A 115343-nucleotide genomic window follows, 5' to 3' on the forward strand; every position below is an offset into this window, starting at 1 on the left:
TATCCAGCGGCTTCTGCAATGCCGGTAACAGCGCGTTGAGATCGCCCTGCAGCGCAACGTGCGCCTGACGCAGCTTGTTCATCTCCGCCGGGTCGATATCCATATGGATGACTTTAGCGTTCGGCGCAAAGGTATTCAGCTTGCCGGTGACGCGGTCGTCAAAACGGGCACCTACGGCGATGAGCAGATCGCACTCCTGCACCGCCAGGTTTGCCGCTTTGGTGCCGTGCATCCCCAGCATGCCCAGATAGTACGGGTAGTCTGCATCTACCGCACCCAACCCTTTCAGCGTGCAGGTGGCAGGTATTTGCGTTACCGCGATAAATTCACGCAGGGCGGGAACGGCCTGCGCCATCCCGACGCCACCGCCGACGTACAGCATCGGCTGTTTCGCCTGCGCCATCATCTGACGGGCCTCTTCAACTTCCGCATGCGGAAACGCGTCGTCGCTTTCAACGGTGGAGAAGTGGGGTTCCAGATCGCCAGGTGCCACCTGGATATCTTTCGGGATATCGACCAGAACCGGACCAGGACGGCCTGAGCTGGCCACTTCGAAAGCTTCTGCTATTACGCGCGGCAGCTCTTCCAGAGACTGAACGAGGAAACTGTGTTTGGTGCAGGCCAGCGATAAACCCAGTACATCGACTTCCTGAAAAGCGTCGGTACCGATGAACGGAGACGCCACCTGCCCGGTGATGGCGACAACGGGAACGGAATCCAGCAGCGCGTCAGCCAGGCCGGTGATGAGGTTAGTTGCGCCCGGGCCTGACGTCGCCATACACACGCCGGTTTTGCCGGTCGAGCGGGCGTAGCCAATGGCCGCCATCACTGCGCCCTGCTCGTGTCGGCACAAGAGATGTTCCACGCCGCCGTCATACAGTGCATCGTAAATCGGCATAATTGCGCCACCTGGATAACCGAATACTGTCTCGACTCCCTGCGCGCGCAACGCATGTACTACCCACTGTGCCCCATTCATAGTTAGTTCCCCGTCATAAATCGGGAGAAACAGAATTTTGTGCTAGTCGTCATTCTCTGCTCCTCATTTACGTTTTTTAGTCATAAAAAAACCCCCGGACCTTTCGGTGCGGGGGTCTTAGTTCGTTAAGGCTTGATTTCTAAGCCTTTCCTCGTCCAAGTGCAGCCCCGCACGGTGGGATAATAATCACCACCACGCTAATCACGACCAGGCTAATCACTCGTAGAAGGGCTGTCATTTTCAGTTCTTTTTGCATCTTGTTCGAAGGAATACCTAAAGAGTTATCACAGTTTTTAAATCAAACACAAGATTTATTTATGACGGATTTGATTAGGCAGCGAATCATATTTCTTAAAAGCTTTGTTTTATATAAAGAAATTAGAAAATGAATATTTTTCATTTTTTTACTGCAGTTCTTAACGTCAAAACGGGGCTTTTTACATTCTGCGAGGAAGCTTCCACGGTTATGCAATTGTTTCAGCGTGCGCTTAAAATCTCTGAACAGGCGGCGTAAATCAGCAAAATGACGCTAAACAGACAAAAAAGGCGCTGGCATAGTCACCCCAGGAGGTAGTGCAAATGTCACTGTCAGTTGTTTATACGCGTGCGGCTCTCGGGGTAAAGGCACCGCTTGTTTCCGTTGAGGTTCATTTGAGTAATGGGCTACCCGGGCTCACGCTTGTCGGCTTACCTGAAACGACGGTTAAAGAGGCCAGGGATCGCGTTCGCAGCGCAATAATAAATAGCGGTTATACCTTCCCTGCGAAGAAGATCACCATCAACCTTGCTCCCGCCGATCTGCCTAAAGAGGGGGGACGATACGATTTACCTATCGCAATTGCCCTTCTCGCGGCTTCTGAGCAGCTTAATACGACAAGGCTAGGCTTGTATGAGTTCGTGGGTGAACTCGCGCTCACAGGCGCGTTAAGAGGCGTTCCCGGTGCGATATCAGGAGCGCTGGAGGCCATACGTGCCGGGCGGCAAATCATTGTCGCAAATGAAAACGCATCAGAAGTGAGTCTTATCGCCGAGAAAGGATGCCTCATCGCGGGACATTTACAGGAAGTTTGTGCCTGGCTGGAAGGACGACATGAACTGTCCGAGCCGGAGGAGTGTGACGATGTTATAACCGACGTCCCGGAGGATCTCAGCGAGATTATGGGGCAGGAGCAAGGGAAACGGGCGCTGGAGATTACGGCCGCAGGTGGGCACAATCTTCTGTTGATTGGTCCACCAGGTACGGGGAAAACGATGCTGGCGAGCAGGTTGAGTGGATTGCTTCCACCGCTCAATAATCATGAAGCGCTGGAAAGCGCAGCCATATATAGCCTCATCAGTTCTGCATCGCTGCAAAAACAGTGGCGCCGTCGCCCTTTTCGTTCCCCGCATCATAGCGCTTCACTGACGGCAATGGTCGGCGGCGGGTCTATCCCCGGGCCGGGAGAGATCTCTCTGGCCCATAATGGAATTCTATTTCTCGATGAGCTGCCCGAGTTTGAGCGCCGCGTGCTGGATGCACTGAGAGAACCTATTGAATCTGGCGAAATACATATCTCGCGCACGCGGGCCAAAATAAGCTATCCCGCGCAGTTTCAGCTGGTCGCGGCGATGAATCCCAGCCCGACGGGCCACTACCAGGGCAACCATAACCGCTGTACGCCGGAGCAAACGTTGCGCTATCTGGGTAAGTTATCCGGCCCGTTCCTTGACCGTTTCGATTTATCCCTCGAAATCCCCCTTCCTCCGCCGGGTCTGCTCAGGCAGACGGGTATCACGGGTGAAAGCTCAGCTGATGTACGCGAGCGGGTGATTGCGGCCCAGACGCGACAGTATGCTCGTCAGAACAGGCTAAATGCCCGGCTGGATAATGCCGGGATCCGGCAGTTTTGTTCCCTTAACAGTGAGGATGCGGGATGGCTGGAGGAAACGTTGACCCGCTTTGGGCTGTCTATACGTGCGTGGCAGCGTTTGCTAAAAGTGGCCAGAACCATTGCTGACGTGGAGGGGTGCACTGACATTGAGAGAAAGCATTTGCAGGAGGCGCTGAGCTACCGCGCTATCGATCGTTTGCTGCTGCATCTGCAGAAGTTGCTGGCATAAAAAAAGGGGCCGTAGCCCCTTCTCTTCATTTTAATCATCAGACTCGGTGTAGTCTTCTGCACCTTCCATCTGCGGCTTGCCACCAGACAGCGTATGGAAGCGCTTTGGACGCTTAATGCGTGCCATATACTTGATCCACACACGTTCCGCTTCAGACTGAGGCTCACGCTCACCACGGCAAACGGAAACAAACTGTTTTTCGTCTTCGGTCGCAGGTTCACGCTTACCCAGATCCAGCTCGTTAAAGGCATAACCATGGCGCTCAAGCAGTTGAGCTTCTTTGATGGTGAAATCGCCGTGACGAGAGAACCCGCGCGGATAATGTTTATTGTCGAAAAAACGATTAGTCGTCGTAAAGCTTTCCGCCATCCTACACGCTCCTAATTCTTTGGCCGAGCTATTTATGGCGCGGAGTATTAGTTACGCTTGACAGAGTGTAAAACAAAACATTTAAATCATAACGACAAATAATTTTGCGGAGAAAGATGTGGATACGGAATTGCTTAAAACTTTCCTTGAAGTGAGCAGAACACGCCACTTTGGGCGAGCAGCTGAAGCCCTTTACCTGACGCAGTCAGCAGTCAGTTTTCGTATTCGACAGCTGGAAAATCAACTGGGTGTGAATCTTTTTACTCGCCATCGTAACAATATTCGCTTAACGCCTGCCGGTGAGAAACTGCTGCCGTACGCAGAAACGCTCATGAATACCTGGCAGGCAGCACGTAAAGAGGTGGCGCATACTTCGAGGCATAATGAGTTCTCGATTGGGGCCAGCGCTTCTCTGTGGGAATGTATGCTAAGTCAGTGGCTTACCCGGCTGTATCATTCACACGGCCACCTGCAATTTGAAGCGAGAATTGCGCAACGGCAGTCGCTGGTTAAGCAGCTTCATGAGCGTCAGCTTGATCTTCTGATCACAACTGAAGCCCCCAAGATGGACGAATTTAGCAGCCAGATTGTAGGCCAGTTTGGTCTGGCGCTTTATGCCTCTGAACCTTCGATGATGAAGGCAGATCTGACCTATTTGCGCCTGGAATGGGGGCCAGATTTTCAGCAGCATGAGACTGGATTGATTGCACCTGATGATGTTCCACAGTTAACGACCAGCTCTGCGGAGATCGCCTGTCAGCAACTGCCCTTGCTGAGAGGATGTACCTGGTTACCTGTTCGCTGGGCAGACACTAAAGCGGGGCTGCATACGGTGATGGATTCCACCACGCTTACCAGACCGCTGTATGCGATTTGGCTGCAAAACAGTGATAAGCAAGCACAGATAAAAGATCTATTAAAAATCAATGTAATGGACTGATACATCAGCCAGCAGGAATGCTGGCTGAATATTAAGAAGAGGCATTTTTGCAGGATTTCAGGCAAAAAAAATCCTTTGCCGAAGCAAAGGATTATATATGGCAGGGGCGGAGAGACTCGAACTCGCGACACCCGGTTTTGGAGACCGGTGCTCTACCAACTGAGCTACGCCCCTAAAGTTTTTTGCCATTAAGCCTGCCCAAAAGGCAGGCTTAATGTCTTAATAAGTGGCGGAACGGACGGGACTCGAACCCGCGACCCCCTGCGTGACAGGCAGGTATTCTAACCGACTGAACTACCGCTCCACCGAAGACTGCTTGTAACCACCGGATTAATGCACCGGCTTACTACTTAATTTGATGCCTGGCAGTTCCCTACTCTCACATGGGGAGACCCCACACTACCATCGGCGCTACGGCGTTTCACTTCTGAGTTCGGCATGGGGTCAGGTGGGACCACCGCGCTAAAGCCGCCAGGCAAATTCTGTTAAATCTGTATCAGGCTGAAATTTGATTGTTCTGTCTCTTCGCCAAAACATCTTCGGCGTTGTAAGGTTAAGCCTCACGGTTCATTAGTATCGGTTAGCTCAACGCATCGCTGCGCTTACACACCCGACCTATCAACGTCATAGTCTTTAACGTTCCTTCAGGAGACTTAAAGTCTCAGGGAGAACTCATCTCGGGGCAAGTTTCGTGCTTAGATGCTTTCAGCACTTATCTTTTCCGCATTTAGCTACCGGGCAGTGCCATTGGCATGACAACCCGAACACCAGTGATGCGTCCACTCCGGTCCTCTCGTACTAGGAGCAGCCCCCCTCAATTCTCCAGCGCCCACGGCAGATAGGGACCGAACTGTCTCACGACGTTCTAAACCCAGCTCGCGTACCACTTTAAATGGCGAACAGCCATACCCTTGGGACCTACTTCAGCCCCAGGATGTGATGAGCCGACATCGAGGTGCCAAACACCGCCGTCGATATGAACTCTTGGGCGGTATCAGCCTGTTATCCCCGGAGTACCTTTTATCCGTTGAGCGATGGCCCTTCCATTCAGAACCACCGGATCACTATGACCTGCTTTCGCACCTGCTCGAGCCGTCACTCTCGCAGTCAAGCTAGCTTATGCCATTGCACTAACCTCCTGATGTCCGACCAGGATTAGCTAACCTTCGTGCTCCTCCGTTACTCTTTGGGAGGAGACCGCCCCAGTCAAACTACCCACCAGACACTGTCCGCAACCCGGATCACGGGTCTACGTTAGAACACCAGCCATTAAAGGGTGGTATTTCAAGGACGGCTCCACGCAGACTGGCGTCCACGCTTCAAAGCCTCCCACCTATCCTACACATCAAGGACCAGTGTTCAGTGTCAAGCTATAGTAAAGGTTCACGGGGTCTTTCCGTCTTGCCGCGGGTACACTGCATCTTCACAGCGAGTTCAATTTCACTGAGTCTCGGGTGGAGACAGCCTGGCCATCATTACGCCATTCGTGCAGGTCGGAACTTACCCGACAAGGAATTTCGCTACCTTAGGACCGTTATAGTTACGGCCGCCGTTTACCGGGGCTTCGATCAAGAGCTTCGCGTTACCGCTAACCCCATCAATTAACCTTCCGGCACCGGGCAGGCGTCACACCGTATACGTCCACTTTCGTGTTTGCACAGTGCTGTGTTTTTAATAAACAGTTGCAGCCAGCTGGTATCTTCGACTGATTTCAGCTCCACCCGCAGGGGCTTCACCTACATATCAGCGTGCCTTCTCCCGAAGTTACGGCACCATTTTGCCTAGTTCCTTCACCCGAGTTCTCTCAAGCGCCTTGGTATTCTCTACCTGACCACCTGTGTCGGTTTGGGGTACGATTTCGTGTTACCTGATGCTTAGAGGCTTTTCCTGGAAGCAGGGCATTTGTTACTTCAGCACCGTAGTGCCTCGTCATCACACCTCAGCGTTAATAAGGTACCGGATTTACCTGGAACCTCCGCCTACATGCTTAAACCGGGACAACCGTCGCCCGGCTAACATAGCCTTCTCCGTCCCCCCTTCGCAGTAACACCAAGTACAGGAATATTAACCTGTTTCCCATCGACTACGCCTTTCGGCCTCGCCTTAGGGGTCGACTCACCCTGCCCCGATTAACGTTGGACAGGAACCCTTGGTCTTCCGGCGAGCGGGCTTTTCACCCGCTTTATCGTTACTTATGTCAGCATTCGCACTTCTGATACCTCCAGCATGCCTCACAGCACACCTTCAACGGCTTACAGAACGCTCCCCTACCCAACAACGCATAAGCGTCGCTGCCGCAGCTTCGGTGCATGGTTTAGCCCCGTTACATCTTCCGCGCAGGCCGACTCGACCAGTGAGCTATTACGCTTTCTTTAAATGATGGCTGCTTCTAAGCCAACATCCTGGCTGTCTGTGCCTTCCCACATCGTTTCCCACTTAACCATGACTTTGGGACCTTAGCTGGCGGTCTGGGTTGTTTCCCTCTTCACGACGGACGTTAGCACCCGCCGTGTGTCTCCCGTGATAACATTCTTCGGTATTCGTAGTTTGCATCGGGTTGGTAAGCCGGGATGGCCCCCTAGCCGAAACAGTGCTCTACCCCCGAAGATGAGTTCACGAGGCGCTACCTAAATAGCTTTCGGGGAGAACCAGCTATCTCCCGGTTTGATTGGCCTTTCACCCCCAGCCACAAGTCATCCGCTAATTTTTCAACATTAGTCGGTTCGGTCCTCCAGTTAGTGTTACCCAACCTTCAACCTGCCCATGGCTAGATCACCGGGTTTCGGGTCTATACCCTGCAACTTAACGCCCAGTTAAGACTCGGTTTCCCTTCGGCTCCCCTATACGGTTAACCTTGCTACAGAATATAAGTCGCTGACCCATTATACAAAAGGTACGCAGTCACACCACGAAGGTGCTCCCACTGCTTGTACGTACACGGTTTCAGGTTCTTTTTCACTCCCCTCGCCGGGGTTCTTTTCGCCTTTCCCTCACGGTACTGGTTCACTATCGGTCAGTCAGGAGTATTTAGCCTTGGAGGATGGTCCCCCCATATTCAGACAGGATACCACGTGTCCCGCCCTACTCTTCGAGTTCACAGCCTGTGTGCTTTCGTGTACGGGACTGTCACCCTGTACCGTGCGACTTTCCAGACGCTTCCACTAACACACAAGCTGATTCAGACTCTGGGCTGCTCCCCGTTCGCTCGCCGCTACTGGGGGAATCTCGGTTGATTTCTTTTCCTCGGGGTACTTAGATGTTTCAGTTCCCCCGGTTCGCCTCGTTAACCTATGTATTCAGTTAACGATAGTGTGACGAATCACACTGGGTTTCCCCATTCGGACATCGCCGGGTCAAAGGTTCATATCACCTCGCCGGCGCTTTTCGCAGATTAGCACGTCCTTCATCGCCTCTGACTGCCAGGGCATCCACCGTGTACGCTTAGTCGCTTAACCTCACAACCCGAAGATGTTTCACTTCTGATTGCGAAAATTTGAGAGACTCGAACACACCATTAAGATGTGTCGTTTCAATTTTCAGCTTGATCCAGATTTTTAAAGAGCAAAACTTCGCAGTGCACCTTTTCAGGTTCACTCTGAAGTTTTCTTGTGTTTGCAGTAAAAGATGGTGGAGCTATGCGGGATCGAACCGCAGACCTCCTGCGTGCAAAGCAGGCGCTCTCCCAGCTGAGCTATAGCCCCATCGTTTTGCAATCTCTGTACCGCTCATCCTTTAAAAGGAGTTTGGTAGGCCTGAGTGGACTTGAACCACCGACCTCACCCTTATCAGGGGTGCGCTCTAACCACCTGAGCTACAAGCCTGCAGAGATTTTTACTGCTGTTTTTCATCAGACAATCTGTGTGAGCACTGCAAAGGCAGGTTCTTTAAGGTAAGGAGGTGATCCAACCGCAGGTTCCCCTACGGTTACCTTGTTACGACTTCACCCCAGTCATGAATCACAAAGTGGTAAGCGCCCTCCCGAAGGTTAAGCTACCTACTTCTTTTGCAACCCACTCCCATGGTGTGACGGGCGGTGTGTACAAGGCCCGGGAACGTATTCACCGTAGCATTCTGATCTACGATTACTAGCGATTCCGACTTCATGGAGTCGAGTTGCAGACTCCAATCCGGACTACGACGCACTTTATGAGGTCCGCTTGCTCTCGCGAGGTCGCTTCTCTTTGTATGCGCCATTGTAGCACGTGTGTAGCCCTACTCGTAAGGGCCATGATGACTTGACGTCATCCCCACCTTCCTCCAGTTTATCACTGGCAGTCTCCTTTGAGTTCCCGGCCTAACCGCTGGCAACAAAGGATAAGGGTTGCGCTCGTTGCGGGACTTAACCCAACATTTCACAACACGAGCTGACGACAGCCATGCAGCACCTGTCTCAGAGTTCCCGAAGGCACCAAAGCATCTCTGCTAAGTTCTCTGGATGTCAAGAGTAGGTAAGGTTCTTCGCGTTGCATCGAATTAAACCACATGCTCCACCGCTTGTGCGGGCCCCCGTCAATTCATTTGAGTTTTAACCTTGCGGCCGTACTCCCCAGGCGGTCGACTTAACGCGTTAGCTCCGGAAGCCACGCCTCAAGGGCACAACCTCCAAGTCGACATCGTTTACGGCGTGGACTACCAGGGTATCTAATCCTGTTTGCTCCCCACGCTTTCGCACCTGAGCGTCAGTCTTTGTCCAGGGGGCCGCCTTCGCCACCGGTATTCCTCCAGATCTCTACGCATTTCACCGCTACACCTGGAATTCTACCCCCCTCTACAAGACTCTAGCCTGCCAGTTTCGAATGCAGTTCCCAGGTTGAGCCCGGGGATTTCACATCCGACTTGACAGACCGCCTGCGTGCGCTTTACGCCCAGTAATTCCGATTAACGCTTGCACCCTCCGTATTACCGCGGCTGCTGGCACGGAGTTAGCCGGTGCTTCTTCTGCGGGTAACGTCAATCGACAAGGTTATTAACCTTATCGCCTTCCTCCCCGCTGAAAGTACTTTACAACCCGAAGGCCTTCTTCATACACGCGGCATGGCTGCATCAGGCTTGCGCCCATTGTGCAATATTCCCCACTGCTGCCTCCCGTAGGAGTCTGGACCGTGTCTCAGTTCCAGTGTGGCTGGTCATCCTCTCAGACCAGCTAGGGATCGTCGCCTAGGTGAGCCGTTACCCCACCTACTAGCTAATCCCATCTGGGCACATCTGATGGCAAGAGGCCCGAAGGTCCCCCTCTTTGGTCTTGCGACGTTATGCGGTATTAGCTACCGTTTCCAGTAGTTATCCCCCTCCATCAGGCAGTTTCCCAGACATTACTCACCCGTCCGCCGCTCGCCGGCAAAGTAGCAAGCTACTTTCCGCTGCCGCTCGACTTGCATGTGTTAGGCCTGCCGCCAGCGTTCAATCTGAGCCATGATCAAACTCTTCAATTTAAGTTTGATGCTCGTGAATTAAACTTCGTAATGAATTACGTATGTTCACTCAGAGACTTGGTATTCATTTTTCGTCCGAGGACGTTAAGAATCCATGTCACTTTGAGTGCCCACACAGATTGTCTGATAAATTGTTAAAGAGCAGTGCAACGCGGCTTTCGCTCACCGTTGCGAGGTCCCGTATATTACGTTTTCCTCGTTCAGAGTCAAGTGATTATTTTCGCTTTTCTCTGCTGGCGTTCATCTCTGAACCCCGCTAACCCGGCGGCCTGTAAGCCGTTGTTCCGTGTCAGTGGAGGCGCATTATAGGGAGTTCTCAGACGTTGACAACCCCTCTTTTAAAAAAAACTTTCAACCGTCTCTTTTTTGCTCAAAACCGTGCTATAGCGCCAGTTTTTCAAGCGTTTCAAAGCCATAACGGCGTAAAACGGGTAAAAGTTGCTCAGTCTCTTTCGTGATAGCCATACAAAACGCGATATTCGCATCGGTAGATTTCGCATCCGGCGCTTCGTGTTCCAGCAGCCAGGCAGTACGACGAGCGATAGCCGCACCCGAATCCACCAGGCGCGTCCCCTCCGGTAACACCTCCAATAACTCTTCCTGTAATAGCGGGAAGTGGGTACAGCCCAGCACAACGGTATCCGGAGGTTCGGGCATCCGCAGCCACGGACGAAGAATACGACGCAGCTCGTCGAGTGATACCGCCTTTCCATGCAGCTTCGCTTCGGCCATCTCCACCAGCTCGGCCGAGCCCAGCATCGCAATCTGACATTCGTTAGCAAAACGGTCGATCAGCTCGCGGGTATAAGGACGCTTTACCGTGCCTCGCGTTGCCAGCAAACCCACTATGCCGTTCGCCGTCAGACGCGCGGCAGGCTTTATTGCAGGGACGACGCCCACAACCGGGAACTGGAATTTTTCACGCAGGGCGGGAAGAGAAACGGTGCTCGCCGTATTACAGGCGATGACGGCCAGCGCAAGGGGATAGCGTTTTTGTACCGCAGTGACGATTTCAACCACACGCTCAACAATAAAATTTTCGCTCTTTTCCCCATACGGGAAAGCGACGTTATCGAAGGCGTAGATGTAATGGAGATCCGGCAGGAGATGCCGAATCTCATCATAGACCGAAAGCCCACCGACGCCGGAATCAAACACCAGCACGGTGGGACGCGGATTAGAAGGTGTAGCTGCCAGACAAGGTGTATTCCCGTCCTGCAGTTTGGTAGCCATAAACTGTCTCGTAATCTTTATCGAACAGGTTGGCTATTTTACCACGAACTGTGAGATGTGAGGTGACAGGATACGAAACTGCGACATCCCAAAGGCTGACACCGCCCATTTTCACGCGTTCTGACGAATAGGTGTCAGGATCAATCGCGACATCATAGCGGGTGCCCAGATAACGGTAGGCAAGGTTCCAGTCGAGATCCCATACCTGCCAGTCAAGCTGGTACTTAACCTGCTGCTTAGAACGGCGGGCCAGTACTTCGTTGGTTTTGGCATTACGCGGGTCGACGTAATCATATGAAATCTGATGTCCGACCGGGCCAGTATCGAACTGTGCCGTCGCTTCCACACCTTTAATACGTGCTTCGTCAACATTGTAGTAACGATACGTATGCGGATCGCTGTTAATAAGATTATCAATGTCATTGCGATAGCCGGTGATACGCCAGTTGACCGGTCCCGTCAGACCTTCAAAGCCCCCTTCCCACTGCTTACTCTCTTCCGGTTTGAGGTCCGGGTTACCATAAGAGGCGCTGTGGATCTGGCTCATGGTTGGTGCTTTAAATGCGGTACCGTAGGAGGCAATCACGCGATAGCCATCCACAAACTCCCACGCCGCGCTGGTTTGCCATGTGCCATGGTTACCAAAGTTGGAGTTGTCGTCATTACGCGCCGCCGCTTCCAGCGTCACGCTGCTGAACTGCTGCATTGCCGAAACAAACACGCCGGTATTGCGTTGCTCGTAACCTTTATCCAGGTAGCCCGTTCCGGCCTGCGTCTTCTGCTTTTGCCAGTCCAGACCTGCGCCAATGTTGCCGTGACCGACTTCCACGGTGTTGAGCCATTGGGTGGTGTACTGCTTCACGTCATCCATGGTGGCGGAATCAGCGTAACGCCCTTTCTTCGGATCATAGTTCTGATCTTTACTGCGACCGTAACCCGCGACCAGCTGTGACTGGAAAATCCCCTGGTTGTAACGCAGACCGGTATCCCAGTTCTGGCTATAGAGCTGGCGAGTATCAGGTCGTCCATCCACCATAAAGTTGTCGTCGTAGTGATCGTAACCGTCGTACGCGGTGCGGTTGTCATAACCAAAGCCACGGAAGAAGCCGCTCACGCTGTCGGTAATCTGCTGTTCCACAGAGCCGTACAGCGATTTACTCATAAAGCCATCGCGGTCCGGCTGGCGCGGAGCATCTTTGGCATCAATATCAAAACCACGGGTATAGGTGTAGTTACCCGCCATGGTGATTTTGGTTTTATCCAGCACCTGCTGGAAAGCGCCGTCATAGGTCTGATAACCCTTAGAGCCGACGCCCGCTGAGATTTCCGCACCCGGCTTGTCACGTCCGGTGATGATGTTGATCACGCCGCCAATCGCATCGGAGCCATACAGGGCCGAACGCGGACCACCGATGTACTCAATACGCTGAATCAGCGAGGTCGGGATTTGGCTCAGATCGGGAACGTTGCTGATCCCGGCGTTATTCAAAGGAATACCGTCAATCAGCACCAGCACATGGCGAGATTCCGTTCCGCGAATAAAAGTCGAAGAGTTCGAGCCCATTCCACCGCTTTGCGCGATATCCACGCCAGGCAGACGTGACATGATTTCCACCACGCTCTTTGCCTGCCAGCGCTCAATGTCTTCACGCGTCACGACGGACGTCGGTGCCAGAACAGTTTTTGCCGGTTGTTCAAAACGATTTGCCGTCACCACCAACGAGTCTGCGCTATCCTGCGCCCAGCCCGAAAATGCCGTGACGGACAACGCCGTCAACAGCGATACTTTTTTAATCATTGTTAAAGCATCCACAATATAAGAAGGATGCCGCAGGCCTCATCGATAGCACGCGATGATGAAACCAAATGCGACGTGATCCCGGCAGGTCTTCGGGCTAGGTGGCTATATAAGGATGAAGACTTCCCATTTTCACAGTGTCTACAACGCTCATCCCGCCAGTCTTTACCGCTGCGCGTCAGCTCCAGATTTACACTGGATTCCCTTTTCACTCTCAGGAGACCGGAAACAGAATGCTACAATTAGACACGTATGGATGTCCAGACAGCTATTGCCCATTAAATCTGGACATCCCCTGAACAATGCCTACAATCGCCGCGTAATTCTTTATCACTCAGGACGCATCATGACCCCAGAACACCTCCCGACAGAACAGTACGACGCGCAGCTGGCAGAAAAAGTTGTCCGCCTGCAAAGTATGATGACGCCTTTCAACGCGCCCGTTCCCGAGGTGTTCCGCTCTCCAGTCAGCCACTACCGCATGCGCGCCGAATTCCGCATCTGGCACGACGGTGACGACCTGTACCACATCATTTTCGATCAGCAGACGAAGTCCCGTATCCGCGTGGACAGCTTCCCGGCAGCGAGTGAGCTTATCAACCAGCTGATGACGCTGATAATGGACGGCGTGCGCAACAATCCGATGCTGCGTAACAAGCTGTTCCAGATTGACTACCTGACCACGCAAAGCAATCAGGCGATTGTCTCCCTGCTGTACCACAAAGCCCTGAACGACGAGTGGCGCGAGCAGGCAGAAGCGCTGCGCGATGCGCTACGGGCGCAGAACATCAACGTTCACCTGATTGGCCGGGCGACAAAAACCAAAATCATGCTGGATCAGGACTACGTCGACGAGCGCCTGCCTGTGGCGGGTAAAGAGATGGTCTATCGTCAGGTGGAAAACAGCTTCACCCAGCCGAATGCCGCGATGAACGTGCAGATGCTGGAGTGGGCGCTGAAGGTGACGGAAGGGTCAACGGGCGATCTGCTTGAGCTCTACTGCGGTAACGGCAATTTCTCGCTGGCGCTGGCGCGTAATTTCGACCGCGTCCTCGCAACGGAAATCGCCAAGCCGTCGGTAGCCGCCGCGCAGTACAATATTGCCGCTAACCATATCGACAACGTGCAGATCATTCGTATGGCCGCGGAAGAATTCACGCAGGCGATGAACGGCGTACGCCAGTTTAACCGCCTGGAAGGGATCGATCTGAAGAGCTACCAGTGTGAGACGATTTTTGTAGACCCGCCGCGCAGTGGCCTGGACAGCGAAACCAAGAAGATGGTGCAGGCGTACCCGCGTATTTTGTACATCTCCTGTAATCCGGAGACCCTGTGCAAGAACCTGGAAACGTTAGGCCAGACGCACAAGGTTGAACGTCTGGCACTGTTCGATCAGTTCCCGTATACGCACCATATGGAGTGCGGCGTACTTCTGACGGCTAAGTAAATATCCGGCATTTTGGCAGGTGGCGCTTCGCTTACCTGCCCTACAAAATTCTCTACTCCGGTAACTGGCTCTTGCGGCTACGCATGCGCGAGCCAATCCAGAACACCAGCGCCACAGACAGTACCGCAGGGAAGAAGTTAGAGCCGATATCCGGATACTCCGCGCGAACCACGGTGCTATACAGCAATACGCCCAGAATAAAGCAGGCAGCGGCCAGCCCCGGTAACCCCACCGGCATGGTGCGGTTCAGGTAACGTTGATGCAGGCAGTAAACCGTCAGCACCAGCGCTATAAGCGGGAAAATCGAAAATGGAACGATTGAGCTAAAAATAGCGGCAAACGTACCATTAATGGATAAGCCAGCGATCAATGCCAGCAACAGCGTCCCTTTATCCTGACCTGACTGTTTCATTACTCACCTTCACTCTTCGGTTTGATGTGCCAGTTTCTCTTGTTCACGGCGATACCAGTAGTACGCGCCTTTGGAGATCATCCTGAGCTGCAATACCAGTCGCTCTTCGAGCTGCTTGCGTTGTTCAATGCTGACGTCCAGCGCTTCGGCACCCGCGCTGAAAACAATCGTCACCATCGCCTCAGCCTGTGCTTCAGTAAAGGCACGCGGCATATGGTTTTCGAGTTCAAGATAGTCGGCAAGTTCCGCGATGAAATGCTGAATTTCACGCGCGACGGCGGCACGAAACGCCGCCGATGTGCCCGAACGCTCGCGCAGAAGCAGACGAAACGCGTTGGGGTTATTGCCGATAAATTCCATAAAGGTCGATACGGAGGTGCGGATCACGCTGCCCCCTTTGGCGATACGCTGACGCGCCTGGCGCATCAGCTGGCGCAGCATCAGACCGCTCTCGTCGACCATAGTCAGGCCCAGTTCATCCACATCACGGAAATGACGATAGAAGGACGTTGGCGCAATCCCGGCCTCGCGTGCGACTTCGCGCAGGCTCAAACTGGCAAAACTCCGCTCAGCACTCAGTTGACTGAATGCGGCTTCCACCAGCGAACGCCGGGTTTTCTCTTTTTGTTGTGCTCTTACGCCCATCACGATAGTTGAATCCTTCCAAAGGCCTGATGGCACTATACCAGAGAATAAAATTAATCTGTTTGTCTGGCTTTGTGAATGATTGTTTACGTGCGGTTTGTGCTCCACTGCCGGAAAAAAGCACAACGATAATTGGGTTACTCCGGCAATGATGTTATGATTCTGTTGCTTTTATGTATAAGAACAGGTAAGCCTTACCATGCCACATTCCTACGATTACGACGCAATAGTTATTGGTTCCGGCCCCGGCGGCGAAGGTGCTGCTATGGGTCTGGTGAAACAGGGAGCCAGAGTAGCGGTCATCGAGCGCTACCATAATGTCGGCGGCGGTTGCACCCACTGGGGCACCATCCCTTCGAAAGCCCTCCGCCACGCCGTTAGCCGCATTATCGAATTTAACCAGAACCCTCTTTACAGCGACCACTCCCGACTTCTTCGTTCATCCTTTGCTGACATCCTGAATCACGCGGACACCGTTATTAACCAGCAGACACGCATGCGTCAGGGATTTTATGAGCGTAACCACTGTGAAATTTTGCAGGGCAACGCGCATTTTGTGGATGAACACACCCTGGCACTCGAATGCCACGACGGTTCGGTTGAAACCATCACGGCTGAAAAATTTGTGATTGCCTGCGGTTCACGCCCGTACCATCCCGCCGACGTCGATTTCTCGCACCCGCGCGTCTACGACAGCGATTCGATTCTGAGCCTGCACCATGAACCCCGCCACGTCATTATCTATGGCGCAGGGGTCATTGGTTGCGAATATGCGTCGATCTTCCGCGGGATGGACGTCAAAGTTGACCTGATCAACACCCGCGACCGCCTGCTGGCTTTCCTCGATCAGGAGATGTCTGACTCCCTCTCCTACCACTTCTGGAACAGCGGCGTGGTGATTCGCCACAACGAAGAGTACGAGAAAATTGAAGGCTGTGACGACGGGGTGATCATGCACCTGAAGTCCGGCAAGAAGCTGAAAGCAGACTGCCTGCTGTACGCCAACGGCCGTACCGGCAACACCGATTCCCTGCAGCTGGAAAATATCGGGCTTGAGACCGACAGCCGTGGTCAGCTCAAGGTCAACAGCATGTATCAGACCGCCCTGCCGCACGTCTACGCGGTCGGCGACGTGATTGGCTACCCGAGCCTGGCCTCTGCTGCCTACGATCAGGGCCGAATTGCCGCTCAGGCGCTGGTGAAGGGTGAAGCAACGGCGCACCTGATTGAAGATATTCCGACGGGCATCTATACCATCCCGGAAATCAGTTCAGTCGGGAAAACCGAGCAGCAGCTAACGTCAATGAAGGTGCCTTACGAGGTGGGTCGTGCGCAGTTTAAACATCTGGCGCGGGCGCAAATCGTGGGGATGAGCGTGGGAACGCTGAAAATTCTGTTCCATCGCGAGACGAAAGAGATCCTCGGGATTCACTGCTTCGGTGAACGCGCCGCGGAAATCATTCATATCGGCCAGGCAATCATGGAGCAGAAAGGTGGTGGTAACACCATTGAGTACTTCGTCAACACCACCTTTAACTACCCGACCATGGCGGAAGCCTATCGGGTAGCCGCGCTGAACGGCTTAAACCGCCTGTTTTAACGCGCTGTCAAAATGGCCATCCATTGCACCGCGGATGGCCTCTGCCAGCTGCTCATAGCGGCTGCGCAGCGGTGAACCCGGACGATAAACCAGGCCAATCGTACGACGCGGTTCCGGCTTAATGCACGGCAGATAGACCACGCCATCACGTTTACGCTCGTGCGGCACCGCCAGCGCAGGCAGAAGCGTAATACCGCTTCCCGCCGCCACCATATTACGCAGCGTTTCCAGACTGGTTGCCCGGAAATGGGTATCTTCATCGGCACCCGCTTCGAAGCAGAAGCCCATAGCCTGGTCGCGCAGGCAGTGGCCATCTTCCAGCATCAGCAGCTTTTCACCGGCCAGATCGGCCATCGGCACGCGATCGCGGTTCGCCCACGGGTGATCTTCGTAGATCGCCAGCATCATTGGCTCATCGAACAGCGGCACTTCAATAAAAGCTTCACTCTCTTTTACCAGTGCCAGAATAGCGCAGTCGAGCTTGCCGCTGTCCAGCTGCGCCAGCAGCTGATGGGTTTGCGCTTCGTGCAGGTACATTTCGAGTTTCGGGAACGTCTGGTGCAGCATCGGAATGATGTGCGGCAACAGGTACGGGCCAACGGTTGGGATCAGGCCAATATGCAGCGGGCCGGACATGGCCTCCCCCTGCTGGCTTGCCATTTCCTTGAGCACTTTGACCTCGCGCAGCACGGTGCGCGCCTGATCCACCAGCAGAAGACCTGCCTGTGTGAACAGAACCTTACGGCTGGTGCGCTCCAGCAGCATCACGCCCAGCTCGTCTTCCAGCTTGCGGATCTGGCCGCTCAGCGTGGGCTGGCTGACGTGGCAGGAATCTGCCGCGCGGCGAAAGTGACGATGCTCGGCTAACGCTACCAGGTATTCAAGATCACGAATATTCATTATTCATCCTCCGTCGCCACGATAGTTCATGGCGATAGATAGCATAGCAACGAACGATTATCCCTATCAAGCATTCTGTTGAATAATACACCACATAGACGAGGCGGCACGTGTTTGACCCTTGACGTCCCCGCTCCGTCAGCGAGTTTCTCTCAAAACTCGAACAACTAAAGCCAACGTGAACTTTTGCGGACCCCGTGGTCCGCCTTTTTTTTGCGTAAAAAAGACCGGATATAAAAACAAAATGGCAACCGAAGCGATCGTTTTTAATGTTTACTCCCTTTCCCCCATACATTTTCATAAGCATCTCTTATCTGACGCAATGCGAATTAAATTTCGTAAATTGCCCACATTTATTCGTTTGCTGAACCGTTTTCGCAGCAATTGACGACGGGGGTTTTACGTGGCTTTATAAAGGGAGATGACAAAATAATGTCCAGAAAATTTTTGCCTGGGCATAAACAAAAATGATGGGGTGACTGGGTTTTTATGAACGAACAATATTCCGCGTTGCGTAGTAATGTCAGTATGCTCGGCAAAGTGCTTGGAGATACCATCAAAGATGCGTTAGGGGAGAACATCCTCGACCGCGTTGAAACCATCCGCAAGCTGTCTAAATCTTCCCGTGCCGGTAACGAGGCCAGTCGTCAGGAGCTGCTCACCACCTTGCAGAACCTCTCTAACGATGAGCTGCTGCCCGTTGCGCGCGCATTCAGCCAGTTCCTGAACCTGGCCAATACCGCTGAGCAATACCACAGCATTTCGCCGAATGGCGAAGCGGCAAGCAACCCGGAAGTCATTGCCCGCACCCTGCGTAAACTGAAAGACCAGCCAGACCTCAACGAGGCCACCATCAAAAAAGCGGTGGAGTCGCTTTCGCTGGAGCTGGTACTGACCGCACACCCAACCGAAATTACCCGTCGCACCCTGATCCACAAAATGGTGGAAGTGAACAACTGTCTGAAGCAGTTGGATAACAAAGACATTGCCGACTACGAACGCAACCAGCTGATGCGCCGTCTGCGCCAGCTTATTGCCCAGTCCTGGCACACCGATGAAATTCGTAAGCATCGCCCAAGCCCGGTGGACGAAGCTAAATGGGGCTTTGCGGTGGTGGAAAACAGCCTGTGGGAAGGGGTGCCGAACTACCTGCGCGAGCTGAACGAACAGCTGGAAGAGAACCTTGGCTACCGCCTGCCGGTCGATTTCGTTCCGGTCCGCTTCACCTCATGGATGGGCGGCGACCGCGACGGCAACCCGAACGTGACCGCGGAAATTACCCGTCACGTCCTGCTGCTGAGCCGCTGGAAAGCGACCGACCTGTTCCTGAAAGACATTCAGGTGCTGATCTCCGAGCTGTCGATGGTTGAAGCGACGCCGGAACTACGCGCGCTGGCAGGTGAAGAGGGTGCCAGCGAACCGTACCGTTTCCTGATGAAAAAACTGCGCGGTCAGCTGATGGCCACTCAGGCGTGGCTGGAAGCGCGTCTGAAAGGTCAGCGCCTGCCAAAACCAGAAGGCCTGCTCAGCCAGAACGAACAGCTCTGGGAGCCGCTGTACGCCTGTTATAAATCACTCCAGGCCTGCGGGATGGGCATCATCGCTAACGGCGAACTGCTCGACACCCTGCGCCGCGTGAAGTGTTTCGGCGTGCCGCTGGTGCGTATCGATGTGCGTCAGGAAAGTACCCGCCATACCGAAGCGCTGGGCGAGCTGACCCGCTACCTCGGCATCGGCGACTATGAAAGCTGGTCCGAAGCCGACAAACAGGCCTTCCTGATCCGCGAGCTGAACTCGAAGCGCCCTCTGCTGCCGCGCAACTGGGAGCCAAGCAACGAAACCCGCGAGGTGCTCAACACCTGTAAAGCGATCGTGGACGCGCCGAAAGGATCGGTCGCCGCCTATGTGATCTCCATGGCGAAAACCCCATCCGACGTGCTGGGCGTTCATCTTCTGCTGAAAGAAGCAGGAATCGACTACGCCCTGCCGGTCGCCCCGCTGTTTGAGACCCTCGACGACCTGAATAACGCCAACGATGTCATGACCCAGCTGCTGAATATCGACTGGTACCGCGGCTTTATCCAGGGCAAACAGATGGTGATGATCGGCTATTCCGATTCCGCGAAAGATGCAGGCGTGATGGCGGCATCCTGGGCGCAGTATCAGGCGCAGGATGCCCTGATCAAAACCTGCGAGAAAGCCGGTATCGAGCTGACCCTGTTCCACGGACGCGGTGGCTCGATTGGCCGTGGCGGCGCACCTGCACATGCAGCCCTTCTGTCACAGCCGCCGGGAAGCCTGAAAGGCGGCCTGCGCGTCACCGAGCAGGGCGAGATGATCCGCTTCAAATACGGTCTGCCGGAAGTGACCATCAGCAGCCTGTCGCTTTATACCAGCGCTATCCTGGAAGCAAACCTGCTGCCGCCGCCGGAGCCGAAAGCATCCTGGTGCCATATCATGGACGAGCTGTCTGACATCTCCTGCGATCTGTACCGCGGCTACGTGCGTGAAAACAAAGATTTCGTTCCTTACTTCCGCTCGGCCACGCCTGAGCAGGAGCTGGGTAAACTGCCGCTGGGCTCACGTCCTGCGAAGCGTCGCCCGACCGGTGGCGTAGAGTCTCTGCGCGCGATCCCGTGGATCTTCGCCTGGACGCAAAACCGTTTGATGCTGCCCGCCTGGCTGGGTGCCGGTGCCGCGCTGCAAAAAGTGGTGGAAGACGGTAAACAGAGCGAGCTGGAGACCATGTGTCGCGACTGGCCATTCTTCTCTACCCGTCTGGGCATGCTGGAGATGGTCTTCTCGAAAGCTGACCTGTGGCTGGCGGAATACTACGATCAGCGTCTGGTGAAACCTGAGCTGTGGGCGCTGGGCAAAGAGCTGCGCGAACTGCTGGAAGGCGACATCAAAGTGGTGCTGGACATCGCCAACGACTCACACCTGATGGCGGACCTGCCGTGGATTGCCGAGTCTATTCAACTGCGTAACATCTACACCGACCCGCTGAACGTCCTGCAGGCAGAGCTGCTGCACCGTTCGCGTATGGCGGAAGAAGAAGGGAAAGAGCCGGATCCACGTGTTGAACAGGCGCTGATGGTGACGATTGCGGGCGTTGCGGCGGGTATGCGTAACACCGGCTAATGCTTTACGCCCGGCGGCGCTGCGCTTGCACGGGCCTACGATAAGTAGGCCGGGTAAGCGTTAGCGCCACCCGGCAAAATTCGGTAGTCTCCTTATGCATTCCGATATCACCCAAATTTTGACTGACCTGGTGAACCGCACGTTACCGCTGGGTCAGATTCATTTCTCAGCGCTGGCTGAACAGCACCCCCGGACCTCTCCCTGCCTCGGCATTACCCTTGATACCCCCTGCGAGGCTATGTTTTCTTTTTTTGGACAAATCACGCCTCCCGCGCCTCACGCCCTGAGCATACATTTCGGTAAGCAGCTGCTGACTATCGAGTTACAGCATGACAATACGCTTTTACAGCAGCTCCAGATTGCCCGACGCGGCCCGCGAACGGGGGCTTTTCTTCTTCAAACGCTTACCGAATTACAGATGCAGCCTGAGGAGCAGGACACAGCAAGGCTGGTGGTTTTAAGCTTGCTCAGCCACTGCCGGGATCTGCTTGGCAGCGAAATTCATACCGACAGCCGTAGCCGGGCACTATTCGAAGCCGTTCGGAGCTATATCGAAGAAAATTATGCCTCTTTGTTAACTCGCGAATCCGTGGCACAGGCGTTCTACATCACACCAAACTACCTTTCCCATCTATTCCAGAAAGTCGGCAGCGTCGGATTCAATGAGTATTTAACAAAAATGCGCCTGGAACATGCGCGCCAGCTGCTGAAAGGCTACGATCTCAAAATTAAAGATATCGCCCCACGCTGCGGATTTACGGACAGCAACTACTTTTGCCGTCTCTTTCGCAAGCACACCGAACGTTCCCCTTCCGAATATCGACGTCAGTACCACAGTCAGCTGATCGCCAAAAAATAGCACTGTGATCGCTCTCGCACTTCGTTAAGGACATTACATTTGTCCAGTATTTAGCAAAATTGGCCTGTATCCGCTCTGCCTGCCCACGCCTTATCCTTTATTCAACCTTTCTGACTTAAGGAAAAATAATGGAACTGTACCTGGATACCGCCAACGTGGCGGAAGTTGAACGCCTGGCGCGCATTTTTCCCATAGCGGGCGTCACCACCAATCCGAGCATCATTGCCGCCAGCCGTGAATCCATTTGGGACGTGCTGCCGCGCCTGCAAAAAGCCATCGGGCCAGAAGGCACGCTGTTTGCTCAAACCATGAGCCGCGACGCAGAAGGCATGGTGGAGGAAGCCAAACGTTTAAGTAACGCCATCCCGGAAATTGTGGTGAAAATCCCGGTGACGGCTCAGGGGCTCATCGCGATTAAAGCATTGAAAAAAGAGGGGATAACCACGCTGGGAACCGCCGTTTACAGCGCGGCGCAGGGCTTGCTTGCCGCACTGGCAGGCGCGAAGTATGTCGCGCCGTACGTAAACCGCGTTGACGCTCAGGGCGGTGATGGCATTCGCATGGTCCAGGAGCTGCAATCCCTACTGGAACTGCACGCGCCGGAAAGCAAAGTGCTGGCCGCCAGCTTCAAAACGCCGCGTCAGGCGCTGGACTGCCTGTTGGCGGGATGCGAGGCAATCACGCTTCCCTTAGACGTAGCGCAACAAATGCTCGGCACACCGGCGGTAGAGTCAGCCGTAGAGAAGTTCGAGCAAGACTGGAAAAACGCGTTTGGTAACCTCAATCTCTAAGGGAGAACTGTTATGGACCGTATCATTCAATCGCCGGGAAAATATATCCAGGGCGCTGATGTGCTTACCCGTCTCGGCGACTATCTGAAACCCCTGGCCAATCGCTGGCTGGTTGTCGGCGATAAATTTGTGCTGGGTTTTGCCGAAGAGACCCTGCGTCAGAGTTTTAAAAATGCGGAACTCTATGCCGAAATAGCGCCATTTGGCGGCGAGTGTTCACAAAATGAAATCGATCGGCTGAAAAAACTGGCCGACGGCGCCGACTGCCTGGCAGTCCTGGGCATCGGCGGCGGTAAAACGCTGGATACCGCCAAAGCGCTGGCTCACTTTATGGACGTGCCCGTCGCCATTGCACCGACTATTGCCTCCACCGATGCGCCGTGCAGCGCCCTTTCCGTTATCTACACCGACAGCGGCGAGTTCGATCGCTACCTGATGCTGCCGCACAACCCGAACATGGTCATTGTGGATACCAAAGTGGTAGCAGGTGCGCCGGCACGTCTGCTGGCCGCCGGGATTGGCGATGCGCTGGCGACCTGGTTTGAAGCACGCGCCTGCTCGCGCAGCGGTGCGACCACCATGGCGGGCGGCAAATGCACGCAGGCTGCACTCGCGCTGGCCGAGCTGTGCTACAACACGCTGATTGAAGAGGGTGAAAAGGCCATGCTTGCAGCGGAACAGCATGTAGTAACACCGGCGCTGGAACGCATTATCGAAGCCAACACCTATCTTAGCGGCGTAGGATTTGAAAGCGGCGGACTGGCGGCGGCACACGCTATTCATAACGGTATGACGGCGGTACCGGACGCGCACCACTTCTATCACGGCGAAAAAGTGGCGTTTGGTACGCTGACGCAGCTGGTGCTGGAAAACGCGCCGGTAGAAGAAATAGAGACCGTCGCGGCGCTTTGCCACAGCGTGGGGCTGCCGATTACGCTGGCACAGCTAAATATTAAACAAGATATTCCGGCCAAAATGCGGCTGATTGCAGAGGCGTCCTGTGCGGAAGGAGAAACCATCCACAATATGCCTGGCGGCGTGTCGCCGGATCAGGTTTACGCGGCGCTGCTGGTGGCTGACCAGTATGGGCAGCGGTTCCTGCAGGAGTGGGAGTAACTGGCATGAATAAAAATCCCCGCATCGGCGGGGATTTTTTTGCCCGTAGGCCGGGTAAGGCGTAGCCGCCACCCGGCACAAGGGTTACTTCACGTCAAACCGGTCCAGATCCATTACCCTCGCCCATGCTGCAACGAAGTCGCGGACAAACTTCTCGTGTGCATCATCACTGGCATAAACCTCGGCCAGCGCGCGCAGCACGGCGTTTGAACCGAAGACCAGATCGGCGCGGGTGGCGGTATATTTCACTTCACCGCTGGCGCGATCGCTTCCGGCAAACAGCTCATTTGATTCGTCGGTCGCCTTCCACTGGGTATTCATGTCCAGCAGGTTCACGAAGAAATCATTGCTCAGCACGCCTTCGCGGTTGGTGAACACGCCGTTCTTACTGCCATCAAAGTTGGTACCCAGCACGCGCAGACCGCCGATCAGCACCGTCAGCTCCGGTGCGGTCAGCGTCAGCTGTTGGGCTTTATCAATCAGCAGGGATTCCGTCGTGGACACATCCACCTGCGCACGGTAGTTGCGGAAGCCATCAGCAACCGGTTCGAGCAGGTTAAACATCTCGATATCCGTCTGATCCTGACGCGCATCCACGCGTCCCGGCGTAAACGGAACGTTGACGTAAACGCCCGCCGCTTTTGCGGCCTGCTCAACGCCTACCACGCCCGCCAGCACGATAATGTCGGCCAGAGAGGCTTTGTTGGTGGTGCGCTGGATAGCCTCCAGAGCCGGCAGCGCACGAACCGCTGCGGCGTTCACGTCCCAGTCACGCTGAGGAGCAAGCGCCAGACGCGCACCGTTGGCGCCGCCACGCTTATCGCCACCGCGGAAGGTCGATGCCGACGCCCAGGCCACAGAAACCAGCTCGCTCACGGAGAGGCCAGAGGCCGCAATTTCCGCCTTCAGACTTTCAATGTCCTCTTTGGTCGGATTGAATACCGCCTCCGGCAGCGGGTCCTGCCAGATCAGATCTTCTTTCGGCACTTCCGGGCCGAGGTAACGCGATTTTGGTCCCATATCGCGGTGGGTCAGTTTGAACCACGCGCGCGCGAAGGCTTCGTTAAAGGCCTGCGGGTCGTTCAGGAAACGGCGGGAAATCTTTTCGAATTCCGGGTCAAAACGCAGCGTCAGGTCGGTAACCAGCATCGTTGGCTTACGTTTTTTGGACGGGTCGAACGGGTCAGGCATGATTTCCGGCGCATCCACGGCTTCAAACTGAATCGCTCCCGCCGGGCTGCGGGTCTGCACCCATTCGAATTTAAACAGGTTCTCGAAGAAGTAGTTGCTCCACTGGGTCGGAGTTTGTGACCAGATGACTTCCAGACCGGAGGTAATAGCATCAGCGCCCACGCCCGTGCCGAGCGTGCTCGCCCAGCCGAGGCCCTGCGCTTCAATCGGTGAGGCTTCCGGGTCAGTTCCCACGTGGGTGGCTTCACCCGCGCCGTGGGTTTTGCCGAGGGTATGGCCGCCTGCAATCAGCGCCACGGTCTCTTCGTCGTTCATACCCATGTTGCCAAAGGTGGCGCGAATCGCTGCCGCCGCTGACAGCGGTTCGCCGCTGGCGTTTGGCCCTTCCGGATTGACGTAGATCAGGCCCATTTCGGTGGCAGCCAGCGGACGCTTCGCCAGCGCTTCCGGGTCACGGTGGGTCAGCCAGGCTTTCTCATCACCCCAGTTCACGTCCAGATCCGGTTCCCAGACGTCTTCACGTCCGGCACCAAAACCAAAGGTGCGGAAACCCGAGTTTTCCAGCGCCACGTTACCCGCGAGGATAAACAGGTCAGCCCAGGAAATTTTTTGACCGTATTTTTTCTTGATGGGCCACAGCAGACGGCGCGCCTTATCCAGGCTTACGTTATCCGGCCAGGAGTTCAGCGGCGCAAAGCGCTGTTGACCGCGTCCAGCCCCACCGCGTCCGTCAACGGAGCGATAGGTACCCGCGCCGTGCCAGGCCATACGGATAAACAGGCCCGCATAGCTGCCCCAGTCGGCAGGCCACCACGGTTGAGAGTCGGTTAAGAGTGCTTTGAGGTCGCCTTTAAGGGCGGAGTAATCAAGTTTGCTGAATTCTTTGCGGTAGTCGAAGTCTTCACCCAGCGGGTTCGAACGATTGGAATGTTGGTTAAGAAGATCGATGCGGAGTTGTTTTGGCCACCAGTCGCGGCTGCCTGTACCTGCGCCCGCGCTGTGATCGACGCCGCCCTGGTGGAACGGGCATTTGCCGACTGATGCCGCTTTATTGGTCTCGTCTGACGTGCTCATCGCTATGCTCCCTTTTACAGTGTTACCGTTACGATATACACCACTAGCAATAAGTTATAGTTGAATTAATCCACAGATTCGATAGCTGATACCTTTTAACTTTTTGCCCTATTAAAAAGCCCTCAATTTAAGAGGGCTTTTGGTGTTTTACGCGGGGCGAACGCCCAGAGTGTGGCAGATGGCGTAGCTCATTTCCGCACGGTTTAGCGTGTAGAAGTGGAAATCTTTCACTCCTTCACGGCTTAAAATTTTCACCATGTCCATCGCGATATTAGCCCCCACCAGCTTGCGGGTTTCCGGGTCATCGTCCAGCCCTTCGTACATTTTGGACATCCACAGCGGAATGCGGACATTGGTCATATCAGCGAATTTCTTCGCCTGCTTGAAGTTAGAGACCGGCAGAATACCTGGGATAATTTCAACGTCGATGCCCGCGGAGACGCAGCGGTCACGGAAGCGCAGATAGCTTTCGACATCGAAGAAGAACTGGGTAATGGCGCGATTCGCGCCGGCGTCCACTTTACGCTTGAGGTTAAGCAGATCGGCCTGGGCGCTTTTCGCTTCCGGATGCACCTCAGGATAAGCGGCAACGGAGATATCAAAATCAGCCACGTCTTTCAGCAGCGCGACCAGATCGGCGGCATACATGTCCGGCTTACCGCTGCCCGGCGGCAGATCACCGCGCAGTGCGACAATATGACGGATGCCGTTATTCCAGTAATCCTGGGCGATAGCCCGTAACTCGTCGCGGGTCGCGTCGATACAGGTGAGGTGCGGCGCCGCTTCCAGACCGGTACGATCTTTGATGCCTTTGATAATGCTGTGCGTACGATCGCGCTCGCCGGAGTTAGCGCCGTAAGTCACGGAAACGAACTTCGGCTTCAGGCTGCTGAGACGATCGATAGAGCTCCACAGGGTTTGCTCCATTTCACTGGTGCGCGGCGGGAAAAATTCAAAAGAGACGTTAATCTGACCGTTTACTTCGGCCAGGCTCTGATTCAGTGCTTCCCGCTGGTTGGCGTGAAAAAAGCTCATACCTTACCTCTATCAATCACATGTCGTTGTCTGTTGTCTTGTGAACTTCTATACGTTTAGACGTCCAGATGTAAAAATGACGGAAAAGCAGAGGGACGTCAACATAAATAATCAACAATAACGGTGAGGTTTGCTCAGACAAGATGAAGAAAGTTCATGATGGGGAGTGAGACATCCCCTGCCCAGGACCTTACTGCCCTTTGGGTAAAGGGGAAAAGACCGCACCAGGCAGTCTTCTCCCTATGGGGTGTACGGTGCGGTTTTAATGCCAGCAGAAGTGATGCACAACCTGAGTAATCAGTTCGCGGGTTGGCTTGATAAAGCGGGTTTCCAGATATTCATCCGGCTGGTGCGCCTGGTTGATGGAGCCGGGGCCAAGGACCAGCGTAGGGCAAAGCGTCTGAATAAACGGCGCTTCGGTGCAGTAGTTCACCACGTCGGTTTTCTCACCGAGCAGCTTTTCCACCACCTCAACCAGCTGATGGTCCGGCGGGCATTCGTAACCCGGGATCGGCGGATGCAGTTCGGAGACCGTCAGGCGGCCCGGCCAGCGCTCGCTCACCGGGGCCAGCGCCTCATTCAGCAGGCCGTCGAGATCGCTGAGGGTCATACCCGGCAGCGGGCGGATGTCCATATGCAGTTCGCAGCAGGCGCATATACGGTTCGAGGCATCGCCGCCGTGCAGGCTGCCGAGGTTCAGGGTCGGATACGGCACGGTGAACGCGTCATAGTGATAGCGCTCTTTCAGATCGTCGCGCAGGGCCATGATGCGCCCGATGGCGTCATGCATCAGCTCAATGGCGTTCACGCCGCGCGCCGGGTCGCTGGAGTGGCCGGACTGGCCGAGCACGCGCACGGCCGTAGAGATATGGCCTTTGTGCGCGCGAATCGGTTGCAACGACGTCGGCTCGCCGATGATCGCGCAATCCGGGCGAATCGACGTGTTTTCAGAGAAGTAGCGCGCGCCAGCCATGCTGGTTTCTTCATCAGCGGTCGCCAGAATGTAGAGCGGTTTTTTCAGCTTCGTCACGTCCACGTCACGCAGCGCGTCGAGGATAAAGGCGAAGAAGCCTTTCATGTCGGCGGTGCCCAAACCGTAGAGCTTGTTGTCATGCTCGGTCAGGGTGAACGGATCGCGCGTCCAGCGGCCATCGTCAAACGGCACGGTGTCGGTATGACCGGCCAGCAGCAGGCCGCCCGCAGCGGTTCCGGTGCTGGCGAGCAGGTTAAATTTGTGGCGGGTTCCGGGAACGGGCTGAACCTCAACGTTAAACCCAAGATCGCTAAACCAACCCGCCAGCAGATTGATTAAAGACTCATTGCTCTGATCCAGCGCTTCTTCCGTTGCGCTGATGGACGGTGTGGCAATCAGGGCGCGGTAGATCTCGATAAATGGCGGTAAGTTCATTTTCATTGTTGACACACCTTAGGTCGTGATAGTATCAATATTCATGCAATAAATGTGAATAAAAATACATTAACGTTGAGCATAAAGGAACCCGATGTTGAATACGCTGATTGTAGGCGCTAGCGGTTATGCGGGCGCAGAGCTTGTAAGCTACGTGAATCGCCATCCACATATGACCATAACCGCTTTGACCGTGTCAGCGCAAAGCAATGATGCAGGAAAGTTAATTTCCGATTTGCATCCGCAGCTTAAGGGCCAGGTCGATCTGCCGCTGCAGCCCATGTCTGACATCAGCGAGTTTACCGACGGCGTCGACGTGGTGTTTTTAGCCACCGCGCACGAGGTCAGCCACGACCTGGCGCCGCAGTTCCTGGCGTCTGGCTGCGTGGTCCTCGACCTCTCCGGCGCGTTCCGCGTTAACGACGGCGCGTTCTACGAAAAATATTACGGTTTCACCCATCAGCATCCGGATCTGCTGGAAAAAGCGGTGTACGGCCTGGCGGAGTGGAGCGCAGACAAACTGAAAGAAGCTGACCTGATTGCCGTTCCGGGCTGCTACCCGACTGCAGCGCAGCTTTCCCTGAAGCCGCTGATCGACGCAGGCCTGCTGGATCTGAGCCAGTGGCCAGTGATCAACGCCACCAGCGGCGTGAGCGGTGCAGGCCGCAAGGCGGCGATCTCCAACAGCTTCTGCGAAGTGAGCCTTCAGCCGTATGGCGTGTTTAATCACCGTCATCACCCTGAAATCACGACGCATCTGGGCGCGGACGTCATTTTCACCCCGCACCTGGGCAGCTTCCCGCGTGGGATCCTCGAAACCATCACCTGCCGCCTGAAACCGGGCGTGACCAAAGAGCAGGTGAACGAGGCCTTCACGCAGGCGTATGCGGACAAACCGCTGGTGCGCCTGTACGACAAAGGCGTGCCGGCGCTGAAAAACGTGGTCGGTCTGCCGTTCTGCGATATCGGCTTTGCCGTTCAAGGTGAGCATCTCATCGTGGTGGCCGCAGAAGATAACTTACTGAAAGGCGCTGCCGCACAGGCAATGCAGTGTGCAAATATTCGTTTCGGTTTCCCGGAAACGCAGGCTCTTATTTAAGGTGTGATGATGAACCCATTAATTATCAAACTCGGTGGTGTACTGCTGGATAGCGAAGAAGCGCTGGAGCGTCTGTTTACCGCGCTGGTGAACTATCGCGAGTCACATCAACGTCCGCTGGTGATTGTGCACGGCGGCGGCTGCGTGGTGGATGAGCTGATGAAAGGGCTCAACCTGCCGGTGAAAAAGAAAAACGGCCTGCGCGTGACGCCTGCTGACCAGATTGACATCATTACCGGCGCGCTGGCGGGTACGGCGAACAAAACGCTGCTGGCGTGGGCGAAGAAACACCACATCGCGTCCGTTGGCCTCTATCTGGGCGATGGCGACAGCGTAAAAGTGACCCAGCTCGACGAAGAGCTCGGCCACGTTGGACTGGCGCAGCCTGGTTCGCCTAAGCTGATTAATACGCTGCTGGAAGGGGGTTTCCTGCCGGTGGTGAGCTCAATCGGCGTGACCGAAGAGGGCGAGCTGATGAACGTCAACGCTGACCAGGCAGCAACCGCGCTCGCGGCAACGCTGGGCGCGGATCTGATCCTTCTCTCCGACGTGAGCGGCATTCTGGACGGAAAAGGCCAGCGCATTGCGGAAATGACGGCTGAGAAAGCCGAGCAGCTGATTGCCCAGGGCATTATTACCGACGGCATGATCGTCAAAGTGAACGCCGCGCTGGATGCCGCACGCACGCTGGGCCGCCCGGTGGATATCGCCTCATGGCGTCACGCGGAACAACTGCCTGCGCTGTTTAACGGCACGCCGATTGGCACGCGTATTCTGGCGTAATCAATTTAACGTTTTGTAGGCCCGGTAAGCGCAGCGCCACCGGGCAATGAAATTCAAAGATATTAAGGAAGCATGTTATGGCACTTTGGGGTGGGCGTTTTACACAGGCAGCGGATCAGCGGTTCAAACAGTTCAACGACTCTTTGCGCTTCGACTACCGCCTGGCCGAACAGGATATTGTCGGCTCTGTGGCCTGGTCCAAAGCGCTGGTGACGGTTGGCGTACTGACCGCAGACGAACAATTACAGCTGGAAGAAGCGCTGAACAATCTGCTGGAAGAGGTGCGTCTTAACCCGCAGCAGATCCTCGAAAGCGATGCTGAAGATATTCACAGCTGGGTGGAAGGCAAACTTATCGACAAAGTCGGCCAACTGGGCAAAAAGCTGCACACCGGACGCAGCCGTAACGACCAGGTCGCCACCGATCTGAAGCTGTGGTGTAAAGATACCGTTGGCGAACTGCTGGCGGCTAATCGTCAGCTGCAGAGCGCACTGGTGGAGACCGCGCAGAACAACCAGGACGCGGTGATGCCGGGTTATACCCACCTGCAGCGCGCCCAGCCGGTGACCTTTGCGCATTGGTGTCTGGCCTACGTCGAGATGCTGGCGCGTGATGAAAGCCGTCTGCAGGACACCCTTAAACGTCTGGACGTCAGCCCGCTGGGCAGCGGCGCGCTGGCCGGAACCGCTTACGAAATCGACCGTGAACAGCTGGCAGGCTGGCTGGGCTTTGCCTCCGCCACCCGTAACAGCCTGGACAGCGTGTCTGACCGCGACCACGTGCTGGAGCTGCTCTCCAATGCCTCGATCGGGATGGTGCATCTGTCGCGCTTTGCCGAAGACCTGATCTTCTTTAACTCTGGCGAAGCGGGCTTCGTCGAGCTGTCCGACCGCGTGACCTCAGGCTCATCCCTGATGCCGCAGAAGAAAAACCCGGACGCGCTGGAGCTAATTCGGGGTAAATGTGGCCGCGTGCAGGGCGCGCTGACCGGCATGATGATGACCCTGAAAGGGCTGCCGCTGGCGTATAACAAAGACATGCAGGAAGACAAAGAAGGACTGTTCGACGCGCTCGACACCTGGCTGGACTGTCTGCATATGGGCGCGCTGGTGCTGGACGGCATTCAGGTGAAACGTCCGCGCTGCCAGGAAGCGGCGCAGCAGGGCTATGCGAACTCTACCGAGCTGGCGGATTATCTGGTGGCGAAAGGTGTACCTTTCCGTGAAGCGCACCATATCGTGGGTGAAGCGGTAGTGGAAGCTATTCGTCAGGGTAAACCGCTGGAAGATCTGGCGCTGGCCGACCTGCAGAAGTTCAGCGCGGTTATCGGGGATGATGTGTATCCGATTCTTGCGCTGCAGTCTTGCCTGGATAAGCGTGCCGCGAAAGGCGGCGTGTCGCCTAAGCAGGTGGCGCAGGCGATAGCGGATGCGAAAAACCGTTTGGTTTAATCTGTCCTGACTGGAGCCCTCTCCCACTGTGCGGGGAGAGGGCCAGGGTGACGGGTTACAGCAGCTTAGCCAGACGGTTGATGTCGGACTGAATGGCTCCAGCGGTAACATCGCGGCCCGCGCCAGGACCGCGGATCACCAGCGGGTTATCGCGGTACCAGCGGCTTTCGATGGCGAAGACGTTATCGCACGGCAGCAGCGCCGCCAGTGGATGCTCAGGACGCACCGCCTCGACACCGACTCGCGCCTTTCCGTTGGCCTCAAAACGCGCCACATAGCGCAGTACCAGCCCCATCTCGTTCGCCGCTTCCAGACGCTGTACCATCTGCTCGTTAAGCTCTTCACCATTTTCAAAGAAATGGTCCACAGAACCTTCTTCACAGCCGGCTGGCACCAGTGATTCGACGCGTACGGAATCCGGTTCGATGTCGTAACCAGCTTCACGCGCCAGGATTACCAGCTTACGCATCACGTCTTTACCGGAAAGGTCAACGCGCGGATCGGGTTCCGTTAAGCCCTGCTGCCACGCCTGATCCACCAGGTCGGTGAACGGTACGGTGCCGTCAAACTGCAGGAACAGCCAGGAGAGCGTGCCGGAGAAGATACCGCTCAGCGCCAGAATGCTGTCGCCGCTTTCAATCAGGTCACGCACGGTGTGGTTAACCGGCAGGCCCGCGCCCACGGTGGCGTTATACAGCCAGTGACGGCCAGTTTTTTCAAACGCGTCGTGGATCTGACGGTATTTATCGGTGCTGCTCGCCCCCGCCAGCTTGTTGGCGCTGATGACGTGGAAACCGTGGCTGGCGAAATCAAGGTACTGATCGGCAAGCTGTTCGCTGGCGGTAACGTCCAGCACCACCAGATCGTCATACGGGTGCGCGCGCATCCACAGGAACAGCGACTCTTCATCCTGCTCAACCGCTTCATCGTTAAAGAAGGCAAGCGCGCGGCTGGCGTCCAGCCCTTCGTAGTTCAGCAGGCTGCGGCGACTGTCTACCACGCCCGCAAGAATAAATTCAAACCCGGTACGCGCCGAGAGCGTCACCTGTTCGCGGGCAAACAGCTCAAGCCAGCGGGAACCGATATTACCTTTCCCGAACAGCACCAGGCCGATGCGTTTTTCTGCGCGGAACAGGGAGGTATGCAGACCCTGAATCAGGCTTTCGGTTGGCCCTTTGCGCAGAACGGCAACCAGGCTGATGCCCTCTTCCGACTGCCAGGTGAACTCCACCGGCTGCCCTTTCAGCTGCTGCCAGAAGCGGTGGCAGTGCAGCGGGTTACGGGTGACGCCCGCGCCCACCATCGCCACCAGCGCCAGCCCCTGACGCAGGCGAAGTTCGCCCGGCAGGCCTGCTTCATCCAGAATTTTCAGCGCGCTGTCCGCCACTTCTGCGGTATAGCAGAACTGCAGCAGCTGGCGGTCATTGTGAACACCCACGGCCAGCGGACGCACCTGAGCACGTTTCAGGATCGTGTCGATCTCTTTATGCGCCAGCTTGAAGTCCTGCCCCGCAGGCACCTGGAACTCAATCAGGCAGATGTCGTCATGGCTGGTGACAATACGAGCCCCGGTACCGGACGCCAGCACGCGCTCAATGCGCGTGGAGCCTTGATCCGGGGTGTAACTGCAGCGCAGCTGGAGGTCGATATCGCTGCCGGAAACCGGCTGCAGCGTGCGCGCGTGCAGTACCGGCGCAGCCAGACGCGCCAGTTCACTGGCTTCATCCAGGCGCAGCAGCGGCAGCAGGCAGGCATCCTTAACTTTACGCGGGTCCGCGCTGTAAACACCGGCCACGTCGCTCCAGATGGTGACGCGGGACACGCCCGCCAGGGCACCAATCTGCGTTGCCGAGTAGTCCGATCCGTTACGGCCCAGCAGCACGGTTTCGCCCGCGTTGCTGCGGCTGATAAAGCCGGTGACGACAATACGTTTGCCCGGGTGCTGCACCAGCAGCTGTTGCAGCAGCGGGTAGGACAACCCTTCATCCACCTGCGGCTGCGCGGCGCGTTCGGCGCGCAGGAAATCACGCGCGTCGAGCCAAGCCGCTTCCACGCCCAGGTGTTGCAGCACGGCGGCCATCAGGCGTGCGGACCACACTTCACCGTGGCCCACCACTTCGGCATACACCGCATCGGTAATACCGCTGTCCAGCAGGGCAGCCAGACGCTCAAGGTCATGGGTGAAGGCACCGATCAGCCCGTCCGCCACGTCCGCAGGCAGCAGGCCGGCAATCAGCTCGCTCTGGTAACGACGTAAGGACTGTTGCACCTGATGCGCAGAAAGGCGATCGGTCTGGCTCAGTTTCAGCCAGCTAATCAACTGGTTGGTGGTGCTGCCCGCTGCCGAGACAACCATCATGTCACCCGGCTGTGAATATTCCGTCATGATCCCTGCAACGCGCAGGTAACATTTCACATCAGCAAGACTACTACCACCAAACTTGTGCAGCTGACGACCCTTCGCCCCTGCCTGCGCTATCACACTCATGATTACCCCTTGGCTGCGATCCGGAAGCCATTTTCCAGATCGGCAATTAAATCTTCAGAATCTTCAATGCCGGTTGAGATACGCAGCAGCGTCTCAGAAATCCCGGCGGCGGCACGTGCTTCCGGTGCCATACCTGCGTGCGTCATGGTTGCGGCGTGGGAGATCAAGCTTTCAACCCCACCTAAGGATTCCGCCAGCGTAAACAATGACAGCCCGCTCAGGAAGCGACGCAGCGTTTGCTCGTCACCATCCAGTTCAAAACTTAACATCGCGCCAAACCCTTTCTGCTGGCGCGCGGCAATCTCGTGCCCCTGATTTTCCGGCAGCGACGGGTGATAAAGCTTTTTCACCAGCGGTTGGGTTTTCAGGAAATCGACAATCGCCTGGGCATTGCGCTGCGCCACGTCCATGCGCGGCGAAAGCGTGCGGATGCCGCGCAACAGCAGATAGCTGTCGAAGGCGCCCGCGGTGACGCCAATGTTATTGGCCCACCATGCCAGTTCGGTGACAACATCCGGATCTTTGGCAATTACCACGCCTGCCACTACGTCAGAATGGCCGTTCAGATATTTAGTGCATGAATGCAATACCAGATCGGCACCCAGTGCGAGTGGGTTCTGAAGGGCCGGACTGAGGAACGTATTATCCACTACACTTATCGCTCCCGCATCCCTTGCGAGCTGACAAATTTTCGCAATATCGACAACGCGCAACAATGGATTGCTTGGACTTTCCACCAGAACCAGCTTTGGTTTCTCTGCCAGAGCCTGTTTCAGCGCCTGTTCGTCGTTTTGATCGACAAACAGCACGCGATAGCAGCCGCGTTTTGCCAGGCTATCAAACAGGCGATAGCTGCCGCCGTAGCAATCGTGTGGGGCAACCAGCAGATCGCCCGGTTTCAGGAACACGGTGGTCACCAGGTGAATGGCGGACATCCCGGTATTGGTTAATACTGCCCCTGCGCCCCCTTCCAGTTCCGCAAGCGCGCGCTGGGTCACGTCACGCGTAGGGTTGCCACGACGCGAGTAGTCATGCGCGCGGGGTTCATTAAATCCGGTGAAGTTGTAGGTACTGGAAAGATGAATCGGCGGGACAACGCAGCCGTACTGCTCGTCATCATTTAATCCGCTACGCACTGCAATAGTGGCCTGTTTACGCGTCATGGTGAGGGCTTCCTGGCGAATGAGGTGAAAAGTCAGGCACCAGAGTAAACATTGAAAGTATGGACGTCAATACATCTGGACATCTAAACTTCTTTGCGTATAGATTGAGCAATGCGCAAATAGCCGTTAAAATTATATGCTTTAGTGCACGCTGCAGCGGCAATATCCGTGCCACGGTATCGTCTCTACGGTAAACTAGACAAGATTGCGGTTCAAAACGGGTGGTTACTGGTTTTGCACCTTTAGATAAATGACTGAGAGGATTAAAGGTATCTCATGGCTGAATGGAGCGGCGAATATATCAGCCCATACGCTGAGCACGGTAAGAAGAGTGAGCAAGTAAAGAAAATTACGGTTTCCATTCCTCTGAAGGTGTTGAAGATCCTCACCGATGAACGTACGCGTCGTCAGGTGAACAACCTGCGCCACGCGACCAACAGCGAACTGCTGTGCGAAGCGTTTCTGCATGCGTTTACCGGTCAACCGTTGCCGAACGATGAAGATCTGCGCAAAGAGCGTAGTGATGAAATCCCGGAAGAGGCGAAGGTGATCATGCGTGAACTGGGTATTGACCCGGAGACGTGGGAATACTGAGAAGCGGATACAAAAAAGGCACCGCAAGGTGCCTTTTTTCTCGGGAAACTTATTTAGCGCCCGGGATGCTGAAACGCTTGTTGAAGCGGTCAACACGGCCACCGGTTGCAACGTCACGCTGCTTACCAGTGTAGAACGGGTGGCATTTGCCGCACACGTCCAGGTTCAGATCGTGACCCACGGTAGAGCGGATCTGGATAGAGTTACCGCAAGAACAGTTTGCAGTAATCATTTCGTATTTCGGGTGAATATCTTTTTTCATGGGAGAACCTCAGTTAAGGCCGCGTCGCTCTTCCAGCCCTAACGCCAGACACCACGCGATGTTGATTGTAAGTTCTTTGGCGTAAAGTACACCAAAGGCGGCGAATCATACAGAATTTGACCAACGTATGCAAACTGATCCGCACGCCGCTTTTACTAATGTGTATACTAACGCGCCACTTTTCAAGTCAGGAAGATTCGATGCCCGTCGCTCACGTTGCCCTGCCCGTTCCGCTTCCCCGCACCTTTGACTATCTGCTGCCCGACAGCATGAGCGCCAAAGCGGGCTGCCGCGTGACCGTGCCGTTTGGCAAACAGCAGCGCGTGGGGATCGTCGTCTCCGTCAGCGATAAAAGCGAGCTACCGCTTAATGAGCTGAAATCAGTCGTTGAGGTGCTGGACAGCGAGCCGGTTTACTCCACCAGCATATGGCGACTGCTGCTGTGGGCAGCGGATTATTATCATCACCCGATCGGCGACGTCCTGTTCCACGCTCTGCCAATTATGCTGCGTCAGGGCAAGAGCGCCAGCCATGCGCCAATGTGGTACTGGTTTGCCACGGAGGAAGGCCAGGCCGTCGACATCAACAATCTGAAGCGCTCGCAGAAGCAGCAGCAGGCGCTGGCGGCGCTGCGTCAGGGGAAAATCTGGCGGCATCAGGTCGACGAGCTTGAGGTCAGCGAAACGGCGCTACAGGCATTAAGAAAGAAAGGGCTAAGCGAACTGGCCAGCGAAGCGCCTGCTCTGAACGACTGGCGGGAGAGTTTCTCCGTTTCAGGGGATCGCCTGCGTCTGAATACCGAACAGGCCACCGCGGTAGGCGCGATTCATAGCGCCTCCGATCGTTTCTCTGCCTGGCTGCTGGCGGGGGTCACCGGTTCCGGCAAGACCGAAGTCTACCTGAGCGTGCTGGAAAACGTGCTCGCTCAGGGGAAACAGGCGCTGGTGATGGTGCCGGAAATTGGCCTGACGCCGCAAACCATCGCCCGCTTTCGCGAACGCTTTAATGCGCCGGTTGAGGTGCTGCACTCTGGCCTGAACGACAGCGAACGCCTCAGCGCCTGGCTGAAAGCGAAAAACGGCGAAGCGGCGATTGTGATCGGCACCCGCTCGTCGCTGTTTACGCCGTTTAAAAATCTTGGCGTTATCGTGATCGACGAAGAGCACGACAGCTCCTATAAACAGCAGGAAGGCTGGCGCTACCATGCCCGCGATCTGGCGGTCTATCGCGCGCACAGCGAGCAAATTCCCATTATTCTGGGTTCCGCCACGCCGGCGCTCGAAACGCTGCACAACGTGCGCCAGCGTAAATACCACATGCTGCGCCTGACGCGTCGGGCGGGGAATGCCCGTCCGGCCATTCAGCACGTGCTGGATCTGAAAGGTCAGCAGGTTCAGGCGGGGCTAGTGCCCGCGCTGATTACCCGCATGCGCCAGCATTTGCAGGCGGGCAATCAGGTGATCCTGTTTCTTAACCGTCGCGGATTTGCACCCGCCCTGCTGTGCCACGACTGCGGATGGATTGCCGAGTGTCCGCGCTGCGACCACTACTATACCTTCCACCAGGCCCAGCGGCATTTACGCTGCCACCACTGCGACAGCCAGCGTCCGGTGCCGCGCCAGTGTCCGTCATGTGGTTCAACGCATATTGTGCCGGTCGGTCTGGGAACGGAACAGCTTGAACAGGCGCTTGGTCCCTTCTTCCCGGACGTGCCGATTTCGCGTATCGACCGGGACACCACCAGCCGCAAAGGCGCGCTCGAACAGCAGCTGGCGGAAGTGCATCGCGGCGGTGCGCGCATCCTGATTGGTACCCAGATGCTGGCTAAAGGTCACCATTTTCCGGACGTGACGCTGGTCGCCCTGCTGGACGTGGACGGCGCGCTGTTCTCGGCAGATTTTCGTTCAGCCGAGCGCTTCGCCCAGCTTTATACCCAGGTAGCCGGACGTGCAGGACGCGCCGGTAAACAGGGCGAAGTGGTGTTGCAAACGCACCACCCGGAGCACCCGCTGCTGCAAACCTTGCTGCACAAAGGCTATGACGCCTTTGCCGAGCAGGCGCTGGCCGAGCGCCAGACTATGCAGCTACCGCCGTGGACCAGTCACGTCATCATCCGCGCGGAAGATCATAACAACCAGCAGGCGCCACTTTTCCTGCAGCAGCTGAGAAACCTTCTGCAGGCCAGCCCGCTGGTGGATAATCAGCTGTGGATTTTGGGCCCGGTGCCCGCCCTCGCGCCAAAACGCGGCGGCCGTTTCCGATGGCAGATTTTGCTCCAGCACCCTTCGCGTATTCGTCTTCAGCATATCGTCAGCGGCGCGCTGGTGCTGATTAACACCCTGCCCGAAGCGCGAAAAGTGAAGTGGGTGCTGGACGTCGACCCCATCGAAGGCTGAAGCTGGATCGAAAAATTTAACTCTCCTCACATTTTTTATGAAAATTCTGTAACCGATTCCATTAACAATCTCTAAAATGGTGATGTCAGAAGTTCGGTGTTCAGGCGAGGAGAAGACGTTGAAGTCCAGGAAAGAGGTTGCACCGGCGACCATGAAAGACGTTGCCCAGAAAGCACAAGTCTCTACGGCAACGGTATCCCGCGCATTAATGAACCCGGATAAAGTCTCCCAGGCGACCCGTAACCGGGTGGAGCAGGCTGCGCTGGAAGTGGGCTATTTCCCACAGGCGATGGGGCGTAACGTTAAACGCAACGAGTCGCGCACCATTCTGGTGATTGTGCCGGACATCTGTGACCCCTTCTTTAGCGAGATTATCCGCGGTATTGAAGTCACCGCGGCGGAACAAGGTTACCTGGTGCTGATTGGTGACTGTGCTCATCAGAATCAGCAGGAAAAAACCTTCATCGACCTCATTATCACCAAGCAGATCGACGGCATGCTTTTGCTTGGCTCTCGTCTGCCGTTTGATGCCAGCATTGAAGAGCAGCGTAATTTACCACCGATGGTCATGGCCAACGAGTTTGCGCCAGAGCTGGAGCTGCCGACGGTACATATCGATAACCTCACCGCCGCGTTCAACGCCGTAAATTATCTCCAGGAGCTGGGGCATAAGCGTATTGGCTGCATCGCCGGACCGGAAGAGATGCCGCTGTGTCACTACCGTCTGCAGGGCTACGTTCAGGCGCTGCGCCGTACCGGCGTTACCGTCGATCCGCACTACATTGCGCGCGGCGATTTTACCTTCGCTGCAGGTGGACAGGCGCTGGAGAAACTTCTGGACCTGCCTGAGCCGCCAACCGCCGTATTTTGTCACAGCGACGTGATGGCGCTGGGCGCATTATCGTATGCCAAACGCCGCGGTCTTCGCATACCGAAAGATTTATCGATCATCGGTTTCGATAATATTTCGCTTTCGGAATTTTGCGATCCGCCGCTCTCAACGGTCGCTCAGCCGCGCTACCAAATCGGCCGCGAAGCGATGCTTCTTCTGCTGGATCAGCTTCACGGTCAAACAGTTAGCAGCGGCTCGCGGTTGCTGGACTGTGAACTGATCGTCCGCGGCACTACCCAGGCATTGACTTAAAGTAAACGTCTTTCGGATACCCTTATCTGGTCAAAGCCCCGCCGCTTAAGTAACATGGCGGACTGACGAACGAATAAATACAGCGAAACGATAGTGGCACAACGAGATTATGTACGTCGCGGCCAGCCGGCACCTTCGCGACGCAAAAAGAGTAGCTCAAGGAAAAAGCAACGTAACCTGCCTGCTGTCTCGCCAGCAATGGTCGCTATTGCTGCGGCTGTAGTCGTCGCCTTTATTGGTGGCCTGTACTTCATCACGCACCATAAAAAAGAAGAGTCTGAGGCGCTTCAGGCCAGTAAAGTTGCCGGAAATGGCCTTCCTCCGAAGCCTGAAGAGCGCTGGCGCTATATCAAAGAGCTGGAAAGCCGTCAGCCTGGGGTACGTGCGCCAACTGAACCTTCTGCGGGTGGTGAAGTGCAGAATGCGAATCAGCTAACGGATGAACAGCGTCAGCTGCTGGCACAAATGCAGGCCGATATGCGCCAGCAGCCTACGCAGCTGAACGAAGTGCCGTGGAATGAGCAGACCCCTGCACAGCGCCAGCAAACGCTGCAGCGACGTCAGGCGCAACAGCAGATCCAGCAGCAACAACAGCAGCAGTGGGCACAAACCCAGCCGGTGCAGCAGCCTAAGGCACAGCCGCGGGTAACGGAACAGCCGTATCAGCAGCCGACGCGTACAGTGCAGTCTCAGCCTGTCCAGCAGCAGCCGAAAACTCAGCCGCAGAAACAGGCGGCTCAGCCTTATCAGGATCTGCTTCAGACGCCAGCGCATACCACCGCGCAGCAGCCGAAAACTCAGCAGGCTGCGCCGGTGACCAAAGAGACCGAAGCGCCGAAGCAGACGGCTGAGAAAAAAGACGAACGCCGCTGGATGGTGCAGTGCGGTTCGTTCAAAGGCGCGGAGCAGGCGGAAACGGTGCGTGCGCAGCTGGCCTTCGAAGGGTTTGATTCGCGTATTACCACCAATAACGGCTGGAATCGCGTGGTGATTGGGCCGGTGAAAGGCAAAGAAAATGCCGATGGCACCATTTCGCGTTTGAAAATCGCCGGTCACACAAACTGCATTCGACTCGCCTCCGGGGGTTGAAACCCCCAAAATCCCCCCCATCTATCATTTAATTCAGCCCTGAGCACAGGCTCAGGGCTTCTGTTTCCCGATTCTGTAACCAGGGGGTCTGCTCGTGACAACAATAGTAAGTGTACGCCGTAACGGCCATGTGGTAATCGCCGGTGATGGCCAGGCCACGCTGGGTAATACCGTCATGAAAGGCAACGTGAAGAAAGTACGCCGTCTCTACAACGACAAAGTGATCGCCGGTTTTGCAGGCGGCACGGCGGATGCCTTCACGCTGTTTGAACTTTTTGAACGCAAACTGGAAATGCACCAGGGGCATCTGGTGAAAGCAGCCGTTGAGCTGGCAAAAGACTGGCGTACCGACCGCATGCTGCGCAAGCTCGAAGCGCTGCTGGCCGTGGCCGATGAAACAGCTTCGCTTATCATCACCGGTAATGGTGACGTGATTCAGCCGGAAAATGACCTGATTGCCATCGGCTCTGGCGGCCCGTATGCCCAGGCTGCAGCCCGCGCGCTGTTGGAAAATACCGACATGAACGCGCGTGATATCGCGGTGAAGGCGTTGGATATTGCAGGTGATATCTGCATCTATACCAACCACAATCACACCATCGAAGAATTGACCTCCAAAGCGTAAGGATCTCCCATGTCTGAAATGACCCCACGCGAAATTGTCAGCGAACTGAACAAACACATTATCGGCCAGGATAACGCCAAGCGCTCCGTGGCTATCGCTCTGCGTAACCGCTGGCGTCGTATGCAGCTTGACGAAGAGCTGCGCCACGAAGTGACGCCAAAAAACATTCTGATGATCGGCCCGACCGGGGTCGGTAAAACCGAAATCGCCCGTCGTCTGGCGAAGCTGGCTAACGCGCCGTTCATCAAAGTTGAAGCCACCAAGTTCACCGAAGTGGGCTACGTGGGTAAAGAAGTGGACTCCATTATCCGCGATCTGACCGACTCGGCGATCAAGATGGTGCGCGTCCAGGCGATCGAGAAAAACCGCTACCGCGCGGAAGAGATGGCCGAAGAGCGCATTCTCGACGTGCTAATCCCACCGGCAAAAAACAACTGGGGCCAGGCAGAACAGCAGGCAGAACCGTCTGCTGCACGTCAGGCGTTCCGCAAAAAACTGCGCGAAGGCCAGCTGGATGACAAAGAGATTGAGATCGATCTCGCTGCCGCGCCAATGGGTGTGGAAATCATGGCGCCTCCGGGCATGGAAGAGATGACCAGTCAGCTCCAGTCCATGTTCCAGAACCTGGGCGGACAGAAGCAGAAAGCGCGTAAGCTGAAAATTAAAGACGCGATGAAGCTGCTGATTGAAGAAGAAGCGGCGAAGCTGGTGAACCCGGAAGAGCTGAAGCAGGATGCTATCGACGCGGTTGAGCAGCACGGTATCGTGTTTATCGACGAAATCGACAAAATTTGTAAGCGCGGCGGCAACAGCTCCGGCCCGGATGTGTCCCGCGAAGGCGTTCAGCGCGACCTGCTGCCGCTGGTAGAAGGTTGCACCGTCTCCACCAAGCACGGCATGGTGAAAACGGACCACATCCTGTTTATCGCATCAGGTGCCTTCCAGGTTGCCAGCCCGTCGGATCTGATCCCGGAGCTGCAGGGCCGTCTGCCTATCCGCGTTGAGCTGCAGGCGCTGACCACCGAAGATTTCGAACGTATCCTGACCGAGCCAAACGCCTCTGCTACAGTACAGTACAAAGCGCTGATGGCGACCGAAGGCGTGAACCTCGAGTTCACCGAAGACGGTATCAAACGTATTGCCCAGGCCGCATGGCAGGTGAACGAAACCACCGAAAACATCGGTGCGCGTCGTCTGCATACCGTGCTGGAACGCCTGGTCGAAGATATCTCTTATGACGCGAGCGACCTGAACGGCCAAACCGTTACCATTGACGCAGAATATGTGAGTAAACATCTGGATGCGTTAGTGGCAGATGAAGATCTGAGCCGTTTTATCCTATAATCGCGGTTACTGGATTCTCATCACGTTTAATGGGGGCTAATGCCCCCATTTTTATTGGCTAAATACTTATGACTGACATCAGCCGTACGCAGGCGTGGCTCGAAAGTCTGCGCCCTAAAACACTTCCTCTGGCCTTTGCCGCGATTATCGTCGGCACCGCCCTTGCCTGGTGGCAGGGTTATTTCGATCCGCTGGTTGCCGCGCTGGCACTGATTACCGCCGGCCTGCTGCAAATCCTCTCCAATCTCGCCAACGACTACGGCGACGCGGTAAAGGGCAGCGACAAGCCTGACCGCATAGGGCCACTGCGCGGAATGCAGAAAGGGGTGATTACCCAGGCGCAGATGAAACGCGCGCTGATTATCACCGTGGTGCTGATCTGCGTTTCCGGACTGGCGCTGGTAACGGTGGCGTCTAAAACCGCCAGCGATTTTATTGGTTTCCTGGTGCTGGGTTTATTAGCCATTATCGCGGCCATCACCTACACCGTCGGCACGCGTCCTTACGGTTATATTGGACTCGGGGATATCTCCGTACTGGTGTTCTTCGGCTGGCTGAGCGTGATGGGAAGCTGGTACCTGCAGGCGCATACGGTGATCCCTGCCCTGTTCCTGCCTGCGACCGCTTGCGGTCTGCTGGCGACAGCTGTGCTCAACATCAACAACCTGCGCGACATCGACAGCGATCGCGAGAACGGCAAAAATACCCTGGCGGTTCGTCTGGGGCCGGTTAATGCCCGCCGCTATCACGCCTGTCTGCTCATTGGCGCGCTGGTTTGCCTGGCGCTGTTTAACCTGATTTCCTTACAGAGCCTGTGGGGCTGGCTGTTTGTGCTTGCCGCGCCGCTGCTGATTAAGCAGGCCCGCTTTGTGATGCGTGAACTCAGCCCGTCCGCCATGCCGCCGATGCTGGAACGTACTGTAAAAGGCGCGTTGCTGACTAACCTGTTGTTCGTCATCGGGATTGTTTTAAGCCAGACGCTGCGTTAGCTGACAAATATCAATTAACAATTGATGATTTTGCCAACAACGCATTTCGCACGATATACTGAACACATTCGCAGCAACTGAGCGTTAAACCTATGAAATACGATACCTCCGAGCTTTGTGACATCTACCAGGAAGATGTCAACGTCGTTGAACCGCTGTTCTCCAACTTTGGTGGGCGGTCATCATTTGGCGGTCAAATCGTCACGGTGAAATGTTTCGAGGACAACGGGTTGCTGTACGATCTGCTCGAACAGAACGGCCGCGGCCGCGTTCTTGTGGTCGACGGCGGCGGTTCCGTGCGCCGGGCATTAATTGATGCTGAACTGGCCGGCATTGCCGTCCAGAACGAGTGGGAAGGCCTTGTGGTGTACGGTTCCGTGCGCCAGGTGGACGATCTGGAAGACCTGGATATCGGGATTCAGGCCATCGCGGCCATACCGGTAGGGGCGGCGGGTGACGGCATCGGCGAAAGCGACGTGCGCGTCAATTTCGGGGGCGTGACCTTCTTCTCCGGGGATCATCTCTACGCCGATAATACCGGCATTATCCTTTCCGAAGATCCGCTGGATATCGAGTAATTAAACCGTCAGCGTGAACCATAAAAAAACCGCCAACAGCAATGTGGCGGTTTTTTTGTCCCTGGTTTATCCCAGCGGGGATCAGACTTCTTCCATACGTCCCAGCAGCGCCTGCAGGCGATCCTGCCAGCCGTTCTGCTGTTCGCGCAGCTGGTTGTTTTCGCGCTCCAGTTCTTCGCGGCCGTGCTGCGCGTTCTGAACTTCCTGCGCCAGGCTGTTGTTCTTCTCTTTCAGCTCTTCAATTTCCATCTGCAGCAGGGTGATGGTGTCAATCGCCTGCTGTACTTTCGATTCCAGTTTCTCAAACACTTCTAAAGACATGATGCTACCTCTCCTGAATTGCAAGGCGACGCTTTAACATAAACGCGCACGACATATACCGTCGATTGTATGGAGCGCGGCGCTCTGTGTCCAGCGACACACCGCGCAGATCGCGGTTTGCAACACTTTTAGGTCTGGTCCTGGTGTGTTCGCGTCATATACCCCTAAATTGTTAGCTGATTCGTTAATGAAATGATTCAGCTCACATTCCGGCACTGATCCTGTACTGCTGCAAAGATGTGCTTTATGGCGCGAAAACGCTCATTTTATTGACGCAGACCACACATTTCGATTTCGATATTTCTCGTTTTTGCTCGTTAACGATAAATTAACACTATGTCTACAGGGCATCGTGGCTGTCACGGGCGGTCATGCTAACAATAAACATCAATTTCTTCAGGATTCCGATTATGAGTCAGACATCAACCTTAAAAGGCCAGTGCATTGCCGAGTTCCTTGGTACCGGGTTGTTGATATTCTTCGGAGTGGGCTGTGTCGCTGCACTGAAAGTGGCGGGTGCCAGTTTTGGTCAGTGGGAAATCAGTATCATCTGGGGTCTGGGCGTGGCGATGGCCATCTACCTGACAGCAGGGGTTTCTGGTGCACATCTTAACCCGGCGGTGACAATCGCACTGTGGCTGTTCGCGTGCTTCGACGGACGCAAAGTAGTTCCTTTCATTCTTTCTCAGTTTGCCGGCGCGTTTTGCGCAGCGGCGTTAGTTTACGGGCTTTATTACAATCTTTTCATCGACTTCGAACAGACGCATCATATGGTACGCGGCAGCGTCGAAAGTCTGGATCTGGCAGGCATCTTCTCAACCTACCCTAACCCGCACATCAATTTTGTGCAGGCGTTCGCAGTTGAAATGGTGATTACCGCTATTCTGATGGGCGTTATCCTGGCGCTGACCGACGACGGAAACGGCATTCCGCGCGGCCCGCTGGCACCCCTGCTGATTGGTTTGCTGATTGCGGTAATTGGCGCATCCATGGGCCCGCTGACCGGCTTCGCGATGAACCCGGCACGTGATATCGGACCAAAAGCGTTCGCCTTTATCGCAGGCTGGGGCGACGTCGCCTTCACAGGTGGCAAAGACATTCCTTACTTCCTGGTACCGCTGTTTGCGCCGGTTGTCGGGGCTGCGCTGGGTGCGTTTAGCTACCGCAAATTAATTGGTCGCCACTTACCGTGCGACACCTGTGTGGAAGAGGAGAAGGAAACGACTTCTACCGCACAACAAAAAGCTTCGCTGTAATCTGACTACGGGACACATACCATGACCGAAAAAAAATATATCGTTGCGCTCGACCAGGGCACTACCAGCTCCCGCGCTGTCGTAATGGATCATGACGCGAACATCGTCAGCGTGTCACAGCGCGAATTTGAGCAAATTTATCCTCGTCCAGGCTGGGTAGAACACGACCCGATGGAGATTTGGGCGTCACAAAGCTCCACGCTGGTCGAAGTGCTGGCGAAAGCCGATATCAGTTCCGACGAGATTGCCGCGATTGGTATCACTAACCAGCGTGAAACGACGATCGTCTGGGAACGCGAAACCGGTAAGCCGATTTACAACGCCATCGTCTGGCAGTGCCGCCGTACCTCTGAAATCTGCGAACAGCTGAAGCGCGACGGTATGGAAGAGTACGTGCGCAGCGCCACCGGCCTGGTGGTTGACCCGTACTTCTCCGGCACCAAAGTGAAATGGATCCTCGACCACGTGGAAGGTTCACGCGAGCGTGCTAAACGCGGCGAGCTGCTGTTCGGTACCGTTGACACCTGGCTTATCTGGAAGATGACCCAGGGACGCGTCCACGTCACCGATTACACCAACGCCTCGCGTACCATGCTGTTCAACATCAACACCCTGGAGTGGGATGACAAGATGCTGGACGCGCTGGATATCCCACGCGCGATGCTGCCTGAAGTGCGCAAGTCTTCTGAGGTTTACGGCCAGACCAACATCGGCGGTAAAGGTGGCACCCGTATTCCTATCGCCGGTATCGCCGGTGACCAGCAGGCGGCGCTGTTCGGTCAGCTGTGCGTCAAGGAAGGGATGGCGAAGAATACCTACGGCACCGGCTGCTTTATGCTGATGAACACCGGTGAGAAAGCGGTGAAATCAGAAAACGGTCTGCTGACCACCATCGCCTGCGGCCCGCGCGGCGAAGTGAACTATGCCCTGGAAGGTGCGGTGTTCATGGCCGGTGCGTCTATCCAGTGGCTGCGTGACGAGATGAAGCTGATCAGCGATGCATTCGACTCCGAGTACTTCGCCACCAAAGTGAAAGACACCAACGGCGTGTACGTGGTGCCTGCATTCACCGGTCTGGGCGCACCCTACTGGGATCCGTATGCACGCGGCGCGATTTTCGGACTGACGCGTGGCGTGAACTCTAACCACATTATTCGCGCCACTCTGGAATCCATCGCCTACCAGACCCGCGACGTGCTGGAAGCGATGCAGGCGGACTCCGGCATTCGTCTGCATGCCCTGCGCGTGGACGGCGGTGCGGTAGCGAATAACTTCCTGATGCAGTTCCAGTCCGACATTCTGGGCACCCGCGTTGAGCGCCCTGAAGTGCGTGAAGTGACGGCGCTGGGTGCGGCGTACCTTGCCGGTCTGGCGGTAGGCTTCTGGCAGAACCTGGACGAGCTGCAGGAAAAAGCGGTTATCGAACGCGAGTTCCGCCCGGGCATCGAAACCACCGAGCGTAACTTCCGCTACAGCGGCTGGAAGAAAGCGGTGAAACGCGCCCTGGCGTGGGAAGAACACGAGGAGTAAGACATACTTCCTCCTCACCCTAACCCTCTCCCCTTTGGGGAGAGGGGACTTAAAACACCCCTCCCCACTCTGTGATAAACTTCGTGCAATTCCTTTTGATTGCACGAGTACCTCATGAAACGTGAACTTGCTATCGAGTTTTCCCGCGTCACCGAAGCGGCCGCCCTTGCAGGCTATAAGTGGCTGGGTCGTGGCGATAAAAATACCGCCGACGGCGCAGCCGTCCATGCCATGCGCATTGTGCTTAACCAGGTCAACATCGACGGCACCATCGTGATCGGCGAAGGCGAGATCGACGAAGCGCCAATGCTCTATATTGGTGAAAAAGTCGGTACCGGCAAAGGCGATGCCGTGGATATTGCCGTCGACCCGATCGAAGGTACCCGCATGACCGCAATGGGTCAGGCCAACGCCCTGGCGGTGCTGGCCGTGGGCGATAAGGGATGCTTCCTTAACGCGCCGGATATGTACATGGAAAAGCTGATTGTCGGCCCTGGCGCGAAAGGCGCAATCGACCTTAGCATGCCGCTGGAAGAGAACCTGCACAACGTCGCCAAAGCCCTGGGCAAACCTCTTAGCGAACTCACCGTGACGATTCTGGCGAAACCGCGCCACGACGCCACCATCGCGCAGATGCAAAAGCTCGGCGTGCGCGTGTTTGCCATTCCGGACGGTGACGTTGCCGCCTCGATCCTGACCTGCATGCCGGACAGCGAAGTAGACGTGCTGTACGGCATCGGCGGCGCGCCGGAAGGTGTGGTCTCTGCGGCAGTGATCCGCGCGCTGGATGGCGATATGCAGGCCCGTCTGCTGCCCCGCCACGAGGTGAAAGGCGACAGCGAAGAGAACCGCCGTATCGGAGAAAACGAGCTGGCGCGCTGCGAAGCGATGGGCATCGAGGCCAATAAAGTGCTCGCGCTGGACGAGATGGCCCGTAGCGATAACGTGGTCTTCTCGGCGACCGGCATCACCAAAGGCGATCTGCTGGACGGCATCACCCGCAAGGGCAATATGGCGACCACCGAAACGCTGCTGATCCGCGGTAAATCACGCACCATTCGTCGTATCCAGTCTATCCACTATCTCGACCGCAAAGACCCGGACGTGCAGACGCACATTCTGTAAAACCGTTTGATCGATAGAGCTTTCCGGCCCTGACGGGCTGGAAATTGTCACCACAAGTACGGAAGATAGAACAGAGAAACAGCACAGGAGAAGATCATGGCGGACTGGGTAACAGGTAAAGTCACAAAGGTACAGTTCTGGACCGATGCGCTATTTAGTCTCACCGTACATGCTCCCGTTCACCCGTTTAAAGCCGGGCAATTTGCGAAGCTGGGACTGGATGTCGACGGCGAGCGCGTGCAGCGCGCCTACTCTTACGTTAACGCGCCTGATAACCCGGATCTCGAATTCTATCTGGTTACCGTTCCTGACGGTAAGCTCAGCCCGCGCCTTGCCGCCCTTAAGCCCGGCGACGACGTGCAAATTGTGAGTGAAGCGGCAGGCTTCTTTGTGCTCGAAGAGATCCCGGATTGTGACACGCTCTGGATGCTGGCAACCGGTACGGCCATCGGCCCTTATCTCTCTATTTTGCAGTACGGCAAAGATCTGGAGCGCTTTAAAAACATCGTGTTGGTGCACGCTGCGCGCTACGCCGCGGACCTGAGCTACCTGCCGCAGATGCAGGCGCTGGAGCAGCGGTACGGCGGAAAGTTAAAGATTCAGACGGTGGTCAGCCGTGAAACCGTAGCAGGAACGCTTACCGGTCGCGTGCCGGCGTTAATTGAGAGTGGAGCCCTGGAAGAGGCGGTGGGTTTGCCGCTGAACGCTGAAACCAGCCACGTCATGCTGTGCGGCAACCCGCAGATGGTACGGGACACGCAGCAGCTTCTGAAGGATACCCGGCAGATGACGAAACATCTTCGCCGCCGGCCGGGCCATATGACCGCTGAACACTACTGGTGATCAGCGGTATTTCACCTCAACGGTATCTTTACCGTATTTGTTTTCGCTCTGGGTGCCGATAAACGCACCCAGATCGACAATCATCATCACGAAGATGACCGAAGGCAGCAGCCTGCCCACAACCCACGGCAGGATGGACGGAAGCATCGCCCAGTTCCCCGCCACCAGCATCCACGCCAGAATAATCAGAAATGCCCACGCGCCGGAACGTCCGCGATCGTGCAGCCGTTTTACGACAACCGCCGCCGTTGGCCATAGCAGACAGACCAGCGCGAAGGCCGCCGTTTGCGTGCTCAGCCATGCGTTGTAAGCAACGAAAAACAGAAGCAGCATGGCGACAACCCACGTCACCATCCAGATCCAGAAATCACGGCGTCCAATACGCCCTTTGAATGAAAACAGCCACTGCTGTATGGTCATGTAAGGTTCCTTATTATCGTATAGCGCGCATTTTACCCTGGAGTTGTGACCTTTTGACAAGCCGACCAGATATCGTTTTAATCATGAGCACTTACGGCCAGGGGCAATGTTGATGAAAAGTTCGGCACGTTCTCTTTTCCTGTGTTTAGCGCTGATCAGCGCGGGTTATCCCCTGCACGCCGCCGAAACCACAGCCCCGACCACAGCACCGTATCTGCTGGCGGGCGCGCCGTCGTTCGATCAGTCCATCAGCCAGTTTCGTGAAACCTTCAATCAGACCAACCCCACGCTGCCGCTGGATGAATTTCGCGCCATTGATGGCTCACGCGATACCCCCACACTGACCCGTGCGGCAAGCAAGATAAATGAGAATTTGTATGCTTCCACGGCGCTGGAGCGCGGTACGTTAAAAATCAAAAGCATGCAAATCACCTGGCTGCCGATACAGGGGCCAGAGCAGAAAGCCGCTAAGGCGAAAGCGCTGGAGTACATGAGCGCGGTCCTGCAGGCGTTTACCCCGGCACTGACGAAAAAGCAAAGCCAGCAAAAGCTGCAAAAACTCCTCGCTGCCGGTAAAAACAAGCGTTACTACGCCGATACCGAGGGCGCAATCCGCTATGTTGTGGCGGACAACGGCGAAAAAGGACTGACCTTCGCTGTTGAACCGATTAAGCTGGCACTATCTGACACTCTCGGCGGGGCGAATTAATGACAAAAAGCAAAGCCTTTCGAGGGAAAATCTCTATACTGATTCACAGACCATGCTGCCCGACAGGGTGGCCATATTCCTTAATTCGCTTATTTAGCGTGGAGAATTGAAATGCGACATCCTTTAGTGATGGGTAACTGGAAGCTGAACGGCAGCCGCCACATGGTAAACGAACTGGTTGCGAACCTGCGTAAAGAGCTGGCTGGCGTGACCGGCTGCGCGGTTGCGATCGCTCCGCCGGATATGTATCTGGATCTGGCTAAACACGCCGCTGATGGCAGCCACATCATTCTGGGCGCGCAGAACGTTGACGTTAACCTGTCTGGCGCTTTCACCGGTGAAACCTCCGCTGAAATGCTGAAAGATATCGGCGCGAAATACATCATCATCGGCCACTCCGAGCGTCGCACCTATCACAAAGAATCCGATGAGTTCATCGCGAAGAAATTCGCCGTGCTGAAAGAGCAGGGTCTGATCCCGGTTCTGTGCATCGGTGAAACCGAAGCAGAAAACGAAGCGGGCAAAACTGAAGAAGTGTGCGCACGCCAGATCGATGCAGTGCTGAAAACCCAGGGCGCGGCAGCGTTCGAAGGCGCGGTTATCGCTTACGAGCCAGTCTGGGCGATCGGTACCGGCAAATCAGCAACCCCTGCACAGGCTCAGGCTGTTCACAAATTCATTCGTGACCACATTGCGAAAGCTGACGCCAAAGTCGCTGAGCAAGTGATTATCCAGTACGGCGGTTCCGTTAACGCTTCCAACGCTGCTGAGCTGTTCACCCAGCCAGACATCGATGGCGCGCTGGTTGGCGGTGCATCCCTGAAAGCGGACGCTTTCGCGGTGATCGTTAAAGCGGCAGAAGCGGCTAAACAGGCGTAATTGCCTTTGTGGCGGGTGGCGCTTCGCTAACCCGCCCTGCGGTTTTGTAGGCCCGGTAAGCGTCAGCGCCACCGGGCTTTTTTACAGCCGTCCCAGCAGGCTAAACCACAGATAATCCAGCGGCAGCAGCACCAGATACGTTGCAATAGCCAGCGCCAGACAAAGCACCATCCCCGCCCTGGCAGGCACCTTTCCTAACCCCATCGCCACCACAATCGGCGACGCCTGATAGGGCAGCAGCGGCGTGGAATAGCCCAGCACCTGAATCATGATCACCGACAGCAGCGGAAAACCGGTCGCGTCCGAGAAACTCTGCGCCAGAGTGGTATACAGCGCCGGAACGCCGTTGGCGGTCATAATGAAGTTGAGTGCGGTGGTAATACCGGTCAGCGCCAGGAAACTGGTGAACGGTCGGCCTGCATCCAGCGGCATAATGCGGAGCAACGCCTCGCCCACCGCCGTTCCGATACCGGTTTGCGTCACGACGATCGCCAGCCCCAGAATACCGGCAACGTAGATACAGGTGCGCATATTCACCCCCGCAGAAAACTCTTCCCCGGTAATGAAACCAATGCGCGGCAGCATAACGATGATCGACGCCGCCAGCCCCGTCCACGCGGGCCCCACGCCGTGCCAGCTCTCCGTAACCCACATCCCCAGCACCACCGCCAGCAGCCAGGCAAGACGCTTTTCGTCCCGCCCCATAGGCTCAGACGGCGCCTGTTCTTTCGGCGGTTTTGGGCTGCCGGGAAATAGCCAGCAGATGAGGCCAATCAGAATCAGGCCTTTGAGAATGCCCAGCACCGGCGTGTGCAGCAGCAGATAAGGGACATAGTTCAGATGGATGCCGTACGAGCCTTCCGCCGCACCGCTCATCACCAGGTTAGGGACGTTAGCGGGCAGAATCGTCGCCGAAAGCTGGAAAGTCCCAAACCCTACCGCCAGCGCCAGACCAAACCACGCTCGGGAGCCGTCTGCGATACCGGCGCGTTTCGCCATCGCGGCGACAATCGGCATCAGTAGCGCAATACGTCCCATATTCGACGGCATCACAAACGCCAGCGCGTAGCTCAGCAGCACCACGCTCGCCACCATCAACACCCAGGAGTCGGTGAGCCTTGCCGACAGCGCCCTGGCGGCCCTGTCTGCCAGTCCGGTTTTACGGATCGCCACGCCGAGCACGAATCCGCTGAAGACCAGCCAGAAAGCAGACGAGGCAAAACCGCCGAAAATCACCTCCGGCGGGGCGATCTTCGCGGTCATTGCCGCCGTAAAGAACAGCAGCGCGGTGATAAATTCCGGCAACAGCGACGTCGCCCATAGCACGATAGTGACGCCAACGATCAGTGAGGGTACCAGCAGAGGATACGTTGACCAGAGCGACATACCTGTCTCCTGTAGAATTTTTCAGCAAGTCTACGGCGACAGGCAGGGCGAGTAAACGCTATTTATGGTGGGGTCAATTCAGAATAGCGCATTGATGATCCTGCAGTTCCTCAGCTGACGCGCGGTTAAGCATCAGCAGGTTACGTTCGGTTGCCAGCAACACAAACGAACCATCGGACTGCTGTGCCATCGCCAGGGCGAAGCGCCCCATATGGTCGCGCGCTTCCGGCAGCTCTTCAGCCAGCATTATAAACGGGCTGCGCTGCACCAGCTCATTCTCCGTCACCCGACGAGCAAGATACTCATGCCCTTCCAGCCCGCCGGGAAGCGGCAGCCACTGGGTGCTGATTTCTGCCTGCGCGGCGTTGAGTTTCTCGCGCACGTCCGGGCGAAGGCAGGAGATATGAATATGAAAGTGGTTCTGCGTGCGCCCTGTCGGGGAGTTAATCGTCAGCGAAATGGCGCTGTCAGGCACCTCGGCTCCGCGCTTCAGGGTCATAAAGCTGCGCGACTGCCAGGCCAGCCAGAAAAAGTTCGGCGTATGCGCTTCGGTCAACAGCGGGCTCTCGGTGCCGTTGATGCGATAGGTCGGCATCAGCAGGTATTGCAGCGGCCCGTTGCGGTCTTTAAATATCACATAGCCTGCATCCGTTTTCACCTGCACACACGGTGCCGGGTTACGATTCTGGATCTGATTCGGCACACACTGGTCGAGAACGATATGTCTTAACGCATTCGGATTACCCGCCTTCATCCAGTACACGCCGCCAGCGGCAAGGGCGATGACAATGAGGATCAATAAGATAATTTTTTTCACAACGCGTTCCCTGTTTTCGATTGAGGCAAAAGAGTAACGCAAAATGATGACCAAATAAAAAACCCGGCGGATTTCTCACGCCGGGTCACCGTGTCACAGGCTAATGGCTAGCGCTGGCTGATTTGGTCGAAGGTACCGCCATTAGAGAAGTGCTCTTTCTGCGCTTTCGTCCAGCCGCCGAACTCGTCATCGATGGTGAAGAGTTTCAGTTTAGGGAATACGCTTTCGTATTTCTTCGCAACAGCCGGATCGCGTGGACGATAGAAGTTTTTCGCCGCAATTTCCTGGCCCTCTGGCGAATAGAGATACTTCAGGTAAGCTTCCGCCACCGCTTTGGTATCTTTCTTCTCAACCACTTTATCGACCACAGAAACGGTCGGCTCAGCCAGAATCGATTCGCTCGGGGTCACGATCTCGAATTTGTCTTTACCCAGTTCGTTGGTCGCCAGCAGTGCTTCGTTTTCCCATGCAATCAGCACGTCGCCAATCCCGCGCTCGACGAAGGTGTTGGTGGCACCACGCGCGCCGGAGTCCAGCACCTCAACGTTTTTATACAGCGCCTTCACGAACTCCTGCGCTTTGGCCTGGTCGCCGTTGTTGTGATGCAGCGCGTAACCCCATGCGCCGAGGTAGTTCCAGCGAGCGCCGCCGGAGCTTTTCGGGTTCGGGGTAATCACAGAAACGCCCGGTTTGATCAGGTCGTTCCAGTCTTTAATTTGTTTCGGGTTGCCTTTACGCACCAGGAAGACGATGGTCGAGGTGTAGGGTGCGGAGTTATCCGGCAGGCGTTTGATCCAGTTTTTGTCGATGCGACCGCGCTCGGCGATCGCGTCGACATCGTAGGCCAGCGCCAGGGTCACCACGTCGGCTTCAATGCCGTTGATGACGGAGGTCGCCTGCTTGCCAGAACCTCCGTGAGACTGGCGAACCACCACGTTATCGCCGGTTTCCTGCTTCCAGTGTGCCGCAAACGCTTTGTTGTATTGCTCGTACAGTTCACGCGTCGGGTCGTATGACACGTTCAGTAATTGGATGTCCTTAGCCAGAACGCTGGTCGATGCCAGCAATAATGTTAAACCCACGCCCCATTTATTCATCGCCCAGCTCTCTTGTGTAGTGTTTTGATGAATGCAGCGTGCCAGAAAGCGAATCGAGGATTAAAGAATAAAAAAAGATTGGCTATAACGTAGTGGAATAAAAAAGCGTGCTCGCATAAAAAAGCCGGGTGGTGGCTACGCCTTACCCGGCCTACGAGTCGTGCCTTTGTAGGCCCGGTAAGCGCAGCACCACCGGGCAACAGAGCCGATCAGTACAGTTTTTTCGCGCAGTCCAGCCAGTCACCTTTGAACGGACGCTTCATGTTTTCAATCGCGTCGATGATGTCGTGGTGAACCAGTTTTTCGTTCTGAATACCGACGCAGCGGCCGCCGTGGCCCTGCAGCAGCAGATCGATCGCGTACGCGCCCATACGGGACGCCAGAATACGGTCGTAAGGGCCTGGGGAACCGCCACGCTGGATGTGACCCAGTACGGTCGCGCGGGTTTCGCGTTTGGTTTCGGCTTCGATGTACTTCGCCAGCTCGTCAACGTCACAGATGTGCTCGGTGATAGCGACGATCGCGTGTTTTTTACCCTTCGCGATGCCCGCTTTGATTTCAGCCACCAGATCTTCACGGCTAAATTCGACTTCTGGCACGACGATAAATTCGCAACCGCCCGCAATGGCAGCCGCCAGCGTCAGGTCGCCACAGTAACGGCCCATCACTTCAACGATAGAGATACGCTGGTGAGAAGACGAGGTGTCACGCAGGCGGTCAATCGCTTCAACAACGGTACCGAGTGCAGTAAAGAAGCCGATAGTGTAGTCAGTGCCTTTGATGTCGTTGTCGATGGTGCCAGGCAGACCGATGCACGGGAAACCCATTTCGGTCAGACGTTTTGCACCCATGTAGGAACCGTCACCACCGATAACCACCAGGGCGTCCAGACCACGTTTCTTCATGTTTTCGATAGCCACTTCACGAACGTGTTCGTCGCGGAATTCCGGGAAGCGCGCAGAACCGAGGAAAGTACCGCCACGGTTGATCATGTCAGACACGCTGTAGCGGTCGAGCTGAACCATACGATCTTCATACAGGCCCAGATAACCGTCATAAACGCCAAAAACTTCCAGGCCTTCCGTCAGCGCTGCACGGACAACACCACGAATTGCCGCGTTCATGCCCGGCGCATCACCGCCGCTTGTCAACACACCGATTTTCTTAATCATGACTACCTCTGAACTTAGGAATGCAAAATTGAAATCTGTTGCCGGAAGAAACTTATCGACCAACGAATACTGCAAATAGTATATCAATCCCTTCCAGCTGAATTGATTCAGGTCAGACCAAACGGCGGTAATTTATACACAAAATGCTGGCCTGGCTCACTTTTTTACAACGAATTACGAAAGCCCAACATGACCGGGTACAACCGAGCAGGGATCCTGGTGAATGATGACGTCTGAACCAGGAAAACGCTGCAAAATCGCCTGCTCGACCTGCTCAGCAATAACGTGAGCCTGTACCAGTGGCAGGTTGTCTTCCATTTCAATATGAATCTGTATAAAGCGGGTCGGCCCTGACTGCCGCGTTCGAAGATCGTGTGCACCGCTGACGCCGGGCCAGGAGGTCACAATAGAAAAAATTTCATTACGTTCTGAGTCCGGGAGGGCGCGGTCAAGCAGTGATTGCACCGCTTCATACCCCATCCGCAGAGCGCTATATAAAATATAGATACCAATCCCTAACGCAAACAACGCATCGGCGCGATGCCAGCCATACCAGGCCAGACCGAGCGCAATAAGAATAGCCCCATTCATCATAACATCAGATTGATAATGAAGCATATCCGCCCTTACAGCCTGACTTTGCGTTTTGCGAACAACCCAGCGCTGGAACGTTACCAGAACGAGTGTGCATATAAGCGCGACTATCGTCACAACGACTCCCACGCCGGGATCGTTCATCGGTGTTGGCGAGACGAGATGCTGAATGCCGGTTAAAAACAGGAACAGCGCAGAGCCGGAAATGAACATACTTTGCGCCAGCGCGGCCAGCGACTCCGCTTTGCCGTGCCCAAACGTGTGCTCTTCGTCCGCTGGCTGCAGCGAGTAACGCACCACCAGCAGGTTGGTCAACGAGGCGGCAATATCCATCAGCGAGTCCACCAGCGCCGCCAGAATACTGACCGAACCGGTATACCACCACGCAAAGATTTTAATCAGTAACAGGCTGGAGGCCATGACGGTCGCCGCAATGGCGGCCCGGCTGACCAGTCTTCCATAGGATTGATTCATAAACGCTCCTGTCATGTTATGCCGCTAGTATAACGGAAGCATTGGGAGTCAAAGGATGAATAAACGGTTAACAAAAGAAATGACGAGCAAAAGACCTGTCGCAGATGAAGAGAAATAGATTATGCAGGATTACAATCATACTATTGATATAAATGGTTTTTATAACGAGATATTCGACCGTGACGTTCATCAATAAGAAAGCCCCGTTTAAAAGGGGCTTTCCTGATTTGAAACCTGAAAATGCTAAGTCAGCACTTAACCATATTTTCTGGCAAAGTCGTCTTCAGAGGTGCACAGATAGATAATAAACTCAATGAAGGCAATGACTGACGGTATGAAGGTCCAGCAAAAGATGAGGTAAAGGAATCCCTGGCCAATCTTACCTAAGTAAAATTTATGTGCGCCCAGGCCTCCTAAGAAGAAAGCGAGCAATGCTGCGGTAAGCTTATTTTTACTTCCTGCTGCAACCTGGCTTGCGCCACAATGCGGACAGGCCTTAGCGGTACTGTGCAACTCCTTGCCACATCCTCGGCAAAAAACCATTCCTGACATGATATCCCCTTTTGTTTCTTATCAGTAGCTTGCATATTTTACAAACAATTCAGAAAAATACTATTTTAAAAAAGAATATATCGTCGGATTGAAAATAATGAGCCCTTGATTTAGGGGGGGTAGAAGAAGGAATAAAAAAAACCCCCACATCATGTGGGGGAAGACAGGGATGGTGTCTATGGCAAGGAAAACAGGGTTTACTGGTTACTACGGGTACTGCTATTGCTACTGAAAAACGTCGTTTCTGAGCTTCGCTGCATCCGTGCAACCTCTCGCAGCTGGTCCATTCTCTGCTGATGTCTGGTGTTCAAAACCGCTTGCTGCTCGGGCGTTAGCAGATGGAACATCTGGTTGCGGACCTTCGCCATCTCTACCTGGCGGGCAACCTGTTCCTGTGCCATTTTTTCGGCCTGAGCGCGTACAGCGCTTTCGTCAAAATTTTCTGCGGTGACAAGGCGATGCATTGTCTCCATTTCGCTAACATTAACAGGGGGCTGGTCGTGTCTTGCCCTCTGCATCAGATCTCGCATCTGTTGACGCTGATGTTCGGTTAAACTTATGCCGTCAAACATATGGCTTTGGCTGCTGTTCTGCGTTGCGCCCTCTTGTAAGGGACTGTTATCGCTGATGATAGCTTCAGCAGCCTGGCTAAACGCACTGAACGCCAGCGTTGAGGCCATGACGGCAGCGGTAACTTTGCGCATCACTTGCTCCCAAAAATCTTTCGTGTCGCGATTCAACGAGAGACAGTCTACGATTCAGGCTGCAAACATGCGTCAGGGGGTGTAAAACAACGTAAAGTCATGGATTAGACAGCCTTGATGTCGTAATTTCTGCCTCGGAGGTATTTAAACAATGAATAAAATCCTGTTAGTTGATGATGACCGAGAGCTCACATCCCTTTTAAAGGAGTTGCTCGACATGGAAGGTTTCAACGTCCTGGTTGCCCATGATGGCGAGCAGGCGCTGAGTCTCCTTGACGACAGCATCGATTTACTTTTGCTCGACGTGATGATGCCGAAGAAAAACGGTATTGATACGTTGAAAGAACTTCGCCAGACACACCAGACTCCCGTAATCATGCTGACCGCACGCGGCAGCGAACTTGATCGCGTACTCGGCCTTGAGCTGGGCGCGGATGACTATTTACCAAAGCCGTTTAACGACCGTGAACTGGTTGCCCGTATTCGCGCTATCCTGCGTCGTTCCCACTGGAGCGAACAGCAGCAAAATACCGACAACAGCTCACCTACACTAGAAGTCGACTCCCTGAGCCTCAACCCGGGCCGTCAGGAAGCGAGCTTTGATGGCCAGACGCTGGAACTGACCGGCACGGAGTTCACCCTGCTATATCTGCTGGCGCAGCACCTCGGCCAGGTGGTTTCGCGTGAACATCTAAGCCAGGAGGTGCTGGGCAAACGCCTCACCCCGTTTGACCGCGCCATCGACATGCACATCTCTAACCTGCGCCGTAAGCTGCCGGAGCGTAAAGACGGTCACCCATGGTTTAAAACCCTGCGTGGTCGCGGTTATCTGATGGTTTCCGCTTCATGATAGGAAGCTTAACCGCCCGCATCTTCGCCATCTTCTGGCTGACGCTGGCACTGGTTTTAATGCTCGTACTGATGTTGCCAAAACTTGACTCACGCCAGATGACGGAGCTTCTCGACAGCGAGCAACGTCAGGGCGTGATGATCGAGCAGCACGTGGAAGCCGAGCTGGCAAACGATCCGCCAAACGATTTAATGTGGTGGCGCAGGCTGTTTCGCGCTATCGACAAGTGGGCGCCGCCCGGACAACGCCTGCTGCTGGTGACCAGCGAAGGCCGCGTGATTGGGGCCGATCGCAATGAAATGCAGATTATCCGCAACTTCATTGGCCAGGCGGATAACGCCGATCATCCCCAGAAGAAGAAATATGGGCGCGTAGAGATGGTGGGGCCTTTCTCCGTCAGGGACGGAGAGGATAATTATCAGCTCTACCTGATTCGCCCCGCGAGCAGCTCCCAGTCCGACTTCATCAACCTGCTGTTTGACCGCCCTCTCCTGCTGCTGATTGTTACTATGCTGGTCAGCTCGCCGCTGCTGTTATGGCTGGCGTGGAGCCTGGCAAAACCGGCGCGTAAGCTGAAGAATGCCGCCGATGAGGTGGCACAGGGTAACCTGCGACAACACCGTGAACTGGAAGCCGGACCGCAGGAGTTCCTTGCCGCCGGGACCAGTTTTAACCAGATGGTGAGCGCTCTCGATCGCATGATGACCGCACAGCAGCGCCTGCTGTCGGATATCTCGCACGAGCTGCGCACCCCGCTAACGCGCTTACAGCTTGGCACCGCGCTGCTGCGCCGCCGCAGCGGGGAAAGCAAAGAGCTGGAACGTATCGAAACCGAAGCTCACCGCCTGGACAGCATGATCAACGATCTGCTGGTCATGTCCCGCAATCAGCAGAAAAACGCGCTGGTTAGCGAAACGGTGAAAGCGAATCACCTCTGGCACGAGGTGCTGGACAACGCGGCATTCGAAGCAGAGCAGATGGGCAAATCCTTCACCGTCAACTTCCCGCCGGGCCCGTGGCCGCTCTACGGTAACCCCAACGCGCTGGAAAGCGCGCTGGAGAATATCGTGCGTAACGCCCTGCGCTACTCGCATACGAAGATTGAGGTGGCGTTCTCGGTGGATAAAGACGGGATCACCGTCATTGTCGACGACGACGGTCCTGGCGTCAGCCCGGAAGATCGCGAGCAGATTTTCCGTCCGTTCTATCGTACCGATGAGGCGCGCGACCGGGAATCCGGCGGCACGGGGCTGGGTCTGGCGATTGTTGAAACCGCCATGCAGCAGCACCGCGGCTGGGTGAAAGCCGACGACAGCCCGCTGGGTGGACTACGGTTAACGCTGTGGCTACCATTGTACAAGCGTTCGTAACCCCCTCACCCTAACCCTCTCCCCGAAGGGGAGAGGGCCGGGATGAAGGGCACTAATTACCCCACAATCTCCTGGAATTATCCTCGATCCTGCTGCTCAAACGTCGCTTCTGCATCGTTCTTGTCCAGCTGGTCGATAGCCCCGCAGCCGACAGCAGGCGATGATACTGCTCGTCATCAAACGGCATATGCCAGGCAATGGCGCAGGCGTCGTAAACAGACACCTCACTCAGGCGTGATACCAGCTCGAGCGGCGCATCTGCTGAGACTTGCCCGGCCAGCACCACCCGGTACAGCCAGCCGGTTTTACCCGCGCTTTGCATCTGAGCCGACATGTCATGAATACCGAAATGGAAGTTGAGCTTGAAGCACGGCGAGCGCGGCTGCGTCACCTGGATCAGGGCATCGCCCCAGCGGTAGATATCACCAATAAATACATTCTTTTCGGTAAGCCCTTCGGTGGAGAGATTCTCGCCAAACGCGGGGGCGACGAAGAGATCCGCCTGCTCGGGGAACTCGGTTTTCCAGTACTGATAGTGTTCGCGCGGATAGTGGCACAGCGCGCGCTCCGGCCCGCCGTGGATCTTCTTTTCGGCCTGCTCGTCGCCAGCAAGCCCGAGGTCGGTCAACGTCAGCTCACCGTCGACCTGAATTTTGCCGATGGCGCTCGGGCGGCTGCCGTCGTACTCCCTTACCTTGCCTGTAAATACATTCACCGGATAATGCATCGCTGCTCCTTTCTGCAGATACAAAAAAAGCGAGCCATCAGACTCGCTTCTCACAGGCGTCAATGCAACCTTATTTTTTAGCGGCGAAACGCGCTGCTGCTTCGTCCCAGTTCACCACGTCCCAGAACGCTTTAATGTAGTCCGGGCGACGGTTCTGAAATTTCAGGTAGTAAGCGTGTTCCCACACGTCCAGACCCAGGATTGGGAAGCCGGATGCGCCAGAGATCGCTTCACCCATCAGCGGGGAGTCCTGGTTAGCAGTAGAAACAACCGCCAGTTTGTCACCTTTCAGTACCAGCCACGCCCAGCCGGAGCCGAAGCGGGTTGCAGCGGCTTTCTCGAACTCCGCTTTGAAGTTGTCAACGGAACCGAAGTCGCGCTCGATAGCCGCTTTCAGGTCGCCCTGCAGGGTGGTACCGGTTTTCAGGCCTTTCCAGAACAGGCTGTGGTTTGCGTGGCCGCCCGCGTTGTTACGCAGCACGGTTTTCTTGTCCGCTGGCAGCTGGTCCAGCTTGGTGATCAGCTCTTCAACAGGCAGATTAGCGAACTCTGGCAGGCTTTCCAGCGCGGCGTTCGCGTTGTTCACGTAGGTCTGGTGATGTTTAGTGTGATGGATTTCCATCGTCTGCTTGTCGAAATGCGGTTCCAGTGCGTCGTAGGCATACGGCAGGGATGGCAGTGTATAACTCATAATCCTCTCCATTATTGTCGGGCGGCACAGCTGTTAATGCCGCGTAAGCAGTTGGTTCATTATAGTTAATTAAATGATATTGAAAATGATTATCAATGCCGTAGTTTTTATAAGGTTATTCATTTTTTGACCAACGCCGGAATAGTGAGTGGGTTCAGAGCGTTAATGGACTTCCAGCGCCTTATTGCCTGCCGCAATCTCCTCCCTGCTGCTGAGCGTAAACGCCGACACCACCGTAATCGCCAGCACGAAACAGCCCAGCATCAGGTATGTCTCCTGGAAACCGATCCGGTCATACATATTTCCGGCAAACGCGGAGAGGAAGATCGCTGCCGACTGTTTGGCAAACTGGAAGCCAATCAGGTAGATAGTCGCCGAAAGACGCGTATCAAACACCCCGGTGATGTACTTGAAGGCCCCCACCAGCAGGAACGGCACCTCCAGCGCGTGCAGCATCTTCAGGGCAATCACTTCTACGGCGGTGGTGGCAAACGACGAGCCGATAATGCGCGTCGCCATAATCACCCCGGCGATGAGCAGCGTGTTTTTCGCGCCGATGCGGTTAATGATCCACGGTGAACAAAACATGATGATCGCGTTGCAGATTTCCCCGGCAGTGGTCGCAAAACCAAAGGCGCGAGTGCCCTCCTGCGGCGTGGCGAAGAACGTTTTGAAGAAGGTAGCAAACTGCTGGTCAAAGACGTCATAGACGCAGGCCACGCCAATCACGTACAGAATAAACATCCACATCCTGCGCTGACGGAACAGGCTAAAGACCGTTTTCGCGGTGATCTGCGGCTGGTTGGCACCCAGCGCATTCATCACCTGCGCCGTCTGGTTGGGTTTTGGCTTTGCGACCACCAGCAGCAGCATCAACAGCAGCGCCGCCGCCGAACCCATCCAGAATACATACGACGGATCGATGCCGAACAGGATCCCGCCCGTGGAGGCGCATAGCCCCCAGCCGAGGCAGCCAAACATGCGCGCCTTACCGTACTCAAAGAAACTGTTACGGCTCACGCGTTCAATGTAGGCCTCAATGGCTCCTGAGCCCGCCGAAAAGACAAAGCCGATATACATGCCGCCGCTCAGCGCGCCCAGCCAGATGTTGGCTTTTAGTAACGGCGCAAAGACGTAGAGGAAGAAAGGGGCAAACAGGAACAGCAGCACGGAGATGATCCACAGCAGGTGTTTTTTTAGCCCCAGTTTATCCGAGATCACCCCAAGCACCGGCTGGAAGGCAATGGCCGAGAGTGAGATGCAGGAAAAGACGATGCCGGTATGGGTTTTGTTCAGGCCGATGATATCCGACAGCCAGATCGGCAGGAACGGAAAGCAGGTGGCCATGATGAAGAAGTAGAGAAAGAAGAACAGCCCGAAAATCCAGAAGTTAGGGTTGTCTTTGTGGGTACAGGGTGTTGTGTTCATTATTTTTATCCTCAACGGAGGGCCGGCAGCCCGGCCCGTCACCTTTACACGCGTTCAACGCCAATCAGAACGGCGGTTTCCGGATCCAGAATCGGCAGCGCAATGCCCGCCTGCATCAGCCACTCGCCGCTCGCCGTTTGCGGTGTTTCCATCCATGCCGGCAGCTTGCGCATGGTATGTCCCCCCTCACCGGTAATGTGAATATCAGGGTGATCGAGCAGCGAAATACGATACTGCGCGCTGGGCTCAAGCCCCGGCATGCGCAGCGGCATCATCAACGTGTAGTCCGGCATGGCGAGCTGGCTGACGATAAACAGCCCCTGCGTTTTATCTGCGCTCACAATACCCTGTGCCAGCGTACTGGCATCCGGCATATCCACGCGCCATTGTGTGCCCTGATGAATAACCTCGCGCCACTGCCTGTACAGCGCGGCGTAACGGCGATAGCCTTCGCGCTCCTTCTCATCGACGGTGAGGGGATCAAGTTCCAGCCCCATATGGCCAAACAGCGCCGTTAGACCGCGAAATTCAATGCTGTGCTGGCGGAAGGTGGCGTGACATTTATGATGACCGATATGCGCCCCCATCACCTCCGGCGGAAAGAAATAGCTCATGCCGCGCTGGATGGTGTTGCGCTCCAGCGCATCGTTGTTGTCCGAAGCCCAGAAGCGGTGGCAGCGCGTCAGCACCTCATAATCAATGCGCCCCCCGCCGGATGAGCAGGATTCAAATTCGATGTGCGGAAAACGTTCACCCAGCACGTCCAGCAGGCGATAAAACTGGCGGGTTTGCGCGTCAGCGGCGGCCTTCCCGTCGTGACCCGGCTGTACCAGCTCACGGTTCATGTCCCACTTCACGTAGTCGACTTCATGTTCACCCAGAAGCCAGCTCATGCGTTCCACAAGATAATCAAATGCTTCCGGGATACTCAGATTGAGCACCAGCTGGTGCCGCCCGGTGTGTTGTTTGTAGCCCGGCAGCGCCAGCACCCAGTCAGGGTGCGCGCGGTACAGATCGGAATCCGGGTTGATCATCTCCGGCTCAACCCAGATGCCAAACTCCATACCGAGCCGTTTGACGTGGTCGATCACCGGCGTCAGGCCGTTCGGGTATTTTTTCTCATCCAGATACCAGTCGCCCAGCGCGGCATGGTCGTCGTTACGGCCTTTGAACCAGCCGTCGTCAATGATGAAGCGCTCCACGCCCAAGGCGGCAGCCTCGTCGGCCATGCGCATGATGTAGCCCGGATCGTGGTTGAAGTAGATCCCTTCCCAGGTATTGAGGTGCACCGGGCGCGGTTTGTTTTCCGGGAAGCGGATAACGTTGTTGCGCAGGTAGCGATGGAACGACTGGCTCATGCCGTTCAGGCCATGCGTGGAATAGCTGGCATACAGGCGCGGCGTCCAGAGCGTATCGCCCTCCTCAACCGCCATTTCGCCCGGCAGGTAGAGGGCTTCAGCCTGCAGATAGCGGCGGCCGTCGGTTTTGGCTTCCGCACGCAGGCGGTGGTTGCCGCTCCAGCCCAGATGCACGCCCCAGACGTCGCCGTGCATTTCGCTGAACGACGGCGTCCCGGCAATCAGCGCCGGGAAGTGTTCATGGGAGGTTTTACCCCGGCGGTTTTCAATCACAAAGCTGTCGTGTTCAAGCGTCACGCGGTGCGGCTGAAATTCCCGGATCCAGCGTCCATGGAAGGCCATCACCTCCTGAGCGCGTTCGGCCACCGGCAACGTGACGGCGAAACGGTCCACCTGCCAGGGGATCGCTTTCAGGTTCGTTAAACCGTGACGAACCACCAGCACGCCGCTGGCATCCAGCGCCAGCTCGCTGGTCAGACGCAAGCCCGCATGTTCATCTTCCGCCGTCACCGTCAGGGTTTGTCCTGACTGCTGTACGTCTGTGGTGGTGAACATGGGTGAACCGTCCAGCCCCTGCCGATGCCCCTCAATGCCGGGAGCACCAAACAGACCGTGCCCCAGCTCGGCCATCAGCGTGACCGGGGAGTCGACGTCAAGCCTGCCGTTGGCAACAGGGCGCGCGAGCATAGCAACATCCTGTGGCGAAAAGTGCTGAAGGTGCGGCCCCCAGTAGAGAATTTCGGCGAACGGGTACGTTTTGATCACCACGTCTACCGTGTTGCTTTCAAGTCGTAAAACGGAATCTTGCATCAGACATCTCCTGTCATCGGGATGATCTGAGTGTTGATCCGAAACGTTTCGGATACAAACCAAAACGTTTCGGTTTTGTGATCGGGTTTAGAAAATGGAGAGATTCAGGCCGTCTGGCCGGGAGAGAATTCGGGCTGCCAGAGCACCTGAAGCCGTTCAATATCGTCGCCGTTAATCAGCTGACGCACCATATCGGCAATCTGTTTCCCGACGCCCTGGCGGGTGGACTGGATCACTGCCGCCACGTCGGCATCGACGATACTGTCCTGCGGGAGCCCGTCATAAACAACCAGCGCAACGGCGCTCTCGCCGGTCAGACGGCCCAGCTCTGCCAGCGCCATCGCCGCGCCGTCACCGTGAGTGTTGCAGTCGGTAATGATGGCCGTGGGCGGCTGCGACAGCGAGAGAAGTTCTTTCGTGGTGGCATAACCCACGCGGCGCGAAGGGGGCATGGCGCGCAGCCATTCGCTGGAAAGCCCGGCTTCCCGCAACGCGTCCAGATAGCCCTGACGACGCTGGGTGATGAATGCCTGATTGTTGCTTTCGCCCAGTAGGGCAATGCGCTGATGGCCTTTCCCGATTAGCCAGCGTGTAGCATTGTACGTACCGGCATAGTTGTCGAAGTCGAACCACGCGTACGGCTGCGGTAGCTGGCTGCGACCAAGCGCCAGAAAGGGAAATCCGGCGGCCTGCAGCTGCTCAAGTCGCGGATCGCGATCCAACGTGTGGGCCACAATCAGCGCATCCACGCGGCGGCTTTGCACCATGCGCATATAGCTGTGCTTATCCGCCAGATCGTCGTCGGCGATAAGCAATAAGTCGATCTCATGTCGCGCCAGTTCGTGGCTAATTTCGCCGACCATGTCCATAAATACGCTGTTATTGAGCGGAACAGGATGGACCGGGAACACCAGCCCAACGGCATCAATTTTGCCCATCTTCAGGCGGCGGGCGAAAGTGTTAGGCCGATAGCCGCGTCGCTGGGCTTCCGCTTCTACGCGAGCGCGCGTCTCGGCGGAGACGTCGTCATATCCGTTGAGGGCGCGGCTGACGGTGGTGACTGACAGCCCCAGTTCTTTGGCAATGGCTTTAAGCGACATGAGTTTCCGTATCTCTGTTAGTTTTGTTCCGCCACCAGCAGCGCGTAAGTGTCTGGCTCCAGGGCCTTGAAGATGTGCGGCTGGTCGGCGGGATAACAAATGTAATCCCCTGCGCCGAGCTCTTCCGCCGCGTCGAGCAGGCCGACCAGCGCCCGGCCCTGCGTCACAATAATATGTTCAACAGAGCCCGGCGGATGCGGCTGAGAAATACGATCTGCGCCCGGTTGGGTCATCAGAAGATAGACATCGCGGCGCGCGCCGGGTGGGCATGCCGCCAGTAAAATGGCTTCATAATTAGCCTGTCCGGCGACCACTTTTGTCCCTTCACCACGGCGGATCACCTGCGTGGTCGGCAACTGCGGCTCAAGCAGGCGGGCGAAAGGAATATCCAGCGCCACGCAGAGCGACCACAGCGTTTCCAGGCTAGGGTTACCGTTGCCGGACTCCAGCTGGGAAAGGGTGGATTTAGCGATCCCGGCACGGCGGGCAATTTCCGCCAGCGAAAGCCCGGTGCGCAGACGTTCCCGCACCAGACTTTTAGCGATCAGGCTGATTGGCTGCGTCATATAACGGCCTCTTGTTCTATAAAACGAACGAATCGTTCGCCTTGAAAATCAGTTTCGTTGCGTTCATTATAATGGATACACGTTCGATATGGCTAAAAATGTATGAAGCATCATCTCTCTTGTCTGAAAGGCGACACCATAAAAGCAATCATCCTGGTCTGCCTCGCGGTGGGCGTGGTGGGAATGTCCTACGGCTCGCTGGCGATGGCCTACGGTTTCCCGGTCTGGGTGCCGTTTGTGCTCTCCATCACCGTACTCGCGGGCGCGTCAGAGTTTATGTTTATCGGCATTGTAGCAAGCGGCGGTAACCCGCTGGCGGCTGCAGCCGCGGGTTTGCTGGTCAACGCGCGCCACGTGCCGTTTGGCGTGACGGTGCGTGAGCTGGTCGGTAAGCGCGGTCTGAGCCTGTTGGGCTGCCACATCATGAACGACGAAAGCGTGGTGTTTGGCCTGTCGCAAAAAACCGCCGAGCAGCGTAAAGCCGCCTACTGGCTGTGCGGTTTAGGCGTCGCCATCGTCTGGCCGCTTGGCGCGCTGCTGGGTGCCATGGTCGGCAAACTGCTGCCGGACCCGGAAACCATAGGCCTGGATGCGGTATTCCCGGCGATACTGCTGGCATTAGTGGTTCCCGCATTTAAAAACCGCACCACGCTGATACGCGCCTGCAGCGGTGCCGTTCTGTCGCTGGCCGCCGTGCAGTTTGCCCCGGTAGGTCTGCCGGTACTGCTCTCTTTACTCGGTCTTGCCGCGAGGAAAAAATAATGGAAAACATGACGTTCTTTATTCTCGGCATCGCCATTTTGTCTGCGGGAACCTATTTGATGCGTCTTGGCGGAGCGAAACTGGGCAGCAGGCTGGCATTGTCAGAGCGTTCACAGGCGCTGCTGTCAGATGCGGCAACGGTATTGCTGTTTTCCGTGGCGCTGGCGACCACGTTTTATGAAGGTGACCACTTTGCCGGCATGGCGCGCGTGCTGGGCGTGGCGTTTGCAGTGTTTTTGGCCTGGCGGAAGATGCCGTTAATTGTGGTGATCGTAGCGGCGGCAGTGGTAACCGCGCTGCTGCGCGTGGCGGGCATAAACTAAAAAAGCGCCCCTGGGGCGCTCTTTCGACGGTGTGACAGCTTATTTAGTCAGTTCAGCGGTCATGTGTACGCGGTTACCTGAGAACGCCTGGGTAATTTTGTACGATGACGCGCCGGCTTCCTGAGCCTGAGCCGCGATTTTAGCTTCTGCGCCATCAATGGTAGAGGCGGTTGCGGTTACGGTCTGTGCAGCGAAAGAACCGAAAGAAGTAGCCAGAGCGATTACAGCGACAAAAGTTTTGATGCTTTTCATGATATAAACCCTTTCATTAAGTTGTTTTGGTAAGGCACCGTGCCTTGATGAGATAAATACTAGACCTCATCATGAACAACTAAAAGCGGAAGGATTTGCTATTATCATTCAAAATTACTGATCAACTATCAATCGTTGTGGATGGGTATAAATCGTCGCCCTTCCCGGCTTGCAGAAGCCCACCAGCGTCAGGTTGCAGCGCTCCGCGACATCCACCGCCAGCGTGGTTGCCGCCGACACCGCAAATAGGATCTCCACGCCGCACATGGCGGACTTCTGCACCATCTCATAGCTGGCGCGGCTGGATACGAGCGCGGCCCCCTGCTGCCAGACATCGCTTTCCCGCGCACGACGGCCTAATAGTTTGTCCAGCGCGACGTGTCGACCCACGTCTTCATGCCCTCCGGCAATATCCCCCGACGGCAGCACCCACGCCGCCGCGTGCGTACAGCCGCTCAGCTGGCCGATGGGCTGTACATCGTTGAGATGCTCAAGCGCATGGTCGAGGTGCGCCAGATTAAAGGTCTGAGTAAACGGCAATGGAGCAACGGGTTTACCAATATCATTGAGCTGCTCAACGCCACACACGCCACAGCCGGTACGCCCGGCCAGCGCGCGACGGCGCTCCTTGAGTCCCATAAAGCGGCGGCTGGAGAGTTCGATCTGCACTTCAAGACCGTTGCAGGCCTGCACCACGTCCATACCGTAGATCTCCTGCGGATGCTCGATGATGCCTTCCGAGAGGGAAAAACCGATGGCGAACAGCTCAAGATCTTTCGGAGACGCCATCATCACCACATGCGAGATGCCGTTGTAAACGAGCGCAACGGGTACTTCTTCCGCCAGAAAATCGGGTATGGCATCGGTTATGTGGGGCGGTCGGTGTACCGACAGTTCCACAATGCCGGCAGGCAGGGGTGACGAGTGGAGAACACGGTTTTGTTTAGACACAGCGGTATTCCTGAACAACCACGGAGGTGAGCGTGCTATTGCAGCATAAACCACAGGCTGTACGCATAGTATGGATCAACTTTTCGACATCCATTCTCCTACTCATTTAGCAGGGGTGCAACCTGCCACCGGCTACACCGCATTAACATGCCGAGCCGTTAATGTGATCAATGTCACACTTTATAATCAACATGGTGATAATACGTTCACTTTGTATTAACGCCATTAGAACAGCGGTACCGACAATGTGGTATTCTGATGATATCCCTCGTGGAATTGAGGGATTAACGCAAATTTTTCTCCTTTGCGGTCAATTCTCAACCGCGAAGTCAAAACTACATATGTAAGCAATGTCGAAACAAGGAGTGACCCATGCAGGTCAGCAGAAGGCAGTTCTTTAAGATCTGCGCTGGCGGTATGGCAGGCACCACGGCAGCGGCACTGGGCTTTGCGCCCGGCGTAGCGCTGGCGGAAACGCGGCAGTATAAACTGCTGCGCACCCGTGAAACCCGTAATACCTGTACGTACTGCTCTGTCGGTTGCGGGCTGTTAATGTATAGCCTCGGCGACGGTGCTAAAAACGCCAAAGCGTCTATTTTCCATATCGAAGGCGACCCGGATCATCCGGTTAACCGCGGCGCATTGTGCCCCAAAGGGGCCGGTCTGGTGGACTTTATCCACTCCGAAAGCCGTCTCAAATTCCCTGAATATCGTGCGCCTGGATCCGACAAATGGCAGCAAATCAGCTGGGAAGAGGCGTTTGACCGCATCGCAAAACACATTAAAGAAGACCGCGATGCCAACTTTGTTGAGAAGAATGCCGACGGCGTCACGGTCAACCGCTGGCTCTCCACCGGAATGCTGTGTGCCTCCGCTTCAAGCAACGAAACCGGTTATTTAACCCAGAAATTTACGCGCGCACTCGGTATGCTCGCGGTCGACAACCAGGCGCGTGTCTGACACGGACCAACGGTAGCAAGTCTTGCTCCAACATTTGGTCGCGGTGCGATGACCAACCACTGGGTCGACATCAAGAACGCCAACCTCATTGTGGTGATGGGCGGTAACGCCGCTGAAGCGCACCCTGTCGGGTTCCGCTGGGCGATGGAAGCCAAAATCCACAACGGTGCGAAACTGATTGTGATCGATCCCCGCTTTACGCGTACTGCGTCAGTGGCGGATTTCTACACCCCTATTCGTTCAGGTACTGACATCACTTTCCTGTCAGGCGTACTGCTGTACCTGATGACCAACGAAAAATATAACCGCGAATACACCGAAGCCTATACCAACGCCAGCCTGATCGTGCGTGAGGATTACCACTTCGAAGATGGCCTGTTCAGCGGTTACGACGCCGAAAAACGCAAATACGACAAAACCAGCTGGAACTACGAGCTGGATGAAAAAGGCTTTGCGAAGCGCGACACCACTCTGCAACACCCGCGCTGCGTGTGGAACCTGCTGAAAGAGCACGTTTCCCGCTACACGCCTGAGGTTGTCGAAAACATCTGCGGTACGCCGAAGGCGGACTTCCTGAAGGTGTGCGAGCTTATCGCCGAAACCAGCGCGAAGGACAAAACCGCGTCGTTCCTGTACGCCCTCGGCTGGACGCAACACTCCATCGGTGCGCAGAACATCCGTACCATGGCGATGGTTCAGCTCCTGCTCGGCAACATGGGTATGGCTGGCGGCGGCGTGAACGCCCTGCGCGGTCACTCCAACATTCAGGGTCTGACTGACCTCGGCCTGCTGTCCCAAAGCCTGCCGGGTTACATGAGCCTGCCAAGCGAGAAACAGACCGACCTGCAAACCTACCTGACGGCCAGCACGCCTAAACCGCTGCTTGAAGGCCAGGTGAACTACTGGGGCAACTATCCGAAGTTCTTCGTCTCGATGATGAAAGCGTTCTTCGGTGATAAAGCGACGGCTGAAAACAGCTGGGGCTTTGACTGGCTGCCGAAGTGGGACAAAGGTTATGACGTTCTGCAGTATTTCGAGATGATGCACCAGGGCAAAGTGAACGGCTATTTGTGCCAGGGCTTTAACCCGGTGGCCTCGTTCCCTAACAAGAACAAGGTTGTTGAGTCGCTGTCGAAACTGAAGTTCCTGGTGACGATTGACCCGCTCAATACCGAGACCTCGACCTTCTGGCAGAATCACGGCGAATCGAACGACGTCGATCCGTCGAAGATTCAGACCGAAGTGTTCCGTCTGCCGTCAACCTGCTTCGCGGAAGAGAACGGGTCGATCGTTAACTCCGGACGCTGGCTGCAGTGGCACTGGAAAGGTGCGGACGCCCCGGGCATCGCCATGAACGACGGCGAGATCCTGGCCGGCATCTTCTTACGCCTGCGTAAGATGTATGCGGAAGAAGGCGGCGCGAACCCGGAACCCGTGCTGAACATGACCTGGAACTACTCGACGCCGGAAAATCCTGCGCCAGAAGAAGTGGCGATGGAGAGCAACGGTAAGGCGCTGGCGGACGTTATTGACCCGGCCACCGGCACCGTACTGGCGAAGAAAGGCGATCAGCTCAGCACCTTCGCGCACCTGCGCGATGACGGTACCACCTCCAGCGGCTGCTGGATCTTTGCCGGTAGCTGGACGCCGAAAGGCAACCAGATGGCAAACCGCGATAACGCCGACCCGTCGGGCCTTGGCAATACGCTGGGCTGGGCATGGGCGTGGCCGCTCAACCGCCGTATCCTCTATAACCGCGCATCCGCTGACCCGCAGGGTAACCCGTGGGATCCGAAGCGTCAGCTTCTGAAGTGGGACGGCGCGAAATGGGGCGGCGTGGATATTCCGGACTACAGCACTGCCGCACCGGGCAGCGACGTTGGGCCGTTTATCATGCAGCCTGAAGGGATGGGGCGTCTGTTTGCTATCGATAAGATGGCGGAAGGTCCGTTCCCGGAACACTACGAGCCGTTTGAGACGCCGCTGGGCACCAACCCGCTGCACCCGAACGTGGTCTCAAACCCGGCAGCCCGTATCTTCAAAGGCGACTTTGAAGCGCTGGGTAAAAAGGACAAGTTCCCGTACGTGGGCACCACCTACCGTCTGACCGAGCACTTCCACTACTGGACCAAGCACGCGCTGCTTAACGCGATCGCGCAGCCGGAACAGTTTGTGGAGATCGGTGAGAAGCTGGCGAACAAGCTCGGCATTGCCCATGGCGATACCGTGAAGGTCTCCTCTAACCGTGGCTACATTAAAGCCAAGGCGGTGGTGACTAAGCGTATTCGCACGCTGAACGTTCACGGTCAGCAGGTGGATACCATCGGTATTCCGATTCACTGGGGCTATGAGGGCGTGGCGAAGAAAGGGTTCATTGCGAACACCCTGACGCCGTTCGTCGGTGATGCGAACACGCAGACGCCGGAGTTTAAGGCCTTCCTCGTGAACGTGGAAAAGGTGTAACGGAGACGACTTATGGCTTATCAATCTCAAGACATTATCCGTCGTTCCGCGACTAATGGTTTCACGCCCGCGCCTCAGGCGCGGGACCACCAGCAGGAAGTGGCGAAGCTTATCGACGTGACCACCTGTATCGGCTGTAAAGCCTGTCAGGTGGCCTGCTCTGAGTGGAACGATCTGCGTGACGAAGTGGGTCACAACGTCGGGGTGTACGACAACCCGGCGGACCTGACCGCCAAGTCCTGGACGGTGATGCGTTTCTCGGAAGTTGAGCAGAACGACAAACTGGAATGGCTTATTCGCAAAGACGGCTGTATGCACTGTGCGGATCCGGGCTGCCTGAAGGCATGTCCGTCAGAAGGGGCTATCATTCAGTATGCCAACGGCATCGTCGACTTCCAGTCCGAACAGTGCATCGGCTGCGGCTACTGCATCGCGGGCTGTCCGTTCGACGTACCGCGCCTGAACCCGGAAGACAACCGCGTCTACAAATGCACCCTGTGCGTTGACCGCGTAACCGTCGGCCAGGAGCCTGCGTGCGTGAAGACCTGCCCAACCGGCGCTATCCACTTTGGCTCCAAAGAGGATATGAAAACGCTGGCGGCAGAGCGCGTGGGAGAGCTGAAAACCCGTGGTTACGACAACGCGGGCCTGTACGATCCGGCCGGGGTTGGCGGTACGCACGTGATGTACGTGCTGCACCACGCCGACAAGCCGAATCTGTATCACGGTCTGCCGGAGAACCCGGAAATCAGCGCCACCGTGAAGTTCTGGAAAGGCATCTGGAAACCGCTGGCAGCGGTCGGTTTTGCTGCCACCTTCGCAGCGAGCATCTTCCACTACGTCGGCGTCGGTCCGAACCGCGCGGAAGAGGAAGACGACAACCTGCATGAAGAGAAAGACGAGGTGCGCAAATGAGAAAACGTGACACCATCGTGCGCTACACCGCGCCGGAACGCATCAACCACTGGGTCACCGCCTTCTGCTTCATGCTGGCGGCGATAAGCGGGCTGGGGTTCTTCTTCCCGTCCTTCAACTGGCTGATGCAGATCATGGGGACACCACAGCTGGCGCGCATCCTGCACCCGTTTGTAGGCGTCATCATGTTCGCGTCGTTCATCATCATGTTTTTCCGCTACTGGCACCATAACCTAATCAATCGGGATGATATCTTTTGGGCGAAGAATATTCGTAAGATCGTCGTCAACGAGGAAGTGGGTGACACCGGGCGTTATAACTTCGGCCAGAAATGCGTATTCTGGGCGGCGATTATCTTCCTGGTCCTGTTGCTGGTGAGCGGCGTGATCATCTGGCGTCCGTACTTTGCGCCTGCTTTCTCAATCCCGGTGATCCGATTCGCGCTGATGCTGCATTCATTTGCCGCAGTGGCGTTAATTGTGGTTATCATGGTGCATATCTACGCCGCCCTTTGGGTGAAAGGCACCATTACCGCGATGGTGGAAGGCTGGGTAACCAGTACGTGGGCGAAGAAACATCACCCGCGCTGGTACCGTGAAGTCCGCCAGAAACAGGAAAAGTCATCTGAATGAGTATTCGCATAATCCCGCAAGATGAGCTGGGGTCGAGCGAGAAACGCACGGCGGATTATATTCCGCCGTTGTTATTCCCCAGACTCAAGAACCTCTACAACCGCCGCGCAGAGCGTCTGCGCGAGCTGGCAGAGAACAACCCGCTGGGCGATTTTCTGCGTTTTGCCGCGTTGGTCGCCCACGCGCAGGAAGTGGTGCTGTACGACCACCCGCTGCAAATGGATCTGACCGCGCGTATCAAAGAAGCCAACGCGCAGGGCAAGCCGCCGCTGGACATTCACGTCCTGCCGCGCGACAAGCACTGGCAAAAGCTGCTGCATTCGCTGATTGCCGAGCTGAAGCCGGAGATGAGCGGTACCGCGCTGGCGGTCATTGAGAATCTGGAAAAAGCCTCTGACCTGGAGCTGGAAGAGATGGCGAGCGCGCTGTTTGCCTCCGACTTCGCTCTGGTGAGCAGCGATAAAGCGCCGTTTATCTGGGCTGCGCTGTCGCTTTACTGGGCGCAAATGGCGAGCCTGATCCCCGGCAAAGCTCGCGCCGAATACGGCGAGGCGCGCCAGTTCTGCCCGGTCTGCGGCTCAATGCCGGTTTCCAGCATGGTGCAAATCGGCACCACTCAGGGGCTGCGCTACCTGCACTGCAACCTGTGTGAAACCGAGTGGCACGTGGTTCGCATCAAGTGCAGCAACTGCGAGCAGACCCGCGATCTGAATTACTGGTCGCTGGAAAATGAAGAAGCAGCAGTGAAAGCCGAAAGCTGCGGCGACTGTGGCACTTACCTGAAGATTCTGTATCAGGAAAAAGACCCGAAAGTCGAAGCGGTGGCCGACGATCTTGCCTCGCTGATTCTGGACGCGAAGATGGAGCAGGAGGGATTCGCCCGCAGCTCGATCAACCCGTTCCTGTTCCCGGGTGAAGGGGAATAACTCCCTGTTACAGTGCCGGGCGGCGCGTGCTTGCCCGGCCTGCAGTTCGACAGCATTACCCGCCGTCTTTCATGTCAGATGCTCTCCATTCTCGTTGAGAGACGCGTTATTGCCTTTGCGAGCCGCTTTCCAGATTGTTGCCCTCAACAATATTCTTGTTTTCTTTTGAATCAAACCAGGCTATAAAACTGTTTATCCATACAGTAAAAGGGAATTTTCATGGCGCTGGAACAGGGTATTGCACAGCTGGTTCAGGGATTTATCGCTGCAGGGCGACCCTCGTCACGTCGCCAGAGCGTTGAGGTGCGACGAGCAGGCTATATTGCCAGCATGGGGCTTGCCGGGGAGACCGAAACGCGCGTACAGGTGGAGACGCTCGTTCTTGACGGTCTTATCATTCGGGTGTTTTCACCTCTCAATGCACCTGAAATATTGCCTGCTGCCATTTACTATCATGGCGGATGTTTCATCAGCGGCGGCTTTGATACCCATGACAACCAACTCCGCCAGTTAGCCTGCTACGGCAATTGCCGGGTGATCGCGATTCAGTACAGGCTGGCCCCGGAGCATATTTTCCCCGCAGCACATGACGATGCGGAAAAAGGTGCAGATCTGGTCTGGCAATATGCGGACAAACTGGGCGTGGATAAAAACCGGATCACACTTTGCGGAGACAGCGCAGGAGGCCATCTTGCGCTGGTAACGTCATTGCGGCTCAACGCGAAAGGACGATGGAAACCCGCACAGCTCATTCTTATCTATCCCATGCTCGACGCCACCGCCAGTTTTGAAAGCTATGCCCTCAATGGCACGGATTACATTATTACCCGTGATACCCTGCTCAGCGGGTATGAAATGTACCTCGCCGACATCGAACGCCAGCATCCCGAAGCGAGCCCGCTGTGGCGCGATGATTTTTACGGACTTCCGCCAGTTCACATCATTACCGCAGAGTACGATCCGCTGTGCGATGAGGGAGAAATGTTATATCAGCATTTGACTGAGCAGGGTGTGAAGTGTACCGCTCAGCGCTGGCTGGGCGTCATCCATGGCTTCTTTCAGCTTGGCGGCGTTAGCCAGTCTGCGCGAGACGTTATGCGGGATATCGCCGGGCGGATTCAGCACGCCCGGATAACGTGAACAGAAGATTACTCCTCCTCGTTCCCACCCTCTTCATACGCGCCAAAAGGCTTCGCCGGAAGAACAATGTAGGTGCCTTCAAACACCGCGCCCGGTGTTTTATCGCCAAACAGTTCGACCTGCATTTGTACGCGCGCCTTGCGGCCGCGTGCCAGGCGATCCAGATCGCCGCCCAGCGATCCCAGATCGGCCACCGCGCTCGGTTTACCGCTGATCGGTGCGCTATAGCGGATATGAGCATCAGCAAGAATGATGGTGCCACCCAGATGGCGCTCGCGCAGCATCAGCCAGATAAGTCCCCAGCCGGTGAGCGTGGCCAGTGAGAACAGACTTCCAGCAAAGAGGGTGTGGTGGGGGTTCTGATTGCCAGTTTCCGGCATGGTGGTAATAAATTTTTGTCCGGTGTACTGCTGAATGCGCACGCCCATTTTTTCGCTGAGCGGAATGTGCTGATACCAGGCCTGCTGCAGCTGTCCGCACCAGTCGGCGCGATGCAGAATATCGTCCAGCGTGGCGATGGGTTTGATCATCAAAAAATGACGAATCGGGGTGGTTTGCGGGGTCGTGATCTCCCCCTGATTCACAAAACCGAGTTTAGCGAAGAATTCCACGGCATCTTCGCGGGCGCTACAGGTAACGCGCTTAACGCCTTCCTGACGGGCGACGGATTCCAGGGTCATCGCCATTAGCGTCCCCAGACCTTTGTCCTGCACGGAGGGATGAACCGCCATAAAGCGAATAGACGCTTCGTTATCGGCGTTGATATACAAACGCCCGACGGCCACAAGGTTGCCCTCTTCGTCCATCACCATCTGATGGTGGGCCATCGCGTCCCAGGCGTCGCGCTCAGAGCCTTTTGGCTGATGTAATGGCTTGCGTAGCATTTCCCAGCGGAACTGGTAATAGGCTTCTAACTCTTCTTCCGTTTGCGGTACTCGAAGGTGATACATAGCTGTACTCTCTCTTGTTACCCGCGGCCATGCCGTAAGTATGCTCATACCTGGAGCCAGAATGTGACGGGACCATCGTTCACCAGCGATACCTGCATATCTGCAGCGAATCGTCCGGTTTGCGTATTCATTTCCTGCTGGCGACAACGCTCTACAAAGTACTCGTAAAGTGCTTCAGCACGATCTGGCGCGGCACCTTTCGAGAAACTCGGGCGCATGCCGCGCTCGGTATCCGCTGCCAGCGTAAACTGGGAAACCACCAGCACGCTGCCGCCCGCCTGCTGGACGTTCAGGTTCATCTTGCCTTCCGCATCGCTGAAAATACGGTAGCCCAGCACGCGCTCGCATAAGCGGTTGGCTTTTTGTTCGTCATCATCCTTTTCGACACCTAACAACACCAAAAGTCCTGGGCCAATTTCACCCGTCACCTCTCCCTCCACGGTGACGCTGGCACGGGTTACGCGCTGTATCAATGCAATCATGGTTGGTCTGCTTCTTGTTGTTTTTCAGCTTCTGCTGCTTTTTTAAGTTCGCGGTATACACCGAGAGTGACAGTTATTTCAGCACCAAGCAAGACGATACACCAGGTCCAGTAGACCCAGACAAACAAAATGGGGATCACCGCCAGCACGCCGTAAATCAGCTGATAGGACGGAAACATGGTGATGTAGAGGGCAAACCCTTTCTTACCGAGCTCAAAGAGCAATGCCGCCACCAGCGCCCCCACGACCGCATCGCGGTTGGGCACGCGCGTGGTCGGCACCACGCTATAGAGCAGCCAGAACGAGAGCCACGACAGGATCAACGGAAAGATGCGAAGCACATTATCAATAGCGCCGTTTAAATCACTCGCCCAGCGCAGGGAGAGCAGATAAGAACTGATTGCCAGGCTCGCCCCGGCCAGCAGCGGCCCCAGCGTGAGGATCATCCAGTACACGGCAAAGGAATAGACCTTTGGCCGCCCTTTTTTACTCCGCCAGATCGTGTTTAGCGCGTTATCGATGGCGTACATCAACAGCAGCGCGGTGACGATAAGACCGCACGCCCCCACTGCCGTCATCTTGCTGGAATTGGCAACAAACTGCTCAATGTAGTTCTGGATAACATCCCCGGTTGCCGGAATGAAATTCGCGAAGACAAAATGACGAAGCTGCACGCTGACGTCCGCAAACATCGGAAAGGCGGAAAACAGGGCAAAGATAACCGCCACCAGCGGCACTAACGAGAGCAATGACACGTAGGCGAGGTTACCCGCCAGCGTGGTCATATTGTCCTCATCAATCCGGTGCCAGAGCAGTTTCAGCCAGGCCCGCAGCGGGCGAGTATGGTGCGTGGCTTTTTGATGAACGGTTTTTAGCATAGCTGCTTCGCAAAGTAGTCAGGTATCGTCTCTTTTCCGGTCACCAGAATTGACGTAATACCCAACTGGTTAGCTCCCTCTATATTATCGGCGTTGTCGTCGAAAAAGACCGCATCGGCCGCGGTGAATCCTTCTGACTGCAGAACAGCCTGATAAATTCGCGCTTCAGGCTTACGCATGCCCATCTCCTGCGAGAGATAGATTTTATCAGCCGCCGCCTTAACTTCAGGGTATTCTTCAGGCCAGAACGTGGTATGCAGGCGGTTGGTATTTGATAGCACAACGACACGATGCCCCTGATCGCGCAGTTTGTGCATGATGTCGATCACTTCAGGCCGGATGGCGACAAATACCGCCTGCCAACCGTGGGAAAACTGTTCATAGCTTAACGAAAGCCCCATCTCCTGACAGAAACGTTCAGCGAACTCTTCATCGCTGATTTCGCCGCGTTCATGCTGGTGGAAAGTCTCGCCCATCGCGAAATTCTGCTTTAAGGTCGCCAGCGGCACGCGGCTAAAATCGCTCCATGCGCCCAACACGCGATTAAAATCGATATCGACGATGACGTTTCCTAAATCAAAGATATAAAGCATGTTTATCTCCTGCTCGCCGTGGAGAGGTAACTGTAGCGGGAAAGATAAAGTTTGGCTATGCACGAGATTCAGCTTAGAGGGAGCAGTATGAAGAACAAAAATTTAGCCAGGAAGATGATATTGGCTTACGGGCGATAGGCAGGGATGAGTTTTATTTAAGTTCGATTTTGCGAAGATATACGTTTTAGTTCATTCTGCAAAAAATTATAGAAAAACGCTTCCGTAATATTTTTTCTCATCACCATATTCCCCCATTTCTGCCATGGCAATCCCATTTCGCGCGGCTTTGCTCGAAATCGCAACAAGTAAACTTTACTTAAATTTACATTTAGATACAAATACTCTATTTATCTTCTTTTTTATAATGATAAGTTTACATTACTTTACACATGGGGCTGCACTTTCGTGAAGATTAAAAAGGGATACATCCTCAGTGCCGTTTTAATAGCTTTACTCTGCGCTTTCGCTATTTATTCATACAATGCCTACCGATTTAAAAAAGCCAGCAGAGATATTTTATATCAACTCTCTAGCCAACTGATTGTGAAGCAAGGGCTTGAACCAAAACTTTCAACCCACCTCGTTTTTGATACGTTATATATCGACGGAAACATATCCAAAGATGATGACAAAATCATTGTGGGGCTTATCAGAAAAAACCTTATCCCTGTTAGAACGATATCCATAAACAGTGGTGGCGGCGATGTCGAAACTGCAATAAAAATAGCACAAGTTATTCATGATAAAGAAATTAACATTGAGGTCAGGCGATTATGCCTTTCTTCCTGTGCTAACTATCTTTTCCCAGCGGCAAAAAACAAAATCATCAACTATGGTTCCATTATTGGTTTCCATGGGTCGCCTAATTCTGATGACAATAAGTTAACAACTACGGTTAACGGAGAAATCAATACAGACACAACGATAACAGATCGCATTTTCTCAGAAATAAGAAAAACGGATAAAGCATTCTACAAAGATATAAATGTGTCATGGATGATGCCACTTTGCGGGCAAAAAGAAAATATTGGTGATCCAGACACAGGTCTGTCGACGTACAGCGAAAAGGATTTTACGCGTTTTGGCGTAAAAAACATTTCATTCACGGATGGTGAAATGGTATGGAAAAAGTCTATGGATATTATGGGTATACCTTTTGCTCACTATTGCAAGGAAAATTAATAATGCGTGAACTCAATGAAAGTGAATTAAGTAACGTCAGCGGTGCAGGAATGTGGGGTTCTATCGGTAGTGCGATTGGTGGGATGTTCGGTGGTGGTAGCGCTGGTTGTAATGGCAGCTATTCTCACACCAGCACCACTAACAAAGATGGTTCTCACTCTGAAAGCACATCCTTTAGCGGTGGTTGCTCGGTTAACGTTGGTGGTAAAAGCGGTGGTTCATCAAAAGGTAATGGTGGTTCGAAAAGTGGCGGTGGCCGCCAGGGTAATGATCACGGTAGACATTAATTCCTGAACCATTATAACTCATAGCCGCTGATATTTGGCGGCTATTTCCACCCCGCATGAGGCCAGAAATGTTTCGCAAGGAAGCTATTGAATATCAGAGTACACGGTGGGAAGGGAAAGCTGTTCTTCTGCCGGGCATCCCTTTTGCTCTTATCATATTGCTCAGCATTTTTTTTATTGCTTCCATTTCTATATTTATTACCAAAGGTTCCTACACCCGTCGCGTCATCGTTCACGGTGAAATAACCACTTTCCCTGGCTCAGTGAATATCTCTGCATCAATGCAGGGTACAGTCGTGCAGAGTTTTGTTAATGAAGGCGATCTCGTAAAAAAAGGTGATGCTCTCTTTCTCATTCATTCGGGTGTATCGACGCAATCAGGCCTGGTTGATGAGAATAAAAAAAAGGAGATCGCGCTACAGATAAAGAGTATCAGCGTAATGATGGCAAATTTGAACTCTTCGAAAAACCGTACGCTCAACGCGCTGACGACTCAAAAAGATCATTATCAGTCCAGTTTTAATACCTCATCTGGGCTACTGGTGCAGGCTGAGCGGGAACTGCATCAGATTGAGAAGAACGTTAACGATTACCGTGGTTATCAGGAAAAAGGTCTGGTCACCAAAGACCAGATGAGTAGCCAAAACGCACTACTCTACCAACAGCAGAGCAATGTTTCTGACCTGGTCGCCAGAAAATCACAGGACCAGGTTCAGATTGATGCGCTCAATCAGCAAATCCAGTCCCAGAGCGCTGATTATGACCAGCAGATTTACCAGCTTGAGCAACAAATATACGAACTGCAAAAAGAAAAGTTAAATACAGAAGCGGAAGGTAATTATGTCATCGTGGCAACAGCCGATGGCTTAATCGACTCCATCAATACGGCGCAAGGTAAGATGATCGGCGCAGGCGATGTACTGGCGCGAGTTCAGCAGAATATCCATTCACCATGCTATCTCGAAACCTGGGTTCCGGATGAAGTTCTTCCTTATCTGGCGATTGGCCAGCGCGTTAATGTTAGTTACGACGCCTTTCCTTATGAAAAATTTGGTCAGTTCAGGGCATCAATATCAGCAATATCCAGGCTTCCGGCATCGAAGCCAGAACTCCTGTCAAAGCAGACCATCGCACATGAATTCTATGACGATAAAAAGTCCTGGTACAAAATCATGATCAAACCTGACCTACAGTCTGTGCAAGTCCATGGAAAACAACTCTCACTGAGCCAGGGAGCCAAAGCGCAGATTTCTCTTTTCCTTGAAAAGAGACATATCTACGAGTGGTTATTATCGCCATTTTACGAAATGAAAATGAGCGTAACGGACGCAGGTAATGAATAATCTTTATAAACTTGAGACGACGCTGCGCAAGTTGGATCTTAAAATATTTAAACGCATCCCAGTTGTCTTTCAAACCGAAGCGTCCGAATGTGGCCTGGCCTGTCTTTCAATGATATGCAGTTTTTATGGCAAGCAGGTGGATCTACTGCAACTCCGGCAACAATTCAATTTGTCATCACGTGGGGTCAACCTCAATGCGATAAAAGCAATTGCCAGTGAACTGGAGATGTCGTCACGCGCATTGTCCGTGGACCTTCAGGAATTACATGACGTGCGTAAGCCCTGCATATTGCATTGGGATTTTAACCATTTTGTCGTACTGATTAAGGTCGATAAGAACAGCGCGGTGATCCACGACCCTGCGTTTGGACGACGGGTGATTAGCATGCCCGAATTGTCCCAACATTTTACTGGTGTTGTGCTTGAGGTATGGCCGGGAACCACTTTCTCAGTGCAAAAGAAGCAAAACAGGTTAAAAGCGACCACGTTATTAAAGAATATCAATGGACTGATAACTTCACTGACGAAGGTATTTTTCTTATCGCTGGTGATTGAGTTGATCAGCCTGCTAATGCCAGTGGGGACACAATTAGTCACGGATAATGTGATTGCATCCGGAGATTACGGTTTACTTAATATCATCTGTCTTGGGTTGTTTATTCTGATTCTGTTACGTTTGACGGTCAGTGTCATACGCTCCTGGACCACGCTGATACTGGGAACACTCATCGACGTCCAGTGGAGTTTTAGCCTCTTTTCTCACCTTATTAAGCTACCGACCACCTATTTTGAAAGACGCAAACTGGGGGACATTCAGTCTCGCTTCCACTCGCTTGATGTTATACGGGCCACTTTTACCACAGGTTTAACTGGTAGCATTATTGATACGCTAATGCTCATGGGTTTGCTGGTAATGATGTTTTTATACAACCTGCAGCTCAGCATGATAGTGGTCTCTTTTACCGCAATATACACCTTCATTCGGTTTGCTACCTATCGATACTATCGCCAGCTATCAGAAGAAGAGTTAATCAAGGAAGCACGCCTTAATTCTTATTTTATGGAAACCCTGTACGGTATCGCGACGATTAAGATTCAGGGAATGACTGACCTGAGAATCAATAACTGGTTTAATCTTTTTTCAGATAAGGTCAATACAGGCATTCGTTTGACGCGAATGGATCTTTTCTTTGGTGGCGTCGTCTCTTTTATCGCCGCCTGCGACCAAATTGTTATCCTGTGGGTTAGCGGCAGGCTGATGATGGATAGTCATTTAACCATCGGTATGTTTATCGCATTTAACACCTTCAGGAGTCAGTTCTATGACCGAATAAATGCCCTGATCAACTTTATCATTCAGCTGAAGATCATCAACTTACACAATGAACGCGTTGCCGATATTGCGCTGCAGGAAGCATCTTCTTCAACGGCCACCAGCCCGCTGCGTTTACCACACGGAGCCTTAACGCTCGAAACTCAGGATCTGACTTACCGTTATGATAACCATGCGGACCCTATCTTCAGCAAACTGAATCTGACCATTCATGCCGGAGAGAGTATTGCTATTACGGGCGTATCGGGTTCAGGTAAAAGCACCTTGATGAAAGTGTTGTGCGGTTTATTCGAACCGTCGAACGGCTGCGTCCGAATTAATGGCATTGATATTAAGCAACTTGGTTTCGAGCATTATGCTGAACGCATTGCCTGTATCATGCAGGAAGATAAGCTGTTTTCAGGCTCAATCAAAGAGAATATCGCCGGTTTTCGGCCTGACATTTACGAGCAGTGGATGGTGCAATGCGCTATCGCAAGCCATATTCATAATGACATTTTAAAGCTACCAATGGGTTACGAGACACTGATTGGTGAACTTGGGGAAGGGTTGTCCGGCGGTCAAAAACAGCGGATTTATATTGCCCGGGCATTATACCGTAAACCGGGTATTTTATTCATGGACGAGGCGACCAGCCACCTTGATAAAACCAGTGAAAGTCAGGTCAATCAGTCTATACAGGCGATGAACATTACCAGGATTATTATCGCGCATCGCGAAACCACGATTTCATCGGCAGATCGGGTGTTCGTGATAAATGGAGCAGAGTTACCCTAATCCGTGAATTTCGCAGGAAAAAGATAGCGTTGGGACATAACGCCCCCGGCTAATGAAGAATTCTGGCGATCATCCAATAAAAAAGCCGCTGAGGGATCAGCGGCTTTTTACCGGCCGGGTGGTACATGCGCTTACCCGGCCTATAGATTGACCGTATTACTCTTCTTTCGCACCGCGCATTGCACGTTTACGATCGTTCTCGGTCAGGTGACGTTTACGGATACGGATAGACAGCGGAGTCACTTCTACCAGTTCGTCGTCATCGATGAATTCCAGAGCCTGCTCCAGGGTCATCTTGATCGGTGGAACCAGAACCGTTGCTTCGTCAGTACCGGACGCACGCATGTTGGTCAGTTTCTTACCGGTCAGGCAGTTTACGGTCAGGTCGTTAGAACGGCTGTGAATACCGATGATCTGGCCTTCGTAAACTTCAGCACCGTGACCCAGGAACAGCTTACCGCGATCCTGCAGACCGAACAGCGCAAACGCAACCGCTTTACCCTGACCGTTGGAGATCAGCACGCCGTTGTTACGCTGGCCCACTTCGCCCGGACGCACGTCGTCGTAGTGGCTGAAGGTGGAGTACAGCAGACCGGTACCGGAGGTCATGGTCATGAACTCAGAACGGAAGCCGATCAGGCCACGGCTTGGGATCACGTAGTCGAGACGTACGCGGCCTTTGCCATCTGGATTCATGTTTTTCAGGTCGCCTTTACGCTCACCCAGCGCCTGCATCACAGAACCCTGGTGCTGCTCTTCAACGTCCAGCGTCACGTTTTCGAACGGCTCTTGTTTACGGCCGTCGATTTCGCGGAAGATAACTTTCGGACGGGAAACCGCCATTTCGAAACCTTCACGACGCATGTTTTCGATCAGAACAGACAGGTGCAGCTCACCACGACCCGAAACGCGGAATGCATCAGCATCTTCGGTTTCTTCAACGCGCAGCGCAACGTTGTGCACCAGCTCTTTGTTCAGGCGGTCAAGGATCTGACGAGAGGTAACGAACTTACCTTCTTTACCACAGAACGGAGAGGTGTTGACGTTGAAGAACATGGTAACGGTTGGTTCATCAACAGACAGGGCTGGCAGCGCTTCCACGTTCTGCGGGTCGCAGATGGTGTCAGAGATGTTCAGCTCGCCCAGACCGGTGATAGCGATGATGTCGCCCGCTTCAGCCAGATCGCTGTCGATACGCTCCAGACCCAGGTGAGTCAGCACTTTGCCAACTTTACCGTTACGGGTTTTGCCTTCGCTATCGATGATAGTAACCTGCTGGTTTGGCTTCACTTTACCGCGTTTGATACGACCGATACCGATGACGCCAACGTAGTTGTTGTAGTCCAGCTGGGAGATCTGCATCTGCAGTGGACCATCCAGATCAACATCCGGTGCCGGTACGTGATCAACAATCGCCTGATACAGCGGGGTCATGTCTTCCGCCATATCTTCGTGGTCCAGACCCGCGATACCATTCAGCGCCGAAGCGTAAATGATAGGGAAGTCCAGCTGTTCGTCGGTCGCGTCGAGGTTAACGAACAGGTCGAATACCTGATCAACAACCCAGTCAGGACGTGCGCCAGGACGGTCAACCTTGTTGATAACAACAATTGGTTTCAGGCCATGGGCAAATGCTTTTTTGGTCACGAAGCGCGTTTGCGGCATTGGGCCGTCAAATGCGTCAACCACCAGCAGCACGGAATCCACCATGGACATCACGCGCTCAACTTCACCACCGAAGTCGGCGTGCCCTGGGGTATCAACGATGTTGATACGGTAGTCATTCCATTTAATCGCGGTGTTTTTCGCGAGGATGGTAATCCCACGCTCTTTCTCCAAATCGTTGGAGTCCATCACACGCTCTTGAGTTTCGGCACGCGCATCAAACGTACCGGATTGCTGCAGCAGCTTATCAACCAGGGTAGTTTTACCATGGTCAACGTGCGCGATGATGGCGATGTTACGCAAATTTTCGATCACAACTTTGCCTCAGGCATTAGAAATAGCGCGTTATTGTACACGGATTAATCGCACTACAAAACAGGATCACAAACATCCTCCGCAAACAAGTATTGCAGAGATGCTTTGTGATCGCTTTCACGGAGCGAAAAAGGGCACTTTAACGTAAATTGCACCAATATGGTGCTCAATGTTCACATTGAAGCACTATACTGGTGCAACAAATCCATCGTGGTGCAGCCCTTTTGCACTATGGTGCGCATGATAACGCCTTTTTGGGGTGATTTAAAAGTTGGCACAGATTTCGCTTTATAAAAATTACATGGCAACAGCCAGTACAAACAGAAACTGAAGACCTCGTTACCACGACGACAATGACCAATCTGGAGAGTTAAGTATGTCCGCTGAACACGTTTTGACGATGCTGAACGAACATGAAGTGAAGTTTGTTGATCTCCGCTTCACCGACACCAAAGGTAAAGAACAGCACGTCACAATCCCTGCTCATCAGGTGAACGCCGAATTCTTTGAAGAAGGCAAAATGTTTGACGGCTCCTCCATTGGTGGCTGGAAAGGCATTAACGAATCCGACATGGTTCTGATGCCAGATGCAACCACTGCGGTCATTGATCCGTTCTTCGAAGAACCAACCCTGATCATCCGTTGCGACATCCTCGAGCCAGGCACGCTGCAGGGCTACGACCGCGACCCACGTTCTATCGCGAAACGCGCTGAAGAGTACCTGCGTTCTACCGGCATCGCAGACACCGTTCTGTTCGGGCCAGAGCCAGAATTCTTCCTGTTCGATGACATCCGTTTCGGTGCTTCTATTTCTGGCTCCCACGTTGCTATCGACGACATCGAAGGTGCATGGAACTCCTCCACCAAATATGAAGGTGGTAACAAAGGTCACCGTCCTGGCGTTAAAGGTGGTTACTTCCCGGTTCCTCCGGTCGATTCTGCACAGGACATTCGTTCCACCATGTGTCTGGTGATGGAAGAGATGGGCCTGGTTGTTGAAGCTCACCACCACGAAGTGGCGACTGCTGGTCAGAACGAAGTGGCAACCCGCTTCAACACCATGACCAAAAAAGCGGACGAAATTCAGATCTACAAATACGTTGTGCACAACGTTGCGCACCGTTTCGGTAAAACCGCGACCTTCATGCCAAAACCAATGTTTGGCGACAACGGTTCCGGTATGCACTGCCACATGTCTCTGTCCAAGAACGGTACCAACCTGTTCTCTGGCGACAAATATGCTGGTCTGTCCGAGCAGGCGCTGTATTACATCGGTGGTGTTATCAAACACGCTAAAGCGATCAACGCCCTGGCGAACCCAACCACCAACTCCTACAAGCGTCTGGTCCCGGGCTACGAAGCGCCAGTGATGCTGGCCTACTCTGCACGTAACCGTTCTGCTTCTATCCGTATCCCGGTAGTAGCGTCTCCTAAAGCGCGTCGTATCGAAGTTCGCTTCCCGGATCCAGCGGCTAACCCATACCTGTGCTTCGCAGCACTGCTGATGGCCGGTCTGGACGGTATCAAGAACAAGATCCACCCGGGCGAAGCGATGGACAAAAACCTGTACGACCTGCCGCCAGAAGAAGCGAAAGAGATCCCACAGGTTGCTGGCTCTCTGGAAGAAGCCCTGCAGGCGCTGGACGCAGACCGCGAGTTTCTGACCGCAGGTGGCGTATTCACTGATGACGCTATCGATGCCTACATAGCCCTGCGTACTGAAGAGAACGACCGCGTGCGCATGACGCCGCATCCGGTTGAGTTCGAACTGTACTACAGCGTTTAATTAAGTTGTTTTACCCGGCGTGACAAGCGCCGGGAGTAGTTGCCGTGGAAACTTTTAGCCCATCTCCGGATGGGCTTTTTTCTCCACCAACAATCTGATCTCACGCGCTTTTTACGCCGAAAACGCTATACTGCACTAAATTAGTGCAAACGACTCCAGGAGACTGCTGAATGGCAACTGGCACGCTGCCCGATGCTGGGCAGATCCTCAATTCTTTGATTAACAGCATTTTGCTGGTCGATGACGAGCTGGCCGTTCATTACGCCAACCCGGCGGCACAGCAGCTGCTTGCCCAAAGCGCACGTAAACTATTCGGTACCCCGCTTCCGGAACTCCTGAGCTATTTTTCGCTGAATATTGGCTTGATGCAGGAAAGCTTACAGGCAGGCCAGGGTTTCACCGATAACGAAGTGACGCTGGTGATCGACGGGCGCTCGCACATTCTGTCGCTAACCGCGCAACGTCTTCCCGAAGGCCTGATCCTGCTGGAAATGGCGCCGATGGATAATCAGCGTCGACTGAGCCAGGAGCAGCTTCAGCATGCGCAGCAGATTGCAGCCCGTGACCTCGTGCGCGGTCTGGCGCATGAAATCAAAAACCCGCTGGGTGGGTTACGCGGCGCGGCGCAGCTTCTGACCAAGGCGCTGCCTGACCCTGCGCTGGCGGAATATACCAACGTCATCATTGAGCAGGCGGACCGTCTGCGGAATCTGGTAGACCGTCTTCTCGGTCCGCAGCAGCCGGGAATGCACGTCACTGAAAGCATCCATAAAGTGGCTGAGCGGGTGGTGAAGCTCGTCTCAATGGAGCTGCCGGAGAACGTCACGCTGGTACGTGATTACGACCCAAGCCTGCCGGAACTGGCCCATGACCCGGACCAGATTGAGCAGGTCCTGTTGAATATTGTGCGTAATGCTCTGCAGGCGCTGGGACCTGAAGGCGGCGAGATTATTTTACGCACCCGCACCGCCTTCCAGCTCACGTTACACGGCGTGCGCTACCGGCTGGCCGCCCGAATCGACGTTGAGGATAACGGGCCCGGCATTCCATCGCATCTGCAGGACACCCTGTTCTACCCGATGGTCAGCGGCCGCGAAGGCGGAACCGGCCTGGGCTTATCCATTGCCCGCAGTTTGATCGACCAACACTCTGGAAAAATTGAATTTACCAGTTGGCCGGGACATACCGAGTTTTCGGTTTTCCTGCCGATTAAAAAATAAAGGTGACGTTTATGCAACGAGGGATAGTCTGGGTAGTCGATGACGATAGCTCCATCCGTTGGGTGCTTGAACGCGCGCTCACAGGGGCTGGATTAAGCTGCACGACGTTTGAGAGCGGCAGCGAAGTGCTCGACGCACTCACCACTAAAACGCCCGATGTTCTGCTGTCGGATATCCGTATGCCGGGCATGGACGGGCTGGCGCTGTTAAAGCAGATCAAACAACGCCACCCTATGCTACCGGTCATCATAATGACCGCGCACTCCGATCTGGATGCCGCGGTGAGCGCCTATCAGCAAGGGGCGTTCGATTACCTGCCCAAACCGTTTGATATCGACGAAGCGGTGGCGCTGGTTGAGCGCGCGATTAGCCATTATCAGGAGCAACAACAGCCACGCCACGCGCCCGATTTTGGGCCAACCACCGACATCATCGGCGAAGCGCCGGCGATGCAGGACGTGTTTCGCATTATTGGTCGTCTGTCCCGCTCGTCCATCAGCGTCTTGATTAACGGCGAATCGGGCACCGGTAAAGAGCTTGTGGCGCATGCATTGCACCGCCACAGCCCGCGGGCAAAAGCGCCGTTCATCGCCCTGAATATGGCGGCGATCCCGAAGGATTTAATTGAGTCCGAACTGTTCGGCCATGAAAAAGGGGCATTTACCGGCGCAAATACCATTCGCCAGGGGCGCTTCGAACAGGCTGACGGCGGCACGCTGTTCCTGGATGAAATCGGTGATATGCCGCTGGACGTTCAGACCCGCCTGCTGCGCGTGCTGGCCGACGGGCAGTTTTATCGCGTGGGCGGCTATGCGCCGGTGAAAGTGGACGTGCGTATTATCGCCGCGACCCACCAGAACCTGGAACAACGCGTGCAGGAAGGAAAATTCCGTGAGGATTTATTCCACCGTCTGAACGTCATTCGCGTTCATCTGCCGCCGCTGCGTGAACGTCGGGAAGATATTCCCCGCCTGGCGCGTCATTTTCTGCAGGTGGCTGCCCGCGAGCTGGGCGTGGAAGCCAAGCAGCTTCACCCGGAAACCGATGCCGCTCTAACGCGTCTGGCGTGGCCGGGCAACGTGCGTCAGCTGGAAAACACCTGCCGCTGGTTAACCGTGATGGCTGCCGGTCAGGAAGTGCTGATTCAGGATTTACCGGCCGAACTGTTTGAGGCGACCGCGCCGGAAAGCAGTAGCGGACACGCGCTGCCGGACAGCTGGGCGACGCTGCTGGCGCAGTGGGCCGACCGCGCGCTGCGTTCCGGTCATCAAAACCTGCTGTCTGAGGCTCAGCCTGAGATGGAGCGTACGCTGTTGACCACCGCGCTTCGTCATACGCAGGGTCACAAGCAGGAAGCCGCTCGCCTGTTGGGATGGGGTCGCAATACCCTGACGCGCAAGCTGAAAGAGCTGGGAATGGAATGATCTCACGCCGCTGTGTAAAGGTTATTAATTGAACGCAAATCGTCGTTATTTTGCGCTTTACTGTTCCGATGAGTTTTGTATGATCGTGCCCGGAAATTGGGGGTGAACATCATGCTGGAAACATTCGTGAATATGCTCTCTAGCGGAGCCGCTGAAAGCCACACGCCACAAACAGCCGTTGCGGCTATGTTGTGCGCGGCGCTGGTTGGGCTGTTTAGCTAGCGAGTTGGCGATGAAAAGCCGGGTGAAGCTTCGCTTACCCGGCCTACATTTCGCACTTTTGTAGGCCGGGTAAGGCGAAGCCGCCACCCGGCATTACAGTTTAAATAACTCGCGAGAACTGCTGCATTCGCGCTTTCTGACGCAGATACGCGTCAAAGCACATGCAGATATTACGGATCAACAGACGCCCTTTCGGGGTGACCTCTATCACTCTCTCCGACACATCCACCAGCCCGTCTTTCGCCAGCGGCGCCAGAAGCTTCAGATCTTCCGCGAAATAATCGCTGAAGTTCAGTTCCCACTGCGCTTCCACATCGCTGAAATCGAGACGGAAGTTGCAGATAAGCGCCTTAATCACATCGCGACGGATACAGTCATCACGCGTTAACGCAATGCCGCGCCACAGCGCGTTGCCAGTCTCATCAACCTGCTGGTAATACAGCTTCAGCTCTTTCTGGTTCTGCGCGTAGCAGTCGCCAATCATGCTAATGGCGGAGACACCCATTCCCAGTAAATCGGTATCGCCCTGGGTCGTGTAGCCCTGGAAGTTACGGTGCAGGACCCCTTCGCGCTGAGCAACGGCCAGCTCGTCATCCGGGCGGGCAAAGTGATCCATGCCGATAAACTGATAGCCGGTGTCGGTCAGCGAGGTGATGGTTTCCTGCAGGATATCCAGCTTCTGCTGGGCAGAAGGAAGATCGGCATCTTTGATTTTGCGCTGGGCGGCAAAGAGCGTTGGCAGATGCGCATAGTTAAAGACGCTCAGGCGGTCCGGGTTAAGTTCAGCCACGCGCTTCAGCGTGAAGGCGAAGCTTTCCGGCGTTTGCTTTGGCAGGCCGTAAATCAGGTCAATATTGGTCGAGGTGAAACCAATCTCACGCGCGTGATTGAGTAAGGCAAAGATAAATTCTTCGTCCTGCTCGCGGTTCACCAGACGCTGAACCTCTTTATTGAAATCCTGTACGCCCATGCTCAGACGGTTGAATCCTTCTGCGCGTAAATGATCCAGGACATCCAGCTGAATTTCACGCGGATCGACTTCGATCGAGATCTCAGCGTCAGCATTAAAACTGAAATTGCCGCGCAGAAGCGCCATCAGGCGGCTTATTTGCGCTTTGTTCAGATAGGTTGGCGTACCGCCGCCCCAGTGAAGCTGGCTCACGTGACGGCCTTTAAACAGCGGCGCGCGATGCACAATTTCCTGTTCGAGCGCATCAAGATACTGGTCGGCTTTATGCTGCTGGCGGGTCACGATTTTATTGCAGCCGCAGAAGTAGCAAAGCTTGTGGCAGAACGGAATATGGACGTAGAGCGACAGCGGACGCTCAGGATAGCGCGCGACAGCCTGCTGGAAATCACGCTCTCCGAAGGCATCGGAGAACTCCAGCGCGGTGGGGTATGACGTATAACGCGGCCCGGAATAGTTATATTTCTGGATTAGGGCCAAATCCCAGTCGATAGTTGATGCTGACATGCTCACTCCTTCCGTTGGTGTCGCGTTCGTATACGGCGGCCCGTTCTGACCCCATTGCGGGCCATCATTCGGGTGCGCAGCCACTTCTGTCGCCGCGACAACCGCCGTAGTTTAACGAATAACCACACCAGATAACATATAACCGGAAGGGTTATAAGCAGGACTATCGTGCCTGCCGGGTGCAAATGTTAGTTTCCACCCTTCAGAAGACGCATCATATCTTCCTGCTTCTCGTCTTCTTCTTCATCTTCGTCATCGTCGTATGACAGGCCCAGCTTCTGCATCAGTTCATCAATACGATCCAGTTTGGCATCCACCCATGACTGCTCTTCAGCGGTCAGGGTTTCACCCTCTTCAAGACGTTCCAGCAGCGCGTCCAGGCGCTCATCGTTCTCCAGCAAATCCAGCTCAGCCTGCGGTGAAAGCATAGGTTTCTCGCTCTTTGGTTTGTGCTGCTTAGTGACCGGGGTGTCTGTCACGCCCAGTGGAATGGGAGTTTTACTGCCGATACGAGGATCTTTCTGCTGCTTGCCTTTTGCAGAAGCGCCCGCTGCACCACCACCGTTGGCACGGCTACCCGCAGCATGACCGCGATGTTTTTTGTCGCGTTTGCGGTCGCGCGCTTCCTGGTTCAGTTCTTCGCGCGTTTTGCGGCGTGCTTTTGCAGGGCGTTTCGCGCCCGCAGCGGAGGTTGGTTTTTTCATGATGTTTTATCTTTAAGTCGTTTTCTTCAGTATAGAATTGCGGCGAAATCTAGCAGAAAGCAAGCAAAGAAAAAAGGCGACAGAGCAATCTGTCGCCTTTTTTCCTGACTCACAACCCTTAGCGGGTCAGACATTCCATGTTTGCCAACAACAAACCCTGTTTATCCCTTGGCTAATACCGTCCGTGATACGGTTCCATTTCCTTTTAAAACGCCTCCAGGCGCTGGTCGTCCTGACAATCCTGCGTCTTCGCCTCCTGGCGCTCCTGACCCTAATCCTTAAGTCGATTTCCTGTTGGCTTCCTCGCCCTGACGCACACTTTACCTTGTTCCGTTAAACTAACAAGCAACGAAACGGTACAAAAAAGGATTTTCAGACAATTACCCGAAAATAAGCTTATGATTTAAAACAGTTTGGATTTTTTGACGCCTGCGAATTCTCTGAAATATCCCAGGGCATTACTGGCCGATCTCTCACACTGCCTGAGGCATTTGCCTACAGGTCATTAGCAATCAGAAAAGCCTTTTGCCTGCATTCGGGTATAATCCCCTTCAGATTACGATTTTGGAGACGACCACGTGACTACCTGGAACTACCAACAGACGCATTTTGTCACTAGTGCGCCCGATATTCGCCACCTGCCTTCTGATACCGGTATTGAAGTGGCCTTTGCTGGCCGCTCAAATGCGGGGAAATCCAGCGCCCTGAATACGCTGACCAATCAGAAGAGCCTGGCGCGTACCTCAAAAACACCTGGCCGTACCCAGCTGATCAACCTGTTTGAAGTCGCAGAGGGCAAACGCCTGGTCGACTTACCGGGCTACGGTTACGCGCAGGTACCGGAAGAGATGAAAATCAAGTGGCAGCGTGCGCTGGGTGAATACCTGGAAAAACGTCTGTGCCTGAAAGGTCTGGTGGTGCTGATGGATATTCGTCACCCGCTAAAAGATCTCGATCAGCAGATGATCGACTGGGCTGTAGCAAGCGATATCGCCGTACTGGTGCTGCTGACGAAAGCCGATAAGCTGGCGAGCGGCGCGCGTAAAGCGCAGGTGAATATGGTTCGCGAAGCGGTGCTGGCGTTCAACGGTGATGTACAGGTTGAGCCGTTCTCCTCGCTGAAAAAGCAGGGCGTGGACAAGCTGCGTCAGAAACTCGATACCTGGTTTAGCGAGCTGGAACCCGCGACGGAAGCGGAAGAAGAGTAATACCGGGCGCGGCAATGGCCGCGCTTTTTTTTGCCTGAACATTCTTTGCCGCAATAAAAAACGCCCCAGTCATTACTGACTGGGGCGGCTAAAATATTCAGCCAAATCCGATTACGTGAAGTAAAAGGTCTGAAAGATAGAACATCTTACCTCTGTACCCTACGCCGATAACTCTACCCCTTTTTGTGCTGCAGAAAAAGCACTTTTTGTAGTTTTTTTTCATTCTTTACATAGGGAATTCTAATGATCGTCACAAAACGCGCGTTCTAATGTTGCAAACTTACATAAATAGCGCGTTATGCGAAGAATCGTTAGTGAGCCTGATCCCAGTTTTCACCACTTCCCACTTCCACCAGCAACGGCACATCAAGCGTCATGCTGCTTTCCATCAGTTCGTGGATCTTCTTCGACACGGCGTCGAGGTCGTCCTTGTGCACTTCAAATACCAGTTCATCGTGTACCTGCATGATCATTTTCACGCGAGGTTTCTCTTCTTCCAGCCAGGCATCAACGGCGATCATTGCACGCTTAATAATGTCCGCCGCGGTACCCTGCATCGGGGCGTTGATCGCCGCACGCTCTGCGCCAGCGCGGCGCGCCGCGTTGCTGGATTTGATGTCCGGTAGGTAGAGACGGCGGCCATCCAGGGTTTCGACGTAACCTTTTTCCTTCGCCTGCGCGCGTGTGCGTTCCATATATTCCAGCACGCCCGGATAACGCTCGAAGTAGAGATCCATATACTTCTGCGACTCTTTACGTGGAATGTTGAGCTGGCGTGAAAGGCCGAACGCGCTCATGCCGTAGATCAGACCGAAGTTGATCGCCTTAGCACTGCGGCGCTGTTCGTTGGTCACGCTGTCCAGCGGCAAGCCGAAGACTTCCGCCGCGGTTGCCCGGTGGATATCCTTCCCTTCGGCAAACGCGGTAAGCAGGCCTTTGTCACGGGACAGATGCGCCATAATGCGCAGTTCGATTTGCGAGTAGTCAGCAGAGACAATCAGATAATCCTCTGGTGCGATGAAAGCCTGGCGAATACGACGGCCCTCTTCGTTACGTACCGGGATGTTCTGCAGGTTGGGATCGGTTGACGAGAGACGACCGGTCGCCGCGACAGCCTGATGATACGACGTGTGCACGCGACCCGTTTTCGGGTTGATCATAAGCGGAAGCTTGTCGGTGTAGGTCGACTTCAGCTTCGCGAGACCACGGTACTGCAGAATCACTTTTGGCAGCGGGTAATCCAGCGCCAGCTCTTCCAGGACCTCTTCAGAGGTTGACGGTGCGCCGCCAGGGGTTTTCTTCAGCGGCTTGATGCCCTGCTTTTCAAACAGAATGGTTTGCAGCTGCTTCGGTGAAGAGAGGTTAAACGGCTCGCCTGCAAGCTCATGCGCTTTTTGCTCAAGCTCGGTCAGGCGCTGCGCTAGCTCCCCGGAGTGGTTATGCAGCACCGTTGGGTCGATTTTCACGCCGTTGCGTTCAATGCGGGATAGCACGGGCACCAGCGGCATCTCGATATGCTGGAACACGTTCAGCGGACCTTCGTGCTTCTGCAGTTTTGGCCACATCTTCAGATGCAGCTGCAGCGTGACGTCAGCATCTTCCGCCGCGTAGCGACCCGCCTCTTCAAGAGCAATCTGGTTAAAGGTGAGTTGATTTTTCCCTTTTCCGGCAATCTCTTCAAAGGTGATGGTTTTGTGCTTGAGCCAGCGGTCAGATAAGGAATCCATATCATGGCGGCCCGCGACGCTGTCCAGAATGTAGGATTCGAGCATGGTGTCGAAGGCGATCCCACGCAGTTCAATGCCGTAGTTTTGCAGAATGCCGCGGTCGTACTTGAGGTTTTGCCCAACCTTGAGCGCCTTTTCGTCTTCCAGGATCGGCTTCAGCAGCTCAAGCACGCGTTCACGGGAGAGCTGCTCCGGCGCATCCAGGTAATCGTGCGCCACAGGAACGTAGGCTGCAATACCCGGCTCTGTCGCAAATGACAGGCCAACCATATTGGCTGAGATGTTATCGAGACTGTCAGTTTCGGTATCAAAGGCAAAGACCGGCGCCTTTTTCAGCTTCTCGATCCAGGCGATCAGCTGTGACTCTTCAAGAATGGTTTCGTAGTTGTCGAATGAAAGCGCCACGGCTTCTTCTTCAGCCTGATCTTCTGCTTCAACAACAATCGTCTCCTTCGGCTTTGCAGCAGGTTTGGCCCCTTTTGCCTGTAGCCATTTACCGGCTTCCACGTCGGTGATCCAGCGCTTGAATTCGTATTTCTTAAACAGGCTCAGCAGATCGTCAGCAGAAGGCTGTTGCACCTCAAGCTGCTCACAGCCCAGCTCCAGTTCGACATCGGTTTTGATTGTAGCCAGCTTATAGGAGAGATAAGCCACCTCTTTGTTCTCTTCCAGTTTTCCGGCCATGGTTTTTGCGCCACGGAAGGAGAGCCCGGCGATTTTGTCTGATTCCGCGTAGAGCGTATCCAGCCCGCCCAGCCCCTGAAGCAGCGCCTGCGCGGTTTTCTCACCAACGCCAGGGACACCCGGGATGTTATCCGAGGAGTCGCCCATCAACGCAAGGAAGTCGATAATCAGCTCAGGCGGCACGCCATACTTAGTGACAACCTCTTCAGGCCCCAGAATGGTGTTGGTCATGGTATTAATCAGGGTGATACCTGGCGTCACCAGCTGCGCCATATCTTTATCACCGGTGCTGATCAGTACAGGACGACCCATCTTTTCTGCTTCACGCGCCAGCGTACCGATGACGTCATCGGCTTCAACGCCAGAGACGGCCAGCAGCGGCAGCCCCATCGCTCTTACCATGGTGTGCAGCGGTTCAATCTGCGCACGCAGATCGTCAGGCATTGGCGGACGGTGAGATTTGTAATGCTCAAACAGCTCATCGCGGAACGTTTTGCCTTTCGCATCAAAGACCACAGCCGCATGGGTTGGCTGGTACTGAAGGATCAGGCTGCGCAGCATGTTCAGCACGCCGTACATTGCGCCGGTGGGTTCCCCTGCGCTATTGGTCAGAGGAGGAAACGCATGGTATGCCCGATACAGGTAAGAAGAGCCATCGACGAGAATAAGAGGGTTTTCTGGGATCTGAACCATAATGTCCGTGCCTTTAATCAATTTATGGGTAAAGGATGCCACAGAAGGATGAAAACATCAGTTATTAGCGCCTGATACAGGAAAAGATTTTGCGATCGTGAGGATCGCTCGCAAAATTCAAACTGTGGATAAGTTTGTGCATATTTTCAGTTCATATGAATAACAGACACAAAATACACATATGAGTTATTTTTTAGATCTTAATTATCATGCTGTTATGGCATTAGATCTTATCTATATGGCCAACTGATGGCAATTTAGTCTATGTGGATATAAGCCTTGATAAGCGCGGAATCACAGTGAAATCGTCTACGACAGGGTAAAAGCGGCCAAATCATCACATGAAAGCGCCATTAATTTGTCCGTTTTCTGGTAAAATCAGCGCCCAGCGTCGAATAGCCGGCCGCTAACTTACAGCTAACTACCTGAAAAAGCTCATCATGTCGAGATTGCTCGCTGCAATAACATTACTGTTAAGCATCATTTTAACTATTCTGGTAACTATCGCATGTTCTGTGCCGATCATCGTAGCCGGGATCATTAAACTGCTGCTGCCTGTCCCCATGGTGTGGCGAGCCGTGTCCGCATTTTGTAATTTCATGATGTACTGCTGGTGCGAAGGGCTGGCGATCCTGCTGTGCCTGAACCCGCATCTGAAGTGGGATATCAAAGGACTGGAGAGTCTTAACAAGAAGAACTGGTACCTGCTGATCTGCAATCACCACAGCTGGGCGGACATCGTGGTGTTATGCGTGCTTTTTCGCAAACACATCCCGATGAACAAATACTTTCTGAAACAGCAGCTCGCCTGGGTACCTTTTATTGGGCTGGCCTGCTGGGCGCTAGATATGCCCTTTATGAAACGCTATTCGCGCAGCTATTTGATTCGTCATCCCGAGCGTCGCGGCAAAGATGTGGAGACCACGCGCCGTTCCTGCGAAAAATTTCGCGCGCATCCAACGACTATCGTGAACTTTGTTGAAGGTTCCCGGTTTACGGAAGAGAAGCGCCAGCAAACTCGCTCTCCTTATCAGCATCTGTTGCCGCCAAAGGCAGCGGGGATTGCGATGGCGCTTAACGTGCTGGGAGCACAGTTCGATAAACTTCTTAACGTCACGCTCTGCTATCCGGAAAACGACAGGACGCCATTCTTCGATATGCTCAGCGGCAAACTGACGCGCATCGTTGTGCGTGTCGACCTGGTTCCGATTGACGCTGAACTGCACGGTGATTACGTTAACGACAAGAACTTCAAACGTCGTTTCCAGCAGTGGCTTAATACGCTCTGGAAAGAGAAAGACGAACAGATAGGCAGGATTAAATCTTCATACAAAAACGCCGGTCAGTGACCGGCGTTTTTACATCAGTGAAATTACTTCTTCTCAACCAGGTATTTCACGGTATCAGCATACTGCTGTACGAAGATATCCATGCTGCTGGTGTCCATGCCCTGCATGTTCAGCTGATATTTGCCGTTAACAAACATCGCCGGAACGCCCTGAAGCTGGAGGTCAGCAGCCGCTTTTTCCTGCTGGGCAACCAGTGATTTCACCACGAAGCTGTTCCACGCGGCATCATACTCTTCACCTTTCACGCCGGCATCAACGAACACTTTACGGATATCCGCAGTGGTCTGAACGGTCTGTGTTTTCTGTACGGCTTCAAACATTGGCGAAGTGATCTTATCTTCCACGCCCAGCGCCATTGCAACCGCCCATGCCTGAGTCAGGTCTTTACCCAATGGGCCCAGGAACTCGACGTGGTACTTGGTCATTTTTGTGCCTTCCGGCAGCTTTTTCTTCACGTTGTCAGAAACATGCAGCACCTGCTCGAACTGATAGCAGTGTGGGCAATAGAACGAGAAGAACTCCAGAACCTGTGGCTCGCCAGCGACCGGCTTGTCCAGCGTGATGTACTGTTTGCCGTCGGTAAACTGCGCAGCAGAAGCGCTAAATGCCAGAATCATACCTGCCAGCGCCAGCCAAATTTTTTTCATGATTAACTCTCTCCTGGGTGTGTCCATTAATACATCGGCGTTAATTGCAGAGGGGGCTCCTGAAGAACCTTAACCTGCTCAGTAAATGTAGATATCTGGCTACGCCAGTAATCCTCTCCGGTAAGCCACGGGAAATTGCGAGGAAATGCCGGATCGTCCCAACGCCTGATTAACCATGCGAGATAATAAACAAAACGCATCGCACGTAAAGGCTCAATCAGGGCAATTTCGTCTGAATTAAACGGGCTAAATTCTTCATAAGCTTCAATAATGGTTTCAAGCTGCATGCGCTGCTCGGCTTTATCGCCATTGAGCAGCATCCACAGGTCCTGAACCGCTGCCCCCATGCGCGCATCGTCGAGATCGACAAAGAGCGGGCCGTCACGCCAGAGAATATTCCCGGCGTGACAATCGCCATGCAGGCGCAGGACGGAAATATCATCGCGCCAGCAGGTTTTCACTGCAGCAACAAGCTTATCGGTGGCGTTGAGGAAATCATCCTTTAGCGCTGCGGGGATCATTGCAGACGTTTCGAATACTTTGCGCGGTTCAAGAAGGTATTCCTGAATCCCGATAGTCGGGCGGGCAATAAAGGCTTTTTTGCGTCCCGTCTGATGTATACGCCCAAGATAGCGGGCAACCCACTCCATCTGATCGATATTATCCGCTTCAAACTGGCGACCACCCAGGCTCGGGAATACAGCGTAGTAAAACCCTTCGTGCGTGAGGAGCGTTTGGTTATTGAATTTCAGCGGTGCGGCAACGGGAACATCGTCATCCAGCAGATCGTGAGCAAACTGATGCTCTTCCTGAATTTGTTCTGCGGACCAGCGTTCAGGACGATAGAACTTTACAACGAATCGCTGACGATCCTCGTCCTGAAATTGATAGACGCGGTTTTCGTAGCTGTTTAACGGTGTTAGCCCGGAATCCACCCGAATACCCTGTTCAAACAGGGCATCCATAATGGTGTCCGGGTGTAATGTCTGGAAAGTAAAAGCCTGGTCGTTCATCCGATTATCCGGAAATTATACGAATGATTCAGGATATCATCTTGTGGCGATTTCGGTGCCGCCGCTTACAAGCTTTTACTCTTTAATTACGCCTCGTGCGCGCAATAATGCGGTCTTAAAATCTTCCTCATAATCTTTCTGAATACCAGGAATAACAGCATCTTTGGCAGAGTCGCGCATTTTAAGGTGGTAGATCAGGATGTCGTCAGAAAGGTCAGCCAGATCGCCGTCAAAACCTGACTCTTTCGCCAGTTTCTGTAAAAATTGCATCAGATTTAGCTCTGGCTCTTTTTGCCAGGCGGGCTGTAGGAGTTCAATAACTTCATTCAGACGTTTACATTTCATGGTGGTGCTCCTTTCATTTAGAGTGACACGTTAGCAGGGTCAATCCCACAATAAAAGAGGCGATATTCGTGAATCTTAGCCAGGAAATCATCGGGGTCGTTCTGGCAGGCGGCAGAGCAACGCGAATGGGCGGAAAAGATAAGGGGCTTCAGCTTCTTAATGGAAAACCCTTATGGCAGCATGTCGCCGATACGCTCTCAGGCCAGGTGTCGACAATGGCCATCAGCGCTAACCGGCATATCGACACTTACCGAAGCAGCGGGTACGCCGTCTACCAGGATATCGTTGAGGATTACCCAGGACCGCTGGCCGGTATGCTTTCGGTCATACAACAGTCTCAAGGAGAGTGGTTTATCTTCTGCCCCTGCGATACCCCGTTTATTCCGTCCTGTCTTACCGAGCGTTTATTACAGCTTCGCAGTACAGCTCCAGTGGTTTGGGTACATGACGGCGAGCGTGACCATCCTGCTATCGCATTAATGCACCGATCGCTAGCGCCTGCTCTGCAGAGCTATCTGGCTGGGGGAGAGCGCAGGGTAATGGTCTTCATGCGTGAGTCTGGCGGCCATTCCGTTGATTTTAGCGATGTGAAATCAGCGTTTGTGAATGTGAATACGCATGAAGATTTGCAGATGATGCAGGAGAAAAAATGATACCTGTTGTAGCCATATCCGCCTGGAGTGGAACCGGGAAAACCACGCTGCTGAAAAAGCTCATTCCTGCGCTGTGTACCAGAGGTATCCGTCCAGGATTGATTAAGCATACCCACCATAATATGGATGTCGATAAACCGGGAAAAGACAGCTTTGAGCTGCGTAAAGCGGGTGCAGCGCAAACGATGGTGGCAAGTTCTCAACGCTGGGCGTTAATGACAGAAACGCCGGACGAGGCGCCGCTGGATCTCGCTTATCTTGTCAGTCGGATGGATCACTCCACCCTGGATCTGGTGCTGATTGAGGGATTTAAGCATGAGGCCGTGCCTAAGATCCTGCTATTCAGAAGCGATGCCGGGCATGATTTTAGTGAGTTAACGCTGGATGAGCATGTGATTGCGGTGGCAAGTGATGTTGTATTGCCACTTGAAGTTCCGGTACTGGATTTAAATGATGTGGATGGGATTGCGGAGTTTATTATGGAGTGGAGTGCGATCTGACGACTTGCCGGGTAGCGGCTTCGCCTTATCCGGCCTACCATTTTTTGACTCATAAACGCAAAAAGGCCATCCTTTCGGATGGCCTCTTCACTTGTTTGATGCCTGGCAGTTCCCTACTCTCACATGGGGAGACCCCACACTACCATCGGCGCTACGGCGTTTCACTTCTGAGTTCGGCATGGGGTCAGGTGGGACCACCGCGCTAAAGCCGCCAGGCAAATTCTGTTAAATCTGTATCAGGCTGAAATTTGATTGTTCTGTCTCTTCGCCAAAACATCTTCGGCGTTGTAAGGTTAAGCCTCACGGTTCATTAGTATCGGTTAGCTCAACGCATCGCTGCGCTTACACACCCGACCTATCAACGTCATAGTCTTTAACGTTCCTTCAGGAGACTTAAAGTCTCAGGGAGAACTCATCTCGGGGCAAGTTTCGTGCTTAGATGCTTTCAGCACTTATCTTTTCCGCATTTAGCTACCGGGCAGTGCCATTGGCATGACAACCCGAACACCAGTGATGCGTCCACTCCGGTCCTCTCGTACTAGGAGCAGCCCCCCTCAATTCTCCAGCGCCCACGGCAGATAGGGACCGAACTGTCTCACGACGTTCTAAACCCAGCTCGCGTACCACTTTAAATGGCGAACAGCCATACCCTTGGGACCTACTTCAGCCCCAGGATGTGATGAGCCGACATCGAGGTGCCAAACACCGCCGTCGATATGAACTCTTGGGCGGTATCAGCCTGTTATCCCCGGAGTACCTTTTATCCGTTGAGCGATGGCCCTTCCATTCAGAACCACCGGATCACTATGACCTGCTTTCGCACCTGCTCGAGCCGTCACTCTCGCAGTCAAGCTAGCTTATGCCATTGCACTAACCTCCTGATGTCCGACCAGGATTAGCTAACCTTCGTGCTCCTCCGTTACTCTTTGGGAGGAGACCGCCCCAGTCAAACTACCCACCAGACACTGTCCGCAACCCGGATCACGGGTCTACGTTAGAACACCAGCCATTAAAGGGTGGTATTTCAAGGACGGCTCCACGCAGACTGGCGTCCACGCTTCAAAGCCTCCCACCTATCCTACACATCAAGGACCAGTGTTCAGTGTCAAGCTATAGTAAAGGTTCACGGGGTCTTTCCGTCTTGCCGCGGGTACACTGCATCTTCACAGCGAGTTCAATTTCACTGAGTCTCGGGTGGAGACAGCCTGGCCATCATTACGCCATTCGTGCAGGTCGGAACTTACCCGACAAGGAATTTCGCTACCTTAGGACCGTTATAGTTACGGCCGCCGTTTACCGGGGCTTCGATCAAGAGCTTCGCGTTACCGCTAACCCCATCAATTAACCTTCCGGCACCGGGCAGGCGTCACACCGTATACGTCCACTTTCGTGTTTGCACAGTGCTGTGTTTTTAATAAACAGTTGCAGCCAGCTGGTATCTTCGACTGATTTCAGCTCCACCCGCAGGGGCTTCACCTACATATCAGCGTGCCTTCTCCCGAAGTTACGGCACCATTTTGCCTAGTTCCTTCACCCGAGTTCTCTCAAGCGCCTTGGTATTCTCTACCTGACCACCTGTGTCGGTTTGGGGTACGATTTCGTGTTACCTGATGCTTAGAGGCTTTTCCTGGAAGCAGGGCATTTGTTACTTCAGCACCGTAGTGCCTCGTCATCACACCTCAGCGTTAATAAGGTACCGGATTTACCTGGAACCTCCGCCTACATGCTTAAACCGGGACAACCGTCGCCCGGCTAACATAGCCTTCTCCGTCCCCCCTTCGCAGTAACACCAAGTACAGGAATATTAACCTGTTTCCCATCGACTACGCCTTTCGGCCTCGCCTTAGGGGTCGACTCACCCTGCCCCGATTAACGTTGGACAGGAACCCTTGGTCTTCCGGCGAGCGGGCTTTTCACCCGCTTTATCGTTACTTATGTCAGCATTCGCACTTCTGATACCTCCAGCATGCCTCACAGCACACCTTCAACGGCTTACAGAACGCTCCCCTACCCAACAACGCATAAGCGTCGCTGCCGCAGCTTCGGTGCATGGTTTAGCCCCGTTACATCTTCCGCGCAGGCCGACTCGACCAGTGAGCTATTACGCTTTCTTTAAATGATGGCTGCTTCTAAGCCAACATCCTGGCTGTCTGTGCCTTCCCACATCGTTTCCCACTTAACCATGACTTTGGGACCTTAGCTGGCGGTCTGGGTTGTTTCCCTCTTCACGACGGACGTTAGCACCCGCCGTGTGTCTCCCGTGATAACATTCTTCGGTATTCGTAGTTTGCATCGGGTTGGTAAGCCGGGATGGCCCCCTAGCCGAAACAGTGCTCTACCCCCGAAGATGAGTTCACGAGGCGCTACCTAAATAGCTTTCGGGGAGAACCAGCTATCTCCCGGTTTGATTGGCCTTTCACCCCCAGCCACAAGTCATCCGCTAATTTTTCAACATTAGTCGGTTCGGTCCTCCAGTTAGTGTTACCCAACCTTCAACCTGCCCATGGCTAGATCACCGGGTTTCGGGTCTATACCCTGCAACTTAACGCCCAGTTAAGACTCGGTTTCCCTTCGGCTCCCCTATACGGTTAACCTTGCTACAGAATATAAGTCGCTGACCCATTATACAAAAGGTACGCAGTCACACCACGAAGGTGCTCCCACTGCTTGTACGTACACGGTTTCAGGTTCTTTTTCACTCCCCTCGCCGGGGTTCTTTTCGCCTTTCCCTCACGGTACTGGTTCACTATCGGTCAGTCAGGAGTATTTAGCCTTGGAGGATGGTCCCCCCATATTCAGACAGGATACCACGTGTCCCGCCCTACTCTTCGAGTTCACAGCCTGTGTGCTTTCGTGTACGGGACTGTCACCCTGTACCGTGCGACTTTCCAGACGCTTCCACTAACACACAAGCTGATTCAGACTCTGGGCTGCTCCCCGTTCGCTCGCCGCTACTGGGGGAATCTCGGTTGATTTCTTTTCCTCGGGGTACTTAGATGTTTCAGTTCCCCCGGTTCGCCTCGTTAACCTATGTATTCAGTTAACGATAGTGTGACGAATCACACTGGGTTTCCCCATTCGGACATCGCCGGGTCAAAGGTTCATATCACCTCGCCGGCGCTTTTCGCAGATTAGCACGTCCTTCATCGCCTCTGACTGCCAGGGCATCCACCGTGTACGCTTAGTCGCTTAACCTCACAACCCGAAGATGTTTCACTTCTGATTGCGAAAATTTGAGAGACTCGAACACACCATTAAGATGTGTCGTTTCAATTTTCAGCTTGATCCAGATTTTTAAAGAGCAAATATCTCAAACGTGACTCGCAAGTCAGTTTTGAGATATGACGGCAGGTGACTTTCACTCACGAACCAGCAAGTGGCGTCCCCTAGGGGATTCGAACCCCTGTTACCGCCGTGAAAGGGCGGTGTCCTGGGCCTCTAGACGAAGGGGACGTGTAGTCTCAATCGCAAGACGCCTTGCTATTTACTTTTCATCAGACAATCTGTGTGAGCACTGCAAAGGCAGGTTCTTTAAGGTAAGGAGGTGATCCAACCGCAGGTTCCCCTACGGTTACCTTGTTACGACTTCACCCCAGTCATGAATCACAAAGTGGTAAGCGCCCTCCCGAAGGTTAAGCTACCTACTTCTTTTGCAACCCACTCCCATGGTGTGACGGGCGGTGTGTACAAGGCCCGGGAACGTATTCACCGTAGCATTCTGATCTACGATTACTAGCGATTCCGACTTCATGGAGTCGAGTTGCAGACTCCAATCCGGACTACGACGCACTTTATGAGGTCCGCTTGCTCTCGCGAGGTCGCTTCTCTTTGTATGCGCCATTGTAGCACGTGTGTAGCCCTACTCGTAAGGGCCATGATGACTTGACGTCATCCCCACCTTCCTCCAGTTTATCACTGGCAGTCTCCTTTGAGTTCCCGGCCTAACCGCTGGCAACAAAGGATAAGGGTTGCGCTCGTTGCGGGACTTAACCCAACATTTCACAACACGAGCTGACGACAGCCATGCAGCACCTGTCTCAGAGTTCCCGAAGGCACCAAAGCATCTCTGCTAAGTTCTCTGGATGTCAAGAGTAGGTAAGGTTCTTCGCGTTGCATCGAATTAAACCACATGCTCCACCGCTTGTGCGGGCCCCCGTCAATTCATTTGAGTTTTAACCTTGCGGCCGTACTCCCCAGGCGGTCGACTTAACGCGTTAGCTCCGGAAGCCACGCCTCAAGGGCACAACCTCCAAGTCGACATCGTTTACGGCGTGGACTACCAGGGTATCTAATCCTGTTTGCTCCCCACGCTTTCGCACCTGAGCGTCAGTCTTTGTCCAGGGGGCCGCCTTCGCCACCGGTATTCCTCCAGATCTCTACGCATTTCACCGCTACACCTGGAATTCTACCCCCCTCTACAAGACTCTAGCCTGCCAGTTTCGAATGCAGTTCCCAGGTTGAGCCCGGGGATTTCACATCCGACTTGACAGACCGCCTGCGTGCGCTTTACGCCCAGTAATTCCGATTAACGCTTGCACCCTCCGTATTACCGCGGCTGCTGGCACGGAGTTAGCCGGTGCTTCTTCTGCGGGTAACGTCAATCGACAAGGTTATTAACCTTATCGCCTTCCTCCCCGCTGAAAGTACTTTACAACCCGAAGGCCTTCTTCATACACGCGGCATGGCTGCATCAGGCTTGCGCCCATTGTGCAATATTCCCCACTGCTGCCTCCCGTAGGAGTCTGGACCGTGTCTCAGTTCCAGTGTGGCTGGTCATCCTCTCAGACCAGCTAGGGATCGTCGCCTAGGTGAGCCGTTACCCCACCTACTAGCTAATCCCATCTGGGCACATCTGATGGCAAGAGGCCCGAAGGTCCCCCTCTTTGGTCTTGCGACGTTATGCGGTATTAGCTACCGTTTCCAGTAGTTATCCCCCTCCATCAGGCAGTTTCCCAGACATTACTCACCCGTCCGCCGCTCGCCGGCAAAGTAGCAAGCTACTTTCCGCTGCCGCTCGACTTGCATGTGTTAGGCCTGCCGCCAGCGTTCAATCTGAGCCATGATCAAACTCTTCAATTTAAGTTTGATGCTCGTGAATTAAACTTCGTAATGAATTACGTATGTTCACTCAGAGACTTGGTATTCATTTTTCGTCTTGCGACGTTAAGAATCCATGTCACTTTGAGTGCCCACACAGATTGTCTGATAAATTGTTAAAGAGCAGTGCCGCTTCGCTTTTCACAGCGGCGCGGGGTGTGCATATTACGCTTTCCCGCTTCAGAGTCAAGCGTTTATTTACGCTATTCTCTGCTGACCCGGCGGCGTGTGTGCCGTTGTTCCGTGTCAGTGGAGGCGCATTATAGGGAGTTATTCCGACGTGACAAGAGGAAATTTAAAAAAAGTTTTCATCCGCGTTTTTTTTCACCACCAGAGGTGAAATCAAGCTACAAATTGTTCTATTTGATGTATCTGCAACCACAATCACATTCGAGGTGGCATAATTATCAGCATGTATCTTTAAGGAATAAAAGCGATGCCATTAAGCGCACAACAGCTGGCCGCCCAAAAAAACCTGTCGTACGTGCTGGCAGAAAAGCTGGCGCAGCGAATTTTAGCGGGTAAATATGCCCCCGGTAGCATCCTGCCGGGTGAAATGGAGCTGGGTGAGCAGTTTGGGGTGAGTCGTACCGCGGTTCGCGAGGCGGTAAAAACCCTGACGGCAAAAGGTATGGTGCTTCCACGTCCTCGCATTGGCACACGCGTAATGCCACAGAGTAACTGGAATTTTCTCGATCAGGAGCTGCTCTCCTGGTGGATGACGGAAGATAACTTTCATCAGGTCGTCGATCACTTTCTGGTGATGCGCAGCAGCCTTGAACCTCAGGCATGTCTGCTTGCCGCTACGCTGGGAACAGCAGAGCAGAAAGCGCAGCTTAACGCGTTGATGGCAGAGATGGTGTTCCTGAAAAAACACTTCAACCGCGAACGCTGGGTTGAGGTCGATATGGCCTGGCATGAACACATCTATATGATGAGCGCCAATCCGTTCCTTACCTCTTTTGCCTCATTATTTCATTCGGTGTATCACACCTACTTTACCTCTATTACACAAAACGAAGTGGTAAAACTGGATTTGCATCAGGCGATAGTGGATGCCATCCAGGAAAGCGACGGGCAACGAGCCCTGAGTGCGTGCCAGGCATTGCTGGCCGCGCCAACCCACCAGCAGGTAAATAAATGACAAAGAAAAAAGCGCGCAGCATGGCCGGATTGCCGTGGATTGCAGCCATGGCGTTTTTTATGCAGGCACTGGATGCCACCATCCTCAACACCGCGCTTCCCGCTATTGCGCAAAGCCTCAACCGTTCCCCACTGGCGATGCAGTCAGCCATCATCAGCTACACCCTGACGGTGGCAATGTTAATACCGGTCAGCGGCTGGCTGGCCGACCGCTTTGGCACCCGCAGAGTTTTCATGCTGGCCGTAACGCTCTTTACGCTCGGTTCGCTGGCCTGTGCGCTCTCCTCATCATTAACAGAGCTGGTTATCTTCCGCGTATTGCAGGGCATCGGCGGCGCGATGATGATGCCCGTGGCGCGCCTTGCCCTACTGCGAGCCTACCCGCGCAGCGAATTACTTCCCGTGCTCAACTTCGTTACCATGCCAGGCCTTGTTGGCCCGATACTTGGACCGGTACTCGGTGGCGTGTTTGTCACCTGGGCAAGCTGGCACTGGATCTTCCTGATTAATATCCCAATTGGCGTTGCGGGGCTGCTGTATGCCCGCAAATATATGCCGAACTTCACCACGCCAAGGCGCAGCTTCGACATGGGCGGCTTTTTCCTGTTCGGCCTGAGCCTGGTGTTATTCTCCAGCGGGATGGAGCTGTTTGGCGAGAAGATCGTCGCAACGTGGATAGCGCTCTCCGTTATCCTGGGCGGTATTCTGTTATTTCTTCTTTATATACGTCACGCGCGCCGCCACCCGACACCGTTAATCTCCCTGGGGCTCTTTAATACCCGAACCTTTTCCGTAGGGATTGCAGGCAACATTGCGTCTCGTCTGGGGACGGGTTGTGTGCCGTTCCTGATGCCATTGATGCTGCAGGTGGGTTTCGGCTACCCGGCCCTGATTGCTGGCTGCATGATGGCGCCCACGGCAATGGGCTCGATTCTGGCAAAATCAACCGTTACGCAGGTGCTGCGCTGGTTTGGCTATCGTAAGACGCTGGTTGGCGTGACGGTCTTTATCGGTTTGATGATTGCGCAGTTTTCGCTGCAGTCCGCCGCGTTGCCCGTCTGGATGCTGATCCTGCCGCTGTTTGTGTTGGGCATGGCGATGTCGACGCAGTTCACATCGATGAACACCATCACCCTCGCCGACCTGACTGACGAGAACGCCAGTAGCGGCAACAGCGTGCTGGCGGTAACGCAACAGCTGTCGATCAGTTTAGGGGTTGCCGTGAGTGCAGCGGTGCTGAGGTTTTATGAGGGTTTTGACAACGCAAATACCGTTGAGCAGTTCCACTATACCTTTATTACCATGGGTGCACTTACCGTGGTATCGGCGCTGGTCTTTATGCTGTTAAAACCGAAAGACGGCAGAAACCTGATTAAAGAGCGTCATAAAGAGAAAGCTAAACCGAACCGCGTTCCATCAGAACAGGAGTAAGCTGCAGGCGTTGTTGCTGCAGCGTGGGCTGCGCCATACGGTGGATCAACACATCTATGGCCAGCTCTCCCAGTTCATCCTTCGGCTGATGAATAGTAGTCAGCGGCGGCGTCATGTAGCGGGCAAGTTCAATATCATCGTAGCCAATCACCGCCATATCGTCCGGCACGCGTAGCCCCGCCTGGTACAATGCCTGATAGGCACCAAACGCCATCGCATCATTACCAATAAAGACCGCCTGCGGGCGCTGCGCTTGCGTCAGCAGTTTCTGCATAGCCTCGAAGCCACCGTTAAATTCGAAATCACCAGTGATCCGGTAGCCATCAGGAATGGCGAGCCCTGCTCGATCCATGGCGGAGAGATACCCCTCCAGACGCAAACGCGCCGGGGTTTTATCCAGCGGACCGGTAATACAGGCGATGCGGGTATAGCCTTTATCAATCAGATACTGAGTCGCCATATCACCACCCAGCAGGGAGTTATCCTGAATGAGATCGCTGGTTCCGTCGAATGGGGCCCAGTCCATCATCACGGTGGGAATTGAAGGATAGCGCTGGATGATCTCTTTCGAGGGCTGGTGCGTTTCGGTGCAGAGCAACAGTAGCCCGTCGACGCGTTTTTGCATCAGCGTCTCCAGGTTACGATTCATGCGCTGCTCGTCACCTTCGGTGTTACACAGCACCAGGCTGTAGCCGCGCTCGAAGCAGCTGCGCTCCACGCCGCGAACCAGTTCTGAATAAAAGGGGTTGGTACTTGCGGTGATCAGCATACCGATGGTGCGCGTCTGATTGAGCTTAAGGCTGCGCGCCAGCGCAGACGGCGCATAGTTGAGTTCTTTTACCGCAGCTTCGACTTTTTCCCGAATCGCCTCGCTGACGAAGCGATCTTTATTAATGACGTGGGAGACCGTCGAGGTAGAAACGCCCGCCATACGGGCGACATCTTTCATTGTAGCCAAGCGTTACCCCTGCTGACTTAAGAATTCATCGATCTCTTTACGCCACGGAACGGAAGGCTGGGCGCCCTTGCGCGTCACCGCAATCGCGGCAGCGGCGTGAGCGAAGCGAATAGCGTCATCCATTTTCTTGCCTTCCAACAGCGCGGTCACCAGTGCACCATTGAAGGTGTCTCCCGCTGCGATGGTATCAATCGCTTTGACCTTAAAGCCCGGCACGCGACGGCCTTCGCCATTGACGCTTGCCCACACCCCACGGCTGCCAAGGGTGATAATCACGGTGCCGATGCCCTTATCATGCAGTGCACGCGCGGCTCGTGCGGCATCGTCATCATTTTCTACGCGAATGCCCGTCAGCTTTTCGGCTTCGGTTTCGTTCGGCGTAATGATGTCCACCAGCGCCAGCAGCTCGTCTGATAATACACGGGCAGGGGCCGGATTAAGTACGACAGTGGTATGATTTTCATGCGCAATTTTTGCGGCGGCCAGCACGCTTTCAACCGGTGATTCCAGCTGCATGAGCAGGGCTTCCGCTCCGGCGATGATAGCACGTTGCGCTTCTACGCGCTCCGTCGTCAGCGCAGCGTTAGCCCCAGCATGAATACCGATGACATTCTCACCTTCAGCGTTGACGAAAATCAGCGCCACGCCGGTAGATTCCTCTGCAACAACGCTGACCGGTGCGATATCAATGTTGTCGCTCGCGAGCTGCTTGCGTACACGCTCACCGGTATCGTCATCACCCGTGCAGGCGATAAACGCAATATTCGCCCCACTGCGACCCGCGGCCACGGCCTGGTTGGCACCTTTACCGCCAAATGCCACCTGATACTGATTACCCGTGACGGTTTCGCCCGGTGCAGGGAACGATTCAAGGTTAAGAATGTGATCGGCATTGATACTGCCAAGGACGACGAGGTTGCCTGCGGTTTTCATGGTTGGGTTGTCCATCTGAGAGCGCCACCGGTGTTACCCGGTGGCGTATGCCACACTTTTCTTTTATTGGTGTCCCTCAGGCAGCCAGCGACTGCCTGATTCGCCTTTTACTGCTTGATGACCAGCTTCAGGTCAACCGGGTATTTAGCCTGAACTTTTTCGCCCTTCAGCACTTTGTCGGCAGTTTCAACGCCAGTGGCGCCAATCTGCTCAGGCAGCTGAGCGATGGTCGCAGCCAGTTTGCCATCGTTTACTGCTTTTTCACCATCCGGCGTGCCGTCAAATCCGACAACCATCACATCAGATTTACCTGCAGTCTGCAGAGCACGCAGCGCACCGAGCGCCATTTCGTCGTTCTGCGCGAAGACCGCCTGCACATCAGGGTGTGCGGTCAGCAGGTTCTGCATGACGTTCAGACCTTTGGTACGATCGAAGTCTGCTGGCTGGCTCGCCAGCACGTTGAATTTGTGTGCAGCCACAGCCTGCTGGAAGCCTTCGCCACGCTCGCGGGCGGCAGACGTACCGGCAATCCCCTGCAGTTCGATAACTTTCGCGCCTTCGCCAGCTTTCTTCGCGATGTAATCACCCGCGATTTTGCCGCCCAGCACGTTATCAGACGCAATGTGGCTCACCACGTCGCCTTTGGTTGCCTGACGGTCCAGGGTGATCACCGGAATTTTCGCCTGGTTTGCCATTTTAACGGCGTTACCTACGGCGTCAGAGTCGGTTGGGTTGATCAGCAGAATCTTGGTGCCACGAACGGTTAAGTCCTGAACGTTAGCCAGCTCTTTCGCCGGGTTGTTCTGTGAATCCAGCACCACCAGGTTATAGCCCAGCTTGTCCGCTTCTTTCTGCGCACCGTCCTTCAGGGAGACGAAGAACGGGTTGTTCAGGGTTGAGACAACCAGCGCGATGGTATCTTTCGCCATGGCGTTAGCACTTACGGTTGCGCTCAGCGCGACAGCAGAAACCAGGGTAGCCAGTTTTTTCATGTTCATATCTAAGATGTCCTGTAGTGTCGTCAGTTACTGTTTTTTGTTGTCTACCAGTACCGCCAGCAAAATCACCACTGCCTTAACGATCATCTGGTAATAGGAGGAAACACCTAACAAATTCAAACCATTATTCAGGAAACCGAGAATCAGTGCGCCGATCAATGTCCCAACAATGCGACCTTTACCGCCCGCAAGACTCGTACCGCCCAGAACCACTGCCGCGATAGCATCCAGCTCATACCCCGTACCCGCCGTCGGCTGCGCGGAAGAGAGGCGCGCCACTTCGATAATGCCCGCCAGTGACGCCAGCAGACCGCACAGGGAGTAGACGATAACTTTGACTTTATTAACGCTGATACCGGACAGGCGCGTTGCCGCTTCGTTACCGCCCAGCGCATAAATATAACGGCCCAGACGGGTATGGTGCAGCATGTACCACGCCGCCAGGAAGACGATAGCCATGATCCAGACCGGTGTCGGAACACCCAGCGGGCGACCGATACCGAACCAGCCAAACAGATCGGCATTATCGGTGAAGCCGGTATTGACCGGGCTGCCGTTGGTATAAACCATGGTCACCCCGCGCAGCAGCAGCATCATCACCAGCGTGGCGATGAATGCCTGAACGCGACCTTTTGCCACAATCACGCCGGTGACGGCGCCAATCGCGGCCCCTGCCGCCAGGGCCGCGGCCACAGCCACCAGCGCGTTGACTTCAATCCCGACAAGCGAAGCGGCGATCGCGCCGGTAAGGGCCAGCAGGGAACCGACGGACAGATCGATACCTGAGGTCAAAATTACCAGCGTCATGCCGACCGCCATAATGGCATTCACCGACGTCTGCTGCAGAATGTTGAACAGGTTATTAACGGTGAAAAAGTTCGGGCTCATGGTCGATACAATCGCGATCAGCACCAGCAGGGCAATCAGCGATTTTTGCTCCATGAGCCACGCCTTTGTGAAATAGCGGCGACCAGAAACAGCCTGGGTAGTCATCTTCTTACTCCTGATTCACGCGATTAAGCTTGCCCACAGCGGCAGCCATCAGAACTTCCTGGGTGGCCTGCTCGCGAGTGAATTCACCGCCGAGATGCCCTTCATGCATAACGATAATGCGATCGCTCATGCCTAATACTTCTGGCATCTCGGAAGAGACCAGAATGATGCTCAGACCGTCGGCCTTAAACTGGTTAATCAGCTGATAGATCTCTTTCTTCGCGCCCACGTCCACGCCGCGGGTTGGCTCGTCGAGGATCAGCACTTTCGGGCGCGTCATCAGCCCGCGCGCAATCGCCACTTTCTGCTGATTCCCGCCGGATAACAGGCCAATCGCCTGCTCCATCGACGGGGTTTTGACGTTAAAGAGGCGGATAAAATCACTGACCGCCTGCTGTTCGTCTTTATGCTTCAGGCTTCCACCGCTATGGCTGAAATAGCGCAGCGCGGTCAGGGACATGTTCTCTTTTACCGACATGCCCAGCACCAGGCCATCGCGTTTGCGGTCTTCGGAGATATAGACGATGCCGTTCGCCAGACCATCCTGCGGAGAGCGGGTGACCACTTCATGTCCGTCAAGGGTGACATAACCGCTGGTGCGCGGCAGTGCGCCGTACAACACTTTCATCAGCTCGGTACGTCCCGCCCCCATCAGGCCCGCCACGCCCAGGATCTCGCCCTGGCGCAGGGTAAAGGTCACGTCGTTCACGCCCGGACCGCAGAGGTTGTCTACCTTCAGGCGGATCTCTCCCGGCGCTTTATCCAGATGCGGATATTGATCTTCAAGCTTACGTCCCACCATCATTTCAATGAGCGTATCTTCGGTCAGCGTGGCCACTTCGCGCTCGGCAATAAACTGCCCGTCGCGGAAAACGGTGACGTCGTCGCAGATCTCGAAGATCTCTTTCATGCGGTGAGAGATATAGACAATCCCGCGCCCCTGCGACTTCAGTTCGCGGATGACGCGGAACAGGGATTCGGTTTCAGTATCGGTCAGGGCGTCGGTCGGTTCATCCATAATGATGACCTTAGACTCAAAGCTCAGCACCTTCGCGATTTCCACCATCTGCTGATCGCCAATCGACAGATCGCCTACCAGACGGTCGCTCTTAAAGCGCAGGTTCAGCTTCGCCAGCAGCTTGTCCGCTTCAGCATACATAGTTTTCCAGTCGATTTTGCCGAACCGGTTAACAAACTCGCGGCCGAGGAAGATGTTTTCCGCAATGGTGAGCTGCGGGATCAGATTCAGCTCCTGGTGAATAATGCCGATACCCGCTTCCTGAGAAGATTTCGGGCCAGTGAAGGTGGTTTCTTTACCCAGCCAGAGGAGTGAACCGGCATCGCGTTGATAGATACCGGTCAGCACTTTCATCATGGTGGATTTGCCGGCGCCGTTTTCCCCCACCAGCGCCATTACGCGCCCGGGGTAGACGTTCAGCGCCGCGCCGGAGAGGGCTTTTACGCCCGGGAACGACTTATCGATCCCTTTGAGTTGCAGTAATGCGTCCATGATGGCCTCAGAAGGTGACGCCAGCACAGAGAATGATATTCGCATACGGGGAACACTCCCCGCTGCGAATTACCGCCTGACTGTCTGCGGTTTGTTGTTTGAACTGCTCGTGCGTTGTGTAACGAATTTCTATGGTGTTTCCCTGGTGTTGTTGCAGTTGCTCAATATGGCTGAGCAACGTTTCGTGGAGTTGCGGATTATGTTGTTTGATTTCCGCCGCGAGAATGGCTGCCTCAACCTGCATCTCC

The 115343-nt window shown here is 54.6% G+C and carries 97 protein-coding genes, 5 tRNA genes, 6 rRNA genes and 1 riboswitch (2 of these 109 only partly in view); of the genes, 48 read left to right on the forward strand and 60 right to left on the reverse strand.

From position 1 onward, the window contains the following. The 3 genes from ilvG to ilvL all read right to left on the reverse strand — a co-directional run. Nucleotides 1-979 carry the 5' portion of an acetolactate synthase 2 catalytic subunit gene (gene ilvG, locus ELK40_RS21925; protein WP_127732612.1) on the reverse strand. 668 nt of this gene lie to the left of the window's left edge, so only the first 979 of its 1647 coding nucleotides appear in the window; it begins with the start codon at nucleotides 977-979; the stop codon falls past the left edge of the window. Between the two features lie 2 nt (nucleotides 980-981). Further along, nucleotides 982-1032 carry a peptide IlvX gene (ilvX, locus tag ELK40_RS22795; protein ID WP_166792073.1) on the reverse strand — a complete coding sequence of 17 codons (51 nt, stop codon included), beginning with the start codon at nucleotides 1030-1032 and terminating at the stop codon, nucleotides 982-984. Between the two features lie 86 nt (nucleotides 1033-1118). Continuing rightward, the gene (gene ilvL / locus ELK40_RS21930; RefSeq protein WP_001311244.1) at nucleotides 1119-1217 is read right to left on the reverse strand and encodes an ilv operon leader peptide; all 99 of its coding nucleotides are present in this window, start codon (nucleotides 1215-1217) and stop codon (nucleotides 1119-1121) included. Between the two features lie 341 nt (nucleotides 1218-1558). On the opposite strand from ilvL, the gene ELK40_RS21935 reads away from it, so the two are divergent. After that, the gene (locus tag ELK40_RS21935) at nucleotides 1559-3079 is read left to right on the forward strand and encodes a YifB family Mg chelatase-like AAA ATPase (RefSeq protein WP_127732614.1); all 1521 of its coding nucleotides are present in this window, start codon (nucleotides 1559-1561) and stop codon (nucleotides 3077-3079) included. 30 nt (nucleotides 3080-3109) lie between these two features. Here ELK40_RS21935 and ELK40_RS21940 read toward each other — a convergent pair whose 3' ends face one another. Then, nucleotides 3110-3448: a DUF413 domain-containing protein gene (locus ELK40_RS21940; RefSeq protein ID WP_008501577.1), complete on the reverse strand. Its 339-nt coding sequence runs from the start codon at nucleotides 3446-3448 to the stop codon at nucleotides 3110-3112. A 118-nt stretch (nucleotides 3449-3566) separates the two neighbouring features. On the opposite strand from ELK40_RS21940, the gene hdfR reads away from it, so the two are divergent. Continuing rightward, the gene (gene hdfR, locus ELK40_RS21945) at nucleotides 3567-4388 is read left to right on the forward strand and encodes an HTH-type transcriptional regulator HdfR (protein WP_127732616.1); all 822 of its coding nucleotides are present in this window, start codon (nucleotides 3567-3569) and stop codon (nucleotides 4386-4388) included. 98 nt (nucleotides 4389-4486) lie between these two features. Here the strand turns inward: hdfR and ELK40_RS21950 are convergent. From ELK40_RS21950 to btuB, 9 genes are all read right to left on the reverse strand, one after another. Next, nucleotides 4487-4562, reverse strand: a tRNA-Trp gene (locus ELK40_RS21950). Nucleotides 4563-4615: 53 nt separating this feature from the next. Then, a tRNA-Asp gene (locus ELK40_RS21955) sits at nucleotides 4616-4692 on the reverse strand. A 56-nt stretch (nucleotides 4693-4748) separates the two neighbouring features. Beyond that, nucleotides 4749-4864: ribosomal RNA gene (gene rrf / locus ELK40_RS21960) — 5S ribosomal RNA — on the reverse strand. Nucleotides 4865-4937: 73 nt separating this feature from the next. Next, nucleotides 4938-7843, reverse strand: a 23S ribosomal RNA gene (locus tag ELK40_RS21965). A gap of 170 nt (nucleotides 7844-8013) precedes the next feature. Continuing rightward, nucleotides 8014-8089 (reverse strand) — tRNA-Ala (locus tag ELK40_RS21970). A 43-nt stretch (nucleotides 8090-8132) separates the two neighbouring features. Beyond that, nucleotides 8133-8209 (reverse strand) — tRNA-Ile (locus ELK40_RS21975). 69 nt (nucleotides 8210-8278) lie between these two features. After that, nucleotides 8279-9820 (reverse strand): 16S ribosomal RNA (locus tag ELK40_RS21980). Together the 16S, 23S and 5S rRNA genes with 4 tRNA genes alongside form the textbook arrangement of a ribosomal RNA operon. A 381-nt stretch (nucleotides 9821-10201) precedes the next feature. Then, complete coding sequence (gene murI / locus ELK40_RS21985; RefSeq protein WP_127732618.1) at nucleotides 10202-11053, reverse strand: glutamate racemase; 852 nt, start codon at nucleotides 11051-11053, stop codon at nucleotides 10202-10204. Then, a complete protein-coding gene (btuB, locus tag ELK40_RS21990; protein WP_127732619.1) occupies nucleotides 10998-12851 on the reverse strand; it encodes a TonB-dependent vitamin B12 receptor BtuB in 1854 nt (617 codons plus the stop codon). The genes murI and btuB overlap by 56 nt, the downstream gene beginning before the upstream one ends. A gap of 65 nt (nucleotides 12852-12916) precedes the next feature. After that, a riboswitch (cobalamin riboswitch) is annotated at nucleotides 12917-13093 on the reverse strand. A gap of 104 nt (nucleotides 13094-13197) precedes the next feature. Here btuB and trmA point away from each other — a divergent pair. Next, nucleotides 13198-14298, forward strand: a complete 1101-nt coding sequence (gene trmA / locus ELK40_RS21995; RefSeq protein WP_127732621.1) for a tRNA (uridine(54)-C5)-methyltransferase TrmA — start codon at nucleotides 13198-13200, stop codon at nucleotides 14296-14298. A gap of 52 nt (nucleotides 14299-14350) precedes the next feature. Here the strand turns inward: trmA and ELK40_RS22000 are convergent, their stop codons facing one another. Then, on the reverse strand, nucleotides 14351-14710 hold the full coding sequence (locus ELK40_RS22000; RefSeq protein ID WP_008501783.1) for a YijD family membrane protein: 360 nt from the start codon (nucleotides 14708-14710) through the stop codon (nucleotides 14351-14353). Nucleotides 14711-14719: 9 nt separating this feature from the next. Continuing rightward, complete coding sequence (gene fabR, locus ELK40_RS22005) at nucleotides 14720-15358, reverse strand: HTH-type transcriptional repressor FabR (protein ID WP_008501784.1); 639 nt, start codon at nucleotides 15356-15358, stop codon at nucleotides 14720-14722. A 196-nt stretch (nucleotides 15359-15554) separates the two neighbouring features. Between fabR and sthA the strand changes: the two genes are divergently transcribed. Next, a complete protein-coding gene (gene sthA, locus ELK40_RS22010; RefSeq protein ID WP_008501785.1) occupies nucleotides 15555-16955 on the forward strand; it encodes a Si-specific NAD(P)(+) transhydrogenase in 1401 nt (466 codons plus the stop codon). Here sthA and oxyR read toward each other — a convergent pair. Then, the gene (gene oxyR, locus ELK40_RS22015; protein ID WP_008501786.1) at nucleotides 16938-17855 is read right to left on the reverse strand and encodes a DNA-binding transcriptional regulator OxyR; all 918 of its coding nucleotides are present in this window, start codon (nucleotides 17853-17855) and stop codon (nucleotides 16938-16940) included. The two genes, sthA and oxyR, sit on opposite strands and share 18 nt — an antisense overlap. 489 nt (nucleotides 17856-18344) lie before the next feature. On the opposite strand from oxyR, the gene ppc reads away from it, so the two are divergent. The 4 genes from ppc (at nucleotide 18345) to ELK40_RS22035 (ending at nucleotide 23762) form a co-directional block, all read left to right on the forward strand. Then, nucleotides 18345-20996: a phosphoenolpyruvate carboxylase gene (gene ppc, locus ELK40_RS22020; protein ID WP_127732623.1), complete on the forward strand. Its 2652-nt coding sequence runs from the start codon at nucleotides 18345-18347 to the stop codon at nucleotides 20994-20996. 94 nt (nucleotides 20997-21090) lie between these two features. Beyond that, nucleotides 21091-21855, forward strand: a complete 765-nt coding sequence (locus ELK40_RS22025; RefSeq protein WP_127732625.1) for an AraC family transcriptional regulator — start codon at nucleotides 21091-21093, stop codon at nucleotides 21853-21855. Nucleotides 21856-21983: 128 nt separating this feature from the next. Next, nucleotides 21984-22646, forward strand: a complete 663-nt coding sequence (gene fsa / locus ELK40_RS22030; RefSeq protein WP_115876992.1) for a fructose-6-phosphate aldolase — start codon at nucleotides 21984-21986, stop codon at nucleotides 22644-22646. Nucleotides 22647-22658: 12 nt separating this feature from the next. Then, nucleotides 22659-23762, forward strand: a complete 1104-nt coding sequence (locus tag ELK40_RS22035) for a glycerol dehydrogenase (protein ID WP_115876991.1) — start codon at nucleotides 22659-22661, stop codon at nucleotides 23760-23762. Between the two features lie 84 nt (nucleotides 23763-23846). On the opposite strand, the gene katG is transcribed toward ELK40_RS22035, so the two are convergent. From katG to argE, 3 genes are all read right to left on the reverse strand, one after another. Next, nucleotides 23847-26027, reverse strand: a complete 2181-nt coding sequence (gene katG, locus ELK40_RS22040) for a catalase/peroxidase HPI (RefSeq protein WP_115876990.1) — start codon at nucleotides 26025-26027, stop codon at nucleotides 23847-23849. Nucleotides 26028-26174: 147 nt separating this feature from the next. Next, nucleotides 26175-27062: a methylenetetrahydrofolate reductase gene (metF, locus tag ELK40_RS22045; RefSeq protein WP_023309676.1), complete on the reverse strand. Its 888-nt coding sequence runs from the start codon at nucleotides 27060-27062 to the stop codon at nucleotides 26175-26177. A 262-nt stretch (nucleotides 27063-27324) separates the two neighbouring features. Further along, entirely contained in the window at nucleotides 27325-28476 is a 1152-nt protein-coding gene (gene argE / locus ELK40_RS22050; protein ID WP_127732627.1) for an acetylornithine deacetylase, read from the reverse strand. Nucleotides 28477-28564: 88 nt separating this feature from the next. Between argE and argC the strand changes: the two genes are divergently transcribed. From argC to argH, 3 genes are all read left to right on the forward strand, one after another. Next, nucleotides 28565-29569 (forward strand): N-acetyl-gamma-glutamyl-phosphate reductase, encoded by a 1005-nt coding sequence (gene argC / locus ELK40_RS22055; RefSeq protein ID WP_127732629.1) that lies wholly within the window; start codon nucleotides 28565-28567, stop codon nucleotides 29567-29569. 6 nt (nucleotides 29570-29575) lie between these two features. Next, nucleotides 29576-30352, forward strand: a complete 777-nt coding sequence (gene argB, locus ELK40_RS22060; protein WP_090420882.1) for an acetylglutamate kinase — start codon at nucleotides 29576-29578, stop codon at nucleotides 30350-30352. 77 nt (nucleotides 30353-30429) lie between these two features. Next, nucleotides 30430-31803 (forward strand): argininosuccinate lyase, encoded by a 1374-nt coding sequence (gene argH / locus ELK40_RS22065; RefSeq protein WP_039264229.1) that lies wholly within the window; start codon nucleotides 30430-30432, stop codon nucleotides 31801-31803. A gap of 55 nt (nucleotides 31804-31858) precedes the next feature. Here the strand turns inward: argH and ELK40_RS22070 are convergent, their stop codons facing one another. Together ELK40_RS22070 and metB are read right to left on the reverse strand one after the other, a co-directional pair. Next, nucleotides 31859-34291 carry a bifunctional aspartate kinase/homoserine dehydrogenase II gene (locus tag ELK40_RS22070; protein ID WP_115876989.1) on the reverse strand — a complete coding sequence of 811 codons (2433 nt, stop codon included), beginning with the start codon at nucleotides 34289-34291 and terminating at the stop codon, nucleotides 31859-31861. 2 nt (nucleotides 34292-34293) lie between these two features. Beyond that, nucleotides 34294-35454 carry a cystathionine gamma-synthase gene (metB, locus tag ELK40_RS22075; RefSeq protein ID WP_045909121.1) on the reverse strand — a complete coding sequence of 387 codons (1161 nt, stop codon included), beginning with the start codon at nucleotides 35452-35454 and terminating at the stop codon, nucleotides 34294-34296. A gap of 276 nt (nucleotides 35455-35730) precedes the next feature. Between metB and metJ the strand changes: the two genes are divergently transcribed. Further along, nucleotides 35731-36048: a met regulon transcriptional regulator MetJ gene (gene metJ / locus ELK40_RS22085; RefSeq protein ID WP_015966498.1), complete on the forward strand. Its 318-nt coding sequence runs from the start codon at nucleotides 35731-35733 to the stop codon at nucleotides 36046-36048. A 49-nt stretch (nucleotides 36049-36097) separates the two neighbouring features. On the opposite strand, the gene rpmE is transcribed toward metJ, so the two are convergent. Further along, entirely contained in the window at nucleotides 36098-36310 is a 213-nt protein-coding gene (rpmE, locus tag ELK40_RS22090) for a 50S ribosomal protein L31 (RefSeq protein WP_003862040.1), read from the reverse strand. 200 nt (nucleotides 36311-36510) lie between these two features. Here rpmE and priA point away from each other — a divergent pair, with 200 nt between their 5' ends. From priA to rraA, 7 genes are all read left to right on the forward strand, one after another. After that, on the forward strand, nucleotides 36511-38706 hold the full coding sequence (priA, locus tag ELK40_RS22095) for a primosomal protein N' (protein WP_127732631.1): 2196 nt from the start codon (nucleotides 36511-36513) through the stop codon (nucleotides 38704-38706). A 118-nt stretch (nucleotides 38707-38824) separates the two neighbouring features. Then, entirely contained in the window at nucleotides 38825-39850 is a 1026-nt protein-coding gene (gene cytR / locus ELK40_RS22100) for a DNA-binding transcriptional regulator CytR (protein WP_023309683.1), read from the forward strand. Nucleotides 39851-39943: 93 nt separating this feature from the next. Next, entirely contained in the window at nucleotides 39944-40939 is a 996-nt protein-coding gene (gene ftsN, locus ELK40_RS22105; RefSeq protein ID WP_111963962.1) for a cell division protein FtsN, read from the forward strand. Nucleotides 40940-41033: 94 nt separating this feature from the next. Next, complete coding sequence (gene hslV, locus ELK40_RS22110) at nucleotides 41034-41564, forward strand: ATP-dependent protease subunit HslV (protein ID WP_008501802.1); 531 nt, start codon at nucleotides 41034-41036, stop codon at nucleotides 41562-41564. A 9-nt stretch (nucleotides 41565-41573) separates the two neighbouring features. Further along, nucleotides 41574-42908 (forward strand): HslU--HslV peptidase ATPase subunit, encoded by a 1335-nt coding sequence (gene hslU, locus ELK40_RS22115; protein WP_023309685.1) that lies wholly within the window; start codon nucleotides 41574-41576, stop codon nucleotides 42906-42908. Between the two features lie 68 nt (nucleotides 42909-42976). Further along, nucleotides 42977-43897, forward strand: a complete 921-nt coding sequence (gene menA, locus ELK40_RS22120) for a 1,4-dihydroxy-2-naphthoate polyprenyltransferase (RefSeq protein ID WP_127732633.1) — start codon at nucleotides 42977-42979, stop codon at nucleotides 43895-43897. Nucleotides 43898-43989: 92 nt separating this feature from the next. Then, nucleotides 43990-44475 (forward strand): ribonuclease E activity regulator RraA, encoded by a 486-nt coding sequence (gene rraA / locus ELK40_RS22125; RefSeq protein WP_023309687.1) that lies wholly within the window; start codon nucleotides 43990-43992, stop codon nucleotides 44473-44475. A gap of 81 nt (nucleotides 44476-44556) precedes the next feature. On the opposite strand, the gene zapB is transcribed toward rraA, so the two are convergent. Continuing rightward, the gene (gene zapB / locus ELK40_RS22130) at nucleotides 44557-44796 is read right to left on the reverse strand and encodes a septal ring assembly protein ZapB (RefSeq protein WP_010436935.1); all 240 of its coding nucleotides are present in this window, start codon (nucleotides 44794-44796) and stop codon (nucleotides 44557-44559) included. Between the two features lie 410 nt (nucleotides 44797-45206). On the opposite strand from zapB, the gene ELK40_RS22135 reads away from it, so the two are divergent. From ELK40_RS22135 to fpr, 4 genes are all read left to right on the forward strand, one after another. After that, on the forward strand, nucleotides 45207-46052 hold the full coding sequence (locus ELK40_RS22135; protein ID WP_014885705.1) for an MIP/aquaporin family protein: 846 nt from the start codon (nucleotides 45207-45209) through the stop codon (nucleotides 46050-46052). Nucleotides 46053-46073: 21 nt separating this feature from the next. Then, nucleotides 46074-47582, forward strand: coding sequence for a glycerol kinase GlpK (glpK, locus tag ELK40_RS22140; protein ID WP_023309688.1), 1509 nt, complete (start codon nucleotides 46074-46076; stop codon nucleotides 47580-47582). 114 nt (nucleotides 47583-47696) lie between these two features. Further along, nucleotides 47697-48707, forward strand: a complete 1011-nt coding sequence (glpX, locus tag ELK40_RS22145; RefSeq protein ID WP_127732635.1) for a class II fructose-bisphosphatase — start codon at nucleotides 47697-47699, stop codon at nucleotides 48705-48707. A 96-nt stretch (nucleotides 48708-48803) separates the two neighbouring features. After that, a complete protein-coding gene (gene fpr, locus ELK40_RS22150) occupies nucleotides 48804-49550 on the forward strand; it encodes a ferredoxin--NADP(+) reductase (protein WP_127732637.1) in 747 nt (248 codons plus the stop codon). Here fpr and ELK40_RS22155 read toward each other — a convergent pair whose 3' ends face one another. Continuing rightward, nucleotides 49551-49970: a DUF805 domain-containing protein gene (locus tag ELK40_RS22155; protein WP_023293600.1), complete on the reverse strand. Its 420-nt coding sequence runs from the start codon at nucleotides 49968-49970 to the stop codon at nucleotides 49551-49553. A gap of 112 nt (nucleotides 49971-50082) precedes the next feature. Here ELK40_RS22155 and ELK40_RS22160 point away from each other — a divergent pair, with 112 nt between their 5' ends. Both ELK40_RS22160 and tpiA read left to right on the forward strand, forming a co-directional pair. Next, nucleotides 50083-50679, forward strand: coding sequence for a DUF1454 family protein (locus ELK40_RS22160; RefSeq protein ID WP_115876982.1), 597 nt, complete (start codon nucleotides 50083-50085; stop codon nucleotides 50677-50679). A gap of 111 nt (nucleotides 50680-50790) precedes the next feature. Then, on the forward strand, nucleotides 50791-51558 hold the full coding sequence (tpiA, locus tag ELK40_RS22165; RefSeq protein WP_014172206.1) for a triose-phosphate isomerase: 768 nt from the start codon (nucleotides 50791-50793) through the stop codon (nucleotides 51556-51558). A gap of 81 nt (nucleotides 51559-51639) precedes the next feature. Here tpiA and ELK40_RS22170 read toward each other — a convergent pair whose 3' ends face one another. The 7 genes from ELK40_RS22170 to cpxP form a co-directional block, all read right to left on the reverse strand. Further along, nucleotides 51640-52944, reverse strand: coding sequence for an SLC13 family permease (locus tag ELK40_RS22170; RefSeq protein ID WP_127732639.1), 1305 nt, complete (start codon nucleotides 52942-52944; stop codon nucleotides 51640-51642). A gap of 73 nt (nucleotides 52945-53017) precedes the next feature. Continuing rightward, nucleotides 53018-53761: a CDP-diacylglycerol diphosphatase gene (locus tag ELK40_RS22175; protein ID WP_115876979.1), complete on the reverse strand. Its 744-nt coding sequence runs from the start codon at nucleotides 53759-53761 to the stop codon at nucleotides 53018-53020. A gap of 107 nt (nucleotides 53762-53868) precedes the next feature. After that, nucleotides 53869-54858, reverse strand: coding sequence for a sulfate ABC transporter substrate-binding protein (locus tag ELK40_RS22180; RefSeq protein ID WP_029741703.1), 990 nt, complete (start codon nucleotides 54856-54858; stop codon nucleotides 53869-53871). Between the two features lie 209 nt (nucleotides 54859-55067). Then, nucleotides 55068-56030: a 6-phosphofructokinase gene (pfkA, locus tag ELK40_RS22185; RefSeq protein ID WP_023309696.1), complete on the reverse strand. Its 963-nt coding sequence runs from the start codon at nucleotides 56028-56030 to the stop codon at nucleotides 55068-55070. Between the two features lie 174 nt (nucleotides 56031-56204). Further along, nucleotides 56205-57098, reverse strand: coding sequence for a CDF family cation-efflux transporter FieF (fieF, locus tag ELK40_RS22190; protein WP_023309697.1), 894 nt, complete (start codon nucleotides 57096-57098; stop codon nucleotides 56205-56207). 255 nt (nucleotides 57099-57353) lie between these two features. Continuing rightward, on the reverse strand, nucleotides 57354-57650 hold the full coding sequence (locus ELK40_RS22195) for a TM2 domain-containing protein (RefSeq protein WP_115876978.1): 297 nt from the start codon (nucleotides 57648-57650) through the stop codon (nucleotides 57354-57356). Between the two features lie 197 nt (nucleotides 57651-57847). Beyond that, nucleotides 57848-58354 carry a cell-envelope stress modulator CpxP gene (gene cpxP, locus ELK40_RS22200; protein WP_024909200.1) on the reverse strand — a complete coding sequence of 169 codons (507 nt, stop codon included), beginning with the start codon at nucleotides 58352-58354 and terminating at the stop codon, nucleotides 57848-57850. A 151-nt stretch (nucleotides 58355-58505) separates the two neighbouring features. On the opposite strand from cpxP, the gene cpxR reads away from it, so the two are divergent. Both cpxR and cpxA read left to right on the forward strand, forming a co-directional pair. After that, entirely contained in the window at nucleotides 58506-59204 is a 699-nt protein-coding gene (gene cpxR, locus ELK40_RS22205; RefSeq protein WP_006179159.1) for an envelope stress response regulator transcription factor CpxR, read from the forward strand. Further along, the gene (cpxA, locus tag ELK40_RS22210) at nucleotides 59201-60574 is read left to right on the forward strand and encodes an envelope stress sensor histidine kinase CpxA (RefSeq protein ID WP_127732641.1); all 1374 of its coding nucleotides are present in this window, start codon (nucleotides 59201-59203) and stop codon (nucleotides 60572-60574) included. Before cpxR ends, cpxA begins: the two co-directional genes overlap by 4 nt. A 52-nt stretch (nucleotides 60575-60626) precedes the next feature. Here the strand turns inward: cpxA and yiiM are convergent, their stop codons facing one another. The 6 genes from yiiM to ELK40_RS22240 all read right to left on the reverse strand — a co-directional run bounded on the left by yiiM (nucleotide 60627) and on the right by ELK40_RS22240 (nucleotide 67254). Further along, complete coding sequence (gene yiiM, locus ELK40_RS22215; RefSeq protein ID WP_127732643.1) at nucleotides 60627-61364, reverse strand: 6-hydroxyaminopurine reductase; 738 nt, start codon at nucleotides 61362-61364, stop codon at nucleotides 60627-60629. Between the two features lie 7 nt (nucleotides 61365-61371). Continuing rightward, complete coding sequence (sodA, locus tag ELK40_RS22220; protein ID WP_003861999.1) at nucleotides 61372-61992, reverse strand: superoxide dismutase [Mn]; 621 nt, start codon at nucleotides 61990-61992, stop codon at nucleotides 61372-61374. Between the two features lie 162 nt (nucleotides 61993-62154). Further along, nucleotides 62155-63420, reverse strand: a complete 1266-nt coding sequence (locus ELK40_RS22225) for an MFS transporter (RefSeq protein ID WP_127732645.1) — start codon at nucleotides 63418-63420, stop codon at nucleotides 62155-62157. A 44-nt stretch (nucleotides 63421-63464) separates the two neighbouring features. Further along, nucleotides 63465-65588, reverse strand: coding sequence for an alpha-galactosidase (locus tag ELK40_RS22230; RefSeq protein ID WP_127732647.1), 2124 nt, complete (start codon nucleotides 65586-65588; stop codon nucleotides 63465-63467). 104 nt (nucleotides 65589-65692) lie between these two features. Beyond that, nucleotides 65693-66688, reverse strand: a complete 996-nt coding sequence (locus ELK40_RS22235; RefSeq protein ID WP_127732649.1) for a LacI family DNA-binding transcriptional regulator — start codon at nucleotides 66686-66688, stop codon at nucleotides 65693-65695. Nucleotides 66689-66705: 17 nt separating this feature from the next. Then, on the reverse strand, nucleotides 66706-67254 hold the full coding sequence (locus ELK40_RS22240; protein ID WP_023309744.1) for an XRE family transcriptional regulator: 549 nt from the start codon (nucleotides 67252-67254) through the stop codon (nucleotides 66706-66708). A 102-nt stretch (nucleotides 67255-67356) separates the two neighbouring features. Between ELK40_RS22240 and ELK40_RS22245 the strand changes: the two genes are divergently transcribed. Both ELK40_RS22245 and ELK40_RS22250 read left to right on the forward strand, forming a co-directional pair. Continuing rightward, nucleotides 67357-68016 (forward strand): AzlC family ABC transporter permease, encoded by a 660-nt coding sequence (locus tag ELK40_RS22245; RefSeq protein ID WP_127732651.1) that lies wholly within the window; start codon nucleotides 67357-67359, stop codon nucleotides 68014-68016. After that, on the forward strand, nucleotides 68016-68339 hold the full coding sequence (locus ELK40_RS22250; RefSeq protein ID WP_111963949.1) for an AzlD domain-containing protein: 324 nt from the start codon (nucleotides 68016-68018) through the stop codon (nucleotides 68337-68339). Before ELK40_RS22245 ends, ELK40_RS22250 begins: the two co-directional genes overlap by 1 nt. Nucleotides 68340-68378: 39 nt before the next feature. Here ELK40_RS22250 and ELK40_RS22255 read toward each other — a convergent pair whose 3' ends face one another. Then, nucleotides 68379-68591, reverse strand: coding sequence for a DUF1471 domain-containing protein (locus tag ELK40_RS22255; protein ID WP_023309747.1), 213 nt, complete (start codon nucleotides 68589-68591; stop codon nucleotides 68379-68381). Nucleotides 68592-68705: 114 nt separating this feature from the next. Next, complete coding sequence (gene fdhD / locus ELK40_RS22260; RefSeq protein ID WP_127732653.1) at nucleotides 68706-69542, reverse strand: formate dehydrogenase accessory sulfurtransferase FdhD; 837 nt, start codon at nucleotides 69540-69542, stop codon at nucleotides 68706-68708. Nucleotides 69543-69914: 372 nt separating this feature from the next. On the opposite strand from fdhD, the gene fdnG reads away from it, so the two are divergent. From fdnG to ELK40_RS22290, 5 genes are all read left to right on the forward strand, one after another. Further along, nucleotides 69915-72965 carry a formate dehydrogenase-N subunit alpha gene (gene fdnG / locus ELK40_RS22270; RefSeq protein ID WP_164850642.1) on the forward strand — a complete coding sequence of 1017 codons (3051 nt, stop codon included), beginning with the start codon at nucleotides 69915-69917 and terminating at the stop codon, nucleotides 72963-72965. Nucleotides 72966-72977: 12 nt separating this feature from the next. Beyond that, a complete protein-coding gene (gene fdxH, locus ELK40_RS22275; protein WP_008501831.1) occupies nucleotides 72978-73880 on the forward strand; it encodes a formate dehydrogenase subunit beta in 903 nt (300 codons plus the stop codon). Continuing rightward, the gene (fdoI, locus tag ELK40_RS22280; RefSeq protein ID WP_008501832.1) at nucleotides 73877-74512 is read left to right on the forward strand and encodes a formate dehydrogenase cytochrome b556 subunit; all 636 of its coding nucleotides are present in this window, start codon (nucleotides 73877-73879) and stop codon (nucleotides 74510-74512) included. Before fdxH ends, fdoI begins: the two co-directional genes overlap by 4 nt. After that, complete coding sequence (gene fdhE, locus ELK40_RS22285; RefSeq protein ID WP_023309751.1) at nucleotides 74509-75438, forward strand: formate dehydrogenase accessory protein FdhE; 930 nt, start codon at nucleotides 74509-74511, stop codon at nucleotides 75436-75438. The genes fdoI and fdhE overlap by 4 nt, the downstream gene beginning before the upstream one ends. Nucleotides 75439-75657: 219 nt before the next feature. Beyond that, the gene (locus tag ELK40_RS22290) at nucleotides 75658-76578 is read left to right on the forward strand and encodes an alpha/beta hydrolase (protein WP_127732657.1); all 921 of its coding nucleotides are present in this window, start codon (nucleotides 75658-75660) and stop codon (nucleotides 76576-76578) included. Between the two features lie 8 nt (nucleotides 76579-76586). On the opposite strand, the gene fabY is transcribed toward ELK40_RS22290, so the two are convergent. From fabY to yihX, 4 genes are read right to left on the reverse strand one after another with little or no spacing between them, the layout of a single operon-like run. Next, nucleotides 76587-77528, reverse strand: a complete 942-nt coding sequence (gene fabY / locus ELK40_RS22295) for a fatty acid biosynthesis protein FabY (RefSeq protein ID WP_025759561.1) — start codon at nucleotides 77526-77528, stop codon at nucleotides 76587-76589. A 44-nt stretch (nucleotides 77529-77572) separates the two neighbouring features. Beyond that, nucleotides 77573-78010: a D-aminoacyl-tRNA deacylase gene (gene dtd / locus ELK40_RS22300; RefSeq protein WP_008501836.1), complete on the reverse strand. Its 438-nt coding sequence runs from the start codon at nucleotides 78008-78010 to the stop codon at nucleotides 77573-77575. Next, nucleotides 78007-78888, reverse strand: a complete 882-nt coding sequence (locus ELK40_RS22305) for a virulence factor BrkB family protein (protein WP_127732659.1) — start codon at nucleotides 78886-78888, stop codon at nucleotides 78007-78009. Before ELK40_RS22305 ends, dtd begins: the two co-directional genes overlap by 4 nt. Next, nucleotides 78882-79481, reverse strand: a complete 600-nt coding sequence (gene yihX, locus ELK40_RS22310; protein ID WP_127732662.1) for a glucose-1-phosphatase — start codon at nucleotides 79479-79481, stop codon at nucleotides 78882-78884. Before yihX ends, ELK40_RS22305 begins: the two co-directional genes overlap by 7 nt. A 405-nt stretch (nucleotides 79482-79886) precedes the next feature. On the opposite strand from yihX, the gene ELK40_RS22315 reads away from it, so the two are divergent. The 4 genes from ELK40_RS22315 (at nucleotide 79887) to ELK40_RS22330 (ending at nucleotide 84403) form a co-directional block, all read left to right on the forward strand. After that, nucleotides 79887-80663: a hypothetical protein gene (locus ELK40_RS22315; RefSeq protein ID WP_127732664.1), complete on the forward strand. Its 777-nt coding sequence runs from the start codon at nucleotides 79887-79889 to the stop codon at nucleotides 80661-80663. A 2-nt stretch (nucleotides 80664-80665) separates the two neighbouring features. Next, a complete protein-coding gene (locus tag ELK40_RS22320) occupies nucleotides 80666-80950 on the forward strand; it encodes a hypothetical protein (protein WP_023309759.1) in 285 nt (94 codons plus the stop codon). A 68-nt stretch (nucleotides 80951-81018) separates the two neighbouring features. Further along, nucleotides 81019-82293, forward strand: coding sequence for an HlyD family secretion protein (locus tag ELK40_RS22325; RefSeq protein ID WP_164850643.1), 1275 nt, complete (start codon nucleotides 81019-81021; stop codon nucleotides 82291-82293). Continuing rightward, nucleotides 82286-84403, forward strand: a complete 2118-nt coding sequence (locus tag ELK40_RS22330) for a peptidase domain-containing ABC transporter (RefSeq protein WP_127732668.1) — start codon at nucleotides 82286-82288, stop codon at nucleotides 84401-84403. Before ELK40_RS22325 ends, ELK40_RS22330 begins: the two co-directional genes overlap by 8 nt. Before the next feature lie 156 nt (nucleotides 84404-84559). Here the strand turns inward: ELK40_RS22330 and typA are convergent, their stop codons facing one another. Then, the gene (typA, locus tag ELK40_RS22335) at nucleotides 84560-86383 is read right to left on the reverse strand and encodes a ribosome-dependent GTPase TypA (RefSeq protein WP_008501854.1); all 1824 of its coding nucleotides are present in this window, start codon (nucleotides 86381-86383) and stop codon (nucleotides 84560-84562) included. A 376-nt stretch (nucleotides 86384-86759) separates the two neighbouring features. Here typA and glnA point away from each other — a divergent pair, with 376 nt between their 5' ends. The 4 genes from glnA to ELK40_RS22760 all read left to right on the forward strand — a co-directional run bounded on the left by glnA (nucleotide 86760) and on the right by ELK40_RS22760 (nucleotide 91035). Beyond that, nucleotides 86760-88169, forward strand: a complete 1410-nt coding sequence (glnA, locus tag ELK40_RS22340; protein ID WP_008501856.1) for a glutamate--ammonia ligase — start codon at nucleotides 86760-86762, stop codon at nucleotides 88167-88169. Nucleotides 88170-88339: 170 nt separating this feature from the next. Continuing rightward, on the forward strand, nucleotides 88340-89389 hold the full coding sequence (gene glnL / locus ELK40_RS22350; RefSeq protein ID WP_008501857.1) for a nitrogen regulation protein NR(II): 1050 nt from the start codon (nucleotides 88340-88342) through the stop codon (nucleotides 89387-89389). An 11-nt stretch (nucleotides 89390-89400) separates the two neighbouring features. After that, nucleotides 89401-90813, forward strand: coding sequence for a nitrogen regulation protein NR(I) (glnG, locus tag ELK40_RS22355; RefSeq protein WP_008501858.1), 1413 nt, complete (start codon nucleotides 89401-89403; stop codon nucleotides 90811-90813). 111 nt (nucleotides 90814-90924) lie between these two features. Continuing rightward, the gene (locus ELK40_RS22760) at nucleotides 90925-91035 is read left to right on the forward strand and encodes a YshB family small membrane protein (RefSeq protein ID WP_136196048.1); all 111 of its coding nucleotides are present in this window, start codon (nucleotides 90925-90927) and stop codon (nucleotides 91033-91035) included. 100 nt (nucleotides 91036-91135) lie between these two features. On the opposite strand, the gene hemN is transcribed toward ELK40_RS22760, so the two are convergent. Further along, nucleotides 91136-92509 carry an oxygen-independent coproporphyrinogen III oxidase gene (gene hemN, locus ELK40_RS22360; RefSeq protein WP_127732669.1) on the reverse strand — a complete coding sequence of 458 codons (1374 nt, stop codon included), beginning with the start codon at nucleotides 92507-92509 and terminating at the stop codon, nucleotides 91136-91138. Nucleotides 92510-92697: 188 nt separating this feature from the next. Next, nucleotides 92698-93213 carry a Der GTPase-activating protein YihI gene (gene yihI / locus ELK40_RS22365; protein WP_032644299.1) on the reverse strand — a complete coding sequence of 172 codons (516 nt, stop codon included), beginning with the start codon at nucleotides 93211-93213 and terminating at the stop codon, nucleotides 92698-92700. A gap of 578 nt (nucleotides 93214-93791) precedes the next feature. Here yihI and yihA point away from each other — a divergent pair. Beyond that, entirely contained in the window at nucleotides 93792-94421 is a 630-nt protein-coding gene (yihA, locus tag ELK40_RS22370; protein WP_023309768.1) for a ribosome biogenesis GTP-binding protein YihA/YsxC, read from the forward strand. Between the two features lie 311 nt (nucleotides 94422-94732). On the opposite strand, the gene polA is transcribed toward yihA, so the two are convergent. Beyond that, a complete protein-coding gene (gene polA / locus ELK40_RS22375) occupies nucleotides 94733-97525 on the reverse strand; it encodes a DNA polymerase I (RefSeq protein WP_127732671.1) in 2793 nt (930 codons plus the stop codon). A gap of 440 nt (nucleotides 97526-97965) precedes the next feature. Between polA and ELK40_RS22380 the strand changes: the two genes are divergently transcribed. Beyond that, nucleotides 97966-98874, forward strand: coding sequence for an acyltransferase (locus ELK40_RS22380; RefSeq protein ID WP_127732673.1), 909 nt, complete (start codon nucleotides 97966-97968; stop codon nucleotides 98872-98874). Nucleotides 98875-98897: 23 nt separating this feature from the next. Here ELK40_RS22380 and dsbA read toward each other — a convergent pair whose 3' ends face one another. The 3 genes from dsbA to ELK40_RS22395 all read right to left on the reverse strand — a co-directional run bounded on the left by dsbA (nucleotide 98898) and on the right by ELK40_RS22395 (nucleotide 100879). Next, on the reverse strand, nucleotides 98898-99521 hold the full coding sequence (gene dsbA / locus ELK40_RS22385; protein WP_045285687.1) for a thiol:disulfide interchange protein DsbA: 624 nt from the start codon (nucleotides 99519-99521) through the stop codon (nucleotides 98898-98900). A gap of 26 nt (nucleotides 99522-99547) precedes the next feature. Next, entirely contained in the window at nucleotides 99548-100534 is a 987-nt protein-coding gene (locus tag ELK40_RS22390; RefSeq protein WP_127732675.1) for a serine/threonine protein kinase, read from the reverse strand. Nucleotides 100535-100609: 75 nt separating this feature from the next. After that, on the reverse strand, nucleotides 100610-100879 hold the full coding sequence (locus ELK40_RS22395; RefSeq protein ID WP_008501866.1) for a YihD family protein: 270 nt from the start codon (nucleotides 100877-100879) through the stop codon (nucleotides 100610-100612). A 68-nt stretch (nucleotides 100880-100947) separates the two neighbouring features. On the opposite strand from ELK40_RS22395, the gene mobA reads away from it, so the two are divergent. Beyond that, the gene (mobA, locus tag ELK40_RS22400) at nucleotides 100948-101532 is read left to right on the forward strand and encodes a molybdenum cofactor guanylyltransferase MobA (protein ID WP_127732677.1); all 585 of its coding nucleotides are present in this window, start codon (nucleotides 100948-100950) and stop codon (nucleotides 101530-101532) included. Further along, a complete protein-coding gene (gene mobB, locus ELK40_RS22405; protein ID WP_127732679.1) occupies nucleotides 101529-102032 on the forward strand; it encodes a molybdopterin-guanine dinucleotide biosynthesis protein MobB in 504 nt (167 codons plus the stop codon). Before mobA ends, mobB begins: the two co-directional genes overlap by 4 nt. A gap of 100 nt (nucleotides 102033-102132) precedes the next feature. Here the strand turns inward: mobB and rrf (ELK40_RS22410) are convergent. The 4 genes from rrf (ELK40_RS22410) to ELK40_RS22425 all read right to left on the reverse strand — a co-directional run bounded on the left by rrf (ELK40_RS22410) (nucleotide 102133) and on the right by ELK40_RS22425 (nucleotide 107111). Further along, nucleotides 102133-102248, reverse strand: a 5S ribosomal RNA gene (gene rrf, locus ELK40_RS22410). Nucleotides 102249-102321: 73 nt separating this feature from the next. After that, nucleotides 102322-105227: ribosomal RNA gene (locus tag ELK40_RS22415) — 23S ribosomal RNA — on the reverse strand. A gap of 182 nt (nucleotides 105228-105409) precedes the next feature. Continuing rightward, nucleotides 105410-105485: transfer RNA gene (locus tag ELK40_RS22420), tRNA-Glu, on the reverse strand. An 84-nt stretch (nucleotides 105486-105569) separates the two neighbouring features. Then, a 16S ribosomal RNA gene (locus tag ELK40_RS22425) occupies nucleotides 105570-107111 on the reverse strand. Nucleotides 107112-107565: 454 nt separating this feature from the next. Here ELK40_RS22425 and ELK40_RS22430 point away from each other — a divergent pair. Next, the gene (locus ELK40_RS22430) at nucleotides 107566-108273 is read left to right on the forward strand and encodes a FadR/GntR family transcriptional regulator (protein ID WP_111964224.1); all 708 of its coding nucleotides are present in this window, start codon (nucleotides 107566-107568) and stop codon (nucleotides 108271-108273) included. After that, nucleotides 108270-109703 (forward strand): multidrug transporter subunit MdtD, encoded by a 1434-nt coding sequence (mdtD, locus tag ELK40_RS22435; protein WP_115876784.1) that lies wholly within the window; start codon nucleotides 108270-108272, stop codon nucleotides 109701-109703. The genes ELK40_RS22430 and mdtD overlap by 4 nt, the downstream gene beginning before the upstream one ends. Here mdtD and rbsR read toward each other — a convergent pair. The 6 genes from rbsR to rbsD form a co-directional block, all read right to left on the reverse strand. Further along, entirely contained in the window at nucleotides 109669-110661 is a 993-nt protein-coding gene (gene rbsR / locus ELK40_RS22440; RefSeq protein WP_111964226.1) for a ribose operon transcriptional repressor RbsR, read from the reverse strand. The genes mdtD and rbsR overlap by 35 nt on opposite strands. Before the next feature lie 3 nt (nucleotides 110662-110664). Continuing rightward, the gene (rbsK, locus tag ELK40_RS22445; protein WP_127732858.1) at nucleotides 110665-111594 is read right to left on the reverse strand and encodes a ribokinase; all 930 of its coding nucleotides are present in this window, start codon (nucleotides 111592-111594) and stop codon (nucleotides 110665-110667) included. 107 nt (nucleotides 111595-111701) lie between these two features. After that, complete coding sequence (gene rbsB / locus ELK40_RS22450; protein WP_008503498.1) at nucleotides 111702-112592, reverse strand: ribose ABC transporter substrate-binding protein RbsB; 891 nt, start codon at nucleotides 112590-112592, stop codon at nucleotides 111702-111704. Between the two features lie 27 nt (nucleotides 112593-112619). Beyond that, nucleotides 112620-113585 carry a ribose ABC transporter permease gene (gene rbsC / locus ELK40_RS22455; RefSeq protein WP_021242657.1) on the reverse strand — a complete coding sequence of 322 codons (966 nt, stop codon included), beginning with the start codon at nucleotides 113583-113585 and terminating at the stop codon, nucleotides 112620-112622. A gap of 4 nt (nucleotides 113586-113589) precedes the next feature. Further along, the gene (gene rbsA / locus ELK40_RS22460; RefSeq protein WP_021242658.1) at nucleotides 113590-115095 is read right to left on the reverse strand and encodes a ribose ABC transporter ATP-binding protein RbsA; all 1506 of its coding nucleotides are present in this window, start codon (nucleotides 115093-115095) and stop codon (nucleotides 113590-113592) included. A gap of 7 nt (nucleotides 115096-115102) precedes the next feature. Beyond that, nucleotides 115103-115343, reverse strand: the 3' portion of a protein-coding gene (gene rbsD / locus ELK40_RS22465; RefSeq protein WP_003862392.1) for a D-ribose pyranase. It continues 179 nt past the right edge of the window; 241 of the gene's 420 nt are visible here — the last part of the coding sequence; its start codon lies beyond the right edge, outside the window; it ends in the stop codon at nucleotides 115103-115105.

The organism is Enterobacter sp. N18-03635, assembly GCF_004006055.1.
Classification (GTDB): domain Bacteria; phylum Pseudomonadota; class Gammaproteobacteria; order Enterobacterales; family Enterobacteriaceae; genus Enterobacter; species Enterobacter vonholyi.

Bases quoted from the DNA above. Each gene is read 5' to 3' on its own strand.
- ilvL (WP_001311244.1), bottom strand. From the start codon at position 1,217: ATGACAGCCCTTCTACGAGTGATTAGCCTGGTCGTGATTAGCGTGGTG.
- ELK40_RS21935 (WP_127732614.1), top strand. From the start codon at position 1,559: ATGTCACTGTCAGTTGTTTATACGCGTGCGGCTCTCGGGGTAAAGGCA.
- ELK40_RS21940 (WP_008501577.1), bottom strand. From the start codon at position 3,448: ATGGCGGAAAGCTTTACGACGACTAATCGTTTTTTCGACAATAAACAT.
- murI (WP_127732618.1), bottom strand. From the start codon at position 11,053: ATGGCTACCAAACTGCAGGACGGGAATACACCTTGTCTGGCAGCTACA.
- btuB (WP_127732619.1), bottom strand. From the start codon at position 12,851: ATGATTAAAAAAGTATCGCTGTTGACGGCGTTGTCCGTCACGGCATTT.
- trmA (WP_127732621.1), top strand. From the start codon at position 13,198: ATGACCCCAGAACACCTCCCGACAGAACAGTACGACGCGCAGCTGGCA.
- ELK40_RS22000 (WP_008501783.1), bottom strand. From the start codon at position 14,710: ATGAAACAGTCAGGTCAGGATAAAGGGACGCTGTTGCTGGCATTGATC.
- sthA (WP_008501785.1), top strand. From the start codon at position 15,555: ATGCCACATTCCTACGATTACGACGCAATAGTTATTGGTTCCGGCCCC.
- oxyR (WP_008501786.1), bottom strand. From the start codon at position 17,855: ATGAATATTCGTGATCTTGAATACCTGGTAGCGTTAGCCGAGCATCGT.
- ppc (WP_127732623.1), top strand. From the start codon at position 18,345: ATGAACGAACAATATTCCGCGTTGCGTAGTAATGTCAGTATGCTCGGC.
- ELK40_RS22025 (WP_127732625.1), top strand. From the start codon at position 21,091: ATGCATTCCGATATCACCCAAATTTTGACTGACCTGGTGAACCGCACG.
- fsa (WP_115876992.1), top strand. From the start codon at position 21,984: ATGGAACTGTACCTGGATACCGCCAACGTGGCGGAAGTTGAACGCCTG.
- ELK40_RS22035 (WP_115876991.1), top strand. From the start codon at position 22,659: ATGGACCGTATCATTCAATCGCCGGGAAAATATATCCAGGGCGCTGAT.
- katG (WP_115876990.1), bottom strand. From the start codon at position 26,027: ATGAGCACGTCAGACGAGACCAATAAAGCGGCATCAGTCGGCAAATGC.
- metF (WP_023309676.1), bottom strand. From the start codon at position 27,062: ATGAGCTTTTTTCACGCCAACCAGCGGGAAGCACTGAATCAGAGCCTG.
- argE (WP_127732627.1), bottom strand. From the start codon at position 28,476: ATGAAAATGAACTTACCGCCATTTATCGAGATCTACCGCGCCCTGATT.
- argC (WP_127732629.1), top strand. From the start codon at position 28,565: ATGTTGAATACGCTGATTGTAGGCGCTAGCGGTTATGCGGGCGCAGAG.
- argB (WP_090420882.1), top strand. From the start codon at position 29,576: ATGATGAACCCATTAATTATCAAACTCGGTGGTGTACTGCTGGATAGC.
- argH (WP_039264229.1), top strand. From the start codon at position 30,430: ATGGCACTTTGGGGTGGGCGTTTTACACAGGCAGCGGATCAGCGGTTC.
- ELK40_RS22070 (WP_115876989.1), bottom strand. From the start codon at position 34,291: ATGAGTGTGATAGCGCAGGCAGGGGCGAAGGGTCGTCAGCTGCACAAG.
- metB (WP_045909121.1), bottom strand. From the start codon at position 35,454: ATGACGCGTAAACAGGCCACTATTGCAGTGCGTAGCGGATTAAATGAT.
- metJ (WP_015966498.1), top strand. From the start codon at position 35,731: ATGGCTGAATGGAGCGGCGAATATATCAGCCCATACGCTGAGCACGGT.
- rpmE (WP_003862040.1), bottom strand. From the start codon at position 36,310: ATGAAAAAAGATATTCACCCGAAATACGAAATGATTACTGCAAACTGT.
- priA (WP_127732631.1), top strand. From the start codon at position 36,511: ATGCCCGTCGCTCACGTTGCCCTGCCCGTTCCGCTTCCCCGCACCTTT.
- hslU (WP_023309685.1), top strand. From the start codon at position 41,574: ATGTCTGAAATGACCCCACGCGAAATTGTCAGCGAACTGAACAAACAC.
- menA (WP_127732633.1), top strand. From the start codon at position 42,977: ATGACTGACATCAGCCGTACGCAGGCGTGGCTCGAAAGTCTGCGCCCT.
- rraA (WP_023309687.1), top strand. From the start codon at position 43,990: ATGAAATACGATACCTCCGAGCTTTGTGACATCTACCAGGAAGATGTC.
- zapB (WP_010436935.1), bottom strand. From the start codon at position 44,796: ATGTCTTTAGAAGTGTTTGAGAAACTGGAATCGAAAGTACAGCAGGCG.
- ELK40_RS22135 (WP_014885705.1), top strand. From the start codon at position 45,207: ATGAGTCAGACATCAACCTTAAAAGGCCAGTGCATTGCCGAGTTCCTT.
- glpK (WP_023309688.1), top strand. From the start codon at position 46,074: ATGACCGAAAAAAAATATATCGTTGCGCTCGACCAGGGCACTACCAGC.
- glpX (WP_127732635.1), top strand. From the start codon at position 47,697: ATGAAACGTGAACTTGCTATCGAGTTTTCCCGCGTCACCGAAGCGGCC.
- fpr (WP_127732637.1), top strand. From the start codon at position 48,804: ATGGCGGACTGGGTAACAGGTAAAGTCACAAAGGTACAGTTCTGGACC.
- ELK40_RS22155 (WP_023293600.1), bottom strand. From the start codon at position 49,970: ATGACCATACAGCAGTGGCTGTTTTCATTCAAAGGGCGTATTGGACGC.
- ELK40_RS22160 (WP_115876982.1), top strand. From the start codon at position 50,083: ATGAAAAGTTCGGCACGTTCTCTTTTCCTGTGTTTAGCGCTGATCAGC.
- tpiA (WP_014172206.1), top strand. From the start codon at position 50,791: ATGCGACATCCTTTAGTGATGGGTAACTGGAAGCTGAACGGCAGCCGC.
- ELK40_RS22170 (WP_127732639.1), bottom strand. From the start codon at position 52,944: ATGTCGCTCTGGTCAACGTATCCTCTGCTGGTACCCTCACTGATCGTT.
- ELK40_RS22180 (WP_029741703.1), bottom strand. From the start codon at position 54,858: ATGAATAAATGGGGCGTGGGTTTAACATTATTGCTGGCATCGACCAGC.
- pfkA (WP_023309696.1), bottom strand. From the start codon at position 56,030: ATGATTAAGAAAATCGGTGTGTTGACAAGCGGCGGTGATGCGCCGGGC.
- fieF (WP_023309697.1), bottom strand. From the start codon at position 57,098: ATGAATCAATCCTATGGAAGACTGGTCAGCCGGGCCGCCATTGCGGCG.
- ELK40_RS22195 (WP_115876978.1), bottom strand. From the start codon at position 57,650: ATGTCAGGAATGGTTTTTTGCCGAGGATGTGGCAAGGAGTTGCACAGT.
- cpxP (WP_024909200.1), bottom strand. From the start codon at position 58,354: ATGCGCAAAGTTACCGCTGCCGTCATGGCCTCAACGCTGGCGTTCAGT.
- cpxR (WP_006179159.1), top strand. From the start codon at position 58,506: ATGAATAAAATCCTGTTAGTTGATGATGACCGAGAGCTCACATCCCTT.
- cpxA (WP_127732641.1), top strand. From the start codon at position 59,201: ATGATAGGAAGCTTAACCGCCCGCATCTTCGCCATCTTCTGGCTGACG.
- sodA (WP_003861999.1), bottom strand. From the start codon at position 61,992: ATGAGTTATACACTGCCATCCCTGCCGTATGCCTACGACGCACTGGAA.
- ELK40_RS22225 (WP_127732645.1), bottom strand. From the start codon at position 63,420: ATGAACACAACACCCTGTACCCACAAAGACAACCCTAACTTCTGGATT.
- ELK40_RS22230 (WP_127732647.1), bottom strand. From the start codon at position 65,588: ATGCAAGATTCCGTTTTACGACTTGAAAGCAACACGGTAGACGTGGTG.
- ELK40_RS22235 (WP_127732649.1), bottom strand. From the start codon at position 66,688: ATGTCGCTTAAAGCCATTGCCAAAGAACTGGGGCTGTCAGTCACCACC.
- ELK40_RS22240 (WP_023309744.1), bottom strand. From the start codon at position 67,254: ATGACGCAGCCAATCAGCCTGATCGCTAAAAGTCTGGTGCGGGAACGT.
- ELK40_RS22245 (WP_127732651.1), top strand. From the start codon at position 67,357: ATGAAGCATCATCTCTCTTGTCTGAAAGGCGACACCATAAAAGCAATC.
- ELK40_RS22250 (WP_111963949.1), top strand. From the start codon at position 68,016: ATGGAAAACATGACGTTCTTTATTCTCGGCATCGCCATTTTGTCTGCG.
- ELK40_RS22255 (WP_023309747.1), bottom strand. From the start codon at position 68,591: ATGAAAAGCATCAAAACTTTTGTCGCTGTAATCGCTCTGGCTACTTCT.
- fdxH (WP_008501831.1), top strand. From the start codon at position 72,978: ATGGCTTATCAATCTCAAGACATTATCCGTCGTTCCGCGACTAATGGT.
- fdoI (WP_008501832.1), top strand. From the start codon at position 73,877: ATGAGAAAACGTGACACCATCGTGCGCTACACCGCGCCGGAACGCATC.
- fdhE (WP_023309751.1), top strand. From the start codon at position 74,509: ATGAGTATTCGCATAATCCCGCAAGATGAGCTGGGGTCGAGCGAGAAA.
- ELK40_RS22290 (WP_127732657.1), top strand. From the start codon at position 75,658: ATGGCGCTGGAACAGGGTATTGCACAGCTGGTTCAGGGATTTATCGCT.
- fabY (WP_025759561.1), bottom strand. From the start codon at position 77,528: ATGTATCACCTTCGAGTACCGCAAACGGAAGAAGAGTTAGAAGCCTAT.
- dtd (WP_008501836.1), bottom strand. From the start codon at position 78,010: ATGATTGCATTGATACAGCGCGTAACCCGTGCCAGCGTCACCGTGGAG.
- ELK40_RS22305 (WP_127732659.1), bottom strand. From the start codon at position 78,888: ATGCTAAAAACCGTTCATCAAAAAGCCACGCACCATACTCGCCCGCTG.
- yihX (WP_127732662.1), bottom strand. From the start codon at position 79,481: ATGCTTTATATCTTTGATTTAGGAAACGTCATCGTCGATATCGATTTT.
- ELK40_RS22320 (WP_023309759.1), top strand. From the start codon at position 80,666: ATGCGTGAACTCAATGAAAGTGAATTAAGTAACGTCAGCGGTGCAGGA.
- ELK40_RS22325 (WP_164850643.1), top strand. From the start codon at position 81,019: ATGTTTCGCAAGGAAGCTATTGAATATCAGAGTACACGGTGGGAAGGG.
- ELK40_RS22330 (WP_127732668.1), top strand. From the start codon at position 82,286: ATGAATAATCTTTATAAACTTGAGACGACGCTGCGCAAGTTGGATCTT.
- glnA (WP_008501856.1), top strand. From the start codon at position 86,760: ATGTCCGCTGAACACGTTTTGACGATGCTGAACGAACATGAAGTGAAG.
- glnL (WP_008501857.1), top strand. From the start codon at position 88,340: ATGGCAACTGGCACGCTGCCCGATGCTGGGCAGATCCTCAATTCTTTG.
- glnG (WP_008501858.1), top strand. From the start codon at position 89,401: ATGCAACGAGGGATAGTCTGGGTAGTCGATGACGATAGCTCCATCCGT.
- ELK40_RS22760 (WP_136196048.1), top strand. From the start codon at position 90,925: ATGCTGGAAACATTCGTGAATATGCTCTCTAGCGGAGCCGCTGAAAGC.
- hemN (WP_127732669.1), bottom strand. From the start codon at position 92,509: ATGTCAGCATCAACTATCGACTGGGATTTGGCCCTAATCCAGAAATAT.
- yihI (WP_032644299.1), bottom strand. From the start codon at position 93,213: ATGAAAAAACCAACCTCCGCTGCGGGCGCGAAACGCCCTGCAAAAGCA.
- polA (WP_127732671.1), bottom strand. From the start codon at position 97,525: ATGGTTCAGATCCCAGAAAACCCTCTTATTCTCGTCGATGGCTCTTCT.
- ELK40_RS22380 (WP_127732673.1), top strand. From the start codon at position 97,966: ATGTCGAGATTGCTCGCTGCAATAACATTACTGTTAAGCATCATTTTA.
- dsbA (WP_045285687.1), bottom strand. From the start codon at position 99,521: ATGAAAAAAATTTGGCTGGCGCTGGCAGGTATGATTCTGGCATTTAGC.
- ELK40_RS22390 (WP_127732675.1), bottom strand. From the start codon at position 100,534: ATGAACGACCAGGCTTTTACTTTCCAGACATTACACCCGGACACCATT.
- ELK40_RS22395 (WP_008501866.1), bottom strand. From the start codon at position 100,879: ATGAAATGTAAACGTCTGAATGAAGTTATTGAACTCCTACAGCCCGCC.
- mobB (WP_127732679.1), top strand. From the start codon at position 101,529: ATGATACCTGTTGTAGCCATATCCGCCTGGAGTGGAACCGGGAAAACC.
- ELK40_RS22430 (WP_111964224.1), top strand. From the start codon at position 107,566: ATGCCATTAAGCGCACAACAGCTGGCCGCCCAAAAAAACCTGTCGTAC.
- mdtD (WP_115876784.1), top strand. From the start codon at position 108,270: ATGACAAAGAAAAAAGCGCGCAGCATGGCCGGATTGCCGTGGATTGCA.
- rbsK (WP_127732858.1), bottom strand. From the start codon at position 111,594: ATGAAAACCGCAGGCAACCTCGTCGTCCTTGGCAGTATCAATGCCGAT.
- rbsB (WP_008503498.1), bottom strand. From the start codon at position 112,592: ATGAACATGAAAAAACTGGCTACCCTGGTTTCTGCTGTCGCGCTGAGC.
- rbsC (WP_021242657.1), bottom strand. From the start codon at position 113,585: ATGACTACCCAGGCTGTTTCTGGTCGCCGCTATTTCACAAAGGCGTGG.
- rbsA (WP_021242658.1), bottom strand. From the start codon at position 115,095: ATGGACGCATTACTGCAACTCAAAGGGATCGATAAGTCGTTCCCGGGC.